Origin of the sequence: Streptomyces sp. NPDC015131 (assembly GCF_043079975.1) — a bacterium.
GTDB lineage: Bacteria > Actinomycetota > Actinomycetes > Streptomycetales > Streptomycetaceae > Streptomyces.
Map to the genome: position 1 here is coordinate 478,268 of NZ_JBIBVB010000003.1, position 115,343 is coordinate 593,610.

A 115,343-nucleotide genomic window follows, 5' to 3' on the forward strand; every position below is an offset into this window, starting at 1 on the left:
GCGCAGGCGTGCGGCCTGATGGGGCCCGCGCAGGCCCGGCGGGTGCGGGAGGCCGGGCGCGCGGCGGTGGAGGTGATCCGGGCCTGGGGGGCGCCGTTCGCGGACGGCTGGGAGCACTGGCGGCCCGACCCGGAGTGGGAGATTCCGGACTTGCCCGCGGACTGGGATCGCACCCCGGCGCACACGGCTCCGTGAGACCCTTGATGCGCCCCTGGGGTGCAAACGTAGGATCGTCCTCCGCACATTCGCGGAGCAGTAACGACTGAGCAGAGACCAGGAACTGACCGTAAGTCATCCATGAGGGGGGTGGAGCCGTGCCTGATCCGTGCCCGGATCCGTCATCCCTTGTCGACGCCGCCCTCAGAGCGGGTATAGCGCCTGACAGAGCGATCGCCTCGCATCACCGGCCCGGACGGACGGAATCCCACGCGTGACGGAGCATCCCACCTCCCACGAAGGCCGGCAGCCCCTCGCTGCCCGGCCGCAGGAACGCACCCGGCCGCGGCAGGAGACGCCCCCGTCCTCCGCCGTGCCGCCGCCGGCGCCCGCGCCCGCGGGCGGGCCGGCACGCGGAGCGTCGGGACCGCGCGGGGCGTCGGGGCGCGGCAGCGGCGCGTCGGCGCACGCCGGCGGTGCGGGGCACTCCGGCGCGGCCCCCGGCTCCGGCCGGGGCAACGGCCGCGGCTCCGGGCCGGGCGGCCCGCCGGGTGGGCTGCCCGCGCAGGGCGGGGCGGGCCGGGGCGGTGGCGGTTCCGGGGGCCGGGGCCAGGGCCCGGGCGGGCCGGCCGGTCCGGCGGGCGCCTCCGGCGGGGGCGCGCCGGGCGGTCAGGAGCCGGCGGTCGTCGCCCGGCGCGAGGGCGACCGGCTGCGCTTCGTGGGCGCCGCCACCCGCCGGGTCGCCCGGGGCATCGACCTGGACGAGATCGTGCTGGGCCTGTGCCGGGCCACGGTGCCCACCTTCTCCGACGCCATCCTGGTGTACCTCCGCGACCCGCTGCCGGTCGGCGACGAGCGTCCGGTCGACCCGTTCGTCCTGCGTCTGCGCCGTACCGACCGGCTGCGTTTAACGGAGGACGAGTCCGAGCTGGGGCTCTCCGCCGCCGCCGCCGACGCCGAGACCGATCTCGACCTGGGCCCGGCGGCCGAGTTGTGCGAGATCCGGGCCGGCGGCGCGCTGGCCGAGGTGCTGCGGGGCGTCCGCCCGGTCTTCGGCGACTCGGCGGCGGCCCGCGCGGCCCTGCCCGAGCTGCTCGGCGACGGCCGCTGCGTACCGTCCGGGCACCGGGCGATCCTGGCGCCGCTGCGCGGCCGGCGCCGGGTGATCGGCGCGGCCGTGTTCCTGCGCCGCCCGGACCGGCCCCCGTTCGAGCCGAACGACCTGCTGGTGGCGGCGCAGCTGGCCACGCACACGGCGCTCGGGATCGACAAGGCGGTGCTGTACGGGCGTGAGGCGTACATCGCCGACGAGCTCCAGCGCACCATGCTGCCCGAGAACCTGCCGCAGCCGACCGGGGTGAAGCTCGCCTCGCGCTACCTCCCGGCGGCGGAGACGGCGCGGGTGGGCGGCGACTGGTACGACGCGATCCCGCTGCCGGGCAGCCGGGTCGCGCTGGTCGTGGGCGACGTGATGGGCCACTCCATGACGTCCGCCGCGATCATGGGCCAGCTGCGCACCACCGCGCAGACCCTCGCCGGGCTCGACCTGCCGCCGCAGGAGGTGCTGCACCACCTCGACGAGCAGGCCCAGCGACTCGGCGAGAACCGCATGGCGACCTGCCTGTACGCGGTCTACGACCCGGTCGCGCACCGCATCACCATCGCCAACGCGGGCCACCCGCCGCCGATACTGCTCCACCTCGGCGGCCGGGCGGAGGTGCTGCGCGTCCCGCCGGGCGCGCCCATCGGCGTGGGCGGGGTGGACTTCGAGGCGGTCGAGCTGGACGCCCCGGCCGGGGCGACGCTGCTGCTCTACACCGACGGGCTGGTGGAGTCCCGGCTGCGGGACGTGTGGACGGGCATAGAGCAGCTCAGGGAGCGGCTCGCGGCGACCGCCCAGCTGACCGGCCCGGACCACTCGCCCCCGCTGGAGGCGCTGTGCGACGACGTGCTGGACATGCTCGGGCCGGGCGACCGGGACGACGACATCGCGCTGCTGGCCGCCCGGTTCGACGGGATCGCGCCGAGCGACGTCGCCTACTGGTTCCTGGAACCGGAGGAGCAGGCGCCCGGCCGGGCGCGGCGGCTGGCGCGGCGGGCGCTGGCCCGCTGGGGCCTGGAGGAGCTGTCGGACAGCGTCGAGCTGCTGGTGAGCGAGGTGGTCACCAATGCCGTGCGGTACGCGGAACGGCCGGTGACGCTGCGGCTGCTGCGCACGGACGTGCTGCGGTGCGAGGTCGGTGACGACTCGCCGCAGCTGCCGCGCCAGCGCCGGGCGCGGGACACCGACGAGGGCGGGCGCGGGCTGTTCCTGGTGAACCGGCTGGCCCGGCGGTGGGGCGCGACCCGGCTGTCGACGGGCAAGGTCGTCTGGTTCGAGCTGCCGACGCGCCTCTGAGGCACGCCGCGCCCCCGGTACGACGACGGTGGCCGGGCCCCGGTGAAGGGGCCCGGCCACCGTCGTCGTATGCGCTGATGTACGAGGGGCGTCAGGGCCGCACCGGGTCGAGGCCGCCCTGGTCGCCGCCGCCCGGGTCGCCGGTCGGTTCGCCGCCGCCGTCGTCGCCGCCGGTGGCGCCGCCCTGGTCGCCGCCGTCGGTCGGCTCGCCGGTCGGGGTCTGGGTGGGCGTCGGGGTCGTCGGCGTGTCGGTGGGCCGGGACGGCGTCCGCGTCGGGGTGGTCGGCTCCTCGGTGGGCTCCTCGGTCTCGGTGGGCTCCTCCGTGGGCGACTCCGTCTCGGTCGGCTCCTCGGTGGGCTCCTCCGTCTCGGTGGGCTCCGGCGGGGCGGTCTCGGCCAGGTCCAGGTCGAACCGGGCGTCGGAGCCGCCGTCGAGGGCGCCGAGGGTGTAGTCGGCCCAGATCCGGGCGGGGAAGCCACCGCCGTTGGCGCGGCCGGAGTTGGCGGTGCCGGTGAGGGTGACCTGCCTGCCCTTCTCGGCGTCCTCGCCGAAGAGGGCGACGACCGTGGTGAGTTCGGGGGTGTACCCGGCGAACCAGGCCGACTTGTTGTTCTCCGAGGTGCCGGTCTTGCCCGCCGCCTGGTAGGCGGAGGTGTTGGCCTCGTGGCCCGAGCCGTTGCGGACGACACCGGTGAGGGCGGAGGTGACGGTGTCGGCGCTCTCCCGGCCGATGACCCGGTCGCCGACGGGCGCGTCCACCCGCTCGAAGGTGCGGTCCTTGTGCTCGGCGGACTTCACGATGGTCGGCGTGACCTTCTTGCCGTGGTTGTCGAGGGTGGCGTACACCCCCGCCATGTCCCAGGTGGAGGCGCCCATGGTGCCGAGCGACATCGCGGGCTGCTCGACGAAGCTCTCGTCGTCCTTCATGCCGAGGGCGAGGGCCGTCTTCTTCACCTTGGCCGGGTCGGCGTCCACGATCATCTGGGCGAAGACCGAGTTGATCGACTTGTTCATCGCCTCCTGGACGGTGACCGGGCCGTAGCTGCGGTTGTCCTCGTTCTCGGGGGCGAAGGCGGTCTCGCTGCCCTCGACGGGACGGCGGCTGGTGCCGTCGTAGACGGTGCCCAGTCCTATCTCGTCGCCGTTCTGGGTCCGGGCGCCGTTCTCCAGGGCGGAGGCGAAGACCAGGGGCTTGAACGTGGAGGCGGGCTGGTAGTCGCGGCGGGTGGCGTTGGACATCCAGTGCTCGGTGGCGCCGACGCCGCCGTACAGGGCGACCACGCTGCCGGTCTTCGGGTCGACCGAGGTGGCGCCGGCCTGGACGGTGGCGTCGACCTTGCTGTTCTTGCGGTCGAGCCGGTCCTCCAGTTGCTCCTCCACCGCCTTGACGAGCTTCTTCTGCCGCTTCTCGTCGATGTTGAGGGTGATGTTCCAGCCGCCGGCCTCGATGTCCTCCTCGCTGACGCCCTGCCGGATCATCTCCTGCTTGGCGGCGGCGACGAGGTAGCCGGTCTGGCCCTCCATGCCGGGCGCCGCCTTGGGCTTCTGCGGGACGTCGAACTTCTGGCCGGCGCGCGCGGACCGGTCGAGCCAGCCCTCCTCGACCATGTTGTCCAGGACGTAGTTCCAGCGCTCGGTGGCCAGCTTGCGGCCGGTGGGGGTGGCGTTGGACCAGTCGTACTGGTTGGGGGCCTGGAGCAGGGCGGCGAGGTACGCGCCCTGGGAGACCGTCAGCTTCGGGGCGTCGACGCCGTAGTACGCCTGGGCGGCGGCCTGGATGCCGTACGCGCCCCGGCCGTAGTAGCTGGTGTTCATGTACCCGGCGAGGATCTCGTCCTTGCTCATCCGCTGGTCGACCTTGAGGGAGATGACCATCTCCTTCAGCTTGCGGGTGACGGTCTGGTCCTGGTCCAGGTAGTAGTTCTTGACGTACTGCTGGGTGATGGTCGAGCCGCCCTGCTTGCCCTTGCCGGCCAGGGTGTTGAGGACACCGCGGGCGGTGCCCATGAAGTCGACGCCGGAGTCCTGGTAGAAGGTCTTGTTCTCGGCCGCGACGAACGCCTTCTCCACGTCGTCGGGGATCTTGTCCAGGCCGACGATCTCCCGGTTGACCTCACCGGTGCGGGCGAGGACCTTGCCGTTGCTGTACCGGTAGACGTTGCTCTGCATCGTCGCCTGGGCGTTGGCGGAGGGCACCGGGACGAGCAGGTAGATCACGTAGAAGGCACCCATGGTGAGCAGGCAGAGCCCGAGAAAGGTGCCCAGCAGTCTCTTCCAGGTGAAGAAGCGGCGTATGCCCCCGCCCTCGGTCTTCGCCCCGCGCGCCCCGCGTTCCCGCGCCTGTCGCGCTTTCGCTCGACCCATCGCTCCGTAGCTCCGCTCTGCTCATCTGTGCGAATCAGCTCAGCAAACTAACACCACGGGTGGCGACAAAGCTCAACGGATCCGGTCTTTTCCGGACGTGACAATGAGCACCCGCGTCAACGGAACCGACTCACCAGGGGTGCGAAGGGTTGCCGGAAGCGATAAAGTGATATCACTTTGCTAGGCGGTCGCGGAGGCTCACCACGTGTGGCTCCGGACCGCCGGCACCCGCACGGACGAGGGACGGGGACGATCATGACGAACACACCGGACAACCGCGGCACCCTGGCGGAGGACCTGCCCGAGATGCCCGAACCACGCGTGCGCGAGTTCGCCGCGCGCAGCATCGGCGGCGGCCTGGCCCTGCTCCTCGGCCTGGCCGGCCTGGCGGCGGGCGTCTGCCTGGTGGTGGCGGGCGGCGCCGCCGGCTCGTCGGGCGGGAAGGCGGCTCTGATCGCCGCCGGCGTCGTGCTGGTGATCGCCTCCTTCCTGGCGATGTGCGGGCTGAACATGGTGGCGCCGGGCGAGGCCCGGGTCGTCCAGCTCTTCGGCCGCTACCGGGGCACCGTCCGCACCGACGGCCTGCGCTGGGTCAACCCCTTCACCTCGCGGGCGAAGATCTCCACCCGGGTGCGCAACCACGAGACCGCCGTCCTCAAGGTCAACGACGCCTACGGCAACCCGATCGAGCTGGCCGCGGTGGTGGTGTGGAAGGTCGAGGACACCGCGCAGGCGATGTTCGAGGTCGACGACTTCCGGGTGTTCGTCTCCACGCAGACGGAGGCGGCGGTGCGCCACATCGCCATCGAGTACCCCTACGACGCCCACGACGAGGAGGAGCTGTCGCTGCGGGGCAACGCCGAGGAGATCACCGAGAAGCTGGCCGTCGAGCTCCACGCGCGCGTGAAGGCGGCGGGCGTCCGCATCGTCGAGTCGCGGTTCACCCACCTCGCGTACGCCCCGGAGATCGCCTCCGCGATGCTCCAGCGCCAGCAGGCCGGCGCGGTCGTCGCGGCCCGGCGGCAGATCGTGGAGGGCGCCGTCGGCATGGTCGAGGCGGCGCTGGACCGGCTGGAGGAGCGGGACATCGTGGAACTGGACCCGGAGCGCAAGGCCGCGATGGTCTCCAACCTGATGGTGGTGCTCTGCGGCGACCGGGCGGCGCAGCCGGTGCTGAACACGGGCACCCTGTACCAGTGACACCCCCGCCGGACCGCCGCCAGCGCAAGCAGGTGCTGCTGCGCCTCGACCCGGCGGTGTACGAGGCGCTGGCCCGCTGGGCGGCGGACGAGCTGCGCAGCGCCAACTCGCAGATCGAGTTCCTGCTGCGCAAGGCCCTCGCGGACGCGGGGCGCCTGCCGGCCGCGCCGGGCCCGCTGCCCCGCCGCGGCCGGCCCCCCAAGTCGCCGCCGCCGGAGACCCCGCCCGCGCACCCGCCGCCCCCGGAGACGTCCGGGCCCGCCCGGCCGGACGGCCCCCCGGCCGGCTGAGCGCACCGGGCACCGAGCACCGGGCACCGCCCATGGCCCCGCCCCCGGAGGGACGACCTCTCCGGGGGCGGGGCCTCTCCGGGGGCGGGGCCTTCACCGTGCCCCCACCGGCCCTGTATACGCCGGGTGTATACCGGCGTGTACGGTCGAGGGCATGTCCATCGGTCACACCCTCCTCGGGCTCCTGGAGTCCGGCCCGCGCCACGGCTACGACCTCAAGCGCGCCTTCGACGAGAAGTTCGGCCACGACCGGCCGCTGCACTACGGGCAGGTCTACTCGACCATGTCGCGGCTGCTGAGGAACGGGCTGGTCGAGGTGGAGGGCATCGAGCCCGGCGAGGGCCCGGATCGCAAGCGGTACGCGATCACCGGCGCCGGCGTCACCGATGTCGAGCGGTGGCTGGCCCAGGCGGAGAAGCCCGAGCCGTACCTCCAGTCCACCCTCTACACCAAGGTCGTCCTCGCGCTCCTCACCGGCCGCAGCGCCGCCGAGCTGCTCGACACCCAGCGCGCCGAGCATCTGCGGCTGATGCGGGAGCTGACCCGGCGCAAGCAGGACGGCGACCTCGCCGACCAGCTGATCTGCGACCACGCGCTGTTCCACCTGGAGGCCGACCTCCGCTGGCTGGAGCTGACCGCCGCCCGGCTCGGGCAGCTCGCCGAGGCCGTCGGGGGGACCGCCCGATGACCGCGCTGCTGAGCGCCGAGGGCGTCGGCAAGGCGTACGGCGCCACCCGGGCGCTCGTCGACGCGCGGATCGCCGTACGCGCCGGCGAGGTCGTCGCCGTGATGGGCCCCTCCGGCTCCGGCAAGTCGACCCTGCTGCACTGCCTGGCCGGCATCGTCCGCCCCGACACCGGGACCGTCACCTACGACGGCCGGGACGTCACCGCCATGTCCGACGCCGGACGCTCCGCGCTGCGCCGGGGCGACTTCGGGTTCGTGTTCCAGTTCGGGCAGCTCGTCCCGGAGCTGACCTGCGCCGAGAACGTGGCGCTGCCGCTGCGCCTGGGCGGCACGCGCCGCCGGCAGGCCGAGCGCCGTGCCGCCGAGTGGCTGGAGCGCCTGGAGGCGGCCGACGCCGGGGGCAAGCGCCCCGGCGAGGTCTCGGGCGGCCAGGCGCAGCGGGTCGCGGTGGCCCGCGCGCTGGTCACCGCGCCGCGCGTGGTCTTCGCCGACGAGCCGACGGGCGCCCTCGACTCGCTGAACGGCGAGCGGGTGATGCGGCTGCTGGGCGACGCCGCCCGGGACACCGGCGCGGCGGTGATCCTGGTCACGCACGAGGCGCGGGTGGCCGCGTACGCGGACCGCGAGGTGATCGTGCGCGACGGCCGGATACGCGACCTGGCGGCCACCGGATGACCCCGCGCCGCACCACCCCGCCCGAGGCCCCGCGCCGACCGTTGACCGACCGCCGCACCGGGACCGCCCGGAGCACCGCCCCGCCCGAGGCCCCGCACCGCAGCGGGTCCGCCCGCCGCACCGCCCGCCGATCCGCCCCGCCCGTGGCCCCGTACCGCACCGCACCGCCCGTGGCCCTCTCCCGTCCGCTGAGCGCGCCGTGATCCGGGACCTGCTGCTCGGCGCCCGGTTCGCGGTGACCGGCGGCCGGTCCGGCTGGGCGCGCACGCTGCTGACCGCGCTCGGGGTGGGCGCCGGGGTGGCCCTGCTCCTCGTGGCCGCCTCCGTACCGCATGTCCTCGACGGGCGCGACGCCCGGCACCAGGGCCGCGACCTGACCTCCGCCGAGAGCGAGGCTCCCCGCTCCGACCGCTCCTTCCTGTACGCGGCCACCTCCACGCGCTTCCACGACCGCACCGTGCGCGGGCTGCTGCTGCGCCCGGACGGACCGCACGCGCCCGCCCCGCCCGGGGTGGACGCGGTGCCGGGACCCGGCCGGATGGTGGTGTCCCCCGCACTCGCCCGGCTGCTCGACTCGCCCGAGGGCGCCCTGCTGAAGGAGCGCCTGCCGTACGAGATCGCCGGGCGCGTCGGGGACGCCGGGCTGGTCGGACCGGCCGAACTGGTCTACTACGCCCACGGCGCGGACCTCACGGAGGCCACCGCGGACGGCCGCGGCGACGGGTACGGCCACAACGTCGGCGCCGCCCGGCCCTCCAGCGCCTTCCTGTCGCTGCTCGTCGTGGTGGCGTGCGTGGTGCTGCTGCTCCCGGTGCTGGTGTTCGTCGCGGCGGCCGCCCGGTTCGGCGGGGAGCGGCGCGACCGGCGGCTGGCCGCGCTGCGGCTCGTCGGGGCGGACGCCCGCGCCACGCGGCGGATCGCGGCGGGCGAGGCACTGGCCGGGGCGGTGCTGGGACTGGCGGCGGGCGCGGGGCTGTTCGCCGTGGCGCGGCGGTTCGCGGGGCGGGTGACGCTCTGGGACGTGAACGCATTCCCGGCCGATGTGGTGCCGGTGCCCGCGCTGGCCGCGCTGGTGGGCGTGGTGGTGCCGGTGTGCGCGGTGGTGGTGACGCTGGTGGCGCTGCGCGGGGTGGTGATCGAGCCGCTGGGGGTGGTGCGGCGGGCGGCGCCCCGGCCGCGCCGGGTGTGGTGGCGGCTGCTGCTGGTGGCCGCGGGCCTCGGGGTCCTGTTCGCCGCCGGGCCGGTGACCTTCGCGGAGACGTCGCTGGACGCGGTGCCGGTCGCGGCGGGCGCGCTGCTCGCGCTGACCGGGGTGACGGCGCTGCTGCCGTGGCTGGTCGAGCGGGTGGTCCGGTCGCTGCGGGGCGGCCCGGTGGCGTGGCAGCTCGCGGTGCGCAGGCTTCAGTTGAGCAGCGGTACGGCCGCGAGGGCGGTCAGCGGCATCGTGGTGGCGGCGGCCGGGGCGATCGCGCTGCAGATGCTGTTCGGGGCCGTGCAGAGCGACTTCATGCGGCCGACGCACATGGACGAGGCGCGGGCCCAGCTCGGGCTGCGGGCCGAGACCGCCACGGCGGGCGGGCCGCGTGACCTCGTCCGCGCGCTGTCGGCGGCGAAGGGCGTCACCGGGGTGGCCGCCGTGCTGGACGCGTCCGCGCGGCGCCCCGGCCCGCCGCGTACCGGTGAGGACTTCGCGCCGACCACCGCCCTCACGGTCGGCGACTGCCCCTCGCTGCGGGAGCTGGCCCGGCTGCCGTCGTGCGCGGACGGTGACGTGTTCATCGCGCGGACGCACGGCGGGGAGGGCCCGGACGACGCCTATCTGGCCGAGACGGCCCGCCCCGGCGTCCGGGTCGACCTGCGCGACGAGGGCGAGCGGCCGGTGCTGTGGCGCGTCCCGGACGGCGCCCGCACCGTGGAGGGGCGGCGCGACCCCATGGGGTGGCAGTCCTTCGGCATCCTCGCCACGCCCTCGGCGATCGACGCCGCCCGGCTCGACGCGCCGGCGACGGTCGCCTGGGTGCGGCTGGACCCGGCGGTGCCGGACGCCGCCGAGCACGCCCGCAACGCCGCGGCCCGGGTCAGCCCGCTGCTGCGGGTGGACACCCTCCAGAACCTGGAGCGGGACGAGCGGTTCACCAGCGTACGCCGGGGCGTCCTGGCCGCGGCGACGCTCACCATGGCGCTGGTCGCCCTCTCCCTGCTGGTGTCGACGGTGGAGCAGCTGCGCGACCGGAGGCGGCTGCTGTCGGTGCTGGTCGCCTTCGGTACGCGGCGCTCGACGCTGGCGTGGTCGGTGCTGTGGCAGACCGCCGTCCCGGTCGTCCTGGGCATGCTGCTGGCGGTCGCGGGCGGGCTGGGCGTGGGCGCGCTGCTGCTGCGGATGATCGGCAAGGGCATGACCGGCTGGGGCGCCGTCTGGCCGGTCGCCGGGGTCGGCGCGGCGCTGGTGGCGGCGGTGACGCTGCTGAGCCTGCCGCCGCTGTGGCGGATGATGCGCCCGGACGGCCTGCGCACCGAGTAGGGCGGTTACGCGTCGGGGCCGACGACCCGGACCGGCAGGGCCCGCATCGCCTCGCGCAGGGCGCCGGCCAGCTCCTCGAACTCGGCCTGCCGCGCCGCGCCCGTCCGCATGGCGAGCGCGACCCGCCGGGAGGGGGCCGGGTCGGCGAACCAGCCGGTCACCAGGTGGTCGGTGCGCCCGGTCTCCACGGTCACCGCGGTGCGCGGCAGCAGGGTGACCCCGAGGCCGCCCGCGACCAGCTGGACCAGGGTGGACAGGCCCGCCGCGGTGGTGGTGACGGCCGCGCCGTCCTCGCGGCCCGCCTCGCGGCAGATGTCGAGGGCCTGGTCGCGCAGGCAGTGGCCCTCGTCCAGGAGCAGCAGCCGCAGCTCGCGCAGCGCCTCGCGGGGGATGTCGGTGCGCCCGGCCAGCCGGTGGCCCTCGGGGGTGACGAGCACGAAGTCCTCGTCGAAGAGGGGGAGTTCGGTGACGCCGGGGACACCCAGCGGGACGGCGAGGAGGAGCAGGTCGAGCCGGCCCGCGGCCAGCCCCTCCAGCAGGGACGAGGTCTGCTCCTCGTGGACCTGGAGGTCGAGGTCGGGGTAGCGCTCGTGGACGAGCCGCAGCACGGTCGGCAGCAGGTAGGGCGCGACGGTCGGGATCACCCCGAGCCGCAGGACGCCGGTGAACGGGGCGTGCGCCGCCTCGGCCTCCTCCATCAGCTCGGCGACCGCGTCCAGGACGGCCCGGGTCCGGACGGCCAGGCGCTCCCCGGCCGGGGAGAGGAGCACTTTCCGTGTCGTACGCTCCAGCAACTGGACACCGAGTGCCTCTTCGAGCGCCGACACCGCGCCCGAGAGGGCGGGCTGGCTCATCCCGATCGCCGCTGCCGCGTCCCGGAAGTGCAGGTGCTCCGCGACGGCGGCGAACGCCCGGAGCTGGGCCAGACTGGGCTGCTTACCCTTATATATGGACACCACTGATAACCACCTTCGATCAACACGACCCACTCTAGCTATTTCACTGATCAATGCACGCCGTGCCATGCTGGGGCTCCGTCCAACCCCCACGGAAGACCTCAAAAGGGACTTCCCTGCTGCAAGGAGAGCGTGTGCTCACTGTCGGTGACCAGTTCCCCACGTACGACCTGACCGCCTGTGTGTCGCTGGAGAGCGGCAAGGAGTTCGCGCAGATCGACCACAAGTCCTACGAGGGCAAGTGGCGCGTGGTGTTCTTCTGGCCGAAGGACTTCACCTTCGTCTGCCCCACCGAGATCGCCGCCTTCGGCAAGCTGAACGACGAGTTCGCCGACCGCGACGCCCAGATCCTCGGCGTCTCCGGCGACTCCGAGTTCGTGCACCACGCCTGGCGCAAGGACCACGCCGACCTGCGTGACCTGCCCTTCCCGATGCTCGCCGACTCCAAGCACGAGCTGATGCGCGACTGCGGCGTCGAGGGCGAGGACGGCTTCGCGCAGCGCGCCGTCTTCATCGTCGACCCGAACAACGAGATCCAGTTCTGCATGGTGACCGCCGGCTCCGTCGGCCGTAACCCCAAGGAGGTCCTGCGGGTGCTGGACGCCCTGCAGACCGACGAGCTGTGCCCGTGCAACTGGAGCAAGGGCGAGGACACCCTCGACCCGGTCAAGCTCCTGTCCGGCGAGTGACGAAGGGCTGAACCGAGATGGCTCTCGACGAACTGAAGTCCGCCATACCGGACTACGCCAAGGACCTGAAGCTGAACCTCGGCTCGGTCATCGGCAACAGCGAGCTGCCCCAGCAGCAGCTCTGGGGCACGGTCCTGGCCTGCGCGATCGCCTCGCGCTCGCCCCGGGTCCTGCGTGAGCTGGAGCCGGAGGCGAAGGCGAACCTCTCCCCCGAGGCGTACCAGGCGGCCAAGTCCGCCGCCGCCATCATGGCGATGAACAACGTCTTCTACCGCACGCGTCACCTGCTCTCCGACCCGGAGTACGGGACGATGCGCGCCGGTCTGCGGATGAACGTCATCGGCAACCCGGGTGTGGAGAAGGTCGACTTCGAGCTGTGGTCGCTCGCCGTCTCCGCGATCAACGGCTGCGGCATGTGCCTCGACTCGCACGAGCAGGTGCTGCGCAAGGCCGGTGTCGACCGTGACACGATCCAGGAGGCGTTCAAGATCGCCTCGGTGATCCAGGCCGTCGGCGCCACGCTCGACGCCGAGGCCGTCCTCTCCGACGCCGTCCCGGCCGTCTGAGACCCCCGCGTCCCCGGACGCGCGCACGAGGGGCCCACCGGAAGGTGGGCCCCTCGTCGTGTGCGTAGGCCGGTGTGTCGGTGCGTCGGCGCGTCAGCCCTTCAGTGCCGCCATCAGCGCCTTCATGTCCTTCACCATGAGGTCCTTCACCCCGGCCGCGGCGGAGAGGGCGGGCGCCGGCGGGGGACCCTCCTGCTCCGGGTCGTACTCCACCTGCACGCTGAACGTCATACCGAGCACGGCCTGCCCGTCCAGCACCCGCAGCGCGGCGTACCCCTCGTCGTCCTGGGCGAAGAACGCCCGCTCCCCCAGGCCCTCCAGGGGCTTCCAGTCCCAGGAGTCGTAGGCGGCGCCGGTGACGGACGGCTCGAACTCCGGCCCGGGATCGGTCCTCTTGTGCAGCTCGTAGGTGAGGCCGGCCCCGTGGTCCTGGCCGTCGTCACCCTCGCGGAGGAACGTCACCGAGCAGGACGCCTGGTCCAGGGCCTCATGGCCGCTGTGCCGGTCGTCCGGATCCTCGGCACGCTTGCCGTACGCGGCCCCCAGGGCCGTCAGCTTCGCCGCCCCGCACAGGTCCTCAACCGTGCGGTACCCGCCGAGCGAGGGCCCCGCCGCGTGGTACGCGGAGAGCCCGCCCGCCCAGAGGGCCGACGCCACCAGGGCGCCGCCCAGCGCCCACGCCCCGGACCGCCACGCCCCGGACCGCCACGGGCCCGGGCGGCCGGCGCGCGGGGGCGGCGGCGCCGCCGGAGCCGGTGGCGGGAAGTCGCCCCCGTCGACCAGCTCCGGCTCGGATATCACTCGGTGTCCTTGGGCGCCTCGCCCGGCGCGGGGGTGGGCGCCGTGCGGTAGGCGGTCGCCCCGTGCGGCCCCGGCGCGGCGCGCATCGCCTGCTCCTGGCTGTACGCGCGGAGGTAGCCCACCACCGTGTTGGTGACCGCCACCAGCGGGACCGCCACCACGGCGCCCCCGATGCCGGCGACCAGACCGCCGGCGGCGACCGCGAGGACCACCGCGAGCGGGTGCACCCGGACGGCCCGGCCGAGGATGAACGGCTGGAGCACATGCCCCTCGATCTGCTGCACGGCGAGCACCACCAGCAGCACCATCAGCGCGGTGAACACGCCCTGGGTGACCAGCGCGACGATCACCGCCAGCGCCCCGGAGACCACCGCGCCGACCAGCGGGATGAAGGAGAACAGGAAGATGAAGACGCCCAGCGGCACTGCGAGCGGCACGTCCAGGAAGTAGATGCCCAGGCCGATGAAGATGGCGTCGATCATGGCGACGATCACCGTGCCGCGCACATAGGCGGTGAGGGTCCGCCAGGCGCGGGGCCCGGCCCCGGCGACGCCCGGCCGGGCCTGCGCGGGCACCAGTTTCAGCCACCAGGTCCACACCTTCTTGCCGTCGTACAGAAGGAAGAGGGTGGAGAACATCGTCAGCAGCATGCCGGTGAGGATCTCCACCATCACCGTGACGCCCTGGAGGCCGGCGGTGGTGATCTCCTCGGTGTTGGTGCCGATGGTGTCGCTGAGGTTCTTGGCGATGTCGTTGATCTGCTGCTCGGTGACGTGGAACGGGCTGTCGAGCAGCCAGCGCTTCAGCTCGTCGATGCCGTCGCGGACCCGGTCGGAGATGTCGCCCAGGTTGTCCATCACCTGCCAGACGACGAACCAGCCGATCAGGCCCATGATGACGAAGCCGGTGATGGCGGTGACGGCGGTGGCCAGCCCGCGCGGCAGGCCGAGCCGCCGCAGCCGGGCCACGGTGGGCTGGAGCAGCGCGGTGATCAGCAGGGCGGCGACGAAGGCGAGGACGACGAGCTGCACCTCGCTGATGACCTTCATCAGCACCCACAGGGTGCCCGCGAGCACCAGCAGCCGCCAGCCCGCCTCGGCCGCGACCCTCAGCCCCCAGGGGATCGCCGCGACGGGATCGGGCCGCGCCGCGACGGCGGGAGCGTAGGTGGGAGGCGCGGGCACGCTCTCCGGAGCGGGTACGGGGTCCTCGCCCCGCTCACCCGCGGCTCGGCGCTCGTCCAACCGCTGTCCCATCCGGGTCAGTCCGGCGCCCACTCTGCCGAGCCACCCTGGCACTTTCGACATGATCTTCTCTCTTCCCCCCACCACTCCCCCGGGAGTTACGGGCCCGACGCTACACGGCCGGAGCCCCTCGCCGTAGGACGGCGAGGGGCTCCGGAACGCTGAGCCGCGGGGGCGGGCCCGGCTAGTACCAGTTGTTGGCCTGCCAGAAGTCCCAGGCGCCGCAGGGGCTGCCGTAGCGCTCGTTCATGTAGTTGAGGCCCCACTTGATCTGGGTGGCCGGGTTGGTCTGCCAGTCGGCACCGGCGGACGCCATCTTGGACCCGGGGAGGGCCTGCACCAGGCCGTACGCGCCCGACGACGGGTTCTGCGCGCGGTAGTTCCAGGTGGACTCGTGGTCCACGATGTTGCTGAAGCACTGGAACTGGTCGCCCGGCACCATCTGGCGGGCCATCGCCTGGACCTCGGAGACGCTGTACGAGGACTGCGGGGCGAAGCTGGAGGCGCTGCGGACCTCGTCGCGGCTGGCGCGCTCCTCGGCCTCGCGCTGCTTCTCGCGCTCCTCCTCGGCCTTCTTGGCCTTCTCGGCCTCCTCGTCGGCGGCGGCCTTCTTGGCCTCCGCGTCCTTGGCGGCCTGGATGCGCGCGGCTTCCTCGGCGGACTTCTGCGCGGCCGAGTCGGCGGCGGCGGCCTGGGCCTCCGCCTGCTGCGTCAGGGACGAGACCTGCACCTGCGCCTGCTCGCCGGCCGGGATGTCCGCCAGGAGCGTCGTGTTGGCGGCGGCCGCCTCGAAGTTGTCGTTCGAGGGCTGGGTGTCGCCCGAGGCCACACCCACGACGGCGCCGACGGTGGTGACCGCGGTGGCCGAGGCCACTGCGAATCCCCGGACCGAGATCCGGCTCACACGGTTTCCTTCCAGCATCGCCCGGTTAGGTGACCTCGCGGGCGAAATCGTGCCCCTGACGCTGGTCCCCCCACTGCTGGGTCACGGGGGACACGGGCCCGGTGGGCGACTCCCGTGCGGGAGTGCCGCGTGGTGCTGCGGGCGGCGTACGGCGGAACGACTGTTGAGTTGTGTCACGGTGTGACAGGGGTGCCGTACGCGGGGCCTGACGGAAGCAAGACTCTGCCCGACGGCGACGCCGCAAGGCAATTCTTCGTTGCGTGGGAAAGCTCACACCCCAGTGGCCCCAGGAGTTTTGGGGATTCCCCCGCGCGGCGCGACGCCGCCCGGCTAAGCTCTCGGGCTTTGCCGGGCGGCGCCAATCCCCTGCCGGATTTGGGCGGTTAAATCTGCCCGTCCTCCAGCATTTCGGTCACCAGGGCCGCGATCTGCGACCGCTCCGAGCGGGTCAGGGTGACATGGGCGAAGAGCGGATGCCCCTTCAGTTTCTCGACCACGGCGACGACTCCGTCGTACCGGCCGACGCGCAGATTGTCCCGCTGTGCCACGTCATGGGTGAGGACGACCCGGGAATTCGACCCGATCCGGGACAGGACGGTCAGCAGCACATTGCGTTCGAGGGACTGCGCCTCGTCCACGATGACGAACGCGTCGTGCAGCGAGCGGCCCCGGATGTGGGTGAGCGGGAGGACCTCCAGCATGCCCCGGCTCAGCACCTCCTCGATGATCTCCCGCCCGGCCACCGCCGAGAGCGTGTCGAACACCGCCTGCGCCCAGGGGCTCATCTTCTCGGCCTCGGTGCCCGGCAGATAGCCCAGCTCCTGCCCGCCGACCGCGTACAGCGGCCGGAAGACCATCACCTTCTGGTGCTGCCGCCGCTCCAGGACGGCCTCCAGGCCCGCGCAGAGCGCGAGCGCCGACTTGCCGGTGCCCGCCCGGCCGCCCATCGAGACGATGCCGACGTCCGGGTCGAGGAGCAGGTCGAGCGCGATGCGCTGCTCGGCGCTGCGCCCCCGGATGCCGAACGCCTCCCGGTCGCCCCTGACGAGCCGTACGGTGCCCTCGGCGGTGACTCTGCCGAGCGCCTTGCCGCGCTCGGACTGGAGCACCAGACCGGTGTGCACCGGCAGCCCGGCGGCCTCGGGGACGTACAGCTTCTCCTCCGAGAACAGCAGGTCGACCTGCTCGGCGGGGAGCGTCAGCTCGGACATCCCGGTCCAGCCGGAGTCCGTGATGGCGAGTTCCGCGCGGTACTCCTCGGCGAGGAGGCCCACGGAGGACGCCTTGATGCGGAGGGGGAGATCCTTGGAGACGACCGTGACGTCGTACCCCTCGGCCTGGAGGTTGCGGGCGACGGCCAGGATCCGTGAGTCGTTGTCACCGAGGCGGTAGCCGGCCGGCAGCACCCCGGGATCCGAGTGGTTGAGCTCCACACGCAGGGTCCCGCCGAACTCCCCGACGGGGAGCGGGGCGTCGAGGCGGCCGTACCGGATCCGGAGGTCGTCCAGCAGGCGGAGGGCCTGCCGGGCGAAGTACCCCAGCTCCGGGTGGTGCCTCTTGGCCTCCAGTTCCGTGACCACCACGATGGGGAGCACGACCTCGTGCTCCTCGAAGCGGGCCATGGCGCCGGGATCGGCGAGGAGGACGCTGGTGTCGAGAACGTAGGTGCGCCTGTCGTTGAGGCGGCGCTTTGAGCTGTTCACCACGGAAGGACCTACCCCCTCAGGTGAGGTCGGGTGCGACTTCGACGGCGTCGCGGGGGGATGGGGCCGGGCTCTGGCCACGATGCGCGGGCCGAGCACCGGCCCTCCGCGTCGTCCGCGCGTGTCCCGCACGGTCGTCCTGGTGCAAAGGGCCTCCCGGGCGAGCGGGCTGGCGTGCCGCTCGCACTGGAGGGGGTATTCCCCCGCTCGCCCGCGCCCATGCCATGGCATATGACGACGCGTCGGTGAACGGGTGGTGAAGGAGGTGCCGGACGGGCACCGGCGGCGCGGGCCGGACGGCCTGTCAGGTGCCGTAGCGCCGGTGGCGGGCGGCGTAGTCGCGCAGCGCGCGGAGGAAGTCGACCTTGCGGAAGGCCGGCCAGTGGACCTCGCAGAAGTAGTACTCCGAGTGGGCGCTCTGCCAGAGCATGAAGCCCGACAGCCGCTGCTCGCCGCTGGTGCGGATCACCAAATCCGGGTCGGGCTGGCCGCGGGTGTAGAGGTGCTCCGAGATGTGCTCGACGTCCACGATCTCGGCCAGCTCCTCGAAGCTGGTGCCCTTGGAGGCGTGCTCCAGCAGCAGCGAGCGGACCGCGTCGGCGATCTCCTGCCGGCCGCCGTAGCCCACGGCGACGTTCACCAGTATCCCGGTGCGGTCGCGGGTGGCCTCCTGCGCCTCCTTCAGCACCCGCTGGGTGCGGGCGGGCAGCAGGTCGAGGGTGCCCACGTGGTGCACCCGCCACCGCCCGTCGGCGGCCAGGTCGCGGACGGCGTTCTCGATGATGCCGAGGAGCGGCACGAGCTGCTCCTCGGGCCGGTTGAGGTTGTCGGTGGACAGCATCCAGAGGGTGACGACCTCGACGTCCGTCTCGTCGCACCAGCCCAGCAGTTCCTGGATCTTGCTCGCGCCGGCCTTGTGGCCCTGCTCCGGAGTGCCGCCGGACGCCTTGGCCCAGCGCCGGTTCCCGTCGAGGATGACACCGATGTGCTTGGGCACCTGGGCGTGGTCGAGGCGGCCCTCCACCCGGCGTGCGTAAAGCCTGTACACCAGGTCGCGCAAGTTCACCGATCTCACCTCTCGATTGCGTACGGGCCCGCCACGGCGTCGGCCCAGGGAGACAGGGGGGAAGCGGTACCGCTCGCTCCCGGCACACCGCGGCTGTCCCCGAGGGCGCCACATTACTGCGCGGGGGTCACGGCGGCCCAACCCGGTCTGTCACAAGTACGTGATAAGCAGAGAGGCGTGACTGATACCCCCGCATACCGCCCCGCAGACGGCCGCTACGACGCCATGGAGTACCGCCGCACCGGCCGCAGCGGGCTGAAGCTGCCCGCCGTCTCGCTCGGCCTCTGGCACAACTTCGGCGACGACCGCACGCTCGCCTCGCAGCGCGCCATCCTGCGCCGCGCCTTCGACCTGGGGGTGACGCACTTCGACCTGGCGAACAACTACGGCCCGCCGCCCGGTTCGGCCGAGACGAACTTCGGCAAAATCTTCGCCCAGGACTTCGCGCGGTACCGGGACGAGCTGGTGCTCTCCACCAAGGCGGGCTATCTGATGCACCCCGGCCCGTACGGGGAGTGGGGCTCCCGCAAGTACCTGCTGTCGTCGCTCGACGCCTCGCTGAAGCGGATGGGCGTCGACTACGTCGACATCTTCTACTCGCACCGCTTCGACAAGGACACCCCGCTGGAGGAGACGATGGGCGCCCTGGCGTCCGCCGTCCAGCAGGGCAAGGCGCTGTACGCCGGCGTCTCCTCGTACACCGCCGCGCAGACCGCCGAGGCGGCCCGGCTGCTGCGGGAGATGGGCGTCCCGGCGCTGATTCACCAGCCCTCGTACTCGATGATCAACCGCTGGACCGAGGACGACGGGCTCCTCGACACCCTGGAGGCGGCGGGCATGGGCTGCATCTCCTTCGCCCCGCTCGCCCAGGGCCTGCTCACCGACAAGTACCTCCAGGGCATCCCGGAGGGCTCCCGGGCCACCCAGGGCAAGTCCCTCGACCCGAACCTGCTCTCCGAGGAGGTCGTCCGCCGGCTGCGGGGCCTCGCCGAGATCGCCCGGCGGCGCGGGCAGTCGCTGGCGCAGCTCGCCCTGACGTGGGTGCTGCGCGACCCCCGGATGACGTCGGCGCTGATCGGGGCGTCCAGCGTGACCCAGCTGGAGGAGAACATCGCGGCCCTGTCCGGCCCGCCGCTGACCGACGAGGAGCTGAAGGAGATCGACTCGTACGCGGTCGACACCGCCGGCACCAACATCTGGGCCGCGCGGAGCTGAGGCGTACGGGGCGCCCGGGCCGGTGCTCCGGGCGGGGCGCTGGGCGGTGCTCCGGGGCGGGGCGCTGGGCGGTGCTCCGGGGCGGGCACAGAAAACGGGCCGGTCCGTGGGGGGGATACGGACCGGCCCGAGGGGGGGTTTCCACCATAACCCTTCGTAAGAGATGCTGCGCGCCACGACAGGCCGGGACGTCGACCCGAATGTCGGGCGCGGCACCCCGACCCCGCCGTGAGCACGGCATCCGCCCGGCCGGGGCCCGTTTTCCGGCCCGGATCGCCGCCCCGGCCGTACTCCCCAAGGGGGACCCCGGCGGAAGGGCGCCGGGTTGACGCCGGGCGCGGCGGCCGTCAGCCGGCGCGGCGCAGCAGGGTGACGCCGTCGCGCTCGGCGACCTTCCGGTAGCCGTACTTCTGCTGCGCGGCGGCCAGCTCGGCCTGCTGCTGCTCGATCGGGTAGGGCCAGTGGCCCGTCCGGTACGGCCACGCCTCGGGCGCCCGCCGGTCGTGGACGATCCACTCGGCGGTGGGCGGCGGGAGCCGCTCGCGGTCGTACCGGTACAGCTTCCCCTCCACCGGGAAGGTCGGGAAGACGACGACCGTGCAGCGCGCGGTGAGCTGCGGCACCAGCCGGTTGGAGGCCGCGACCGTGGCCCCGTCCGGGATGCGCGCGAGCAGCGCGCGGGCGGCCTCGACATGCGCGGTGGTGCGCCAGGTCGCGCGCTGGAGGAGCAGGGCGAGCGGGAAGGACGGCACCATCACCAGCGTCACGGCGAGGGCGGTGGCGAGCGAGGCCCGGACGTGGCGGGCGGCGAGCGGGTGGCCGGAGCGGGCCCAGCCGGAGAGCGCGTCGATCATCCCCGCGACGACGATGGGCATCAGGACCGCGCTGTAGTGGAACGCGGTGCCCCAGTGGAAGCCGTTGTCCGACATCATCCGCCAGGCGAGCGTCGGCACGGCGATCAGGGAGAGCGGGGAGCGCAGCGCGAGCAGCGCGGACGGCGCGAACACCAGCACCAGGGTCATGGCCTTGACGTCGGGGCGCAGCGCGTCGAGCGGCGCGTGGGCGAGGGTGCTGAGCAGCGAGCCGTACCCCTCGGAGAGGTTGCCGCCGTGCGCGTAGCCGCCGTCCGGGTGGAAGGCCGGCATCAGCAGCTTGATCTCGACGAAGGAGCCGGCGAGCCCGGTGGCGGCGGTGGCCAGGCCGAGCCGCCGCGCCGCGCCGCCGCCCTTGATCACGACGTACGCGCCCACGGCGGCGAGGGTGAGCCCCAGGTCCTCCTTGACCAGCAGCAGCGGAGCGGCCCAGGCGACGGCCGGCCCCCAGCGGCGGTGGGCGAGCGCTTCGAGGCTGAACGCGAGGAGCGGTACGGCGAGGGCGACCTCGTGGAAGTCGAAGGCGGCGGCCGACGCGATGCCCCAGCTCAGCCCGTAGGTGACGGCGACGGCGTGGGCCGCGCGGCGGCCGAGCGCACGGGCGGCCCAGCGGGCGAGCGGGACCACGGCGAGGGCGAGCAGCGCGGACTGGGCGGCCAGCAGGCACACCGGGGAGGGCCACAGCCGGTAGAGCGGCGCCAGGGCGGCGAGGAGCGGGTGGAAGTGGTCCCCGAGGAGGTTGAAGCCCTCACCGCGCAGGGGGACGACCGGGGCGCGCAGTTCGCTGTAGGCGCGGACCGCCTGCTCGAAGATGCCGAGGTCGTAGCCGGTGGTGCGGAGCAGGAGGTGGCGGCGTACGGCGACGGTCGCGTACACCGCGAACAGCGCGGCGGCCCAGCCCCAGGGGAGCAGGGCGGCGGGGAGGCGCCGCGCGGGTGCGGGACCGGCGGCGGGAGCCGGAGCCGGGGCGGGGCGGGGGGTGTCGGGGGCCTCCCGGGAGGTGATCGGTGGGGCCTGCCGCCGAGAGCCAGGGCTATTGTCGGGAGATGTCCGCATGTGCCCGCATGCTAGGGCGAGGATGCACGGCTCAGGCCGGGCCGTGCGCGGGGCGGTCGGCCCGGTCGGGAATCTCCCCCTCATGGCGGTCATCGGCCGTCCGGCGTCCGGCTTCCGGCTTCCGGCTTCCGGCGTCCGGCCCGTGTGGCGTTCGCCCGGCGGCGGGGGTGCGGGGCGGGTCTCGGCCGTACGGCGTCCGGCCTCCGGCCGTGCGGCGTTCGGCGGCCGGCCCGTGCGGGTTCAGGCCCCGGCCGCGCCCAGCAGGACGCCCAGCAGGGCCCCGATCAGCATGAACGGCCCGAACGGGATGACGCTCTTGCGGCCCGCCCTCCGCAGCACGACCAGCCCGAACCCGTACAGCGCCCCCGCCAGGAAGCCGGCGAACGCCCCGGCGAACAGCACCGCCCAGCCGTACCAGCCGAGGGCGACGCCCAGGGCGAGGGCCAGCTTGACGTCGCCGAAGCCCATGCCGTTCGGGTTCACCAGGAACAGCACGGCGTACCCGGCGCCCAGCGCGAGGCCGCCCAGCAGGGCGGAGGGCCAGCTCCCGGCGCTGCCCGGCAGCGCGGCGGCGGCGCCCAGCAGGAGCGCGGTCCCGGCGGCGAGCGGCAGGGTCAGCCGGTCCGGCAGCCGGTGGACGGCGTGGTCGACCAGGGCCAGCAGGACGGCGACCGGGGCGGCGGCCAGCCAGACCGCCAACTCCGGCCGGGGCCCGGTGGCGGCGGCGAGCGCCCCGCAGACCAGGGCGGTGAGCACGGGGGCGAGCGGGGGCGCGGCGCTCCGGACCGGTTCCGGCGGCACGGGGGGCACCGGGGCGGCGGTGGCGGTGGCCGGGGCGGTGGCGGTGGGCGTACGCGGCCGGGGCGCGGGGGCCGCGAGGGGCGCCGCGCACCGGGGGCAGCGGGGCGCCCCGAGCCAGCCCCGCGCGGGACCGGTGAACGGGTGGCCGGCCGGGCAGGCGTCCCGCCACGGCTCGTCCGGCTCGACGGACAGGCGGTACGCGGCGCGCGGCAGCAGCAGACCGGTGACGGCGCCCCACAGCACGGCGGCGGCGACGGCGATCTGCGTGGCGTACACCCGGCCGACCCTAGGGCGGGACCGCCCCGCCGGTCATGGGCCCACGGGCCCATCCGCGCCGGGGCGGGCGCGCGCTACGGTCGTCGCCCATGGGGGCCATCAGGAAGCCGAAGCCGGGGGCCGTCAGGAAGCCGGGGGTCATGAGAAAGCCGGGGCGGCCATGAGGAAACCGCACATCCGGCGGGACGGCACCGGCCTGCTGACCGTCGGGGACGTCACCGTGCCCGTCGAGATCGCCGCGTCCTTCGGCACCCGGCGGCGCGGTCTGCTGGGCCGGGACGGCATCGCGGGCGCGCTGCTCCTCAGCCCGTGCAACAGCGTCCACACCTTCCGGATGCGCTTCGCCATCGACGTGGCCCACCTCGACCGGGACCTCCGGGTTCTGGCCCTGGTCACCATGGTGCCCGGCCGCCTCGGGCTGCCCCGCCCGCGCGCCCGGTACGTACTGGAGGCCGAGGCCGGGGCGATGGCCCGGTGGGGCGTGCGCACCGGGGCCCGGCTGGCGATCACGGAGGCCCCGGGCCCAGCAGCGTGAACGCCCCGTACGCCCCGGACGCCAGCGCCAGTCCCGCCAGCGCCGCGACCAGCGCCCGGTCCCGCAGCCGCGCCAGGGCGACCGCCGCCGGGAGCAGCAGCGGGAAGGCGGGCATCATCAGGCGCGGGCGGGAGCCGAAGTAGGCGGCGCCGACCAGCGAGACGACGACGACCGCGATCCCGTACACCAGGACCGGGAGCGGCTGCCGCTGCCGGACGCAGAGCCACACCAGCCACCCCACCAGGGCGAGCGCCGCGCACAGCCCCACGCCGGCGAGCGGCGCCGGGCCGGTGAGGTGGCCCCACACGAACCGGGCGAGCGCCACTCCCCCGTCGATGCTGTTGCCCCAGGCCGCCTGCACCTCGAAGTACGCGGTCCAGCCGCCCTCGCGGACGGCGACGAAGACGACGTACGCCAGCCAGCCCAGCGGTGCCAGCAGGACGCCGGCCACCGTCCGGGCCGTGAGCCGCCGGTCCCGTACCGCCGCCGCCAGCGCCGCGACGCCCAGGGCCGCGACCAGCGCGACGGCGGACGGGCGGGTCAGCCCCGCGCCCACGCACAGCGCGCCCGCCCACAGCCACCGGTCCCGCAGCACGGCGTACAGCGACCAGGCGGCGAACGCGGTGAACAGCGTCTCCGTGTACGCCATCGACTGCACGAACGCCGTCGGGTACACGCCCCACAGCACGGCCAGCACGATCCCGGCGCGCCGCCCGGCGACCCGCTCGCCCACCGCGTAGATCCCCCACGCGGCGGCCAGGGACGCCGCCCAGGCGACGATCAGCCCGGCGGTCGCGGCGCCGACCGGCAGGACGGCGGACAGGCCCCGTTCCAGGGCCGGAAACAGTGGGAAGAACGCCAGGTCGGAGTGGACGGCGCCGTCGGGGAGGGTGACCTCGTGGCTGTACCCGTGCTCGGCGATCCGGGCGTACCAGACGGAGTCCCAGCGGCCCGTGAGCCGGTGCCACCCGTCCTTGCCGGTCACGGCGGCGGCGACGGCCAGCACCGCGAGGCCGACGGCGCGGGTCGCCGCGTACCCCCAGAGGGCGGGCGCGGCGGAGGACGGTCGGTCGGGCGGCGGGGACATGCGCTCGATTATCGGCCAGCCGGCGGTGTGGTCGGTCGGCGGTCCGGTCGCTCGCCGGTGCCGTCAGTCGGCGGTGTGGTCAGTCTTCGTCGGTGGGCGGCTCCTCGATCGGTACGTCGGAGAGGGCGACGACCATCAGGTGCGGGGCGTCCGCGTCGCACTGCCCGACGCTCACCGCGACCCAGCGCGGGCCGTGCGGCGAGGGGACCGGCCCCCACACCAGCAGGGCCTCGTGGAGCCCGAAGGCGTCCAGCTCGGCGAGGAGCGGCGGCGCCGGGGGGTCGTCGCCGTCCTGTGCGGCGGGGAGGGTGCGCAGGTCCACGGTGCGGGGCGGTCCGTACCGCGACTCCAGGGCGCTCGACAGGTCGGCCAGGTGCGCGGCGGCCTCCTCACGGGCGGCGTCCGGGCCGGGATCGCCGGGCACGCGCGCGTGGGCGCGGCTGTCCTGGGCGCGGCTGTCATGGGGGCGGCTCTCCCACAGGCGGGCGAGCCGGAAGCCGGCGCCGTGGCTGCCGCTCCAGCCCTCGCCGTCGCCGTCGCCGGACGGCTCCCACTGCGCGGGCCCGGTCGCCGGGACCGACTCGCCGAGCAGGGTCTCGACGGCGCGGGCGGCCTGCCGGGCGTCGAACGGGGTTCCCGTCATGGTCCGTCCTCCTTCACGGGGCACAACTCCTCCACCGGTCACTCCGGTCGCGGCCACACGGCGACGCTAGGGTGATCCACCGCTTCGAGGGAAACACACAACGGGGAAAGCGGGACTGAACCATGCGGACAGGAACTCGACGGGCCATGCGTGCCGTTCCGGCGGCGGTGTGCGCCCTGGCGCTGGGCGCCGCCCTCGCGGGCTGCGGCGGCTCGGCGTCCGGGTCGGGGTCGGACTCGGGGTCGGGCAAGCGGGGCGGGTCGGGCGGCGGCTCGGGGTCGCAGGCGACGGACGACGAGAAGCGGACGTACCGCCTCGGCGAGTCGAGCCCGGCCAAGGAGAGCGACATGCAGGCGTCGTCGGGCGCGACGTACACCGTGACGCCCACCAAGGTGCGGACGGGCACCACGGCGGAGATGAACAACTCCGGGCTGGAGCCGGACAAGGAGGACGGCCCGCAGATCCCGGTCTATGTCTGGTCGACGCTCACCCACCAGAGCGGCAAGCCCATGGAGGTCGGCGACATGGACGACGACCTGGTCGTACGGACCGACAAGGGCGTGCGCACCCGGGCGCTCCTGGTCCTCATGGGCGAGGCCACCTGGCCCGACTGCCCGGCGCCGGACACCTCCAAGAAGCTGAACGCCGGCCAGTCGGAGAAGATCTGCACGGCCTTCCTGGTCCCGGCCGGGCACAAGGCGGCGGCGGTGGAGCTCACCCGGGGCTTCCACAAGGAGCCGCTGGAGTGGCCGGTCGCGGGCTGACGCACCGCGCCGGGTGCCGAGGCCGGGCCGTGTTCGCGGCCCGGCGCCCGGCGGGTGAGGCGCGGTCGGTCGCGGTCGCGGTCAGTCGCGCGGGAAGGACACCTCCACGCGGCGGTTCTTCTTGCGGCCCTCCTCGGTGCTGTTGTCGGCGATGGGGTACTGCTCGCCGTAGCCCCGGATCTCGTAGGTGATGCCGTCCGACGCCAGCATCGGCGACAGCACCTTGTGCACGGCGTCCGCCCGCTGCTTGGACAGCACGTCGCCGTGGGCGGAGGAGCCGAGATTGTCGGTGAACCCGAAGACGCGGACCTTGGTGGCGTCCTGCTTCTTGATCTCCTCGGCGATGGTGGCGATACGGGAGTGGGCCTCGGCGTTCAGCTTGGCGCTGTCCTTGCCGAACAGCACCTCCGCCTGGAGCGCGAACTTCAGGTTGGAGCTGGTCTCCTCGCGCCGCTCCTCGCCGCCCTCGGACTCCACGATCGAGATGAGCGGCAGCACCTTGGCGGCGGCGAGGGTGGCCCCGTCCCGCATGCGCAGCCCGGGCGAGTTGCCGTCCACCTCGGGCGGCGGCTCGCTCACGGCGGTCCCGGGCGGCGTGCCGGGCACATCGTCGGCGTGCGCCCCGGGGGCGAGGGTGAGCTGCGCGCCGGTGAGGAGCACGGCGACGGCGAGGGTGGTGGCGGCGCGCATCACGAGATCTCGATCGTCGCGACCGGCATCTCAGGAATCTGGATGTCCACTTGCGAGGTCCTCGTCGGCGGCGCCGGGAACTGAGCGAAGATCGTCTTGGTCTCTCCGGCCTTCACGGTGGTGATGCCGGTCGTCGTCAGTGGGTAGCCCTCGGTGTCCCGCAGGACGTAGTAGCGCTTCTTTTCCACCTTGTCGATGAGCGTGATGCCGGCGAACGACGGCCCGGTCCGCTTGACCCCCACCTCTTGCCCGTTCCAGAACGGGTTGGCGATGAGCATCCTGGATGTCGTGTTCTTCAGGCTGGCCGTGATGGTGAGGAACCCACCTTGGTCGCGTACGGCTGAGTGGACGACGAACTGATAGCCGCTGCTTCCGTTGATGGTCGCCAACGTCTTGCTGGTGTCCGGCACGGAGGCGCCGTCTTCCGACTGCGTGGGCGATTCCTCCACAGGCTGGGTCGGCATACTGCTCGACTTGTCCGGCTCCTTGGCCGCGTTGTCGTTGCCCTCTCCTCCGTCGCCGCCACAGGCGGACAGGAGTGCGGCCAGCATCACGGCGGAGATCCCGGCCGACACTCTGCGTGCTGCCACCCCGTACCGATTACCCATAAGAGCCATTTCCTTTGCGTTCCTTCGCGGTCAGTCCTCGGCGAGCCGAACTTCGAAGAGGTCGGACATGTCGGGGAGATCGGCGGGGTCCAGCTCCACGACGTCACCGTCGCAATCGAGCGATCCGGGAGCGGGCTCGCCCTCGCCCTCGGCGGGGTCCTCACTCTCGGCGGGGTCGTCGCTCTCGGCGGGTTCCTCGCCCTCGAGAGGGAGGAAGTCGCACAGGGGGACAACGATTGCCGTTGCCGTGGCGTGGGCGTATTCACCCTCTGTACCGGGCAGCACGGTGTCCCCCACCGGCTCCTGCGACACGACGTCCGCCCGGAAGCCCCAGCGGCCATCCATGAGCTGCACACACCCGCCCAGGGCGGCCTTGTTCCGGGCCGCGAAATCGGCGGCGGCATCACAGCCGTCGGGCATCGTGCCCAACTCGCCGTCCAGCAGGTCACCGATGGTGGCCAGGCTCAGCTCGAACCGGTCCCGGGACTCCTTGGCCGCCGCGAGGGCAGCCGCGTCCGCAGCCGACTGCGCACCGTTGCGCGTGGCTCCGGCCTGGCCCACCGCGAAGAACGCGAGCGCGAGAAAGAGCAGGCTCGCCACTACGAAGATGTAGATCGGCGAAGCCTGCCCCGTCTCGCGCGTCGTGTGCGGGGCTCTCGTCAGCCACCACCGACGATCTTCGAAATCTGAGTGATCAGGCCACCCGCGATGGCCTCGCCGGCTCCGGACCCCACCACCGCCGCGATGATCACCCCCACCAGGATGATGATCCCCACGTACTCCACCGCCCCCTGGCCGCGGTCGCCTCGGCGTTTCAGGGCGGTGACCGCCGTGCCGGCCCACGTACCCACGTACACCTTGGCCTGGGTCGCGGCCTTCAGGGTGTTGTTCGCCATGGTGGTCTCCTCCGGGCTCGTTGGGGAGAACGTACGGCCGGGGCGACGCGGGGGGCATGGGCCCGGGGGCCCAACGGGGGGCCCAAGGGGGGCGGGGGTCAGCCATGGGGGGTGGACCTTTCCGCGTGCCAGAGTGCGATCGCCTGGCCCCGGCTGCCGGCGTGGAGCTTGGCGAAGATGCGGTTGATGTGGTTCTTGACCGTCTTCTGGCTGATGAAGCACGCGGCGGCGATCTGCTGATTGGTCATGCCCGACGCGATCAGGTCCATCACCTCCACCTCCCGTTGGCTCAGTAAGGAATGTGCCACATTCGCTTGCGGGTGCGAAGGGGTTTCGGGAAAAGTCCCTCCGCCCATGGCTACTTCGTGCGTTGCAGGCGCATATTGTCCCCGGACCGCCGCCAGCAGGGCGCTGGAGGCGGTGTGGGTGAAGTGGGCGCGGCCCAGGGCGGTGTCGCGGACCGCGTCGACCAGCTGCGCCGCGGTGAACTCGCCGTGCACCAGATAGCCGCAGGCGCCGAGGCGGAGGGCCTGGTGGACGATGTCGCTCTCGCGGCTGTACGTGGTCATCAGCACCGGCGCGAGGCGGACCAGGCCCGGCAGGGCGGCGAGGCCGTCGACGCCCGGCATGCGGACGTCCAGCAGGACGGCGTCGGGGCGGTGGCGCACCGCCGCCTCGTACGCCTCCCGGCCGTCGGCCGCCTGGGCGGCGACGTCGATGCCGTCCTGGCCGGACAGCAGCGCGGCCAGGCCCGCCCGGACGACGGGGTTGTCGTCGGCGACGATCACTCGCAGGTGCTCACGCATGGTGCCGCTCCTTCCGATTCCAGTGCCTTCAGCGGCAGTTCGAGCCGGACCTCCGTGCCCCGGGCGGCGGCGCCGCGGCCCACCCGGATGCGGGCGCCCAGCGAGGCGGCGCGTTCCACCATGCCGACGAGGCCGAAGTGGCCCGCCCGTCTGAGGGCGTCGAGCGTGGTGCCGGGCGGGAGGCCCCGGCCGTCGTCGTACACGCTGAGCGTCGCAACCTCGCCGGTGACGCCCCAGGACACGGTGATCCGGGTGGGCCGCCCGTGCCGGTGGGCGTTGTCGAGGGCCTCCGAGGCGACCGCGAGGAGCCGGCGCGCCACCGCGGGCGGGACGCGCGGCGGGGCTCCGGGGCCGGGGCGGTACGTGGCGGGCACCCCGCTGCGGCGGGCGAAGTCCGCGGTGCGGGCAACCAGTTCGGGCGCGAGGTCCACGCCAGGGGCGCCGCCCCGGGCCGCCCCGGCACCCGCTCCGGCCCCCGCCCCGGCACCCGCCCCGGCGCCCGTCCCGGTGTCCGCTCCGCCGTCGAGGCCCGTCTCGCGCCGCAGGTCGGCCAGCAGTTCGCGGGACTCGGCGGCGGCGCGGCGGGCCGAGCGGGCGACGAGTTCCGCCTGGCGGCGCACCGAGGCGGGGTCCTCGCGGTCCGCCGTGGCCGCGAGGCCCTCGGCGGCCAGCGCCAGCCCGTACAGGGTCTTGGCGACCGAGTCGTGCATCTCCCGGGCGAGCCGGGCCCGTTCCGCCTCCACGGCGCCCTGGACGGCGAGCCGGGCCCGTGCCTCGGTGAGAGCCTGGCTCGCGGCGCCGAAGTCGAGGATCAGGCCCCGCAGCGCGGAGCCGGCCGCCCCGGCGATCACGCACAGGCCGGGCAGGAGCAGCGAGGACGCCTCCAGCCGCACCTCGGTGCTGACGCCGTACGAGAGCAGCAGGAGCAGCGACTGGAGGACGGCGAAGAACGCCGCGCCGCGCCAGCCGTACAGCAGGCCGGCCAGCAGCGGGGTGCAGAGCGTGACGTACGCGAGGGTCGACTCGGGCGACGCGGTGGCCAGCAGGAGCGCCCCGGACAGCGTGTCGCCGGCCAGGACCGCCGGGTGGCGCAGCAGGACGCGGCCGAAGCGCTCCCAGTCGCGCAGCACGACGTACGACACCATGAAGGTGACGAGCACGGCGGCGCCGACCAGCCAGGTGCCGAGGCCGGGCGCGGCGCCGTCGAGGGCGAACGGCGCGGCGAGGACGATCATCGCCAGCCGGAAGCCGAACACCTGGCGGCACAGCGCCTGGAGGGCGTTGACCTGGAGCGGGAGGGGGGGCGGGTCCGCCGTCCTGAGCGTCACGGCGTCACCCGCCCATGATGTCCGCGAAGTCGACCCCGGAGCCGTAGTAGAAGCTCAGGGCGATGAGGATCATGGTGGCGGGCAGCATCACCATCGTCACCACGAGGGTGGTCTTGGGGACGGCCCTGGCGGCGCTGCGGCGGGCGTTCTGCGCGTCGGTGCGCCGCATGTCGTTGGCGATCTGGATGAGGGTGTCGACGATCGGCGCGCCCAGTTCCTCGCCCTGCTGGAGGGCGGTGACGAACATGGAGACCTGCTCGGAGGCGTTGCGCCGGCGCAGCTGCTCGAACGCCTCGCGGCGGCTGACGCCCATGTCCATCTGGCGCAGGGTGATGCGGAGTTCGTCGGACCAGGGGCCGGCGTACTTCTCGGCGACGCGTTCGAGGGCCTGGCGGAAGCCGAGGCCGGCGGAGACGACGACGGCGAGGACGTCGAGGAAGTCGGGCAGGGTGCGCTCGATGTCGTCCCTGCGGCGCCGGACGGCCAGCCGCAGCAGGACGTCGGTCCAGGTCAGTCCGTACAGCAGGACGACGGCGGCGACGACGGTCTGGCCCCTGGCCAGCATGGCGAGCGCGGCGAGGACGCCGAGGGTGCCGTAGACGGCGCGGCGGGCGGCGTACCGGTCGACGGTCATGCCGCCGGGGTTGCCGGCCATGTCGAGGCGGCGGCGCAGCGCGTCGACCCGCTTGGGGCCCATCAGGCCGAGGACGGCGGGCGCCCAGCGCATGCCGAGCCGGTCGACGCCGGAGGCGACGGCGGTGGTGCGGGAGGCGCCGACCTCCAGGGCGAGGACGAGGTCGCCGGGGAGCTTGGCGTCGGCCCGGTACATGCGGACGCCGTGGAAGACGCCGTACACGGACAGGCCGATGACGGCCGCGTACAACAGGCCCATGTGGTGTCCCTCCTCAGACTCGGACGCGGGAGAGGCGGCGGATGAGGAAGAAGCCGACGGCGTAGAGCGCGAAGGCGAGGACGGCGCCGGCCTGTCCGGCGGCGGAGCCGGTCATCTTGTCGAGCGCGCCGGGCGCCATGCCGTTGATCATCAGCAGGAAGCCGAGGCCGAGCAGGGGCAGGGCGAAGGCGGTGACCCGGACCTGGGAGAGCAGGGTGACGACCTCGCGGCGGGTCTCCTTGCGCTCCTCCAGGGTGCCGGTGAGGTTGCGCAGGGAGGTGACGACCTGGCCGCCGGCGCGGTTGGACAGCACCAGGGTGGAGACGAGGACGACCAGTTCGCGCGAGGGGAGGCGGTCGGCGAGGTCGCCGAGCGCGTCGTCGAGGCTGTGGCCGACGGCGAGCTGGTCGGCGACCTTGCGCAGCTCCTCGCCGGCCGGGTCGTCGAGTTCCTCGGCGGCCATGGCGATGGCGGTGCGCAGGGCGAGGCCGGCCTGGGTGGCGTTGGCGAGGACGCGGGTCAGCTCGGGGAGCTGGCCGATGAACGCCTCGGTGCGCTTCTGGCGCTGCCAGGTGAGGAAGGCGTCGGCGCCCCACAGTCCGGTGAGGGCGGCGAGGACGCCGAAGAAGGGGGCGAAGACGGCGGCGACGACCGCGTACACGCCGATCAGGGCGAGGGTGGCGTAGACGGCGTACTCGCCGGGGGTGAGGTCGAGGCCGGTGGCGGCGATCCTGCGCTCGACGCGGCGGCCGGCGCGGGTGGCGCGCAGCCGCCGGTCGACGCGGGTGAAGCGGCGGCGCCGGCCGCCGGGGGCGTGGTGTGCCGTGCCGGTCATCCGGGCCACCAGGGCCTGGCGCTGCGCCCGGCCCGACGCGTAGACGTGCACGCCGGCGATGCCCAGGACGCAGGCGAGGAGCGTCACGCCGAGCGTGAGGAGCGGGAGGTTGTCCATGGTGGCGGGTCCAGTCGGGGGTCAGACGGCGGTGGCGTGGCGGAGGGCGAGCTGGTCGTCGGTGCCGGCGACGCCGAACACGGGCGGTACGGCTTCGCCGGCGAGGTACAGGCGTTCGGCGGCGCGGCGCGGGAGCGGGTGGTACGTGAAGTGGCCGTGGACGCGGCCGTCGGCGGACAGGGGGCGGGCGGCGAAGCGGCAGACGGTCACGATCCGGTAGTCCTCGCGGCCGTGGGAGTCGACGAGGGCGATCTCGGTGAGCCGGCGGGCGCCGTCGGCGTGCCGGGTGAGCTGGACGATGACGTCGACGGCGCTGTTGATCTGGTCCCTGATGGCGGCGAAGGGGACCTCGACCTCGGACATGGAGCCGAGGGTCTGGAGGCGCATCAGGGCGTCCTCGGCGCTGTTGGCGTGGACGGTGGCCAGGGAGCCGTCGTGTCCGGTGGACATGGCCTGGAGCATGTCGAGGGTCTCGCCGCCGCGGACCTCGCCGACGATGATCCGGTCGGGGCGCATGCGCAGGGAGTTGCGCACCAGGTCGCGGATGGTGACGCGGCCCTTGCCCTCGACGTTGGGCGGGCGGGCCTCCAGGGGGATGACGTGGGCCTGCTGGAGCTGGAGTTCGGCGGAGTCCTCGATGGTGACGATGCGTTCGCCCTCGGGGACGAGGCCGGACAGCGCGTTGAGGAGGGTGGTCTTGCCGGTGCCGGTGGCGCCGGAGACGATCACGTTGAACCGGGCGCGTACGAGGCCGGCGAGCAGCATCACCATGTGCTCGTCCAGGGAGCCGAGGGCGACCATCTCGGGGAGGGTGAAGGCGCGCGGGAAGCGGCGGATGGTGAGGACGGGGCCGGAGAGGGAGAGCGGCGGGATGACGACGTTGACGCGCTCGCCGGACGGGAGCCGGGCGTCGACCATGGGGTTGGACTCGTCGACGCGGCGGTTGACGGTGGACACGATCCGCTCGATGGTCTGCATCAGCTGCTCGGTGGAGGAGAAGCGCATGGGCAGCTTCTCCAGCCGGCCGCGCCGTTCGACGTAGACCTGTTCGGGGCCGTTGACCATGATCTCGCTGATGGAGGCGTCCTCCAGGAGCGGTTCGAGGATGCCGAGCCCGAGGGCCTCGTCGACGACGCGCCGGATGAGCCGGGAGCGCTCGGCGGAGGACAGGACGGGGCCCTCGCGGCTGATGATGTGGCCGAGGACGCGCTCCAGGCGGGCGCGGCGTTCGGCGGTGGCCAGGGCGGACATCTCCGCGAGGTCGATCTCCTCCAGGAGCTTGACGCGGTAGACGCCGACGAGGTGGCTGTCCTCGCCCTTGCCGCCGGCCGGTTCGGGGCTGCTGATGCGGGCCCGCAGGCTCATGTGTCCTCGGCTCCCTCAGTCGGTGGCGGGCGTGGTGACCGGCATGGTGGTGGACCTCCGGGCGTCGGGGAAGCGGAACAGCGGGATGACGGAGGGGATGGGGACGGTGGCGTCGGCGGTGACCGCGTCCGCGCCGGGGGACACGGCGACGCGGGTGGCCAGCCAGTCGCTGGTGGCCGCCCGCCCGGCAGCCCCGGCGTCCGCCTCCGGGTCCCGGGACGCCACCCGGGCCGCCGCCCTGGACGCCGTACCGGCCTGCTGGACGGCGTAGGCGACGAAGCCGAGCTGTACGGCGGCGAGGGCGGCGATCAGCAGGACGGTCACCCACCCGACGAACTCGACGGCCGACTGGCCGGCCTCGCCGGGGCGCCCCGCCCTCGGGTGCCCGGTCATCGGTCGCCCTCCCGTGCCGCGGACGCGGTGCCGGTCACCGGTACGGGGACGTCGAAGCCGGGGAACAGGACGGGGATGTCGACCGCCACCGACGCCGTGTAGAGGTCGCCGGCCTCGCCGCAGGCTGCGCTGGCCGACCAGGCCCCGGACACGGTCCGCTGCGCCGCCGCCGCGCACGCCCCGGCGCCGCCCACGGTGCCCGCCCGGGCCGCCTCGTCGGCGGCGTTGCCCGCGAGGGACCAGGCGTAGCCGACGAGGGCGGCCTGCCAGAGCAGCACGATGGTGCCGAGGACGACCGGGATCATGCCGGTGAACTCGACGGCCACCTGGCCGCGGTCCTCCCGGCACCGCTCCCGGACGTCCCGGTGCTCAGTTCCGTGACGGCGTCTCATGGCGTGTCCCGCCCTCCCCGGTCATGTGCCGCGCACCCGTCGCAGGCCGACCGCGCCCCGGTCGCCGCGCAGCTTCCCGTGTCTGCCTTCCCGTTCCCGCGCCCTGGCGATCCCCAGCTCGCCGGCCAGCGCCCACAGCGCCTGCTTCACGGCGGACTTGGCCTCCAGGTCCTGCATCCGCCCGGCGTCCACGACCGGCTGGAGTTCCTTGAAGTTCGCCGGTACGGAGGTCCGGGCGACCCGGGTGCCGGTGATCCGCTCCACCAGGGCGGGCTGGATCTCGGTGGTGCGGACGTGCCGGTTGACCACCGTGACGGTCTCCTCCGCCTTGCGGATCTGGAGCCGTTCCCAGAGCCCGACCGTCCGCTTGGCGGCGCGCACGGCCACCACGTCGGGCGTGACGACCAGCAGCGTGGTGTCGGCCATCTCGACGGCGGCGGCCCCGGCGCCGGTGAGGTGGGTGCCGCAGTCGACCACCACCACCTCGTACCGGTTGCGCAGGGCGCTGACGACCTGGCGGACGGTCCGCTCGCCGACGTCCTCCCCGCGCTCGCCCTCGCCGGGCGCGGGCAGCAGGGCGATCCCGGACGGGTGGGCGTACAGGGCGTCCTGGAGGACCCGGGGCGATATGTCCTGGATGGCGGCGAGGTCCACCAGGGACCGGCGGAACTGCACGTCCAAGTAGGAGGCGACGTCCCCGGACTGGAGGTCCAGGTCCACCAGGGCGGTGCTCAGGCCGGACGCCCGGGCGGCGAGGGCGAGCTGCACCGCGGTGACGGTGGTGCCGACGCCGCCCTTGGCGCCGCTCACGGTGACGACCCGGCCGCCGGGCCCGCCGGGGGTGTCGCCGCCCTGCCCGAGGTGGCGCCGGACGCCGGCGGACCAGGCGGCCGCGGACTGGACGCGCTGGGCCAGCTCCTCGTACGACAGGGGCATGGCGACCAGGCCGCGGGCGCCGGAGTCCATGGCGGCCGAGTAGAGGCCGGGGCCGGTGTCGGCGGTCACGAGGACGACCCCGACGGCGGGGAAGCGCAGGGCGACCTCCCGGACCAGTTCGAGCGCCGGGACGGGCCCGATGCGCTCGTGGACCAGCACCACCTCGGGCAGTTCGTCCAGCGAGTCGGCGGCGAGCCGGGCGAGGGTGTCGACCAGGGAGGTGGAGTCGCCGACCGGGGCGGCCGGTTCGGTGTCGGGGAGCTGGCCGAGGAGGGTGGTGATGGAGCGGGCGGCGTCGGCGTCGCCGACGGCCGGGAGGATGCGTGTGGTCATCCGGCCCTCACTTGTTCCTGTCTTCGTCGAGGGTGTACTTGCCCTCGCCGGGCCGGAGGACGGTCGGGCTGTTCCTGGGGAGCAGCGCGAGCCGGACGTGCTCGGCGAACGACTCGGCGTAGGCCACGCGCTGGGCGTCGGCGGTGCTCAGGGCGAAGGTGATCGGTACGGCCTCCCGGACGCCGGTGCCCCGGCTGTCGTCGCGTTTGCCGTCGAGCGGGGTGAGCCTGCCGACGTCGATGACCCGGGCGTTGGCGACGATCAGGCGGGACTCGGCGACGGCGCCCTTCTCGCGGCGGTCGTCGTCGAAGGTGGCGTAGATGTTGACGGTGGAGCCGGCGGTGATCTTCCCGGCGACGCCGGTGGCGGCGTCGATCATGATGGCGATCTCCTGCTGGCCGGCCTCCAGCGCGGGCCGTGCGGCGACCATGTCCTTCTGAAGCAGGGAGCCCTTCCGGAGGTCGGTGACGGCGATCTTGTCCTCGACGGCGGAGAGGTCGGTGACGGCGTTCTCGGAGAGCCAGCGCTCGGGCATCCTTATCCGCCGGAACTGGCCCGGCTGGAGCGCGGTGTAGGCGGCCACGTCGGATTTCAGTTCGTACGCGTCGACCTCCGGTCCGACCTTGGAATTCACGTCGCCGATCACCGTCACCACACCGGCGAACGCGCCGAGGGCGCACAGGACGGAGAGGATCAGCAGAATGACGCCGCGGCGCTGACGGGAATTCATGGGCGGGGTGACCTCACGGGGAGACGTAAGCGGGGGCGACGGGGGTGCGGGTGGTGGCGCCCGGGCTGCGGGCGGGTGCGGGGGCGGCGGGCGTTCATGCGGTCGCCCGGCCGGCCTCGGGCGGCACCAGGGGGGCGGCGCAGAAGCCGCAGCGGTCCCCTATCAGGTCGGTGCCGCACCAGGAGCAGACCTCCCGGCGCACGGACGCGACGAGCTGGTAGAGGACCGAGACGTCGGGGAGGTGGGCGGCGAACTCGACCAGCCGGGCGGTGCCCCACCAGGCCGGGGAGCCGGCGGGCAGCGGGTGCTCGGTGACGCCCTGGACCTGCCAGGCGGGCGCGAGGGTGCCGGTGACCCAGCCCGGGGGCACCGGCCCGTGCGCCACCAGCAGGTGGGTGGCGAACTCGGGGCCGGCGAGCCGGTCGTCGCCGCCCAGCCGGATCAGCTGGGGCACCGGGTTGGCGAGGACCGCGAACTGGGAGCCGGGCACCCACGACTTGGCGTGGGACTTCAGGGTCACGGGGACGCGGTCGAGGCGGGCGACCGAGTTCAGCAGGGCGCCCGCGTAGATGTAGTGGGACAGCAGCCGGGCGGCCGAGGCGAGGATCCCGGCGCTGAAGTCGCAGGCGGAGAGCTGGCGGAGCTGGCGGGCGAGGACGGCGACGCCGAGGGGCGGGAGGTCCAGCGGGAGCAGGGCGACCCGGTCGCTCTCCAGCACGGCGCGGACGGTGTGCAGGCGGCGCCGGTGGGCGGTGGGGAGGGAGGCGGGGTAGAGGACCACGACATGGCCGTGCCGCTCGACCATGACCCTCATGTCCGCGACGGCGGCGTCCAGCGGCTGGGCGTCCGGCGCCGGGAGCACGGCCGCGGTGGGGGTCTGGTGGTCGGTCGGCGGCAGCACCAGATCGGCGCTGGTGACGGCAATTGCGGTCGGCACGCTGTTCCCCGTTCAGCTCCGGCAGCCGGCGTTCCGGCGAACCGCAGACACTGCTCTGCCTGCTCCTCCGTGCTCTGTCCTGCCCACCCGCACTTTAGCCACGTCTGTGAGGGCAGAGAACAGCTTTCAGATCGCTCGGTGGGACCGGGTGCGCGAACCCCGGGTGACCAATCAGGACGAAGGAGTCAGTGGTTAACTCCCGTTTCTTTCCACAGGTCTTGACAAGACGATTGGTCTGGACCAGTTTTACGGAAAGCAGCGGTGGCCACCGTTCCCGAACCTCCCCACTCCCCCACCGGAGGCAGCACGTGGACCCCTCGCACCGCACCCGCGCACGCGCGCGCACCGGCAGATGGCTCGGCGGCGGCCTGGCCCTCGCCGTGGGCGCCGGGCTCGCCCTGACCGGCACGGCGGCCGGCACCGCGTACGCCGCCGACGTCAACAACGCCAGGAACGCCGGCTTCGAGTCGGGCCTCGCCCACTGGACCTGCTCGGCGAACAGCGGCGCCACCGTCTCCTCGCCCGTGCACGGCGGCACCTCCGCCCTGGTGGCCACGCCCGCCGGGCAGGACAACGCCCGCTGCTCCCAGACCGTGGCCGTGCGCCCCAACTCCACGTACACCCTGAGCGCCTGGGTGCGCGGCGGGTACGCGTACCTCGGCGCCACCGGCACCGGGACCGGCGACGTCTCGACCTGGACGCCGGGCTCCGCCGACTGGAAGCAGCTCACCACCCGCTTCACCACCGGCGCGGGCACCACGTCCGTCACCGTCTACACGCACGGCTGGTACGGCCAGGCCGCCTACCACGCGGACGACGTCTCGGTGCTCGGGCCCGACGGGGGCGGGGGCGGCGACCCCGACCCGGTGGTGCCCGCCACGCCCACCGGGCTCGCCGCGGGCGCGGTGACCGCCTCGTCCGTCGCCCTGTCCTGGAGCCCCGTCCAGGGCGCGACCGGCTACCACGTCCACCGGGACGGCACCCGCGTCCAGACGGTGACCGGCACGTCGGCGACCGTGACCGGGCTGGCGGCGAACACCTCGTACGGCTTCCAGGTCAGCGCGGTGAACGCGGCGGGCGAGTCGGCGAGGTCCGCGACCGTCACCGCCCGCACCGCCCCCGGCGGGCAGAACCCGAACCCGGCCGTGCCCCGGCACGCGGTGACCGGCTACTGGCAGAACTTCGACAACGGCGCGGCGGTGCAGAAGCTGCGCGACGTGCCGGCGCACTACGACATCATCGCCGTCTCCTTCGCCGACTCGACCGCCACGCCCGGCCGGATCGTCTTCAACCTCGACCCGGCCGTCGGCTACGCCTCGGTGGCCGACTTCAAGGCGGACGTCGCCGCGAAGAAGGCCGCGGGCAAGTCGGTGATCATCTCGGTGGGCGGCGAGAAGGGCAACGTCACCATCAACAGCGACGCGTCGGCGACGGCCTTCGCGGACAGCGCGTACGCCCTGATGCAGGAGTACGGCTTCAGCGGGGTCGACATCGACCTGGAGCACGGCATCAACTCCACCTACCTGACCAAGGCGCTGCGGCAGCTGTCGGCGAAGGCGGGCTCCGGCCTGGTGCTGACGATGGCGCCGCAGACCATCGACATGCAGAACACCGGGACGGAGTACTTCAAGACGGCGCTGGCGGTGAAGGACATCCTCACCGTGGTCAACATGCAGTACTACAACAGCGGTTCCATGCTGGGCTGCGACGGCAAGGTGTACTCCCAGGGGTCGGTGGACTTCCTGACCGCGCTGGCCTGCATCCAGCTGGAGGGCGGTCTGGACGCCTCCCAGGTCGGCCTGGGCGTCCCGGCGTCGCCGCGCGGCGCGGGCAGCGGCTACGTCGACCCGTCGGTGGTGAAGAACGCGCTGGACTGCCTGACGCGCGGCACCGGCTGCGGCTCCTTCAAGCCGTCGAAGACCTACCCGTCGCTGCGGGGCGCGATGACCTGGTCGACGAACTGGGACGCCACGGCCGGCCACGCCTGGTCGAACGCGGTCGGGCCGCACGTCGACAACCTGCCGTAGGTCACGCCCTGCCCGCGAGGTAGTGGTGCAGTACGGGGCCCAGCTCCGCCAGCCACTGGTGGAGCCGGGCTCTGCGCCGCGCGTCGACCCGGCACTCGTAGCGCATCCCGCCGGGGTGGGTGACCGTCACCATCAGGACGTGGCCGTACGGGGCGGGCGCGTGGTGCACGGCGGCCACGCCCGCCCACGGGAAGTCCAGGGTGTGCCCGTCGACCTCCAGGGCCACCCCGCTCGCGTCCACGATCACCGAGTTGCGCCGGTCGTGGGCGACGAACTCCGGCCCCTCGGCGGGCGCCCCGCCCGGCGCCCCGTGGGGCACACCGGGGTACGGGGCGGGGTACGCACCGTACGGCGCGGGCGGCGGCGCGCCGTACGGCGGCTGCACGGGTATCGGGGGGCCGAATCCGGGGGGCGTCGTCATGCCCCCAGTATGGCCACCGGGGCTACCAGGGCAGCTCGCGCACCTGCTGGACGCAGAGCACCACGAAGAGCAGGCCCGCCGCGCCCAGGACGCCGTTGCTGAGCCAGCCGTTGCGCCACTCGCGGGGCGTGCGGGAGGAGTTGAGGAGCCACACCAGGGTCAGGGCGAGGAACGGCATGAAGAAGGCGCCGATCACGCCGTAGACGATCACCAGGCCGAACGGCTGGTCCAGGAAGAGCAGGGCCATCGGCGGGAACGTCAGCCACAGCAGGTACGCCCGGAAGGGCAGCGACTTCTCGCGGGCGCCCGCCGCGACCGCCTCGCCCGTGCCGGCGTCCCGCGCGCGGCCCCGGCCCCGGAAGTGGGAGACGAAGTCGGCGAACATCAGGCTCACTCCGTGCCAGACGCCGATGAGCGAGGTGAGGGAGGTGGCGAAGAAGCCGATCAGAAACAGCTTGGCGGTCACCGTCCCGTACCGGTCCTCCAGGATGCCGCCGAGGTCCAGCAGGCCCTTGTCGCCCTTGGCGAGCGCGATCCCGGAGGAGTGCAGCAGCTCGGCGCCGACGAAGAGCATGGCGACGACGAAGACCCCGGTGGTGAGGTAGGCGACGCGGTTGTCCAGCCGCATCACCTTCATCCACGAGGTGTCCGTCCAGCCCTTGGCGTTGACCCAGTAGCCGTACGCGGCGAGCGTGATGGTGCCGCCGACGCCGCCGATCAGGCCCAGGGTGTAGATCAGCGAGCCGTCCGGGAGGACGGGCGCGAGCCCGGCGAACGCCTCGCCGAGGTGCGGGGTGACCCGGACCGCCAGGTAGAGGGTGACGACGAACATCACGCCGACGAGGACGGTCATGACCTTCTCGAAGACGGCGTACCGGTTGAACCAGACGAAGGCCAGCCCGCCCAGGCCGCACAGCACGCCCCACCACTTGAGGTCCATGACGCCCGGGAAGAGCGCCTGGAGCGGCAGGGCGCTGGAGGACATGGCGGCGGCGCCGTACACGAAGCCCCAGACGGCGACGTAGCCGGCGAAGTAGACGGTGGTCCAGGCGCCCAGGCTGCGCCAGCCGTCGAAGAGGGTGCGGCCGGTGGCGAGGTGCCAGCGGCCGGCGGCCTCGGCGAGCGAGATCTTGACCAGGCAGCCGATGACGGCCGCCCACAGGAGCGTGTAGCCGAACTTGCTGCCCGCGATGAGCGTGGCGACGAGGTCGCCGGCGCCCACGCCGGTCGCGGCGACGACGATGCCGGGGCCGATGTGGCGCCAGCTCGCCTTGCGGAGCCGGGGTCCGGCGCCCTCGGTCTCCCCCTGTCGCGCGGTGTCTGCCATGCGTGTGCCGCCTTTCACTCGTCCCCTGGTCACACGACGTCAGGTCACCAAAGCGCGGTGCGTGGTGATCGCGCAAGGGGTCGTACGGGGGCGGGCGGGGCGCGGCGTGGCCGGAGACGTACTTGACGGGGTCATGCCACAGTCGGACGATGCGACGCACGGGGAGACCCACCCCGTACCCCCCACCGCAGGAGACAGCATGCGCATGCGCATACGCGGCAGAAGGTCCGCCGCCCTCACGGCCCTGCTGGCCCTCGCCGTCGCGGCGCCGCTCACCGCGACCGCCACCGAGGGAGCGCCGCCCGTGGCCGCCGCTCCCGCCGCCGCCGCGGAGGAGGTCGTCCGGCAGTACGCGATCCACGGCCCGTCCACCCCCGCCGAGCGCACCGCCCTCACCGCCACCGGCGCCTCCGTCGACGAGGCCGGCGACCACGAGGTCGTCGTCAGCGCCACCGCCGGGCAGGCCCGGAAGCTGCGGGCGCTGGGCCACCGGCTGGAGGCCCTGCCCGCCCCGCCCGACCGCGGCCGGAGCGGCACGGCGCTCGGCGCCATGGACTTCCCCTCCGCCGACGCGCGCTACCACAACTACGCGGAGATGAACGCCGAGATCACCCAGCGGCTCCAGCAGTACCCCGGCATCATGAGCCGGCAGGTGATCGGGAAGTCGTACCAGGGCCGCGACATCGTCGCCATCAAGATCAGCGACAATGTCGCCACCGACGAGAACGAGCCGGAGATCCTCTTCACCCACCACCAGCACGCCCGCGAGCACCTCACCGTCGAGATGGCGCTGTACCTGCTGCGCGAACTCGGCGCCGGCTACGGGAGCGACCCCCGCGTCACCAGCGCCGTGAACAACCGCGAGATCTGGATCGTGCCGGACCTCAACCCGGACGGCGGCGAGTACGACATCGCCTCCGGCTCCTACCGCAGCTGGCGCAAGAACCGGCAGCCCAACCCGGGCTCGTCGTACATCGGCACGGACATGAACCGGAACTGGAACTTCAAGTGGGGCTGCTGCGGCGGCTCCTCAGGCTCCACCGGCTCCGAGACCTACCGGGGCCGGGCCGCCGAGTCGGCGCCCGAGGTAAAGGTGGTCGCCGACTTCGTCCGCTCCCGCGTGGTGGGCGGCAAGCAGCAGATCAAGGCGGCCATCGACTTCCACACGTACAGCGAGCTGGTGCTGTGGCCGTACGGCTACACCTACAGCGACACCGCGCCGGGGCTGACCCAGGACGACCGGGACGCCTTCGCCGCGGTGGGCCGCAAGATGGCCGCCAGCAACGGCTACACGCCCGAGCAGTCGAGCGACCTCTACATCACCGACGGGTCCATCGACGACTACCTGTGGGGCGCGCACAAGATCTTCGGGTACACCTTCGAGATGTACCCCCGCTCCGCGTCCGGCGGCGGCTTCTACCCGCCCGACGAGGTCATCGAGCGCGAGACGTCCCGCAACCGCGACGCCGTGCTCCAGCTGATCGAGAACGCGGACTGCATGTACCGCTCGATCGGCAAGGAACAGCAGTACTGCGCCTGACGGGCGGCGACCGGCGCGGTGCGGCCCCGCGGGGGCCGTGCCGCTCCGGCGCGCCGGGTCACACCACCAGGCTGAGCGCCGCCGCGACCGCGAACCCGGCCACCGACAGCACCGACTCCAGCACGGTCCAGGACTTCAGGGTGTCCCGCTCCGGGATGCCGAAGTACGACGAGACCATCCAGAACCCGCCGTCGTTGACGTGCGAGGCGAAGATCGAGCCGGCCGAGATCGCCATGATGACCAGCGCGAGGAACGCCTGCGAGTGGCCGCCGTGCTCGACCAGCGGCAGCACGATCCCGGCCGTCGTCACGATCGCCACCGTGGCCGAGCCCTGCGCGACCCGCAGCACCAGCGCGATCAGGTAGGCGAGCACGATCACCGGCAGGCCGATGCCGTGGAAGGTGTCGGACAGCGCCTGCGCCACCCCGCTGCTCTTCAGTACGGCGCCGAAGACCCCGCCCGCGCCCACCACCAGCAGGATGTTGCCGACCGGCTTGAGCGACCGGGTGGACACCGACTCCAGCGAGGCGCGCGACCAGCCGCGCCGGAGGCCCAGCAGCCAGTACGCCAGCAGCAGGGCGATCGTCAGCGCCACGAACGGGTTGCCGAAGAACTCCACGACCGAGCGGAGGGTGGAGGGCTCCAGGGCGATCGAGGAGAAGGTCGCGGCGAGGATGAGGACCAGCGGCGTGCCGATGATGGCGAGGACGGTGGACAGGGCGACCGGCGCCTCCGGCTGCCCGTCCCGCTCCCGGGCGACCTCGGCCCTGGCCTGCTCGGCGGCCTGGAGCATGTCCTGCGGTACGGGGACGAAGACGTGGCGGCCGATCCAGCCCGCGTACGCCCAGGCGGCGAGGACCGCCGGGACGCCGGTGACGACGCCCATGAGGATCACCCAGCCGAGCGAGACGTGCAGCAGTCCCGCGGCGGCCACCGGGCCGGGGTGCGGCGGCAGGAAGGCGTGGGTCATGGACAGCCCGGCCAGCAGCGGCATCGCGTACAGCAGGATGGAGCGGCCGGACCGCTTGGCGGCGGCGTAGACGATCGGCGCGAGGACGAAGATGCCCACGTCGAAGAAGACCGGGATGCCGAAGATCAGGCCGGTCAGGCCCATCGCGAGCGGTGCCCGCCGCTCGCCGAACAGGCCCAGGAGGCGGGAGGACAGCACCTCGGCGCCGCCGGACACCTCCAGGATCGCGCCGAGCATGGTGCCCAGGCCGATGATGATGGCGACATGGCCGAGGATGCCGCCCATGCCGGTCTCGACGACGGAGGTGGCGGCCGACTTCTGGACGGTGCCGAAGAGTTCGGTCACGGACAGCCCGGCGGCCAGGCCGACGGCTATGGAGACGGCGAGCAGCGCGACGAACGGCTGGAGCCGGACCTTGATGATGAGGAAGAGGAGCAGGGCGATGCCGAGGGCGGCGACGGTGAGGAGACCGGCGGTGCCGTCGAGGAGGAGGAGCAGTCCTCCGGTGCGGGGCGGGGCTTCCTGGGGCATGGGGGATCTCTTTTCCGGGCGGATCCGGGCAGGGCGGATCGCGGCACGGCGCCCCGGTGCGGGGCGCCGTGCCGTGGTGCGGCGGCCGGCGCGGGGGGATCAGTCCAGGACGGCGAGGGCGTCGATCTCGATGAGGAGACCGGCGGGGAGACCGACGTAGACCGTGGTGCGGGCGGCGGGGGCGACGGTCAGGCCGGCGAAGAACTCGTTGTAGATCTCGTTCATCTCCGCGAAGTGCCCGGTGTCCGTGAGGTAGACGCGCATCATCATCACGTCGTCCCAGCTCGCGCCGCCCTCGGTGAGGACCGCCTCGACGTTGGCGAGGGTCTGGAGGGTCTGCTCGCGCAGGGTGGGGCCGGCCGGGGTCGGGGCCCGGCCCTCGGCGGCGGGGAGGAAGCCGACCTGGCCGGCGACCTGGAGGATGTTGCCCTTGCGCACGCCGTGGGAGAACGTCGCGGGCGGGGCGGTGTGGGTGGCGGGGGTGATCGCGGTCTTCTCGCTCATGCGTGTGCTTCCTTGGGTGGGGTGGTGCCGGAGTACTCCCGGGTGATGGCGTCGGCGGTGCGGCGCACCAGCGGGAGGAGGGTGAGGAGTTCGTCGGCGGTGACGACGACGTTCGGCGCGGAGACCGACATGGCGGCGACGACTCGGCCGTCGGCGCCCCGGACGGGGGCCGCGACGCAGTTGATGGACTCCTCGTGGCCACCGAGGTCGGTGGCCCAGCCCTGTTCGCGTACGGTCGCCAGCTCCTGGAGGAAGGCGGCGGCGTTCGGGGTCGAACGGGACGTGTACAGGGGGTAGTCGAGCTTCCCGGCCAGGGCGCGGCGCTCGGGCTCCGGCAGGTCGGCGAGGAGCAGCTTGGCCACGGCGGCCACGGTGATGGCGACGGGCTTGCCGATGCGCGAGTACATCCGGACCGGGTAGCGGCTGTCGACCTTGTCGATGTAGAGGACCTCGCCCTCCTCGTGCACGGCGAGGTGGACGGTGTGGCCGGTCTCCTCGTTGAGGGCGACGAGGTGGGGGTGGGCGATCTCGCGGATGTCGAGGTTCTCGACGGCCTCCTGGGCGAGGGCGAACAGCCGGGCGCCGAGGCGGTAGCGCTGGTCCTCCTGGCGGTAGACGAGGCCGTGCTCGTGGAGGGTGCGCAGCAGCCGCAGCGCGGTCGACTTGTGCACGCCGAGGGCCTCGGCGACCCCTCCGAGGTCGGCGGGGCCCCGGGCGAGCAGCGGCAGGATGCTCAGCGCACGGTCGACGGTCTGGCTCATGGCGTACGTACCTCCTGGTCCTCCCCGGTGCGCGTCCAGCCGGGGACGAGGTGCAGTCTCCCCCAGGCGTCGTCGCCGAGGGCGGCGAGGCGGTCGGCGTGGCCGGTGGCGGGCGGGGCGGCGAGGTCGCCGGGGACGGTGAGCGCGGCGGCGGCCATGAGGTGCCCGTGGCGCAGGCGCCGGGCGAGGGGCAGGTCCCGGAGGGTGGCGGACAGGAACCCGGCGGCGAAGGCGTCCCCGGCGCCGACCGGGGCGACGACGTCGACGCGGGGCGCGGGCACCGAGGTGACGGTCTCCCGGGCCCCGGTGCGGGCGTACGCGGTGGCGCCCCGGGCGCCGTGCTTGACCACCAGGACGGCCGGCTCGGGCAGTGCCGCCCGGATCGCGTCCGCGCCGCGCAGCCCCCAGGCCGCCTCCGCCTCGTCGTCGCCGGTGAGGACGAGGTCGGCGCCGCGGGCGAGGTCCAGCAGGACGGACGGGTCGGCGCCGCGCCACAGCCCGGCCCGGTGGTTGACGTCGAAGGAGACCAGCGGGCGGCCGGGGCGGGGCGCGGTGAGCGCGCGCACCAGGTCGAGGCAGCCGGGCGAGAGCGCGGCAGTGATCCCGGACAGGTGCAGGACGCGGGCGTCGCCGACGTCCTCGTACGGCACCGTCCGCGGGGACATGGCGGACGCGGCGGACCCGGCGCGGTAGTAGAGGACCTCGTGGGCGTCGGTGGCCCGGTCGGTGGCCGTGCGGAAGTAGACGCCGGTCGGGCGGCCGGGGTCGCGGCGCACCGCGGAGGTGTCGACGCCGTATGCGGCGACGGCCTCCACCAGGTGGTCGCCGAAGCCGTCGGCGCCGACGCGGCTGACCCACCGCACCCGGTGGCCCGCCGCGGCCAGGGCGCAGGCGACATTGGACTCGGCGCCCCCGATGGCGCGGGTGAAGGACGGGACGTCGGCGAGGCGGCCCGGCCGGGAGGGCAGGAACGTGACCATGGACTCGCCGAGACAGACGACGTCGGTTCCGGTCACGCTGGGGGCTCCTCACGGGGTCCTCCCGGATCGGCCGACCCGGGTTCCGGATCCATTGACCCGGCGTTGCGCCGGATGTTAGACACCACTGAGCGATATACGCAATGACCGTTGCACAGAACGCAACAGATGGAGAGGGTGAGCATGCACCTCAAGGCCGAGCACCTGGACCGGGAGCCCGTCGACCACCGGTTCAAGGGCCTTCCCGCGGACGCCGAGGGCCTGACCGTGGGCGAGCTGGCCGCCCAGCGCCGCGACCTCTTCACCGGCGGGTTCACCACCCCCGTGCTCGCCCTGTCCGCCGAGGCGCTGGAGCACAACCTCGCCCTGCTGGAGACCTACGCGGAGCGGCACGGCCTGGCCTTCGCCCCGCACGGCAAGACCTCCATGGCGCCGCAGCTGTTCGACCGGCAGGTGGCGTACGGCGCCTGGGGCATCACCGCGGCCGTGCCCCACCAGGCGCGGGTGTACCGGGCGTTCGGCGTCCGGCGGATCTTCCTCGCCAACGAGCTGGTGGACGCCGCCGCCCTGCGCTGGGTCGCCGCCGAGCTGGAGCGGGACCCGGACTTCCGCTTCGTCTGCTACGCCGACTCCGTGCGCGGCGTCGAGCTGATGGACGAGGCGCTGACCGGTGCGGGCGCCTCCCGCCCGGTCGACGTGGTGGTGGAGCTGGGCGCGGGCGACGGCGCGCGCACCGGGGCGCGCACCGAGGCGGACTGCGCCGCCGTCGCGGACGCGGTCGCCGCGGCACGCACGCTGCGCCTGGTGGGCGTCGCCGGGTACGAGGGCGAGGTCCCGGACGCCACGCCGGAGCGGGTGCGGGCCTGGCTGGAGCGGCTCACCGGCCTCGCGGTGGCGTTCGACCGGGACGGCCGCTTCCCTGACGGGCTGGACGAGATCGTGGTCAGCGCGGGCGGCAGCGCCTGGTTCGACACGGTCGCCGAGGTGTTCGCGGAGCTTCCCGCGCTGTCCCGCCCGGCGCTGAAGCTGCTGCGCTCCGGGGCGTACGTGTCGCACGACGACGGCCAGTACCGGAACCTCACGCCCTTCAACCGGGTCCCCGAGGAGGGCGCCCTGCGGCCCGCGTTCCGGCTGTGGGCCCAGGTGGTGTCCCGCCCGGCGCCGGACCAGGCGTTCGTCAACGCGGGCAAGCGGGACGCCGCGTACGACCTCCACCTCCCCGAGGCGCAGGTCGTCCGCTCCGCCCGCGACGGATCGGTGCGCCCGGCCGACGGGATCACCGTGAGCCGCCTCTCGGACCAGCACGCCTGGCTGGAGACCGCGCCCGGCGCGGAGCTGGAGGTCGGCGACTGGGTGGGCATGGGGCTGTCGCACCCCTGCACCTCGTTCGACAAGTGGCAGCTGATCCCGGTGGTCGAGGCGGACGGCACGGTCACCGACTTCATCCGTACCTTCTTCTAGGAGCGGCCGGCATGGACCTCGTCATCAGGGACGTCCGCGTCGTGGACGGCACCGGCGGCCCGTCGTACCGCGCCGATGTCGGTCTCACCGGCGGCCGGATCGCCGCGATCCGCCGGGAGGGCGACCGCTCGCCGGCCGGCTCCCACGTGCTGGACGCGCAGGGGCTCGCCCTCTCCCCCGGCTTCGTCGACATGCACGCCCACAGCGACCTCGCCCTGCTCCGGGACCCGGACCACAGCGCCAAGGCCGCGCAGGGCGTCACGCTCGAAGTGCTGGGCCAGGACGGCCTGTCGTACGCGCCGGCCGACGACCGCACCCTGGACGAGGTCCGCAAGGCCATCACCGGCTGGAACGGAGACGGTTCCGACGTCGCGTTCGACTGGCGGACCGTCGGCGAGTACCTGGACCGCCTGGACCGCGGCTTCGGCGGGCGCGGCATCGCGGTCAACGCCGCGTACCTGATCCCGCAGGGCACGGTCCGGGCGTACGCCATGGGCTGGGAGGACCGCCCGCCGACCGCCGCCGAACTGACCCGGATGAAAAGGCTCGTGGCCGAGGGCCTGGAGCAGGGCGCCGTCGGCATGTCGTCCGGCCTCACCTACACGCCCGGGATGTACGCGGCCGACGCCGAACTGACCGAGCTGTGCCGGGTCGTGGCGGCCCACGGCGGCTACTACTGCCCGCACCACCGCAGTTACGGCGCGGGCGCCCTCGCGGCGTACCAGGAGATGATCGCGCTCACCCGGGAGGCGGGCTGCGCGCTGCACCTGGCGCACGCCACCATGAACTTCGGCGAGAACAAGGGCAGGGCGCCCGAGCTGCTGGCCCTGCTCGACGAGGCGCTGGCCGGCGGGGCCGACATCACCCTCGACACCTACCCCTACACCCCCGGCTGCACGACGCTCGTCGCGCTGCTGCCCAGCTGGGCGAGCGAGGGCGGCCCGGAAGCGGTGCTGGCCCGGCTGCGCGACGACGCCACGGCCGAGGCGATCCGCCACCACCTGGAGGTCACCGGCTCGGACGGCTGCCACGGCGTGCCCGTCGACTGGGACACCGTCGAGATCTCGGGCGTCACCGCCCCCGGCCTGGCCGGCTTCACCGGCCGCCGCCTGGACGGCTGGACCACCGCCCGGCGCCTGCTGATCGAGGACCGGCTCGGTACGACGATCCTCCAGCACGTCGGCCACGAGGAGAACGTGCGGGCCATCATGCGCCACCGGGTCCACACCGGCGGCTCCGACGGCATCCTCCAGGGCGCCAAGCCCCACCCGCGCGCCTACGGCACCTTCCCGCACTACCTGGGGCGGTACGCGCGCGAGCTGGGCGTGCTGTCGCTGGAGGAGGCGGTCGCGCACCTCACCTCGCGCCCCGCCGCCCGCCTGCGCCTCCCGGACCGGGGCCTGGTCCGCGAGGGGTACCGCGCCGACCTGGTCCTCTTCGACCCGGACACGGTCGCGGCCGGCGCCACCTTCGAGGCACCGCGCACCCTCCCGACGGGCATCCCGCACGTCCTGATCGACGGCCGCTTCGTCGTCCGGGACGGCCGCCGCACGGACGTCCTGGCCGGCCGCGCGATCCGGCGGGCGCCCTACTAGGGCCTGTCGTTCGGATCTTTCTGGGCTCGCGTGCCCTGGCACGCACATCTGCGGCGTTGTCGTCGGTCGCCAATGCTCCGCAGTGGCTCCCTCCTCCGCCTTGCATCTGCACGCACCAGACCCCGCTCACTGATCCAGCCTGATCCAAACGAAAGGCCCTAGGTCGTACGGGCCCGGTCGCGTTCCGCCGCGCGCGGGCCGGGCACCCGGCCGGGCCCCGTGACGGCGGCGCGCTCCCGGCGCAGCAGCAGGGCGCCGCCCAGGCAGACGGCCGCCGCCAGGGCGAAGCCGTACGCGGGCGTGGCGCCCGAGGGCGCGGTCACGTACACCAGGGCGGCGGACAGCACCACCAGGGCCCGTACCACGCGGCCGTCCCGGCCCCCGGTGGCGGCGGCCACCACGACGGTGCCCCAGAGCAGGTACCAGGGCTGGACCATCGGCGAGAGGACCACCAGCGCCACCAGGGCCAGGCCCAGGGCGTGCACCGGGTCCCGGCGGCCCCGCACCGCCTGCCAGGCCAGCCGGGCGATCAGCGCGAGCGCCACGGCGAGGCCCACGCGCTGGACGGCCGCCTTGACCGGGTCCGGGTCGGCGCCGCCCAGCAGGCGCAGCAGCTCGCCGAGGGCGAGGCCCAGGTCGCTGCTGACCGACAGCGCGGTGTGGATCGTCCCGGCGACGCTCTGGGTGCGCAGCCAGCCGAAGCCGGTGCCGGCGAGCAGCGTCGCGGCCACCGCCACCGCCACCGCGACCGCCCCGGGCCCCAGCAGCCCCTTCACCGCCCGGTGGAGGACCGTCCGGCCGCTCGCCGCCCGGGCCACCAGCACCCCGGTGAAGAGCAGCGCCACGGCGGCCGGGGACTTGACCATCGCCGCGAGCCCGACGACCGCGCTGCCCACCACCCACCGGCCGTCCCGGGCGAGGACGACACCGGTCAGCACCAGCGCGGCCATCAGCCCGTCGTTGTGCGCCCCGCCCACGACGTGCAGCAGGAGCAGCGGGTTCAGCGCCCCGAGCCACAGCGCACCGCCCTCCCCGCCCGGGGAGGACCGCCCGAGCCGCCGCAGCGCCCACACGATCAGCGCCAGCGCCACCACGGCGATCAGCCGCATCCCGAGGACGGCGGGCACGATCGTCCCGCCCGTCACCCAGGTCACCGCCCGGGCCAGCAGCAGGAAGACCGGCCCGTACGGGGCGGGGGTGTCCGTCCAGTTCCCGCCGACGCTCGCGGCGGCGTCCCCGCCGGGGCCGCCCGGGTCGAGCACGGTCGGCCCGGCGCCGTACACGTCGTGGCCCTCCAGGACCATGGCGCCCTGGGCGATGTAGCTGTACACGTCGGCGCTGTACAGCGGCGGGGCGAGCAGCAGGGGCGCGGTCCACCACAGCAGCGTCACCCGCGCGTGCCGGGGGCCGGCCCCGGCCCTGCCGTACAGCCACCAGGCGGCGACGAGGAGCGTCAGCCCGAGGTACGCGACGACGGTGGCCGCCACGGTGGCCCCCGGCCCGTACGGGACCCAGATCCCCCACGGCTCGCGGGCCGGCAGCGTCCCGGCCACCCAGCCGCCCGCGGCCACCGCGACCGCCCCGGCCGTGCCCAGCCACCGGCACCCGGCGGCACTCATTGCCCACATGACCGGCCAACCTATCGGGCACGCCCCGCACGAGGGCCCGCCGGTACGGCGAGGAGGGGCCGTGCAGGGTCGCCCCCGCAGGGGATCGGCGGCGAGTGACGGCGACAGGAACGGGTGGGCGCCCCGCCGACCCCGAGGAGGTGAGCCCGGAGGGGCCCCGACCGTACCCACCGGCCGCGAGCGAGGCCGCACCGCGCGGTCAGCCGTCCCCGACGACCTGCGCGAAGCCGGTGTTCACCGCCGTGACGCCGCCGTCCACACGGAGCGTCGTCCCGGTGACCCAGGACGCGTCCGGCGAGGCCAGGAACGCCACCGCCGCCGCGACGTCCTCCGGTTCACCCACCCGGCCCAGCGGATAGACCCGCTCCGCGAGGGCCGTCAGCTCGCGCTCCCGGCCCGCCCAGGCCCGGGTGCGGATCGTGCCGGGGTTGACCTGGTTCACGCGGACGCCCCGCCGGGCCGCGTCGGCGGCGAGCGTACGGGTGAGCGAGGCGAGCCCGCTCTTCGCGGCGCTGTACGCGTGGCCGCCGAACGCCTGGTCGGCGTTGACCGACCCGATGTTCACGATCGCGCCGCGCCCCGAATCGGCCAGGTGCCCCAGCGCGGCCCGGGCGCAGCGCACGGCGCCCATCAGGGTGACGTCCAGGGACCGCCGCCAGATCTCGTCGTCCTCGTCCTCGGAGCGGGGCCCGTCGGGGACGCGGGCGAAAGCGTTGTTGACCAGCACGTCCAGCCGCCCGAACGTCGCCACGGCGTGGGCGACCGCCGCGTCGACGGCCGCGCGGTCGGCCACGTCGCACCCGTGCGCGACAGCCCCGGGGACGGTGTCCGCGACCTCCCGGGCGAGCCCCTCGTCGAGGTCGGCGACCAGGACGCGGGCGCCCTCCGAGGCGAGTCTGCGCACGATCGCCTCGCCGATGCCGCGCGCCCCGCCCGTGACCAGTGCGCCGTACCCGTCGAAGCGCCGCAGAGCCGTCATCCGCCGATGATGCCCAGGTCCGCGCGGGGCGATCAAGAGGGCGTACGGCCCGGGCGCGGCGGCCACGCAAGGGCCCCCGCAGTGACCCCGCAGTGGCACAAAACACGAGGCGCCCTCCGCGCCACCGCCGTAAGCTCGCGGCATGCAGGTGATCCAGTCCACGAAGCTCGCCAACGTCTGTTACGAAATCCGCGGCCCCGTGCTCGAGGAGGCGATGCGGCTCGAGGCCGCGGGTCACCGGATCCTGAAGCTGAACACCGGCAATCCCGCCGCGTTCGGCTTCGAGTGCCCGCCCGCGATCCTGGAGGACATCCTCCGCAACCTCGGGGAGTCGCACGGCTACGGCGACGCCAAGGGCCTGCTGTCCGCGCGCCGGGCGGTGATGAGCCACTACGAGACCCGGGGCATCCCGCTGTCGGTGGAGGACATCTACCTCGGCAACGGCGTGTCCGAGCTGATCCAGATGGCGATGCAGGCGCTGCTGGACGACGGCGACGAGGTCCTCGTACCGGCCCCGGACTATCCGCTGTGGACGGCGTCGGTGTCCCTCGCGGGCGGTACGGCGGTGCACTACCGCTGCGACGAGCAGTCCGACTGGATGCCGGACCTCGCGGACATCGAGCGCAGGATCACCGACCGGACCAAGGCCCTCGTCATCATCAACCCGAACAACCCGACGGGTGCGGTGTACGACGACGAGATGCTGCGGGGGCTGACGGAGATCGCCCGGCGGCACAACCTGGTGGTCTGCTCGGACGAGATCTACGACAAGATCCTGTACGACGGCGTCACCCACACCCCCACCGCCGCGATCGCCCCCGACCTGATGGTGCTGACCTTCAACGGGATGTCGAAGAACTACCGGGTGGCGGGCTACCGCAGCGGCTGGCTGGCGGTGTGCGGGCCGAAGGCGCACGCCTCGTCGTACATCGAGGGGCTGACGATCCTCGCCAACATGCGGCTGTGCGCCAACATGCCGGCGCAGCACGCCATCGCCGCCGCGCTCCAGGGGCTGCAGTCGATCGAGTCGCTGGTGCGGCCGGGCGGGCGGCTGCTGGAGCAGCGGGACGTGGCGTACGACCTGCTCACACAGATCCCCGGGGTGACGTGTGTGAAGCCCAAGGGGGCGCTGTACCTCTTCCCCCGGCTCGACCCGTCCGTCTACAAGATCAAGGACGACCGGCAGATGGTGCTGGACCTGCTGCGGGCCGAGAAGATCATGGTGGTGCACGGCACCGGCTTCAACTGGCACGAGCCGGACCACTTCCGGATCGTCACGCTGCCCAACGCCACGGACCTGGCGGACGCGGTGACCCGGATCGGGACCTTCCTGGACGGCTACGGCCAGCACTGAATCCCGCACATGGAGTCAGCTCAACTTTAGACACGATCCAAGGTAGGATGGTCTCCTGTCGAGAGCAGGAGGCCGTCCTCATGTACGAACCGATCCGCACCAAGTCGGTCCACCGGATGGCCGACGACGCCCGGGACCGCGGCCCGCACCGGTCCCGCGAGGAGGAGCTGGACATCCAGCTCGCCGGGCACCTCTCCGCCCTGCTGGCCGTCACCGACGAGATCGGCGACGACCCGGCGGCCGAGCGCATCGCCCAGCAGGTCGCCCGGCTGCGCGGCGCCCCGCCCGCCCGGCACGCGGGCCTCACCGGCGCCGCCCCCGCCGCCCTGCACACCCGCGCCCACGCCCTCGCGGGCCGCGCCCTGGTCGTCGCCGCCTCCCGGGCGGACACGGCCGCCGCGATCCTCGCCGCCGAGCGGATGGACGCGCACACCGCCGCGCTGGCACAGCTCCGGCTGGTCGGCGCCGCCTGAACGGCCCCGGTCCGCGCCCGGGGAGGGCGCGGACCGGGTTGCCACCTCTCACGGGCGCGCCGGCGGCGCACCCGTACCGCCGCGCGTCAGCAACGCACCCGTACCGCCGCACGCCGGCGGCGGCCCCGCTCCGCCGCGCGTCAGCGGCGCACCCGTACCGTCGCCTCCGCGCTCGACTCCGCGTGGACGTCGTCCCCGGCGTAGCTCACGGTGTACGTCACCTGGCCGCGCACCCGCGCCAGGTCGCCGATCCGGAACGTGCCGTCCGCGGCCACCGCGGCCGAGGTCAGCGCGCCCGAGCCCTGCTTGTCGGTGCGCTGGACGGCGAGCGTGATCCCGGCCGGGAGCGGGCGCCCCTGGGCGGTCAGCTTCCCGGTGATCTCCAGGGCCTGGCCCTTGACGGCCTCGGCGGGCGCGGTGAGCGTGAGGGCGCTCGGCGCCTTCGCCACGGAGACCGTGAGCGCGGTGTCCTCGGCCGGGCGGTGCGTGAGGTCGCCCAGGAACGACAGGGTGTACGTCGACTCCCCCGTCCTGGCGGGTACGTCGAGCACGGTGAACGTGCCGTCCGCCGCGACCTCCGCCGGGGCGAGCCTGCGCGTGCCGTCCGCGTCGGTCCGGACGGCGGTGACCCGCACCGGCTCGGCGGGCGGCGGGCCGTCCAGCTCCAGGCGGCCCCGGATGCCCACCGGTTCGCCGACGACGGCCTGCCCGGGGGTGGAGGTGAGCCCGCCGGTGAAGCGGGCGTCGTGCTGGGCGGCCGGCGGCCGGACGATGTGCAGCCAGTAGGCGGTGCCCGGCGCGTTGGTGGTGAGCGCGAACAGCCGGGTGCCGTCGGCGGACCACTCCATCCCGCGCGGGACCACCCGGTTGCCGTCGAGGTCGCCCTCGTAGGCGAATTCGAGCGGCGTGGTGCCGTCGGCCGGGTCGGCGGGCTGGATCAGCAGGTCGGGCACGGAGCCCGTGGCGGCGGCGCCGCGCGCGACGTACTTCCCGTCACCGCTGAACGCCACGGCGGAGGCCACCGCCCCCTGGGGCAGCGGCTGATACGGCACGGGGGCGTCGGCGAGGCCGGCCGCGTCCAGCAGCCGGGTGCCGTGCGCGGCGTCGGCGACCGCGAGGCGCGTGCCGTCGGCGTTCACCGCCAGGTCCTTCAGGTCCAGGCCGCCCTTGCCGTCCGGGCCGGCGAAGCGGCGGGACTCGCCGCGCACCGGGGTCGGCCCGCCGGTGGCGAGGGACGTCAGGGCCGGGTCGGTGGCCTTCTCGTTCCTGGCCTGCCCGAGGAACAGCCGGTCCGGGGCCCCGGGTCCGGCCTCCAGCAGCATCCGGCCGGTGACGGTCCACCCGGTGGCGGTGGAGGCACCGTCGGCGGCGGAGTCCAGCGCGTGGACGGCGTAGGCGCACTCGCTCTCGTAGGTGGCGTTGCCCCGGGAGAACCACGTCCGGCCGCCGGAGAAGGCGAGTTCCCGCCCGCAGACCTCGCTGCTCGTGGGGGTGCGGCCGGTCTCCTGGAGCGTGGTGGTGTCGTAGGCGGCCACCGCGAACCGCTCGCCCACGTACAGGGTCGAGGAGTCGGCACTGAGCGCCAGCCCGGAGACGGGCGTCGTGCCGGTGAGGGTGGCCACCCGCCGGCCCTCGAAGTCGTAGACCAGGACCTGGCCCTTCTCGGTGGAGTACCACCGCTTGTCCGAGACGTAGACGCGCTGGTGCGCGGAGTCGACGGCCAGGGCGGAGTACGAGGCGATCGGCAGCTTGGCGACCACCTCGTCCGGGCCCGCCTCGGCGGCGGCGGGAGCGGCGGCCGGGGCGGCGGCACCGGCCGGGCCGGCCGTCCCGGCGGCGAGCGCCAGGGCGACCAGGGCGGACGTGGTGAATAAGCGTACGGACGTGCTCAACGGAACCCCCCACAAGCATGGTTGGCCCTCCCTGTGACGGGAGGGACATGTGAGGGAACGGTAACCGCCGGACACCGCGTACGCACACGGGTTCGAGAGGGTGTGTCAGAAATCCCCGGACCGGGGGCGGGGGAAAGAGCCCGGCCCCCGGAGCCTGAGGGGGCTGCCGGGGGCCGGTCGCATCGCGGCGGGTCATTCGTGAACCCACAGGTCAGGGCGGATGTCGGGCTGACCCGCCGCGACGTTCGGACGGTCAGCCCAGACGGGCGACCAGGGCGCGGTACTCGTCCCACAGCTCCTTGGGCGTGTGGTCGCCGAAGGTGTTGAGGTGATCGGGCACCAGGGCGGCCTCCTCGCGCCAGACCTCGGTGTCGACCTTGAGCAGGAAGTCGAGGTCCGCCTCCGGCAGGTCGAGCCCGTCGGTGTCCAGGGCCTCGCGGGTCGGCAGGACGCCGATCGGCGTCTCGACGCCCTCGGCGCGGCCCTCCAGGCGCTCGACGATCCACTTCAGGACGCGGCTGTTCTCGCCGAAGCCGGGCCAGACGAACTTCCCGGCGTCGTTCTTGCGGAACCAGTTGACGTAGTAGATCTTCGGCAGCTTGGCCGGGTCGGGGGCGTTCGCGCCCACCTTGATCCAGTGGGCCATGTAGTCGCCCATGTTGTAGCCGCAGAACGGCAGCATGGCGAACGGGTCGCGGCGCAGCTCGCCGACCTTGCCCTCGGCGGCGGCGGTCTTCTCGCTGGCCACGTTGGCGCCGAGGAAGACGCCGTGCTGCCAGTCGAAGGACTCGGTGACCAGCGGTACGGCGGTGGCGCGGCGCCCGCCGAACAGGATCGCGGAGATCGGCACGCCCTTGGGGTCCTCCCACTCGGGCGCGATGATCGGGCACTGCGAGGCGGGCACGGTGAAGCGGGCGTTGGGGTGGGCGGCCGGGGTCGCGGAGTCCGGCGTCCAGTCGTTGCCCTTCCAGTCCGTGAGGTGCTTCGGGGCCTCCTCGGTCATGCCCTCCCACCACACGTCGTTGTCGTCGGTGAGGGCGACGTTGGTGAAGACCGCGTTGCCCCAGAGGGTCTTCATGGCGTTGGCGTTGGTGTGCTCGCCGGTGCCCGGCGCGACACCGAAGAAGCCGGCCTCGGGGTTGATCGCGTACAGCCGGCCGTCCTCGCCGAACCGCATCCAGGCGATGTCGTCGCCGATGGTCTCCACGGTCCAGCCGGAGATCGTGGGCTCCAGCATGGCGAGGTTCGTCTTGCCGCAGGCGGACGGGAACGCGGCGGCGACATACTTCGACTCGCCCTGCGGCGGGGTGAGCTTGAGGATCAGCATGTGCTCGGCCAGCCAGCCCTCGTCGCGGGCCATCACGGACGCGATGCGCAGCGCGTAGCACTTCTTGCCCAGCAGGGCGTTGCCGCCGTAGCCGGAGCCGTACGACCAGATCTCCCGGGTCTCGGGGAAGTGCGAGATGTACTTGGTGGAGTTGCACGGCCACGGGACGTCCTGCTCGCCCTCGGCCAGCGGGGCGCCGAGGGTGTGGACGGCCTTGACGAAGAAGCCGTCGCTGCCCAGTTCGTCGAGGACGGCCTGTCCCATGCGGGTCATGGTGCGCATGGAGACGGCGACGTACGCGGAGTCGGTGATCTCGACGCCGATGGCGGAGAGCGGCGAGCCGAGGGGGCCCATGCAGAAGGGCACCACGTACATGGTGCGGCCCTTCATGGAGCCGCGGAAGATGCCCTTCTCACCGGCGAAGAGGTCCTTCATCTCCGCGGGGGCCTTCCAGTGGTTCGTGGGGCCCGCGTCCTCCTCCTTCTCGGAGCAGATGAAGGTGCGGTCCTCCACGCGCGCGACGTCGGTCGGGTCGGACGCGGCGTAGTACGAGTTCGGCCGCTTGATCGCGTCGAGCTTGCGGAAGGTGCCCTTGGCGACGAGCTCGTCGCACAGACGCTCGTACTCGGCCTCCGAACCGTCACACCAGACGACGTTGTCCGGCTGCGTGATGCTCGCGATCTCGTCGACCCAGGACACCAGCTCCTGGTGGGTGGTGGGGACGGTGGTGGGAGCCGCATTACCGCGCGCCACGATTGCTCCTTGATGAGGGGTTTTGGGTTGTCTGCCCCGTGGGGGCTGCGACCCGGATGCTTCGTTGCATAAACCTCTGGCGCTCATCCGGTGCCGACCGCACTCATCTGATCATCCGCGCCTTGTGCGCATATGTCCAGAGGGCCTCTCACGTGAGCATGGCCACTCCCCGGGGGCGGTCACGGGGGCTCTCCGTACCTGCGGAAGCGTCGGTAGCATTCCCGGCATGACTGCCGTCACGTCCGAAGTCACCGAGATAGACCCGCCGCCGGTGAAGCCGAGGCTGCGCGGCTGGCTGCACGCCGGGATGTTCCCGGCCGTCCTGATCGCGGGCATCGTCCTCACCGCGCTCGCCGACTCCACCCGCGGCCGGATCGCCTGCGGCATATACGTCCTCACCGCCTGCCTGCTCTTCGGAGTGAGCGCCGTCTACCACCGGGGCGACTGGGGCCCGCGCGCCACGGCCGTGCTCCGCCGGCTGGACCACGCCAACATCTTCCTGATCATCGCGGGCACCTACACCCCGCTGACCCTGCTCCTGCTCCCCGACTCCACCGGCCGGGTGCTGCTGTGGGCGGTCTGGGCGGCGGCGGTCGCGGGCATCGCCTTCCGGGTCTTCTGGGTCGGCGCCCCGCGCTGGCTCTACACCCCGTGCTACATCGCCATGGGCTGGGCGGCCGTCTTCTTCCTCCCCGACTTCCTGCGCACGGGCGGCATCGCGGTGCTCGTCCTGGTGGTCGTCGGCGGGCTGCTCTACAGCCTGGGCGGTGTGGTGTACGGGCTGAAGCGGCCCAACCCGTCACCGCGCTGGTTCGGCTTCCACGAGGTCTTCCACTCCCTCACCCTCGCCGCGTTCGTCGCCCACTACGTCGGCATCTCGCTGGTGGCCTACCGGCACGGCTGACCCGCCCCGGTGTGCGCGAGGGGGCCGGCCCGGGCGGGGCCGGCCCCCTCGGTCGTGCTCCCGGGCGGCGCCTCACCGCCGGGGCGCGGCCCCGCGGACGTCCCCCTTCCCGCACGCCACGCCGTCCCGGTCCGGGTCGAGGCGCAGCGGGTCGTCCCGGCCGTTGAGCCTCAGCCGGCCGTAGTCGTGGTCCGCCAGCCAGGCGCAGCGGGCCCCGGTCGTCGCCTTCACCGCCGCCGGGAACACGGTCGGCACGCACACCCCGGCCGTGCCGTAGTGCCGGTCGCACCCCGCGATCCGGGGGCTGACGGGCACCGAGTCCCGCTTCTTCAGCGGCTTCTTGGGCGCCGCCGCGAGGTCGCCCGCGAAGTCGTGGACGTGCGCCGACCGCTCCGCCTCCGCCGCCATGGCGGGCGGCCCGCCGAGGTGCACCCACCGGGCCACGGACGGGATCCCGGCCGCGTCGACCGCGAAGAGCATGTACCAGCCGGGCGGGGCGAGGTTGGGGTTGCCGGTGACGTTGAGGTCGACCGTGCGGTCGTCGACCACGGACAGCGGCAGGTCCACGAACCGCTGGTTGGGGTCGGAGGAGTGGGTGACGGCGGCCGGGCGGATCAGCTCGGCGCGGGCGACCGGCCGGTCCACGGTGATCCGCCGGGTGTCGCCGTACGCCCACCGGTCGCCGGCCACGGACGTGATGCGGGGGCGCGGCCCCCGGTGGAGGTACGGCGGGGTGTAGACCGACACGTCGTGGTTGTAGGTGCCGTTGCCGGGGTTGTCGCCGACCGCCATCACCCGCCCGTCGGGCAGCAGGAACGCCGCCGAGTGGTAGCCGCGCGGGACGGGGTCGGCGGCCATGCCCGCCCGGTAGGTGTCGGTCGCCGGGTCGAAGACCGACGCCTCGTACACCGGGTCGGCCCGGTCGTGCAGCGCCCCGCCGGTCTCCAGGACCGTGCCGTCGGGCAGCAGCACCGCCGAGACGTACATCTTGCCCTCGTCCCCGGTCTGCGGGCGCTTGCCCTGGCCCTGGTCGACCAGGCCGTGCGGGAGGGGCGGGCCGGGGGTGTAGGCGGGGCTGGGCTGCTTGAGGTCGATGATGTCGGTGAGGCGGTTGGCGACGGGGTTGGTCTCGTTGTTGCCGCCGCCGACGGTCAGCACCCGCTGGTCCTGGGCGGGCGGCAGCAGGACGCTGGCCGACTCGTCCCGCTGGTCCTTGTTGCGCAGGCCGGGGACGTCGGTGATGGTGTTGGCGTCGTAGTCGTAGATCGACGCGCCGGTGCCGGGGGTGCCGTTGCCGAAGGTGTGGCTGCCGGAGTAGAACAGCCGCCCGTCCTGCATCAGGATCATGGACGGGTACAGGCCCCAGTACGACCAGGTCTGATTGACCTGGTTCAGCGGCAGCCACTTCCCCTGGGCCGCCGAGAACCGCTCCGCGGTCACATTGCCGGTGGAGTCCTCCTTCAGCCCGCCGAAGGTGATCACGTCGCCGTTGCCGAGGATCGTCGCGGACGGGTACCAGTGCCCGTCGTGCAGGTCGTTGGTCCGGGTGTACGTCTCGGTCGCCGGGTCGAAGACGTACGAGTCCTTCAGCCCCTGGTAGCCGATCCGCCCGTCGGCCGACGGGTAGCCCTTGTTGCCGCTCATCACCAGCACCCGGCCGTCGGACAGCTGCACATGGCCGGCGCAGAACATGTCGACGGGCGTCGGGATCGTCCGGAAGGAGCCGTCCGCCGGGTCGTACACGGCGGAGGTGAAGGTGCCCGCCTCGAACAGCCGCTGGTCGTTGCCGGACCCGGCGATCAGCAGCACCTTGCCGCCCCGCAGGACGACCGCGTGCATGGACCGGACCGGGTTCTTGACGGGCAGCACCTCCCAGGACCCCTTGGCGCACTGCTCGGCCGTGCCGGTGCACACCGGGTCCGGCGCGGGCGGGGCGGCCTCCTCCATCGCGTAGTCGTCGGTGGTGACGCTGCCGGTGCCGAAGACGGAGACGCCCCAGGCGATCCGGTCGGTGCCGGGCGGCACGGCGGGGGTGCGGACCTCCGCGCGCGTGTAGGCGCTCTCCGCCGGCAGGGTCTTGAGGTCGGTCCAGTACTGCCAGCCGGCCGCCGTGTCGTGCCGGAAGAGGGTGATCGCCGCGTCGGGCGTCGTCGACTTGTACCAGAGGGACAGGTCGTACTGGTGCCCGGCGGTCACGGCCGGGGCGCAGGCCGCCGACTCGGTGACGAGGGCCTTGCGGTCGCCGTCCGTGCGGCGGGTCAGCTCGACCTTCATGGCGCGGTCGCCGGAGCGGGCGTCGGGGGTGGTGGTGAAGGTGTAGTCGTTGTCGCCCCAGCCGGACCGGGACCAGCAGGCGGGCAGGGCGTCCGGTCCTGTGCCGGGGGTCTCGAAGCCGGGGTTCCTGACGAGGTTGGTCCCGGCGGCAGCCGGGTGCTGGGTGGCCGCCAGCAGCCCGGAGGAGGCCAGGGCGCCGAGGGCGAGCAGGGCCACCCTCCGGCGCCGGTGCGCGGTCCGTTTCACCTGGTGTTCCTTCCCGTGCGGGCCGCTCGCGCCCTGCGGGGCAGGTAGACCAGCGCCTCGGTCCCGGCGAAGCGCAGGACGAAGGTGGTCAGCAGCGCGAGGGCGGTGGCGGGCAGCACCGCGAGGTGGAACTGCCCGGTGAGGAGGACGATCAGCGGGAGGCGCAGGACCAGGTCGGCGTTGGCGAGGAGCGCGAACCGCCCCGCCCGGTCGGCCCAGTGCCGGTGGTGGCGGCGGTCCCGGAACAGCAGCACCTCGATCAGGAGGAAGTTCCAGGCGATCCCGAACTGGTTGGCGGCGATCTCGGCGGGCAGGTAGTGCAGCCCGGCGCCGGTCAGGGCATGCAGGACGGCGAGGTTCGGTACGAAGCCGGTGAGGCCGATCAGGCCGAAGGCGGCCATCCGGGCGAGCGGGGACGCGGTGCGCGGCCCCACCAGGTGGCGCGGGAACCGCGGCCCCTCCCGCGCGGTGGACGCGGAGCCGCCCGCGTACCGCTCCCCGGCGGCGGACGGCACCCCGGCGCCCCGGGCCGCGGCGCGCCGGCCCCCGGCGAGTCCGGCGCGGCTGCCGCCGGGCGGGTGCCGGGGGCCGGCGTCCACGACGACCTCTTCGGCGCGGGCGGCGACGGCGACCGGCAGGGGGATCGCGCCGCCCGCGGGGGCGGTGTCCTCCGCTCCGGCGGGCCGGCCGGTCACGGGGCCTCCGTCCGGGCGGCCCGGCCCGTGCCGGTGGCGGGCGGCCGGGTGATCCTCCTGATCTCGACGCGCTCCTCGCCCTCGCCGAAGACCGCGACGGGCGCCGAGTGCTCCAGGGCGGCCCGGACGGTGGGCAGGTCGCGCGCGTCACGCCGTACGGTCGGGGAGGCGACCACATAGTCCAGGTCCCGCCAGCCGCCGGGCAGGGTCCTGGTCACCGCGGGGTCCAGGTCGGCCTTGTAGAACCAGATGGCGCCCGGGCCCGGTGTGTAGCCCGCGTGCACCAGGTCGAGCCAGAGCGCGTCGTCGACCAGCACGCGCGCGTGGGCCGGGTCGGGGACCTCACGCCCCAGCCAGGCGGCGGCGGCCCGGTAGGGGGCGTTGGCGTCAGCGGTCATGGCGGTGCGGTCGCCCTCGTACCACCGGGGGACGACATGGACGGCGGCGGTCGCGGCGAGCAGCACGGCGGCGGCCCGCCGGAACGGGACCAGCCGCGGCACCGGGCGGCCCCGGCGCAGCACGGCGTGGGCCAGGCTCGCGGCGCCGCCCGCCAGGACCAGGGCGAGGAAGGGCAGGGCCTGGATGACGTACATCGCGGGCAGGTAGCCGGAGGGGCGCAGGGCGACGAGCGCCAGGATCGCGACGGCCAGCGCGGGCCCGGCCAGCGCCCGCGCGGTGACCGACCACCTGACGGTGAGCAGCAGCAGGGCGGCGCCGGCGAGCCCGCCGAGCGGCAGGATCCGGTCGTAGTAGAGCCAGGAGTCGAGCACGCCGTTGGAGCCGGTGCCCTCGGTGAGGAGGAAGCCGGAACCGGGACGGCTCATCTGGTACGCGATGCCGTCCCACAGCGAGACATGCCCCTCGCCGGGCAGCAACTCGCCCTTGAGGAGGGCGAACAGCGGGTACGACAGTCCGGTCAGGGCGCAGGCGGTGACGGCTCCGGTGACGGCGAACTTGCGGGTGTCGCGGTGGCTGTGGCGCCACATCGTCACCATCAGCGCCGGCAGGACCACCAGCATGGTCTCCTTGGTGAGGACGCCGACGGCGGCGGCGAGGCCCGCCCCGAAGTGGTGCCAGAGGTGCCTGCTGGGCGAGGCGGCCAGGCAGAACGCCAGCAGCATCCACATCACGGCCAGGTTGTCGAGGAAGATCTCCCGCTGGAGGACCACGGACAGCGGGGAGAGCCCGAACAGCGCCATGGCCAGGCCCGCCGCCCACCGCGGCAGCCACAGCCGGCGCGCCAGCACGTACACCATCACCGCCGAGGCGGCGCTCACCAGCAGCATCACCAGCCGCATGGGGGCGACGGTCATCGTCTCCGGCGCGATCAGGGACGGGATCCAGGTGAGGGCGGCGAGCTGCATCCAGCCGAGCGGCGGATGGTCGTACCAGTACGTGTAGTGGGCGAGGCCGTGGCCGTTCTGCACGGCCCACGCCTGGGCGAGGTAGGTGCCCTCGTCGTCGCTGAGGGTGGGGTACTGCTGGATGTTCCAGCCCTGGACGAGCAGGATCGCGGCGAGCAGCACCCCGCACAGCAGCAGGTCGGGGCGGGAGCGGCGGAAGCGGACGACGGGCCGGGCGACCACCCGCCGCTTGTCGGCCGGGTCGGCGACGGCGGCGGTGGCCGACGCGGCGGGCGCCGCGGGCGTGGCGGGTCCTGCGGGCTTGGCGGGTCCTGCGGGGGCGGGGGGCAGGGTGGCGGTCACCGGGCGGCCTCCTCGGTGACGAGGTGGGCGCCGACATGGCTGGTCAGCTCCCACTCGGTGCGCCCGCGCTGCTCGCGCCAGACGGCCCGGACCGCCGCGCCGGCCAGGAGCATCTGGTAGAAGGGCCCGCCGGCGATGAGCTTCAGGTAGTGGACGAGGCGGACGCGCAGCCCGTACTGCCGGCCGAAGTCATGGAGTCCGACGATCTCGAAGACGAAGGTGACCAGGGCGGTCAGCAGCGGCAGGAAGGTGATGACGGCGACGCCCACGGGCACGTCGAGGAAGAGCGCGACCGCCACGTTGAGCGGGATGACCAGCCCGGTGAAGGCCTGCATGAACGGGGTCATCAGGGTGTGGCGGGCGAGCATCCGCTGTCCGAGGGTGGGCAGCCGCCGCCAGTCCTTCTTCCGGTACACCTGGAGGAAGCCCTGGTTCCACCGGGTGCGCTGCTTGAGCAGGCCGGCCAGGGTGCCGGGAGTCTCCTCGCGGGTGACCATGTCGGCGTCGTAGGCGACGACGACCTTCTTGCCGGCGCTGGACAGCCGTACGCCCAGGTCGCAGTCCTCGGCGAGGCAGTCCGGGTCCCAGCCGCCCGCCTCCCGCAGGACGTCGGTGCGGACGAAGACGGTGTTGCCGCCGAGCGGGATGAAGCCCTTGGCGGCGTGCAGGTGCAGCCGGGAGCGGAACCAGAAGAAGTACTCCAGGCAGTTGCGCAGGGAGTACCAGCTGGAGTGGAAGTTGATGAGCTGGACGCCGCCCTGGACGACGTCGGCGCCGGTGGCGGTGAACGCGTGGTCCACGTGCGCCAGCAGCTCGGGGTGGACCTGGTCCTCGGCGTCGAAGACCCCCACGACGTCGCCCCGGCAGTACGGCAGGGCGGTGTTGAGGGCCTTGGGCTTGTTCTTCGCCGGGTGGGTGTCGGTGACGACCCGTACGCGGCCGGGGTCGCGGGCCGCGGCCCGTTCGGCGACCTCGGCGGTGCCCGGGTCGTCGTGGCCCACGATCACGATGATCTCGAAGTCCCGGTGGCGGGACGTCAGCAGGCGCTGGACGGTGTGCTCCAGGACGAGCTGTTCGTGCCGGGCGGGCAGCAGCAGCGAGAACGCCAGGCCCGAGCGGCCCTCGGGGCGCTCGAAGCGGGTGGCCGCGAGCGTCTCGGGCGTGCGCCAGGCGTGCATCTGCCACCACAGGGTGAAGGCGGCCATCCAGAAGAGCGCCAGCGATATGGCGGCGACGGACATGGAAACGAGCACGGGAAAGTACCCCCCTCCGGCCCCACCACGGCGGAAGACGGGTGCGCACGCCGGTGACCCCACCGGTGGCGTGCCGCTGCCGCGGTACGGCCGATCCCCAAGAGACATGACAGGGGCGGATCGCGGCAGGACCCCCCTGGCCGTCGACGCCCTCGTTCAACGTCCGCGCTCGCCCTCCCCAGAACGGCGCGGCGCCCCCACTCCTTTGTCCGACGAGAATAGAGGCAGGGAGTGACAGACAGGAGCTGTCCCGATAGAAACTGTGTTTCCGCCCTCAGTTGGCCAAAGTGCGCGCCAACTCGTCCGCGTCCGTGGTAGGGGCGTCACAGGTGAAGTGGCGGCAGACGTACGCGGCGGGCCGCCCGTCCACCAGCGGGCGGTCCCTGAGCAGCGGGAACTCCTCGTTGCCGGCGCCGCCGCCCGGTTCGCCGAAGGCGACGACCGCGCCCGGCGCGGTGCCCAGCAGCGCGGCCCGGTGCAGCGCGCGGGCGGCGGGGTCGTCAGGGCGGCCGGCGACCGCGACCTCGCGGGGCCCGTCGAGGAGCGCCTCGGCGACGGCCAGCCCCCAGCCTTTGAAGCGGGGGGCGCGCGGCCCGAGCGCGGCGACCACGCCGAGGGCGCCCTCGGCGGCGGTGCGGTGCGCCTCGGAACCGGTGTGCGCGGCGTACGCCAGCAGGGCGCCGGCGGCGGCGGTCCAGCCGGAGGGCGCGGCGTTGTCGGTGGGGTCCTGGGGGCGGCGGATCAGCCGCTCGGCGTCGTGCGCGGTGTCGTAGAGCGCGCCGCCCTCGCCGGTGAAGCGGTCCAGCACCAGGTCGAGCAGGAAGCCGGCGAACTCCAGCCACGCGCCCTCGCCGGTGACGCCCGCCAGCGCGAGGAAGCCCTCGGCGACGTCCGCGTAGTCCTCCAGCACCCCGGCGTTGGCGCCCGCCCTGCCGTCGCGGGAGGTGCGGGTCAGGCGCGCCCCGCTGTCCATGTGCAGCCGTACGAGCAGGTCGGCGGCCTCCGTGGCGCGCTCGACCAGGTCGGGGCGGTCGAAGTAGGCGCCGGTCTCGGCGAGCGCGGCGATCGCCAGCCCGTTCCAGGCGGCGACGATCTTGTCGTCCCGGCCCGGGCGGGGGCGCTCCTCACGGGCGGCGAGCAGCCGCTCCCTGATCCGCTCGACGCGCCCGGCGTCGGCCACGCCCGCGTGCTGCGGGAGTTGCAGCACCGAGGCGCCCTCCTCGAAGGTGCCCTCCTCGGTGACGCCGAAGTGCCGGGCGGCGTACGCGGCGTCCTCCTCGCCCAGCACCTCGCGCAGCTGCGCGGGTGTCCACACGTAGTAGGCGCCCTCCACGTGCCGGCCCGTACCGTCGTCGGAGTCGGCGTCCAGCGCGGAGGCGAAACCGCCCTCGGCGGTGCGCAGTTCGCGGACCATGAAGTCGGCGGTCTCCAGGGCGACCCGGCGGGCCAGGTCGCTGCCGGTGGCCCGCCACAGGTGGGCGTAGACGCGGCACAGCAGGGCGTTGTCGTACAGCATCTTCTCGAAGTGCGGCACCACCCACTCGCGGTCCACCGAGTAGCGGGCGAAACCGCCGCCGAGCTGGTCGTAGATCCCGCCCCTGGCCATCGCCTCGCAGGTGTCGGCGGCCATCTGGAGGGCGCCCTCGGCGCCGGTGCGGGCGTGGTGGCGCAGCAGGAACTCCACCACCATGGACGGCGGGAACTTCGGCGCCCCGCCGAACCCGCCGTACCGCTCGTCGTAGTCGCGGGTGAGCCCCAGCAGCGCCTGGGCCAGCTCCGGCTCACCGGGCACCCCGGCCCCGCCGGGCACCAGGGAGCGCCCGGCCAGCTCCCGGACGATGTTGCCGGCGACCTCGTCGACCTCCTCGCGCCGCTCGGCCCAGGCCACGGCGACGCCCTGGAGGACCTGCCCGAAGGACGGCATGCCGTGCCGGGGCGCGGGCGGGAAGTAGGTGCCGAAGTAGAACGGCTCGGCGCCGGGCGTGAGGAACACGGTCATCGGCCACCCGCCGTGCCCGGTGGCGGCCTGCACGGCCTCCATGTACACGGCGTCGACGTCGGGCCGCTCCTCGCGGTCGACCTTGACGGGGACGAAGTGCTCGTTGAGGTATGCGGCGGTGGTCTCGTCCTCGAAGGACTCGTGCGCCATCACATGGCACCAGTGGCAGGAGCTGTAGCCGACGCTCAGCAGCACGGGCACCCCGCGCCGCCGGGCCTCCTCGAACGCCTCGCCGGACCAGGGCCACCAGTCGACCGGGTTGTCGGCGTGCTGGAGGAGGTAGGGCGACGTCTCATGGGCGAGTCGGTTCGGCATACCCCCATCCTGCCGGATCCCCCACCGCGGGCGCCGCTGCCGGCACCGGTGCGGCGACGGTGGCCGGGCGCCGAATTCTCCGGCACTTTCCACGAGGCGGCAATGGCACCACACGGCTTCCCGGAAAAGCACCGGGCGCACGGCATTCGACCGGGGGCGGGCACGCGGTGCCGGAAACACGGGACACCGGGAGGGGTCACATGAGGAGGAGTCCCGCCTCTATGGCTCTGACGACCGCGAGTGTCCGATTCGGACAGTTGAGTTTGGCCAACAGTATTCCGACCGTGCGTTTCACCCCGTGCTCGGATATACTCAGCGACCGAGCGACCTGCCGATTGCTCTGCCCCTCGGCAATAAGGCGCAGCACCTGATGTTCGCGTGCCGTCAGCGCGACCATGGACGCACGTTTCGAGGGGGAATCATCGCCGTGGTGATGGGGGGCTGTCACGGAGCGCCGCACCAGGGACGCCGACACGTGAAAGCGTCCGGCCCGCACGTCGGCGATCGCTTCGCGCAGAGTCTCGGGGCGGAGATCCGCCCAGTCCACGAAGCCCTTCGCCCGATCGGCCCAGGACTGCTCGATGACGTCCGCCGGGTCCACCAGGATCAGTAACGGCGTGTTGTGGACGCGCAGCTCGTCGGCGCACTCGTCGGGCATGGCCCCCAGGGCGTTGCCGGACGTGATGATCAGACGACCGTCACGGAGTGGCGAGAAATCGTTGTCATGCTTGACGGTCAGCACGGCCGACTGCATGTCGAGCGAGCGAAGCATTCCTTCGATGCTGTACCGGCGAATATCGTCCGGGATTATCAGCGTGACCGCCGCGTCGACCTGCCACGGCGATTGCCCTGTCGCCGGGGAAGCCCGCATGCCGTAGATGTCGGAAGCCGGGTATTCCATGTGCCGGGCGTAGCGTTCATGCTTTTCGCCACTCGAAATCGATTGCCGCGTGAAACTGTCCTTCACGCTACTCATACCAATGATCCCCCGTTTTTTCACGCCAAATCTCGAAGGTTCCACCCAACGATAGATGAGCATGGCACGGAGCGGCGGGAGCTGTCCACCCCGATCCGGTCGGCACAGGAGGGGCACAGGCGGTGAGCGGTGGAATAGGCCGCGCCCGGTCGAGCAGGTTTCCCCGGTGTGAATAGTTCGCGCGGGAACACGTGGCGTTGATCACGTGGGCGGGCGGTGCCGGGGCTGCGTCTCCCGCTCGGGGGGCCTGGCGGGAGCGTCTGACCTGGGCGGACGTCCATCGGATGGTGCCGGCTGTCCGGTCGCCGGTGGGCGGGAGCCGTGCGTGGCCGCTTCCGGCGGGCCGGAGTCGCCGGAAGCGGCGCCCCTTATTGGAGGGCATGAAATCTCTCGGTACGCAAATCCGCCGAGGGCACAAATGAGTTCGGTCGGCAAATCCCGCGGAGGCATACGGCTCTTTCAGCCGCAACAATCCGCAAACGCGACGATCGACGCGAGCCGGACCGGGCGGGGCGGGGGGCGCCCGCGTCGGCGACGCGGGCGCCGCACCGTCAGGAGGGCTCGACGGTGATGGTGCAGAGCCGCTTGGTGGCCCGGGTCAGGGCCACGTACACGTCCCTTTCCCCGCCGGGGCGGGCGGTGGCGATCTCCTCGGGGTTCACGACGACCACCCCGTCGAACTCCAGACCGCGGGCTTCGGACGCCGGCACGACCCGCGCGTGATCCGCGATCCCCCCGGCCGTCAGCTCGTCCGCTCTCGCGTCCGCGCAGATCACGCCCAGGAGCTCCCCCGGGTGCGCGGCGCTCTGGGAGCGGAGCTCCTCGGCGACGGCGGCGATCAGCCCGCCGGGAGACGCGGTCACCCGGCGGGGGCTCTCCCCGCTCCGGAGCGACCGGGTGGGCCGCTGGTCCGGGGCGATCCGTGCGAGCAGGTCCCGGACGCTCTCCAGGATCTCCTGCGTGGTGCGGTAGCTGACGGTCAGGTTGTGCAGCTTGTACCGCGGTCCCACATGGGGGCTCAGTGCCTCCTTCCAGTCGCGGGCCGTCGCGACCGGGCCGGCCTGGGCGAAGTCGCCGACCAGCGTCATCGCCCTCGACGGGCAGCGGCGGACGATCATCCGCCACTGCATGGCGGTCAGTTCCTGCGCCTCGTCGACGACGACGTGCCCATAGGTCCGCTCGGGCGGGCCGTCGACCAGGCTCACCGCCTCGTCCAGCAACGGCACATCGGCCGCGGTCCACGGGGCGCCGGGAGGGAGCAGCAGAAGGGAGCGCTCCTCCTCGGTGAGGCGGGGCAGGTGCTCGGCGAGCGCGCCGGGGTCCGACAGGAGCGCCCGTACGAGGTCACCGGGTTCCAGCCGCGGCCACAGCACGCCGACCGCCCGGTCGACGTCGGCGTCGCCCAGGAGGTCGGCCCGGATGGCGTCCAGGTCCAGTTCGTGGACCGGCCCCGGGTCGGCAGCGCCCTCGGCGCGGCGCTGGGCGGCGCCCGTGAACCGGTCGAGGTTGAGGCCGGTCATCCGCTCGGCATCGGCGTCGATCTGCTCCAGGAGGTCGCCCATGTCCCGTTGCATCGCGTCGGTGACGGCGTCGACCAGGTGCTCCTTGAACACCTGGCGCGCGGGGTTGTGCCCCGGCACGGCCGCCAGGGCGGCGTCGCGCGCGGTGGCGACCTCCTCCTCGGAGAGGTGCACCCGTTCCGGTCCGACCCGTACGGTGAAGTCACCGGCGGGGGCCTGGTGGACGCGCAGCAGGCCGGCCAGGGCGTCGGCGAGGTCGGCGCTCCCCTTCAGCCGCGCCGTGCCGAACGGGCCCACCACGCTCGTGGGCACGCCGGCGAGTTCCGCGAGCGTCGCGAGGACGACGTCGTTCTCCCCGAGCGAGGGGAGGACCTGGGAGATGTAGTCGAGGAACCGGGCGTTCGGGCCCACGACGAGGACGCCCTCCTCCGCGGCGCGCGGGAACGCGTACAGGACGTACGCCGCCCGGTGCAGGGCGACCACCGTCTTGCCGGTGCCCGGACCGCCCTGCACCACGGTCACGCCGCGGTGGGTGGAGCGGACGATCTCGTCCTGCTCGGCCTGCAGTGTCGCGACGGCCGCGTGCATCCTGCCCGTACGCCGTGCCGACAGCGCCTCGGTCAGCGGGCCGTCGCCGACGACGTCCTCGTCGGTCGGGGCGGACCCGTCCAGCAGCTCGTCGCTCACCGAGACGACCGTGCGCTCCTCGAGGCGCAGGTGCCGGCGCCGGCGCAGGCCCATCGAGTGGACCGGCGTCGCCTCGTAGAAGGGCCGGGCCGCGTTGGCCCGCCAGTCCACGAGCAGCGGCAGGTCGTCCTCCTCCGTGTGCAGGCCGATCCGCCCGATGCGCAGGGTCATGCCGTCCGCCCAGTCGACGCGCCCGAAGATCAGCCCCTGCTCGGCGCCCTCCAGCCGTCCGATCTCCTTGGCCAGGCGCTCGGCGGCGTTCTCCCTCTCGTACGCGGCGTCAGGGCTGTCGGCGGGGGCCTTCAGCACACTCGCCCGCTGCTCCCTGGCCTCGGAAAGCCGCTCGGTGAGCAGCGCGTACAAGGAGGAGACGTAGTCCTGCTCCGAGGCGACCTCACGCACAGCGGGGTCACTTGCTTTCGACAACGGGGGTTCCTTCGGTTCGCGCGGTGGAGCGGGGCCCGGAGCCGTCGGCCTCGCGGCGGTCCGGTCCCGGTGCCGGGGTCTTCTTCTTTCCGGCGGCGGACAGGGCGATCACCAGCACGGCCGTCGCGACCAGCGCGATGATCATGATCCAGACCGCGCCGATGTGCATGGCGTGGATGAACGCCCGGTCGGCGGCGTGCGCCAGAGCCGGCCGGTCGAGTGTGGCGGCGACGTGCCGGGCCTGTTCCGCGGAGACCCGGGCGCTGTCCCGGTACGCCTCCGGGACCGCGCTCAACGAGGGCTCGATCGCGCCCCGGTAGGCGATCGACATGATCGTGCCGCCGACCGCGATACCGATCACGCTGCCGGTCTGGCGCGCCGTGTTGGTGACGGCCGACCCGGCGCCGGACTGCTCCAGCGGCAGGCTGCTGATCAGCGCTCCGGTCACCGGGGCCAGCACCATGCCGACGGCGAGGCCCTGCACCAGCAGCACCAGCTCGATCCAGACCAGCGGCGTGTGCAGACCGAGGAACGCGACCGCGCCGAAGCTCAGCGCCGCCACGGTGATCGACGGCACGGCGACGGGCCGCAGCGACCACCGGCTGACCAGACGGGCGCCCAGAGGCGCCCCCACGACCGCGCCGATCGCGGTCGGGAGGTTGGCCAGTCCGGCCGTCATCGGCGAGTAGCCGAGGGCCCCTTGCAGGTAGAACGCGTTGTAGAAGGTCACGGCGGCCACGGAGAAGAGGAGCAGCGCCATGGACGCGTTGCCGCCGCCGAACATCCGCTGGGCGAGCATCCGGGGGTCGAAGCTCGGCTGCCTGGTGCGCAGTTCGACGACCACGAAGACGGCGAGCAGGACGGCGCCGGCCGCGATCGGCGCCCAGACGTCCCACCGGCTCCAGTCGTCCACCTGCCCCGCGCGGATCAGGCCGTAGGTCAGCGCCGCGAGTCCGCTGATCGACAGCAGGATTCCCGCCGGGTCCAGGGGCCGGACGGTGGGGCTGCGGAAATTGGGGACCAGCAGGACGACTCCGGCGAGCGCCACCACGACGATCGGGACATTGACGAGGAATACCGAGCCCCACCAGAAATGGCTGAGCAGGAGTCCCGCGAGCACCGGGCCGGCCGCCATTCCGACACCGGTGGAGGTGGAGGAAATGGCGATCGCGGTCGCCCGCCCCGGTCCGGTGAAGGTCCACAGCAGGATGGCGAAATTGGCGGGCATGATCAGCGCGGCGCCGACTCCCATCGCGGCCCGGGCGGCGATCAGCTGGCCCGCGTCACCGGCGTACGCCGCCCAGATCGACGTTCCCGCGAAAATCACCAGGCCGACCGCGAGCACATTCCGGTGTCCGAAACTGTCGCCCAGCGCACCCGCGGTGAACATCAGGGTCGCGAAAACCAGGGTGTAGGCGCCTGTGGCCCATTGCAGCTGGCCGGGGTCGGCCCCCAGCCCGCCGACCGGGTCGGCGAGGCTCTCCAGCGTGATACTCAGGACGGTATTCTCCAGCCAAATCAGCAGTGAACACACCATGAGAACGGCGAGAATCAACCGCTGCCTGGACTTCTGCAGCATCGGGGGCGTAGTCATGACCACCTTTGGGTCGGCCGGCGGTAGCTCGAACGACGCGACTATAAATAAGCACCCCGGCACTGTCAATCTCGGATTTCTTTCCCCAACACAGTTGCCAGCAGGCGGACTTCATGCCCTCGGTGGATTTGCGGACCGGGGATTTTTATGCCTCCGGCGGATATCCGAGGTGAGGTAATTGCACACTGAATGAACTTGCCATGGAGCGAGTTTTCTGCCTCCGGGTGCGACGGGCCCGGACCCGACCGGCCCGACCGGCCCGGCCGGCCCGGCCGCCCGGCACGCCGCGCGGGCGGCCGGGCGGGTCCGGGCCGTCGTGCCTCAGTGGCCGCCCAGCGCGTCCAGCCAGTGCCGGAGGCGCGCGGCGGTCTCCGGTGCCCGTTCCTCGATGATCGAGAAGTGGTCCGCCTCGATGTACTCGGCCGGTCCCCGGTGCTGCCAGTCGGGTACGGGGGTCACGTCCCCGAATCCGCTCAGCGTGACGGTGGCGCGCAGGTTCAGCGTCGGGGCGGCGATCGACCGCGCCTCACGCTCCGCGTAGATCCGCGCATAGCCGCCCATGGCGATCAGGCTGTGGTCGTCGACGGGGGTGAGGGCGTTGTCCCGGGACAGGATCTGCCCCAGGGCGCCGGTGAGGACGAGGTGGTTGAGCCCGGCGTCCTGGGTGGAGTAGGTGTCGATCATCGCGACACCCGCCAGTTCGCGGCCGTCGTCCTCGAGCCGCCGGGCGACCGCGTGGGCGAGCGCGCCGCCGGCCGAGTAGCCGACGAGCGCCACCGGACCCCGCCCGAGCTCCGCCGCGACGGCCTCGGCGAGGGTCTCGATCGCCGCCGTCCAGGTCGCCGGCAGGTCGTCGCCCGCCCGCGTACCGGGCAGCCGCAACGCACTCACCTGCCGCTCTCCGCCCAGTTCGCGGGCCAGGCGGGCGAACTGGTGCGGGCCCGAACCCGGCAGGAACGAGGGGACGCACACCAGGGCCGGCGCCGCGGCGCCACGTGCCAGGAGCTGCGCGGCCGGGCGCTGCGCGGCGGCCTCGCCGGCACCGTACGTGGTCATCAGTGCCTGGCCGGCGAGCAGCAGCGGCATCGTCCCGGCCAGTTCGCCCCGGCGGTGCGCCGCCGACACCAGGTCGGTGATCGTGCCGCGTACGCCTGCCGGTGCCTGCCCGACCGCGCCCGGGTCGGCCTCCTCGATCCGCGAGCGCACCAGTTTCGCCACGTCGGCGGCGGTCGGGTGGTCGAAGACCAGCGTCGACGGCAACGCCAGCTCGGTGAGGTGCGCGAGCCGGTTCCGGAACTCGACGGCACCGAGGGAGTCGAAGCCGAGCTCGGTGAACGGCGCGTAGGGGTCGATGGCGTCGCCGGACCGGTGGCCGAGGACCGCCGCGGCGAGGTCGCGCACCTCGCGCAGGATCTCGCCGTCGCGTTCGGCGTCCGGCAGGGCGGCCAGCCGCCGCGCCAGGCCGACACCGGCGCCGGCGGCGGCCGGGGGGACCCGGATCATGCCGCGCAGCACGGCGGGCAGTGTGCCGCCGCGCGCCAGGTCGGTGAGCGCCGGCGTGTCCAGCAGTGCCGTCACCGGTGTCGCCCGGTCGGTCGCGAGGGCGCTGTCGAACAGCGCCGTCCCGGACTCCGGGCCGATCGGGATCAGGCCCAGCCGGGTCCGGAGCTGCCGGGCGTACTGCTCGGCGTCGTCCCCGCCGAGCACGTCCGCCATGCCGACGGTCCACAGGCCCCAGGCCAGGGAGTGCGCGGGCAGGCCCGCGCCGCGGCGCAGGCGTGCCAGCGCGTCCAGCGCGGCGTTCGCGGCGGCGTAGTTGCCCTGGCCCTGCCCGCCGAGCAGCGGCGCCGCGGACGAGAACAGCACGAAGGCCGACAGGTCCATGCCGCGGGTCAGCTCGTGCAGGTGCAGCGCCGCGTCGATCTTCGGTGCCAGCACCCGTGCGGTCCGCTCGGCGGTGAGGGTGTCGAGGGTGCCGTCGTCCAGGACTCCGGCCGCGTGGATGACGGCGGTCAGCGGGGCGTCGGCGTCGATACCGTCCAGCAGGGCCCGGACGGCGGTGCGTTCGGTGACGTCGCACGCCTCGACCCGGACGTCGGCGCCGAGCCCGGTCAGCTCGGCGGCCAGTGCGGCGGCGCCGTCCGCGGCGGCACCGCGACGCGACACCAGCAGGAGCCGGCGTACGCCGTGCGCGGTGACCAGGTGCCGGGCGACGACCGCGCCGATGCCGCCGGTGCCGCCGGTGACGAGCACCGTGCCGCGGCCGAACGACAGGGGCGCGGCCGGTTCGGGGGCGGGCAGCGGCCGCAGTCGCGGCGCCAGCAGCCGGCCCTCGCGGAGGGCCAGGTGCGGTTCGGAATGGGCCAGGGCGGCGGTGAGCGAGGCGATCGGCAGGGCGTCGGCGTCGTGGTCCACGAGCAGGAAGCGCCCCGGGTGCTCGGACTGCGCGCTGCGCACCAGGCCCGCCACGGCGGCTCCGACCAGGTCGGGCTCCTCGCCGGGCAGCCCGGCCGCCCCGCGTGTCACGACCACGAGCCGTCCCGGGTGGCCGGCGCGGGTCCAGTCCTGGAGCAGGGCGAGCGTGGCCAGCACGCCGGCGTGGATCTCCGCCGCTCCGGCGCCGGTTCCGCGCGGCGCCTGCCACACCACCGTGCCGGGAGCGTCCGGCAGCGCGGCGAGTTCCGCGAGGTCGGCGCAGTGCGCCGGGGGCTCCGGGGCGTCGACGGCCGCCGGGTCGCCGAGCACCGCGATCCGCCCCTGGCCGGCCGCCGGGCCGGGGGGCACGGCCTCCCACCCGAGGTCGAACAGCGGGGCCGCGCCGCGCAGCCGGGCCAGCGCCTGCCGCTCGACCGGGCGGACCCGCAGCGACTCCACGCTCAGCACGGGGGCGCCGGTCGCGTCGACCGCGTCCACCCGGAAGGTGTCCGGGGCGACGCGGGCGGCACGGACGCGCAGGGCGTCCGCGCCGGGCCGCGCCAGCTGGACGCCGCCGAAGGCGTACGGCAGGGGCGTACCGCCGCCGGGCCCGTCCTCGGTGAGACGGCCGGCGACGGCGTGGAGCACCGCGTCCAGCAGTGCCGGGTGCAGTCCGAAGGCGGCCGGGTCCGCCGCGGTGCCGGTGTCGAGCGCCAGGTCGGCGAAGACCTCGTCCCCGCGCGACCACGCGGCGCGAACGGCGCGGAACGCCGGGCCGTACCCGAGTCCCAGGTCGTCGAGGGCGCGGTACATCTCCTGTGCGTCGAGCGGCCGGCCGTCGGCGGGCGGCCACGCCCGGGGCAGGGCCGGGGCGGTGGCCGGCGCGTCGGGTGCGAGCAGCCCCCGGGCGTGCAGCACCCAGGCGTCGGCGACACGGCTGTGGACGGCCACGGTCCGGTGCCCGTCGGCGTCCGGTTCGCCCACGGCGAGCTGGACGTCCGCGGCGCCGTCGGCCGGGAGGGCCAGCGGCGCGGCGAGCGCGAGTTCCGCGACCCGCGGCACGCCGAGCCGGGCACCGGCGGCCAGGGCCAGTTCCACGAGTCCCGAGCCCGGCATCACGAGGGTGCCGTGGACGGAGTGGCCGGCCAGCCACGGCTGCGTGCGCGGCGAGATCCTTCCGGTGAACAGCCACGTGTCCGTGCCGGCGAGCTGCACGCGGGCGTGCAGCAGCGGATGGCCGGCGGGGTCGGCGCCGGCGAGCGGCGCGGCGTCCTCCGCGGGCAGCAGCCAGAAGCGTTCGCGCTCGAAGGGATAGGTGGGCAGGGAGACACGCACCTGCGGCCGGGGTCCGTAGTAGGCCGCCCACCGCACCGGCCGGCCCGCGCAGTGCGCGGCCGCCAGCGCGGTGGCCAGCTGCTCGGGTTCGGAGACGGTACGGCGGGATCCCGCGACCACCGACGCTCCCGTCGCGGACTCCGCCGCGAGCGTGGCGCGGGTCATGGCCGTCAGCACCGCGTCCGGGCCCAGCTCGACGAACAGGCGCACGCCCGAGCCGGCCAGGGACCGCACCGCCGGGGCGAAGCGCACCGCCTCGCGCACCTGGCGCACCCAGTACGCGGGGGTGACCACCGCGTCACCGGCGAACGCGCCGGAGACCGTGGAGCACAGGGGTATGCGCGGCTCGTGGTACGTCAGGCCCTCGGCGACCTCCGCGAAGCCGGCCAGCATCGGCTCCATCAGGGCGGAGTGGAACGCGTGGCTCACCCGCAGCCTGCTGGTCCTGACGCCCTCGGCCAGCAGCCTCGACTCCAGCGCCGACACCGCCTCGGTGTCTCCGGAGAAGACCACCGCCTCGGGCGCGTTCACCGCCGCCAGGGAGACCGTCCCGGCCGCGAGGAGTTCCCGCGCGCGCTCCTCCGGCACCGCGGCGGCCAGCATCGCCCCGCCGGCCGGGAGCGCCCCCATCAGCCGGCCGCGGGCCGCGACCAGTCCGCACGCGTCCGGCAGCGACCAGACCCCGGCCACGTACGCCGCGGCCAGCTCGCCGATCGAATGCCCCGCCAGCACGTCCGGCGTCACGCCCATCGACTCGACCAGGCGGTACATCGCCACCTCGAATGCGAACAGCGCGGGCTGGGCGTACTCGGTGCGGTCCAGCAGCGCTCCCGCACCCGTGCCGCCCGGGGCGGCCGGGGCGGCCGGCGCCCCGAACATCACGTCCCGCAGCGGGTGTTCCAGGTGGACGTCGAACTGCGCGCACACCTCGTCCAGCGCGGCGGCGAAGACCGGGAACTCCCGGTACAGCTCCGCGCCCATGCCGGCCCGCTGCGCGCCCTGGCCGGTGAACAGGAACGCGGTCGTGCCCGTCCGGCCGGCGTCGTCGACGACGGCCGGTCCCGGCTCGTCCGCCGCCAGGCGCGCCAGGGCCGCCAGCAGCGTCTCCCGGTCCCCGCCCACGACGGCGGCGCGCTGCTCCAGGTGCGCGCGGTGGCGCGCCAGGGTCACCGCGACGTCGGTCAGGTCCGCTTCCGGGCGGTCCCGCAGCGTGTCGTGCAGCCGGCCCGCCTGGGCCCGCAGCGCGCCGGCCGTCCGCGCGGACAGCAGCAGCGGCAGGGCAGCCGGGCCGGGCGCCCCTGCCGGCCGCGGCGGCTCCGCGGGCGGCTCTTCGAGGATGACGTGCGCGTTGGTGCCGCTGATCCCGAACGAGGACACTCCCGCCCGGCGCGGACGGTCGCCCGCCGGCCACGGCTCGGCCTCGGTCAGGAGCCGTACCGCGCCCGCCGACCAGTCCACGTGCGGCGACGGCGCGTCGACGTGCAGGGTGGGCGGCAGTGTCTCGTGCCGCAGCGCCTGCACCATCTTGATCACACCGCCGACACCGGCGGCCGCCTGCGCGTGCCCGATGTTCGACTTCAGCGACCCGATCCGCAGCGGCTCGGCGCGATCCTGCCCGTAGGCGTTGATCAGCGCCCGCGCCTCGATCGGGTCGCCCAGGGTCGTGCCGGTGCCGTGCGCCTCCACCGCGTCCACCTCGGCGGGCGTCAGGCCCGCGGATGCCAGTGCCTGGGCGATCACCCGCTCCTGGGACGGGCCGTTGGGCGCGGTCAGCCCGTTGCTCGCGCCGTCCTGGTTGACGGCGCTGCCGCGGATCACGGCCAGCACCGGGCGCCCGTTGCGCCGCGCGTCGGACAGCCGCTCGAGGGCGAGCACACCGACGCCCTCGGCCCACGAGACCCCGTCCGCCGTGCTGGAGAACGCCTTGCAGCGCCCGTCCGGCGACAGCGCCCGCTGCCGGGAGAACTCCTGGAACAGCAGCGGGGTCGCCATGACCGTCGCCCCGCTGGCCAGGACCAGGGACGTCTCCCCGGAGCGCAGAGCCTGCACCGCCAGGTGCAGGGCCACCAGCGACGAGGAACACGCCGTGTCCACCGTCACCGCGGGCCCTTCCAGACCGAGGGCGTACGAGACCCGGCCGGAGACCACACTGCCGGCGGAGCCGGTCGCCAGGTACCCTTCCGCGGCCCCGCCGGCGGCCTCGCGCGCCGTGTGGCCGTAGTCCTGGTACATGACGCCCGCGTACACCCCGGTGTCGCTGCCCCGCAGTGCGGCCGGATCGATCCCGGCGTCCTCGAGCGCCTCCCAGGACGCCTCCAGCAGCAGCCGCTGCTGCGGGTCCATCGCCGCCGCCTCGCGGGGGCCGATGGCGAAGAACGCGGCGTCGAAGTCGCCCGCGGCGTGCAGGAATCCGCCTTCCCGGGTGTAGATCCTGCCGGGCTTGCCGGGTTCGGCGTCGTACAGGGCGTCGGGGTCCCAGCCGCGGTCGCGCGGGATCGGGGTGATCGCGTCGACGCGCCCGGCGACCAGTTCCCAGAGCTGGTCGGGGTTCTCCACACCGCCGGGGTACCGGCAGCTCATGCCGACGATGGCGATCGGTTCGCCGGCCGCGGCGGGGCTCGCCGCGGCGGGGCGCGGTCGCGGCGCCTCCTCGCCGTCGACCCGGGTCCGCAGGAAGCCCGCGACCGCCGCGGCGGTCGGGTAGTCGAAGACCAGGGTGGAGGGAAGCTGGACGCCGGTGGCGGCGGTCACCTTGTTGCGGAACTCGACTCCGCCGAGCGAGTCGAAACCCAGCTCGGTGAAGGGGGTTTCGGGGTCGACGGCGTCGGCCGACTCGTGGCCGAGGACCGCGGCGGCGAGCGCGCGGACCTCGGTACGGATCAGCGCCTCCCACTGGTCGGCGGGAGCGTCGAGCAGCCGCCGGCGCAACGGGCTGTCGGCGGCCCGGCCGCGCGGCGGGACATGGATCAGGCCGCGCAGCAGCGCGGGCAGCGTGCCGAGCCGGCCGAGCGCGGTCAGGGCGGGGGTGTCCAGCAACGCGGTCATCAGCACCGGCCGGCCGGTGCCCAGCGCGTCGTCGAACATCCGCATGCCGGTGTCGGGCTCGATGGGTGCCAGTCCGAGACGCGTGCGGATCCGCCGCGCCAGGTGCTCGCCGCCCGGGTCGTTCAGCGCCTCGGCCATGCCGCGCTTCCACAGCCCCCAGGCCAGCGAGTGCGCGGGCAGGCCGGCGCTGTGGCGCAGCTGGGCGAGCGCGTCCATCGCCGCGTTCGCGGCCGCGTAGTTGCCCTGGCCCTGCCCGCCGAGCAGCGGCCCGGCGGAGGAGAACAGCACGAACGCCGACAGGTCCATGTCCCGGGTGAGTTCGTGCAGGTGCCAGGCGGCGTCGGCCTTCGGGGCGAGCACCCGGTCCACCTGAGCGGCCGTCAGGGTGTCGATGGTGCCGTCGTCGACCACGCCCGCGGTGTGGACGACCGCGGTCAGCGGTTCGCCGGCCGGTAGGGATCGCAGCAGGGCCGCGACCGCGGCGCGGTCGCCGACGTCGCACGCGGCGACGCGCACCCCGGCGCCCAGCGCGGCGAGCTCGGCGACCAGTTCGGTGACGCCCGGCGCGGCGGAGCCCCGGCGGGAGGTCAGCAGCAGCCTGCGCACCCCGTGCCGGGTGACCAGGTGGCGTGCGGTGACGGCGGCCAGTCCGCCCGCCCCGCCGGTGATCAGGACCGTGCCGTCGCCGAACTGCCCGGCGGCCGGCTCGGCGGTGGCCGCGCGGACCAGCCGGGGCGCCGTCAGGGCGCCGTCGCGCAGGGCGAGCTGCGGTTCCTCCGCGGCGACCGCGGCGGCGATCCGCCGGTGCAGGTCCGGGGGATCGTTGTCGTCCAGGTCGATCTGCACGACGCGCCCCGGATGCTCCGACTGCGCGCTGCGCACCAGGCCGCGGACGGCCGCCGCCGCGGGGTCCGGTGTCTCGCCGGGCAGTCCCGCTCCCCGGCGGGTGAGCACGACGAGCGGGGTGTCGGCGCAGCCCGGTGCGGTGAGCCAGTCGCGCAGGACCCCGAGGGCGTCGTGCACGGCGGCGCGGACGGCCGCGGGGGTGTCGTCGCCGCCCGCGGGCGCCGGTGCGGGCGACCAGACGGCGGCCGTGCCGGGCCCGCTCCCGCCCGCGGCGAAGGCGGCGGCGTCCTCGAACGTCTCGGCGCACCCCGCGACGGGCCGGCCCAGGGCGACCAGGCGCCGGTCCGGCACCTCGGCCACCGCCACCGGCGTCCAGTCCAGGGCGTAGAGGGGACTGCGGGCTCCGGCGAGGGCGCTCGCGTCCGCGGGGCGGGCGAGCACGGCGTCGATCGACAGCACCGCGGCACCGGTGGCGTCGCAGGCGTCGACGCGCACCTTCTCGGGGCCCGAGCGGACGACGCGGGCGCGGACCGCCCGGGCGCCGGGCCGGAACACGCGGACGCCGGCGAACGAGAACGGGAGCGGCAGCCTGCCGTCGGGCAGGTCCTCCGCGAGGACGTCGATGGAGGCGTGGAAGGCCGCGTCCAGGAGCGCCGGGTGCACCCCGAAGCCCGCCGCCCGGCCCGCCGGGGTCTCGTCCAGGGCCACGTCGGCGTACACCTGGTCGCCGCTGCTCCAGGCGGCGCGTACGCCCTGGAAGCACGGCCCGTACCCGAAGCCGAGGCCGGCGAGCCGGTCGTACAGGTGTGCCGCGTCGAGGGGTGTGCCGTCGGCCGGGGGCCACTCGGGGCCGGTCCAGGCCGGCGGCGTGTCGTCGGCGGGGGCGAGGGTCCCGGTGGCGTGCAGCGTCCACTCCGGCGCGCCCGGGGCGTCCCCGGTGGTGCCGGTGGCGGCGCGCGAGTGGATGGAGAGGCGTCGCCGGCCGGTGGGGTCGAGCTCGGTCACCGAGACCTGCACGTCCATGGCGGCGGCACCGTCGAACAGCAGCGGCGCCGACAGGACGAGTTCGTCCAGGACGGGCAGGTCCAGACGGCTGCCGGCGGCCAGCGCGAGGTCCACGAACGCGGTGCCGGGCAGCAGCACCGTACCGAAGGCCGTGTGGTCGGCGATCCACGGCTGGTCGCTGGTGGAGAGCCTGCCGCTGAACAGCCAGGTGTCCCGCCCGGCGAGCGGCGCGGCGACCCGCAGGACCGGGTGATCGAGCGCGGAGAGACCGGCGCGGCCCAGGTCGCCGGGCGCGCCGTCGCCGGTCTCCACCCAGTGGCGGCGGCGCTGGAAGGCGTACGACGGCAGGTCGACATGGGTGGCCGGGCGTCCCCCCGTCAGCGGGGTCCAGTCGACGGCCACGCCCGAGCAGTGGACGGCGGCGAGCAGCCGCAGGAACTGGCCGGCCTCGTCGGCGCCGCGCCGTGACGCGGCGGCCACCAGCGAACGGGACTCCTCCTCGCCGGTCAGCGTCCGGCGGGTCAGCGCCGCCAGCGCCGCGTCCGGCCCCACCTCGACGAACCGGCGCACGCCGGCGTCGGCGAGTGACCGCACCGCCGGGGCGAACCGCACCGCCTCGCGCACCTGCCGCACCCAGTACTCCGGTGTCAGCAGGTCGGGCCCGGCCGGGGCGCCGGACACCGTGGAGCACATGTCGATGCGCGGCGACCGGTACTCCACCGACCGGGCGACCCGCTCGTAGTCGTCGAGCATCGGTTCCATCAGCGCCGAGTGGAAGGCGTGGCTCACCTTGAGCCGGTGCGTCCTCACGCCCTCGTCCGCCAGCCGGGCCTCCAGGGCGGCGACCTCCGCCGTCCGGCCGGAGAACACCACCGCCTCGGGCGCGTTGACGGCCGCCAGCGAGACCGTCCCGGCCGCGATCAGCTCCCGCGCGCGCTCCTCCGGGACGGCGGCGGCGAGCATCGCCCCGTCGGTCGGCAGCGCCCCCATCAGGCGCCCGCGGGCGGCGACGAGCCGGCACGCGTCGGCCAGCGACCACACCCCGGCCACATGGGCCGCGGCCAGTTCGCCGATCGAGTGCCCGGCCACCACGTCCGGAGTGACGCCGAAGGACTCCAGGAGGCGGTGGAGCGCCACCTCGAACGCGAACAGCGCGGGCTGGGTGAACTCCGTCCGGTCGAGCGGGGCCGGGGCCGCCGCGTCACCGGTGCCGTGCCCGGCGTCCCCGGTCCCGGCGGACATGACCTCGCGCAGCGACACCCCGAGCAGGGCGTCGAGTTCCGCGCACACCTCGTCGAGCGCGGCGGCGAACACGGGGAAGGCGGCGGCCAGTCCGGCACCCATGCCGAGGCGCTGCGCGCCCTGCCCGGTGAAGAGGAAGGCGGTCACGCCGGTGGCGGCGGCACCCGACACCACCTGGGGGGAGGCCGAGCCCGCGGCCAGCGCCTCCAGACCGGCGCGCAGCGTGGCCCGGTCGGCGCCGAGCACCGCGCCGCGCCGCCCCAGCTGCGCGCGTGCGGTGACGAGGGTGGCGGCGACATCGGCGTCGTCGGCCCCGGGGTGTTCGTCGAGCCAGGCCAGCAGCCGGCCGGCCTGCGCCCGGAGCGCGGGCTCCGACCTGGCCGAGAGCAGCCACGGCGCGGGCGGTGCCGACGGCGCCGGCTGCGACCGGGGGGCGGCACCGGCATCCGGTCCCGGCGCGGGGTCGGCGGTACGGTCGCGCGGCGCCTCTTCGAGGATCACATGCGCGTTGGTCCCGCTGATCCCGAAGGACGACACCCCCGTCCTGCGCGGCCGGTCCAGCTCCGGCCACCGCTGAGCGTGCGTCAGCAGCCGTACCGAGCCCGCCGACCAGTCGACCTCGGGGGTGGGCTCGTCCAGGTGCAGGGTCGAGGGCAGGACGCCCTCGCGCATCGCCATGACCATCTTGATCACGCCCGCGACGCCCGCCGCGGCCTGTGTGTGCCCGATGTTGGACTTGACGGAGCCCAGCCACAGCGGGTTGCCGGTCTCGCGTTCCCTGCCGTACGCGGACAGCAGCGCCCGCGCCTCGATCGGGTCGCCGAGCCGGGTGCCCGTGCCGTGCGCCTCCACCGCGTCCACCTCGGCCGCCGACAGCCGGGCGTCGTCCAGCGCCGCCCGGATGACCCGCTCCTGCGCGGGGCCGTTGGGCGCGGTCAGCCGGCTGCTCGCACCGTCCTGGTTGACCGCGGAACCTCGCAGCACCGCCAGCACCCGGTGCCCGTGGCGCTCGGCGTCCGACAGCCGCTCCAGCACCAGCACACCCACGCCCTCGGCCCAGCCCGTGCCGTCCGCCGAGGAGGAGAACGCCCTGCACCGCCCGTCGGGCGACAGACCGCGCTGCCGGGAGAACTCCACGAACGTGCCGGGTGTCGCCATCACGGTCACACCGCCGGCGAGTGCCGTCACGCACTCGCCCCGGCGCAGCGACTGCGCGGCGAGGTGGAGCGCGACCAGGGAGGACGAGCACGCGGTGTCGACGGTCACCGCCGGGCCCTCCAGCCCGAAGGTGTAGGCGAGCCGGCCCGACGCGATGCTGCCCGCGCTTCCGGTGAGCAGGTAGCCCTCGAAGTCCTCGGGCGCGCCGGGCCTCCGGGAGCCGTAGTCGTCGTACATGACGCCCGCGTACACGCCGGTACGGGTGCCCCTGAGCGCGGTCGGGTCGATGCCCGCGTGCTCGACGGCCTCCCACGCCGTCTCCAGCAGCAGCCGCTGCTGGGGGTCCATGGCCGCCGCCTCGCGGGGACTGATGCCGAAGAACTCGGCGTCGAACCGGTCCGCGTCGTACAGGAAACCGCCTTCGCGGGTGTACGAGGTCCCCAGGTGGTCGGGGTCCGGGTGGTACAGGTTCTCCAGGTCCCAGCCGCGGCCCTCCGGGAAGGGGCCGATCGCGTCGCGTCCGGCGCTCACCAGCTCCCAGAGGTCCTCCGGGGAGCCGACCCCGCCCGGGAGCCGGCACGCCATGCCCACGATCGCGATCGGCTCGTGTGCGCGGTCCTCCAGATCGCGGACGCGCTGGCGGCTCTCCCGCAGGTCGACCGTCGCCCGCTTGAGGTAGTCGCGGAGTTTCTGCTCGTTGTCCATGCCCTACCTGCCGAGTTCGTTGTCGAGTGCCGCGAAGAGTTCGTCGTCGGTCGCCAGGCCGAGGTCGGTGTCGTCCGGGGCGCCGTCCGCGCCGCCGTCCACCGTCCGGAGCAGGCCGCGCAACCGTGTGGCGTACGTGTCCGCCGGGCCGTCGCCGTCCGGGGTGACGCCGGCGGCCGAGAGCGCGGCCTCCAGCGCGTCCAGGGCCGCCTGGACCGGGTCCGGCAGTTCGCCGACCAGCTCGTCCCAGAGGTGTCCGGCGACGGCGTGGACGGTCGGGTGGTCGAAGACCAGCGTGCTGGGCAGCCGCAGTCCGGTGGCGGTGTTCAGCCTGTTGCGCAGTTCCACCGCGGTGAGGGAGTCGAAGCCCAGGTCCAGCAGTCCGCGCCGGACGTCGATCGTCCGCGGGGCCGGGTGGTCGAGGACGGTGCCGACCTGGTCCCGGACGAAGTCGAGCAGCAGCTTCCGCTGCTCCTCCCCGTCCAGGCCCGTGAGCCGCTCCGCCAGCGGGACCTCCGCCGGTGCGGTGGTGCGGGGGACGGCTCGGCGCTCGGTGCGCACCAGGTCCCGGTACAGCTCGGGCAGTGCCTCCCCGAGGCCCCGCAGCGCCGCGAGGTCCAGGGCCACCGGCGCGAGCACCGGTCCGGTCCCCGCCTCGCCGCCGGTGTGCGGCGCGCCGGCTCCGGCCAGGGCCGTGTCGAGGGCCGCGAGGGCCCGGCCGGCCGGCATCGGCAGGATCCCGTTGCGGGCGATCCTGGCGCGGTCGGCGCGGTCGAGGCCGTCCGCCATGCCGTCCTCCCACATGCCCCAGGCGAGGGACACGGCGGGCAGGCCCGCGGCGCGCCGGTGTTCGGCGAGCGCGTCCAGGAAGGTGTTGCCGGCCGCGTAGTTGGCCTGCCCGGGGTTGCCCACCAGGCCGGCGACGGAGGAGAAGAGGACGAAGTCCGTCAGCTCCAGCCCGGCGGTCAGTTCGTGCAGGTTCCAGGCGGCCTCCACCTTCGGCCGCAGGACCCGGGAGAGGGCCTCCGGGGTCATGGCCTCCAGCGTGGTGTCCTCGACCACTCCGGCCGCGTGCACGACCGCGGTGAGCGGATGCGCGTCCGGGACCGAGGCGAGCAGCCCGGCCAGCGCGCCGCGGTCGGCCGCGTCGCAGGCCGTGACCCGTACGTCCGCGCCCAGCGCCGTCAGCTCGGCGACCAGGTCCTCCGCCCCGCCCCGCCGGCTGGTGAGCAGCAGGTGCCGGGCGCCGCGGGCGGTGACCAGGTGCCGGGCGACCCGCGCGCCCAGTGCGCCGGTGCCGCCGGTGATCAGCACCGTGCGCTCCGGGTCGAACACGGCGCCGGCGTCCGGGTCCGGGGCCGGAGTCGGGGCCGGGGCCGGGGCGAGCCGGGTCACCCATGCCCGCCCGTCCCGCAGTTCCAGGCTGGGCCGGGGGTCGGCCAGGGCCGCGGCGAGCAGCTCGCGGTCGGCCGGGAGGCCGGTCGTGGTCACGTGCTGGAACCGTCCCGGGTGCTCCGACTCGGCGGTCCGCATCAGTCCGGTGAGCGCGCTGTGCGCCAGGTCCCCGGTGCTGACCACGGCGAGCCGCGTCCCGGCCGGTGTGCCGGTGGCGAGCCACTGCCGCAGTACCGCCGACACCTCCTGGGTGACCCGGCCGGTCTCCCGCGCAGGGGCCGGGGCCACCGGGAGGACGACCACGTCGGGTGCGGCCCGGCCGTCCGCCACGGCGGCGGTCAGGGCAGTGAGGTCGGCGACGTGCTCGGCGGCGAGTCCCGGGTCGGCCGCGCCGAGGACCACGACGTCCGGGTCGCCACCGGTGGGGAGTTCCACCCCGGTCCGCCGCACCGCGTACAGGTCCCGGCCGGAGAGGTGGGCCGGCACGGTCCCCGCCGGCAGGGCCCGCAGGGCGAGCGACGCGACGGTGGCGACCGGCGAGCCCGTCTCGTCGGCGATGAGGACCGCGGTGCTTCCGTCCGGCCCGGCCGAGAGCACGACCCGCAGCGTGTCGGTCGGAGCCCCGGTCAGCTGCACGCCGCCGAAGGAGAAGGGCAGCCGCGGTCCGGCCGCCTCCTCCAGGAGCAGCGCGTGCAGCGCGGAGTCGAACAGTGCCGGGTGCAGGGCGAACCCGCCGGCGTCGGCGGACAGCCGTACCTCGGCGCAGAGGTCGTCGCCCGAGCGCCATGCCGCCCGGAGCCCCTGGAAGGCGGGCCCGTAGCCGTAGCCCCGGTCGGCGAGGCGGTCGTACAGGTCCTCGACGGGCACGGGCTCGGCGCCGGCCGGGGGCCAGGAGGCGAGGTCGCGTCCGGGGCCGGGGGGTACGGCGGCCGTCACGGTTCCGGTGGCGTGCCGGTCCCAGGCGTCGCCCTCCCGGTCCCCCCGCGAGTGGACGTCGACGGGCCTGCGGCCGTCCCCGTCGGGGCCGCCGACGGTGATCTGGAGCTGGAGCGCGCCCTCGCCGGGGAGGACCAGGGGTGCCTGGAGGGTGAGCTCCTCCAGGCGCTCGCAGCCCAGTGCGGCGCCCGCGTGGAGGGCGAGTTCCACCAGGGCCGTACCCGGGACCAGCACGGTGCCGGCGACGGCGTGGTCGGCGAGCCAGGGGTGGCTGCGGCCCGAGATCCGGCCGGTGAACAGGGCACCGTCGGAGCCGGCGAGCGGCACCGCGGCCCCGAGCAGCGGGTGCCGCGCGGTGTCGAGTCCGGCCGAGCGGACGTCGGCTCCGCCCGGCCCCTCCGTGAGCCAGTGGCGCCGGCGCTGGAAGGGGTACGTCGGCAAATCGGCGGCCGGTCCGGCACTCCCGCCGAACAGGGCGCGCCAGTCCACCGGCACGCCCCGCACATGGGCGTGGGCCAGGGCCGTGACGGCGGTGTGCGGCTCGGGCCGCCCGCGGCGGAGCACCGGGACCAGGAGCGATCCGGCGCCGAGGAAGTCCTGCCCCATCGCGCTGAGCACGCCGTCCGGGCCGAGCTCCAGGAAGGTGCGTACGCCCTCGGCCTCCAGGGCGCGTGCCGCGTCCTCGAACCGCACGGGCCGCCGGACGTGCCGGACCCAGTACTCGGGGGTGGTGAGTTCCCCGGCGCCGGCCGGCCGGCCGGTCAGGGTGGAGACGACCGGGATGGTGGGCTCGGCGAAGTCCAGTCCCTCGGCGACCTTCCGGAAGTCGTCCAGCATCGCGTCCATGTGCGGGGAGTGGAAGGCGTGGCTGACGCGCAGCCGCTTGGTCCGGTGGCCCTGGGCGGTGAGGGCCGCCCCGGCGGCCTCGACGGCCTCGGTGTCGCCGGAGAGCACCACGGAGGCGGGGCCGTTGACGGCGGCGATGTCCAGCAGGTCCTCCCGCCCGGCGAGCAGCGGCAGTACCTGCTGCTCGCCGGCCTGTACGGCGAGCATCGCGCCGCCGCCGGGCAGCGCCTGCATCAGCCGCCCGCGGGCCGCGACCAGCCGCGCCGCGTCCGCCAGGGTGAGAACGCCGGCGACGTGCGCGGCGGCCAGCTCACCGATGGAGTGGCCCGCGAGGAAGTCCGGCCGTACGCCCCAGCTTTCGAGGAGCCGGAAGAGCGCGACCCCGGTGGCGAACAGGGCGGCCTGGGTGAAGCCGGTCCGGTCCAGCGGCTCGGGGTCCGTGCCGAAGAGGACGTCGGGCAGCGGCTTCTCCAGCAGGGGGTCCAGCTCCGCGCACACGGCGTCCAGGGCCTCGGCGTAGGCGGGGTAGGCGGTGTACAGCTCCCGGCCCATGCCGGGCCGCTGGCTGCCCTGGCCGGTGAAGAGGAAGGCCGTGCGGCCGTCCACGGGTGTGCCCCGCACGGTGAGCTCGGCGCAACCGCCGGCCGCTTCGGTGGCGGTGGAGGCCACCACCACGGCGCGGTGCGGCAGCCGGGCCCGTCCGGTGGCGAGGGTCAGGCCCGCCGGTGCGAGGTCCCGCTGCCCGGAGCCGGCGAGGGCGGCGCCCACCCGGTCGGCCTGCGCCCTGAGGGCGGCGTCGTTGTGCGCGGACAGCAGCAGCGGCACGACCGGCATCGGCCCGGCGGGCGGGGGCGGCTCCTCGGCCGGCGGCTGCTCCACGATGACGTGGGCGTTGGTGCCGCTGATGCCGAAGGACGACACACCCGCCCGGCGCGGCCGCCCGGACTCGGGCCACGGCACCGCCTCGGTGAGCAGTTCCACCCGGCCGGCGGACCAGTCCACGTGCGGGCTGGGCTCGTCGATGTGCAGGCTCCTGGGGAGCACCCCGTGCTCCATCGCCATGACCATCTTGATGACGCCGGCCACCCCGGCGGCGGCCTGGGCGTGTCCGATGTTCGACTTCAGGGAGCCCATCAGGAGGGGCGCGGGGCGCTCCTGCCCGTAGGCGGCGAGCACGGCCCGGGCCTCGATCGGGTCACCCAGCGTGGTGCCGGTGCCGTGGGCCTCCAGCGCGTCCACGTCCGCCGCGGTGAGGCCCCCGTTGGCCAGGGCCTGGCGGATCACCCGTTCCTGGGAGGGGCCGTTGGGGGCGGTGAGGCCGTTGCTGGCCCCGTCCTGGTTGACGGCGGTGCCGCGGATCACGCCGAGGACGCGCCGGCCGTTGCGCCGGGCGTCGGAGAGGCGTTCCAGCAGGAGGACTCCGGCGCCTTCGGCCCAGGCCGCCCCGTCCGCCCGCGCGGAGAAGGACTTGCACCGGCCGTCGGGTGCCAGGCCGCGCTGCCGGCTGAACTCCACGAACAGGCCGGGCGAGGCCAGGACGGTCACTCCGCCGGCCAGGGCGAGCCCGCACTCGCCGTTGCGCAGCGCCTGCGCGGCGAGGTGGAGGGAGACCAGCGAGGAGGAGCAGGCCGTGTCGACGGTGATCGCCGGCCCCTGGAGACCGAAGGTGTAGGCGACGCGGCCGGAGGCGACACTGACGGTGCTGCCGACCGCCAGGTAGCCCTCCAGGGCTTCCGGGGCGTCCTTCAGGCGTGCCGCGTAGTCGTTGGCCATGACGCCGGCGAACACACCGGTCTGGCTGCCCTTGACGGAGGCCGGGTCGATACCGGCGCGTTCGAAGGCCTCCCAGCAGATCTCCAGCAGCAGGCGCTGCTGCGGGTCGATGGCGGTGGCCTCCCGTGCGCTCACCCCGAAGAACTCGGGGTCGAACTGCGGGGCGTCATAGAGGAATCCGCCGTGCCGGGTGTAGGAGGTGCCCGGCCGGTCGGGGTCCGCGTCGTACAGGCCGTCGAGGTCCCAGCCGCGGTCGTCGGGGAACGGGCCGATGGCGTCCCGCCCGTCGGACAGCAGCGCCCACAGCTCCTCCGGAGAGCTGACCTCTCCCGGGTAGCGGCAGGCCATCGCGACGATCGCGATCGGCTCGTCGGAGGCATCGGCGGCGTCGGAGGCGTGGGAGGCGTGGGAGGCGCCGGTGACCGGTCCGGGCCCGGCCGGCGCGGTGTCAGGGCCGAGCAGTTCGGTCCGGAGGAAGCCGGTCAGCGCGGCCGTGCTCGGGTGGTCGAACACCAGCGTCGCGGGCAGCTTCAGCCCGGTGGCCGTGTTCAGCCGGTTGCGCAGTTCCACCGCCTTGAGCGAGTCGAAGCCCAGCTCGTCGAAGGCCCGGTCGGGTGCGACCTGTCCCCCGTCGGTGTGCCCGAGTACGGAGGCCACCACGTCGCGGACCAGTTCCAGCAGGGTGCGTTCCTGGTCCCGGGGGGCCAGGGAGGCCAGGCGCTCCCGCAGGGAGTTCCCGCCCGCCCGCTCGCCGGCGGCGGTGCGCCGTGCCGGGCGTACCAGGCCGTGGAAGATCCCGGGCAGGGTGCCGTCGTCCCGCTGTGCCCGCAGCCCGGTGTGGTCCAGCAGGGCCGGGACGAGCACCGGCCGGCGCGTGGCGAGGGCCGCGTCGAACAGGGCGAGCCCCTGCTCGCTGCCGAGGGGGGCGATGCCGCTCCGGGACATCCGGGCGAGGTCGGCGTCGGTCAGGTGACCGGTCATCCCGCTGCCCTCGGCCCAGAGGCCCCAGGCCAGCGAGGTGCCGGGCAGGCCCAGGGCCCGGCGGTGGTGCGCCAGGGCGTCCAGATAGGCGTTGGCCGCGGCGTAGTTGGCCTGGCCGGCGGTGCCGACCGTGCCGGCCAGCGACGAGAACAGGACGAACGCGTCCAGTTCCCGGTCGGCCGTCAGCTCGTGCAGGTGCCGGGCGGCGTCGGCCTTGGGGCGCAGGACGGTGTCGAGCTGCCCGGCCGTGAGGGCGGGCAGCGTGGCGTCGTCGAGGACGCCGGCGGTGTGCAGGACCGCGGTGAGGGGGTGCGCGGAGGGGATCGCGTCCAGCATCGCGGCCACCGCCGTGCGGTCGGCCGTGTCGCAGGCGACCACGGACACCCGGGCTCCGGCGTCCGCGAGTTCGGCCTCCAGCTCCGGCATGCCCGCCGCTTCCCGGCCGCGGCGGCTCGCCAGCAGCAGGTGCCGTACGCCGTGTGCGGCGACGAGGTGGCGGGCGAACAGCCGGCCCAGGGTGCCGGTGGCACCCGTGATGAGCACGGTGCCCTCCGGGTTCAGGGCGGGCACGGTGTCGCCCGCCGCGGGCGAGGTGACCAGCCGCGGTACGAGCAGCGCCCCGTCGCGCAGGCTCACCTGCGCGTCCGGTACGGCCAGCGCACGGCCGAGCTCCGCCTCGGAGACGTCCCGGTCCGCCAGGTCCAGCAGCCCGAACCGGCCGGGGTTCTCCGTCATGGCGGTACGCACCAGGCCCCATACGGGAGCCGAGGCGAGTCCGGCCTCGGTACGGGCGGTGGTCGCGTCACGCGTCACGAAGACCAGGCGCGAGTCGGCGAACCGCTCCTCGGCGAGCCATTCCTGGGCGAGCCGCAGGGCGCGGTGCGCGGTCGCGGCGGGGCCTTCCCCGCCACCGACGGGCACCACCACGAGCGGCGGGGCTCCGGCCAGGCCGGCGAGGTCCGGGGAGGTGCCCAGCGGGGCGGGCAGGCCGTGGCCGGAGTCGTCGAGGACGGCCCATCCGGTGACCGGGGCCGCCTCCGGGGCGGTCGTCCAGTCCACGTGGAGCAGCGGCCGGCGGGGCGTGCCGGGGCCGGCGAGCCGCGCGGGGTCGACGGTCCGCAGGCTGAGCGCCCGCACCGACGCGACCGGCTCACCGCTCGTGTCGGCGAGGGACAGGGCGTGACCCGGGCCCTCCGGGGTGATGCGTACGCGCAGCACCTCGGCGTCCGCCGCGTGCAGCCGCACACCGCTCCAGGAGAACGGCAGGACCAGGCGGTCGTCCTCGGCGAGCGCCAGCGGGTGCAGGGCCGCGTCGAGGAGGGCCGGGTGGATCCCGAAGTCGCCCCGGGGGGCCTCCTCGGGGAGCGCGACCTCGGCGTACAGCTCCCGTCCGGCGCGCCATAGGGCCCGCAGGCCGCGGAAGGCGGGCCCGTACTGGAAGCCCCGCTCGGCGAGCGTGTCGTACGCCGCCGCCAGGTCGACCGGCTCGGCGCCGGCCGGGGGCCAGGCGGGGCCGGCCGGCGCGCCCGCGGGTCCGTCCGCGTGACCCAGGACGCCGGTGGCGTGCAGGGTCCACGGGTGGGGCGCGGTGTCGCCGGGCCCGGCCTCCGGGCGTGAGTGGACCGACAGCGCCCGCCGGCCCTCCTCGTCCGGGGCGTCGACCACGACCTGGATCTGCACGCCGTCGCGGCCGGCCAGGACCAGCGGCGCCTGGAGGGTCAGCTCGTTGAGCCGGTCGAGGCCCGTGTGGTCGCCCGCCCGGACGGCGAGGTCCACGAAGGCGGTACCGGGGAGCAGCACGGTGCCGGCCACGGCGTGGTCGGCCAGCCAGGGCTGCCGGTTCAGGGCGACCCTGCCGCTGAGGACCAGCTTGTCCTCGTCCGCCGTCCAGAGCGCGGCGCCGACGAGCGGGTGCCGCTCGGCGGACATGCCGAGCCCGCCCGCGTCCCCGGCCCGCGTGGGGCCCTCCAGCCAGTGGCGCCTGCGCTGGAAGGGGTACGTCGGGAGGTCCACGGCCGCGCCGGGTCCTCCGGTGACGGCCGTCCAGTCGACCGGAGCGCCCGAGACGTGGGCCTGCGCGGCGGAGGCGAGGAAGTCGCCGAGTCCGTCCCGGTCGCGGTGGAGGGAGGGCACGGTGACGGCATCGTCGTACGGCGTGTCGTCGATCGTCTCCTGGAGCGCGGTGGTCAGCACCGGGTGGGCGCTGGCCTCGACGAAGACCCGGTGGCCCTGGTCGAGCAGGGTCCGGGTGGCCTCCTCCAGCCGTACGGTCCGGCGCAGGTTGCGGTACCAGTACGCGCCGTCGAGCTCCGTGCCGTCCAGGGGTTGCCCGGTGACGGTGGAGAGGAAGGGCACCTCGGCGGCGCGCGGGGCGATCGGGGACAGGGCGTCGAGAAGCTCGTCCCGCAGGCTCTCGACGTGCGTGGAGTGGGAGGCGTAGTCGACGGGGACGCGCTTGGCGCGGATGCCGTCGCCCTTGCAGTGGGCGACCAGGTCCGCGAGGGCGGTCGCCTCTCCGGCGACCACCACGGAACGCGGGCCGTTGTGCGCGGCGATGTCGAGGGTGCCGTCCCACCGGGTGAGGAGTTCGCGGACCTCGCCGGCCGGCAGGGCCACCGACACCATTCCGCCCGTACCGGCCAGCCTCACCAGCGCCCGGCTGCGCAGGGCCACGACCTTCGCCGCGTCGTCCAGGGACAGTGCCCCCGCCACGGCGGCCGCCGCGATCTCGCCCTGCGAGTGGCCGAGCACCGCGTCCGGCTCGATGCCCACCGAACGCCACAGCGCGGCCAGGGACACCATGACCGCCCACAGCGCGGGCTGGACCACGTCCACCCGGTCGAGGCCGGGGGCGCCCTCGGCGCCGCGCAGGACGTCCCGCAGCGACCAGTCGGTGAACGGTGCCAGCGCCCGCTCGCACTCGGCCAGCCGGGCGGCGAACACCGGCGCGGTGTCGAGGAGTTCCAGCGCCATGCCCTGCCACTGCGAGCCCTGGCCGGGGAACACGAACACCGTCTTCCCCGGGCCCGTCACCGCGCCCTGGACGGCGTTCGCCGCGGAGCCGCCCGAGGCCAGCGCGTCGAGACCCGCCAGCAGCTCGTCCCGGTCCGCGCCGGACACCGCCGCCCGGAAGGGGAGGTGCGGCACCCGGGTCGCGAGGGCCGCGGCCACCCGCTCCGGGTCGGCGGTCTCCGCGGCGAGCAGGTCCCGCACCTGGCCGGCCCGGGCCGCCAGGGCCGTCTCGCTCTTCGCCGACACCAGCAGCGGCAGCCCCGCCGCCACCGGTGCGCCGGCCGCGGCCGGCTCCGGTCCCTGCTCCAGGACCACGTGCGCGTTGGTACCGCTGATGCCGAACGAGGAGACGGCCGCCCGACGCGGACGCGCCACCTCCGGCCACGCCCGGTGCTCGGTGACCAGTTCCACCGCACCCGCGGACCAGTCCACGTGCGGCGTGGGCTCGTCCACGTGCAGCGTCGCCGGAAGCTCGCCGTGGCGCATGGCCATCAGCATCTTGATGATGCCTGCGACGCCCGCGGCGGCCTGCGTGTGGCCGATGTTCGACTTGATCGATCCCAGCCGCAGCGGCTCCTCGCGGCCCTGGCCGTACGTGGCCAGCAGCGCGTTCGCCTCGATCGGGTCGCCGAGCCGGGTGCCGGTGCCGTGCGCCTCGACCGCGTCGACCTCGTGCGGGGCGAGGCGGGCGTTGGCGAGGGCCTGGCGGATGACGCGTTCCTGCGAGGGCCCGTTGGGCGCGGTGAGGCCGTTGCTCGCACCGTCCTGGTTGACCGCGCTGCCGCGGATCACGCCGAGGACGGTGTGCCCGAGGCGCCGGGCGTCCGACAGCCGCTCCAGCACCAGCAGGCCGGCGCCCTCGCCCCAGCCGGTGCCGTCCGCCGAGGCCGCGAACGACTTGCAGGTCCCGTCCGGCGACAGGCCGCGCTGGCGGGAGAACTCGACGAAGGTCGTCGGTGTCGACATCACCGTGACACCGCCGGCCAGGGCCATCGAGCACTCGCCCTGGCGCAGCGCCTGGGCGGCCTGGTGGACCGCCACCAGTGAGGAGGAGCACGCCGTGTCCAGGGTGACCGCCGGCCCTTCGAGACCGAAGGTGTACGCCACCCGGCCCGACAGGACACTGGAGATCGTGCCCGTCAGCAGGTGTCCCTCGAAGCCCTCGGGGGCGCTCCCCAGCCGTGAGCCGTAGTCGTTGTACATGACTCCCGCGAAGACGCCGGTCGGGGAGCCGCGCAGCGCGGCGGGGTCGATCCCGGCGCGCTCCAGCGCCTCCCAGGCGACCTCCAGCAGCACGCGCTGCTGCGGGTCGGTGGCGATCGCCTCGCGCGGGCTCATCCCGAAGAACTCGGCGTCGAACTCCGCCGACTCGTACAGGAATCCGCCCTTGCGCGTGTACGAGGTGCCGGTCTTCTCGGGGTCCGGGTCGAAGAGGGCGTCCACGTCCCAGCCCCGGTCGGACGGGAACTCGTCGATCGCGTCCCGGCCCTCCGCCACGAGCCGCCACAGCTCCTCCGGCGAGGAGACCCCGCCGGGGTAGCGGCAGCCCATGCCGACCACGGCGATCGGCTCGTCCAGGCCCGGCGCGTGGGCGGCCACCGCCGGGGCGGGGGCCGTCCCGGTCGCGTCGAGCCGGTCCAGCAGGAGGTCCGCCACGGCCCGGGGCGACGGGTGGTCGAACACCAGGGTGGTGGGCAGGCGCAGACCGGTCACCGCGTTGAGCCGGTTGCGCAGTTCGACACCGGTGAGCGAGTCGAATCCGGTGTCCGTGAAGGACCTGGCCGGGTCGATGTCGGCGCCGGCCCCGTGCCCGAGGACCAGCCCCACGGTCTCCCGTACGGTCTGGAGGACGGCCCGCGCCCGGTCCTCGCCGGCCAGCGCGGCCGTCCGCCGGAGCCACGACGAGCCGGCGTCGCCGGAGGCGCTGTTCGCCTGGCGGCGGGGTGCGCGGACCAGTCCGGTGAACAGCCCGGGAAGCGCGTCCTCGGCGGCCAGGGCGCGCAGGGCGGCGTGGTCGAGTTCGGCGGGGACCAGGAGCGGCTCCGCCGAGGCGAGGGCCGCGTCGAACATGCCGAGCCCCCGTTCCGGGGTCAGCGGGACGATGCCGCCGCGCTTCCACCGCGCGACGTCGGCGTCGGCGAGGCTCCCGGCCATGCCGTCGGCGCTGTCCCACAGGCTCCACGCGAGGGAGGTGGCGGGCAGGCCCCGGGCACGGCGGTGCTCCGCGAGCGCGTCGAGGAAGGTGTTCGCCGCCGCGTAGTTGGCCTGGCCGGCGTTGCCGATGAGGCCCGAGACGGACGAGAACATGACGAAGGAGGCGAGGTCGAGGGAGGCGGTCAGCCGGTGCAGGTTCCAGGCCGCGTCGGCCTTCGGACGCATCACCCGCTCCAGCCGGCCGGCCGACAGCGACGTGACCGTGGCGTCGTCCAGCACACCCGCCGCGTGCACCACGGCGGTCAGCGGGCGCTCGGCGGCGACCTCGTCCAGCAGACCCGCCAGCGCGTCGTGGTCGGACACGTCGCACCGCGCCATCCGGACCCGTGCGCCCGACTCGGCCAGCTCCGCCGCGAACTCGGCGGCGCCCGGGGTGTCGGCGCCCCGGCGCGACACCAGCAGCAGGTGCCGTGCGCCCTGGTGCGTCACCAGCCGGCGGGTCACCAGCCGGCCCAGCGTGCCCAGGGCACCGGTCACCAGGACCGTGCCCTCCGGGTCCAGGGCCCTGACCGGCTCCGCCGCGGCGTCCGCGGCACGCGCCAGGCGCGGTACGAACAACTCGCCGCCCCGCACCGCCACTTCGGGCTCGCCGGACGCCAGGACGGCGGGCAGCCGCTCCGGGCCGTCCTCGTCCAGGTGGGCCAGGACCAGCCGGCCGGGCTGCTCGGTCTGCGCGGTGCGGACCAGGCCCACGAGCGGGGCCGTGTGCAGGGCTCCGTCCGGTACGGCGACGACGAGCCGGCTCTCCGCGAGGTGCGGGGCGGCCAGCCACTCCCGTACCGCCTCCAGCCCGCGCGCCGCGGTGGCGTGGGTCCGGTCGAGCACCTCGTCCGTGGTGCCGCCGGCGAGTTCCCGCTCGCCGATCACCACGTACTCCGGTGCGGCGGCTCCGGCACCCACCGCGGCGGCCAGCGCGGCGAGGTCGGCGTACGGAGCCTCGCCGAGCCGGACCCAGTCCGGGCCGGTGACCGGCCCGTCCGCCGGGAGGCGCTCCCAGGCCACCCGGTACAGCGGCGTCGCGGCCGGGACGGGGCCGTCGAGCCGGTCGCGGGAGACGGGCCGGAGGGCGACCGACTCGATCGCCGCCACCGGGGCGCCCGACCCGTCGGCGAGGACGAGCCTGGCCGTGTCCTGGCCGGTACGGGTCCAGCGGACGCGCAGCGCCGTGGCGCCGACCGCGTGCTGCGCGAAGCCCGAGAAGGAGAACGGCAGCCGGATCGTGCCGTCGTCCCGCGCCGGGGCCGCGGCCTCCAGCACGAGCGGGTGCAGAGCGGCGTCGAGGAGGGCGGGGTGGGTGCCGAAGCGCCCGGCGTCGGTGTGGAGCCGGTCGGGCAGGGCGACCTCGGCGTAGAGGTCGTCACCGGCGCGCCAGGCGGCGCGCAGACCGTGGAAGGCCGGTCCGTAGCCGTAGCCCAGGTCGCCGAGGCGGTCGTAGACGCCGTCCAGCGGGAGGGGGGTGGCACCGGCCGGGGGCCACTGGTCCAGGGACGTGCCCGGCGAGGGGACGGCGGAGGTGAGCACGCCGGCCGCGTGGGCGGTCCACTGCTCCTCGCCGGTCCGTGCGTACACGGTGAACCGGCGGTCGCCGCGCGCGTCGGCCCGGTCGGCGGTCAGCCGCAGCTGCACGCCCGTCCTCTCGGGGAGGACCAGGGGCGCCTGGAGGGTGAGTTCCTCGACGGTGGCGCAGCCCAGCTGCTCGGCCGCGGTGCCCGCGAGCTCCACGAACACCGTTCCCGGGACCAGGACCGTCCCGCCGATGGCGTGATCGGCCAGCCACGGGTGCGAGGTCACCGACACGGACGCGGAGAACTGCACGGCGTCCCCGTCGGGCTCCGTGATCACCGCGGCCAGCAGCGGATGGTCCACGGCCGTCAGACCCAGGCCCGCCGCGTCACCGGAGCGGGGCGTGTCCAGCCAGAAGTGTTCGCGCTGGAAGGCGTAGGTGGGCAGGTCCACCAGAGCGGTAGCGGGCAGGGACCGCTCCCAGTCCACCTCCACCCCATGCGCGTGCACCGTGCCCAGAGCGGTCAGGAAGGAACGCTGCTCGTCGCGGTCCCTGCGCAGCAGCGGGACCACCACCACACCCTCGACCCCGTCCAGGCACTCACCGGCCAGACCCGCCAGCGTCCCGTCCGGGCCCAGCTCCACAAACGCCGTCACACCCAGACCGGCCAGCGTCGCCACACCGTCGGCGAAACGCACCGCCGAACGCGCCTGCACCGCCCAGTACTCGGCCGAGAACTCCTCGACCACCCCACCCGTCACATTCGAGACCACCGGAATCCGCGCAGCCCCATACGACACCGACCGCGCAACCTCGGTGAACTGAGCCAGCATCCCGTCCAGATGCGCCGAGTGAAACGCATGGCTCACCTTCAGCCGCGTCCCCTTCACACCCTCCCCACGCGCCAGCTCCAGCACCTCCAGCACAGCAGCCTCATCACCCGAGACCACCGTGCTGAACGGACTGTTGACCCCCGCCACCTCCACACCCGAACGACCCTCGAGCCACCCCGAAACCCGCGCCTCACCCGCAGCCAGAGCCACCATCGCCCCACCCGCGGCCACACCCTCCATCAACCGCGCCCGCGCACACACCAAACGCGCCGCATCCTCCAGCGACAGCACACCCGCCACATGAGCCGCCGCCAGCTCACCCACCGAATGACCCACCACATAATCCGGGACCACCCCGTAATGCCCCAGCAGACGGAACAACGCCACCTCGACCGCGAACAACGCCGGCTGAGTGAACACCGTCCGCCCCAACAGCTCCGGCTCCCCCTCGATCACCCCCGCCAGCGAACGCTCCAGATACACATCCAGCGCCGCCACAACCTCGTCGAACGCAGCCGCGAACACCGGCTCCGCCCCATACAACCCACGCCCCATCCCCAGACGCTGACTCCCCTGCCCCGAGAACAAGAACGCGACCTGGCCCGCCGGGACGGCCTCGCCCGGGGTCAGCGCCCGCAGGGCGTCGAGGAGTTCGTCGCGGGTCTCCCCCACGACCACCGCGCGGTGGGCGAAACGGGCACGCGTCACGGCCAGCGACCGGCCCACGGCAGCGGCGTCCAGCTCCGGCCGCTCCTCCAGGAACGACACCAGCCGCTCCGCCTGCTCCGACAGAGCGGCCGCCGACTTGCCCGACAGCACCCACGGCACCGGGCCCCGCGCCGGGTCCGCCTCGGGGGCGCCGGTCCGCCCGGCCTCCTCGACGACGAGGTGGGCGTTGGTCCCGCTGATGCCGAAGGACGAGATGCCCGCCCGGCGCGGCCGGTCCAGCTCGGGCCACTCCCGGGCCTGCGTCAGCAGCTCCACCGCGCCGGCCGACCAGTCGACGTGCGCGGTCGGCTCGTCCACGTGCAGTGTCGCCGGGAGGACCCCGTGGCGCATGGCCATGACCATCTTGATCACGCCCGCGACGCCCGCGGCGGCCTGCGTGTGGCCGATGTTCGACTTCAGCGAGCCGAGCCGCAGCGGCTCCTCGCGGTCCTGGCCGTACGTGGCCAGCAGCGCCTGCGCCTCGATCGGGTCGCCGAGCCGGGTGCCCGTGCCGTGCGCCTCCACCGCGTCCACCTCGGACGGCGCCAGGCGGGCACGCTTCAGCGCGGTGCGGATGACCCGCTCCTGCGAGGGCCCGTTGGGGGCCGTCAGACCGTTGCTCGCACCGTCCTGGTTCACGGCGGACCCGCGGATCACGGCGAGCACCCGGTGCCCGTGGCGCTCGGCGTCCGACAGCCGCTCCAGCACCAGCAGGCCCACGCCCTCGGCCCAGCCCGTGCCGTCCGCCGACGAGGAGAACGCCTTGCACCGCCCGTCCGGCGACAGCCCGCGCTGCCGGGAGAACTCCACGAACATGCCGGGCGTCGCCATGACGGACACACCGCCGGCGAGTGCCACGGAGGACTCTCCCTGGCGCAGTGACTGCGCGGCGAGGTGGAGCGCGACCAGCGAGGACGAGCACGCGGTGTCGACGGTCACCGCCGGGCCCTCCAGCCCGAAGGTGTAGGCCAGCCGGCCCGAGGCCACGCTGGTGGTGCTGCCCGTCAGCAGGTGGCCGTCGTGCCCGCCGGACGGCTCGTGCAGCCGCGGCCCGTACTCCTGTGCCGTCGCGCCCACATACACACCGGTACGGGTGCCGCGCAGCGTCGCGGGGTCGATGCCCGCCTGCTCGAAGGCTTCCCAGGCCGTCTCCAGCAGCAGCCGCTGCTGGGGGTCCATGGCCGCCGCCTCGCGCGGACTGATGCCGAAGAACCCGGCGTCGAAGCGGTCCGCGTCGTGCAGGAAGCCGCCCCGGGTGGCGTAGGTCTTGCCGGGGCTGTCCGGATCGGGGGTGAACAGCGCGTCGAGGTCCCAGCCCCGGTTGGCCGGGAACTCGCCGACCGCGTCGACCTCGCCGCTCACCAGCCGCCACAGGTCCTCGGGAGAGGCGACCCCTCCGGGCAGCCGGCATGCCATGCCCACGATCGCGATCGGCTCGTCCGGGGCCGCGGTCTCGTACGCGGTGTCGTACGCGGTGTCGTCCGGGTCGTGGCTCCGGTCCGGGCCGAGCCGACCGGCGAGGTGTCCGGCGAGCCGGGCCGGGGTCGGGTGGTTGAAGAGGAGCCCGGCGGGCAGCGAGAGCCCGGTAGCCGTGTTCAGCGCGTTCCGCAGCTCCACGGCCGCGAGGGAGTCGAAGCCCAGGTCCTTGAAGGTCGTGTCGGCGTCCACGTCGCGCGCCGACCCGTGGCCGAGCACCGCCGCGACGTGCGCACGCACCAGTTCGAGTGCGTCGCCCCGCCCGGTGGCGCGCTGCGGGCCGGTGCTCCGCCCGGCCGCGACCGGCCGGGCGTCGTCCGGCGCGACCGCCGGGCCGTCCAGCCAGAAGTGTTCGCGCTGGAAAGCGTAGGTGGGCAGGTCCACCACAGCCGCACCCGGCAGGGACCGCTCCCAGTCCACCTCCACCCCATGCGCGTGCACCGTGCCCAGAGCGGTCAGGAAGGAACGCTGCTCGTCGCGGTCCCTGCGCAGCAGCGGGACCACCACCACACCCTCGACCCCGTCCAGGCACTCACCGGCCAGACCCGCCAGCGTCCCATCGGGGCCCAGCTCCACAAACGCCGTCACACCCAGACCGGCCAGCGTCGCCACACCGTCGGCGAAACGCACCGCCGAACGCGCCTGCACCGCCCAGTACTCGGCCGTGAACTCCTCGACCACCCCACCCGTCACATTCGAGACCACCGGAATCCGCGCAGCCCCATACGACACCGACCGGGCAACTTCGGTGAACTCCGCCAGTATCCCGTCCAGATGCGCCGAGTGAAACGCATGGCTCACCTTCAGCCGCGTCCCCTTCACACCCTCCCCACGCGCCAGCTCCAGCACCTCCAGCACAGCAGCCTCATCACCCGAGACCACCGTGCTGAACGGACTGTTGACCCCCGCCACCTCCACACCCGAACGACCCTCGAGCCACCCCGAAACCCGCGCCTCACCCGCAGCCAGAGCCACCATCGCCCCACCCGCGGCCACACCCTCCATCAACCGCGCCCGCGCACACACCAAACGCGCCGCATCCTCCAACGACAGCACACCCGCCACATGAGCCGCCGCCAGCTCACCCACCGAATGACCCACCACATAATCCGGGACCACCCCGTAATGCCCCAGCAACCGGAACAACGCCACCTCGACCGCGAACAACGCCGGCTGAGTGAACACCGTCCGCCCCAACAGCTCCGGCTCCCCCTCGATCACCCCCGCCAGCGAACGCTCCAGATACACATCCAGCGCCGCCACAACCTCGTCGAACGCAGCCGCGAACACCGGCTCCGCCCCATACAACCCACGCCCCATCCCCAGACGCTGACTCCCCTGCCCCGAGAACAAGAACGCCACCGCGCCGTCCGGCACCGCACGCCCCGACACCACTCCGGCCGCGGGCAGCCCCTGGGCCACCGCCCGGACACCCGCCAGCAGTTCCTCGTGGCTCTCCCCCAGGACCACCGCGCGGTGGGGGAAACGCGTACGCGTCACGGCCAGCGACCGGCCCACGGCAGCGGCGTCCAGCTCCGGCCGCTCCTCCAGGAACGACACCAGCCGCTCCGCCTGGCCCGCCACGGCCTCGGGCGTCCTGCCGGACACCACCCACGGCACGACACCCGGACCGGCCTCCGCGCCGGACGGCTCGGTCCGCGCCGCCGGCTCGGTGCGCCAGTCCGAGAGCACGACATGGCAGTTCGTACCGCCCATGCCGAAGGAGCTGACCCCGGCGTAGAGCGGCTCGTCCGGCCGCGGCCAGGGCTCGCGGGTCCGCTGCACGGCCAGCTTCAGCTCGCCGAACGGGATGTCCGGGTTGGGGACCTCGTGGTTGAGGCTCGGGACGAGTTCGCGGTGGCGCAGGCAGAGCGCCACCTTCAGCAGGCCGGTGATGCCGGCGGCACCCTCCAGGTGCCCCACGTTCGTCTTCACCGAGCCGACCCGCAGCTCGGCTCCGTCCGCGCGGCCGCCGGCGAACACCGTGCCCAGAGCCGACGCTTCGACCGGGTCGCCCACCTTGGTACCCGTGCCGTGCAGTTCGACGTACTGCACCCGCTCCGTGGGCACACCGGCCCGCGCGTACGCCTGGCGCACCACGTCCTGCTGACCGGCGGCGCTCGGTACGGTGAGGCCCTCGCTCGTCCCGTCGTTGTTCATGGCGCTGCCGTGCAGCACGCAGTAGACCGGGTCGCCGTCCGCCACGGCGGCGCGCAGCGGCTTGAGCACCACGAACGCGCCGCCCTCACCGCGTACGTACCCATTGGCCCGCGCGTCGAAGGTGAAGCTGAGGCCGTCCGGCGACAGGGCGCCGAACCGCTCCGCGCCGAGGGTGCTCTCCGGCACCAGGTTGAGGTTCACACCGCCGGCGATCGCCATGGCGGACTCGCCCCGGCGCAGGCTCTCGACCGCCAGGTGCACGGCGACCAGGGAGGAGGACTGGCCGGTGTCCACGGCCGCGCTCGGTCCGTGCAGACCGAGGGCGTAGGAGATCCGGTTGGCGATGACACCGCGGCTGAGACCCGTCAGCGTGTGGCGGGTGATGCCGTCCGTCCCGCGCTGCCGGGTGAGCGCGGCGTAGTCGTCGGCGATGACGCCGACGAAGACACCGGTCCGGCTGTCGGCGAGGCGGGCGGGAACGATCCGGGCGTCCTCCAGCGCCTCCCACGCGAGCTCCAGCATCAACCGCTGCTGGGGATCCATCGAGGACGCCTCACGCGGACTGATGCCGAAGAACGCCGCGTCGAAGCCGCTGACGTCCTGGAGGTGGCCCCCCGGCCGGGACGGCAGTCCGGGACGGTTCTCCGGGGGCGCGCCGAGCGCGCTCCGGCCGTCGCGCAGCAGCTGCCACAGCTGAGCGGGGTTCTCCGCTCCCGGAAGCCGGCAGGACAGTCCGACGACGGCGATCGCCTCGTCCGACATCGACGTGTGCGCTTGGATTTCAACCATGGTCGAGCTGCCCCACCTAATGTGACGAACGTTGCCGGAGCGGGCGGACATGTCCCGCGGCCGTGGTGCGGGTCATACGCGCGCTGTGTTGTTTCTGAGGCGGCCGGGGGGCCGCATGAGGAATGCGGCGGCTAGGAGCCCGCGGCCGGCCGGTATGCCGAGACCAGCGCCCGCTTGAGGACTTTCCCGCTGCTGCCCACCGGGAGCGCGTCGGTGAACTCGACGCGGCGGGGGTACTTGTACGCGGCGAGACGCCGCTTTCCCCATGCCACGATCTCCTGGCCGGACTCCCGGGTGGCGTCCTCCGGCCGCGCGGCCACCACGACCGCCCAGACGTCCTCGCCGAGTTCGGGGTGCGGGACGCCGATGACCGCCACCTGCGCCACGGAAGGATGCCCGAGGAGGACCTCCTCGACCTCGCTCGGGTGGACGTTGTAGCCGCCGCGGAGAATCACGTCCTTCTTGCGGCCCACGACGGAGAGGTAGCCGTCCTCGTCCAGCGTGCCGAGATCGCCGGTGAGGAACCAGCCGTCCTTCAGCACCGCGGCGGTGAGATCCGGGCGGCCGAGATATCCGGCCATGACGCTCGGGCCGCGTACGACGATCTCACCCGCCTCACCGGCCGGCAGAAGCTCGATCGCCTCGGCGTCCGACCGCGCTATGCCGACGGTGACACCGGTGATCGGAACACCGACGGTCCCGGGCCGGAAGGTCAGACCGGGATAGTGGTAGGCGACGCTGCAGGAGGTCTCGGTCATTCCGTAGCCCTCGTAGACCGGACACCCGAAGGTGCTCCGGACGTCGTCCAGGGTGGCGGCGGGGAGCGCCGATCCCCCGCTGTACACCCGGTCGAGCCGGGGCACCGGCTCCCCCTGGGCCACCGCGTCGAGCATTTTGACGTACATGGTCGGTACGCCCATGAACACCGTGCACCGGTGCTCCCGCATCAGCGCGAGGGCCTCCCGCCCGGCGAACCTCGGCATCATGACGAGGGTGATGCCGGCGCGGAAGCCGGTCAGCAGGCCGCAGATCTGCCCGAAGCCGTGGGCCAGCGGCAGGCATCCGAGCAGGATGTCGTCACTCCGGAACGCGTAGGGAGTGGTGACCATCCTCTCGGCGTTGTACAGGATGTTCCGGTGGGTGAGCGCCACCCCTTTCGGCTCACCCGTCGTTCCGGACGTGTAGAACACCACCGCGACGTCGTCGGGGTCCCCCGCCGCGCGGGCGTCGATCGGTGCCGTGTCCCGTGCCGCGTGCTCCAGGTCGACCGTGCCCTCGGGGCCCGGGCCGTCGCTGAACAGCACGGTGGGGAGCGGCTCCGCCGCCTTGCTCGCCTCGGGGAGCAGGGCGGCGGCGGACACCAGGAAGCGGGCGTCCGCGTCGGTGAGGACGTGCCGGATCTCCGGCGCGGTCGACATGGGGTTCAGGGGGACGACGACGGCGCCGGCCGCCAGCACACCGAAGTACACGACGGGGAACCGCGGGGTGTCGGCCAGGAGTACGGCGACGCGGTCCCCGGGCCGTACTCCGCCGGCCCGCAGCACGGCGGCGCAGCGCCGTGCCTGCTCCCACACCCACGCGTAGGTGTGGTGCTCGGTGCCGTGGATCAGAGCGGTGTGGCCGGGTCGCTGTGCCGCCGTCTCGGCCAGCACATCGGCGACTGACCTGGTCATCGGGGTGTGGACCAGCCGCGGGCACGGGCGGTCGGGATGTCCAGCTCCTCCCAGACCTCCCGGAGGGCCCGGGCGAAGGTCTCGACGTCGCCCTGGTCGTGGACGGCGGAGGGGGCGATGCGGAGGATCTCCTCGCCGGCGGGCACGCTCGGGGCGTTGATGGGCTGGACGTAGATGCCGTGCCGCTCGTACAGCAGCCGGGACGCCCGCTTGCAGAGGTCGTCGTCGCCGATGAGGGCCGAGACGATGTGGGAGTCCGTCGAGAGGAACGGGATGTCCGCCGCGACGAGAAGGCCGTGCAGAAGCCGTGCGTTCTCCGAGAGGAGCTTCCGTTCGACGTCGGAGGACCGGAGGTACTGGACCGAGGCCAGGGCGGCGGCGGCGACCGCGGGCGGCAGCGAGGTGGTGAAGACGAACGAGCGCGAGTAGGTGCGTACCGCGTCCACGACGGCGGCCGGTCCGGCGATGTAGCCGCCGACCGTGCCGAAGCCCTTGGCCAGGGTGCCCATCACGACCGTGAACCGGTCGGCGATGCCCTCCCGGGCGGCGATGCCGGCGCCCTGCGGGCCGTACATGCCCACCGCGTGGACCTCGTCGATGAAGGTGGTGGCGCCGTACCGGTCCGCCAGGTCGGCGATCTCGGCGAGCGGCGCGACGTTGCCCGACATGGAGTACACCGTCTCCGCGACGATGAGCTTCGGGCAGTCGGCGGGGGCTGCTGCGAGCAGTTCTTCCAGGTGGGCCGTGTCGTTGTGCCGGAAGACGTGCTTCTTGGCACGGCTGTGCCGGAGACCGTCGATGATCGAGGCGTGGTTCTTCGCGTCGGAGAACACCACGGTGTTCTCGGGCATCCCCGCCAGCACGGTGAGAGAGCCTTCGTTGGCGGTGTAGCCCGAGGAGAAGAGGAGAGCGGCTTCCTTGCCGTGCAGGTCCGCCAGCTCGTTCTCGAGCAGGACGTGGTGGTGGTTGGTCCCGCCGATGTTGCGGGAGCCGCCGGAGCCCACGCCGTGGGCGTCTATCGCGGCCTGCATGGCGGCGACGACCTGGGGGTTCTGCCCCATGCCCAGATAGTCGTTGCTGCACCAGACGCTCACTTCGGAGTCCACCCCGTCGCGCCGCGCGCTGGCGAGGGGGTAGTGGCCGGAGCGGCGGCCGATCTCCAGGAATTCGCGCTTGCCGGCGACGGAGTCGCCGGCGATGGTCCCGTTGAGGTACGAGGCCAGATGAGAGCTCATGACGTTGCCTTCTCGACGTAGCGGTGGGATGGGTGCGCGACAGCGCGGGGGCTCGCTAGGCGAACTGCGCTCGCAGGCGCCCCTTGTCTGGCTTGTCGTTGCTGTTCCTCGGCAGCGCGTCCAGGACGTGGATCTTCTCGGGTGCGTGAATCGGTGACAGCGACTCGGCGATGGCGGCGCGGATGTGCTCCACGTCGACCGCCTCGCCCGGGTCGCATTCGATCGCCGCGTGGACGTGCTCGCTGCCGTCCTCGTCCTGCACTCCGAAGACGGCGGCGTGCCGGACCCCCGGGTGCGCGAGGATCTCCGCCTCGAGGACGATGGGGTGGACCTTGACGCCGCCGACCTTGATGACGTCGGCCACCCGGCCGAGCAGGGTCAGATATCCGCGCTCGTCGAGGCGCCCGATGTCTCCGGTGGAGTACCAGCCGTCCTGGAGGACCCGCGCGGTGAGTTCGGGGTCGCCGTTGTATCCGTCCATCATCTGGGGCGAGCGGGCGCGGACCTCACCGATGTCCCCCGCCGCCAGCGGGGCCCCCGACTCCGGGTGGCAGACCATGACGTCGGCCTCGGGGAAGGGCCGTCCGACGGTGCCCGCGAGCTCCGGGTCCCCGTGCTCCGGAGGGGTCAGGTTGGTGATGCGTCCGGACTCGCTCGTCGCGTACCCCTGCGTGAGGACAGGACCGAGAAGCCGGAAGGCCTGGGCGATTCTGGCGGGTGCCGCGGGGCTGCCGCCGTAGGCGATCAGGCGCAGCGACGACAGGCCGGCGGCCGCCACGGAGGCGCGGTCGCCCAGGCCCCGCTCCAGCAGATGGTCCACGAGCTGGAACACGTGGTTCGTCGCCATGAACGTCCACGAGACGTCCTCGGCGGCGACGGTGTCCACGAACTCCCCGGCCGAGAAGCTCTCCTGGAGCCGGATCGCCCCGCCCAGGAGCAGGGCGGCGTCCGCCAGCGGGCCCACGGCATGGCTCAGCGGGGTCGACAGCAGGATCGACGCGCAGTCGTACTGACGGCCGACGTCCATCCACGCGCGCACGGTGGCCTCCCAGGCGCGGCCCGACAGCCGGATGCCCTTGGGCCGTCCCGTGCTGCCGCTCGTGAAGTTGAGGACGGCCAGCGCCTCCGGCGCCCATGCCGCGGCGTCCGGGGTGCCGGCGCCGGCCGGGCCGGCCTGCCCCGCTTCACGCCGTGTCAGCGGAATGCCGCGGCGATCGGCGAGTTCGGCCGCGCGCTCCAGGGCCTCCGCGTCGGTGTAGACGGTGACGGCTCCGGTGTCGCGCAGCATCTGGATCTGGTGGTCCAGCGGAAGGACCGTGTCCCGGGTGCCGGGATTGGTGGTGCGCAGATAGCAGACGGCACCACCGAGCAGATGTGCCGCGTACCGCACGGTGAGCATCTCGGGGCTGTTGGGGGCGACCAGGATCGCCACGACGTCGTCCTTGCCCACTCCGCGCTCGCGCAGGGCAAGGAACGCTTCCGTCACGGACTGGATCAGGTCGCCGCCGGACAGGGCGTCACCACGCCAGTGGACGGCCTCCCGCTCCGGCGCTTCGGCGAGCAGGGAGAGGATGTCCGAGACGTAGCTGTGACTTGTGCGCCACCAGGCTGCGGGCAGGCCCATGGAGTGTCCTTTGATTGCCGACTACAACGACGTCGTGTCATTGGGCGGTTCAATCCTTGCCGCGCGGTGGTGGGCACCGGGAGATCGTTCGACCGGCTACAACGGGCTGCCGGACGGGGCACGGGGTGGGGTAGCCGATCGGGGCACCCGTCGTCCCCGCCCCGGGCAGGGGGCGCCGGGGACAGGGCGGTGCCGGCCGTCCTGGCCGCAGGGGTGGGGCACCCGGGTCCTGGGGTGCCGGGGTGGCACGGACCGGGTGTGGCGGGGGGTGCGGGGCTGTTGTACGTCGCCGGTCCGGCGCGTGTGCCCCGATCGGCGCCGGTTACGCGATGCGGGCCGAGATCGCTTCCATCACGGCCGCCGCACGGGCGTTGAGGTAGAAGTGTCCGCCCTCGTACACCTTGAGCTCGAAGTCGCCGGCGGTGTGCTCGCTCCACGCCCGCGCCTCGTCGAGCGTCACCTGGGGGTCCTCGTCGCCGGTGAGGGCGGTGACGGGGCAGCGCAGCGGGCGGCCGGGAACATGGCGGTACGACTCGACCGCCCGGTAGTCGCTCCTGATGGCGGGGAGGATCATCCGCAGCAGCTCAGGGTCTCCGAGGATCCGGGAGTCGGTCCCGCTGAGCTTCTCGATCTCGGCGATCAGGCCGTCGTCGTCGAGCTGGTGCACGCGCCCCTCGCGGGTGCGCGACGGGGCGCGCCTGCCCGAGACGAAGAGGTGCGGGAGCTCGATCCCCTCGCGCTCCAGGCGCCTGGCGACCTCGTACGCCACCATGGCGCCCATGCTGTGGCCGAAGAGGGCCGGCGGGGTGGCGTCGAGGGTCAGCAGCTCCTCGACCACGCGGTCGGCCAGCTCGCCGATGTCGCCGACGCCCGGTTCGCCGCGCCGGTCCTGCCGCCCCGGGTACTGGACGGCCAGCACCTCGATCGACGGCGACAGCGCCCGGGAGACGGGGAAGTAGAAGGTGGCCGAGCCTCCCGCGTGCGGGAAGCAGACCAGCCGGACGGGGGCACCGGGCGCGGGGTGGAATCGGCGCAGCCACGCTCCGTCGCGCCTGGTGCTGGTCGTCACGGTTCTGGGCGTCCCTCCGGCTGTCGCGGTCCTGCCGTCGCTGTTCCGCGCTTCTGTGGACCTGCCCGGTCGCGCCGGCGGGCCGCCGGGGGCAGGGGTGCCGGCCCCGCGGGGCGCCGGGGGCGCTCGCGGGGCCGGGCGGGGGCGTCAGCGGGCGTTCTTGCCGGACGCCGCGGGGGTCTCGGGGCCCGTGGCCGTGGCCGGTTCCGGGGCCTCCTCGAAGTCGACCTTGCCCATGTGGCGGTTCATCGACTTCATCAGCATCCACACGCCCAGCGCCATCACGGCGAAGACGATGAACCCGAGGACGCCGGGGGTCACCTTGTTCTTGTCGAGCTCCTGGGCGGCGAGCGGGACGAGCTGGGTCAGTGCCTGGTGTGCGCTCATGTCAGGCATTGTCGCGGATGCCCGCGAAGAGGTCGTCCTCGGGGAGGGAGGTGTCCACCACGGAGGTGGCCAGCTCGTAGTCCTCGGTCGGCCAGACCTCCTTCTGGATCTCCATGGGCACCCGGAACCAGCCGCCGTCCGGGTCGATCTGCGTGGCGTGTGCGATCAGGGCCTTGTCGCGGGTCTCGAAGAAGTCCGCGCACGGCACGTGCGTGGTCAGGGTCCGCTCGGCGCGCTCGAACTCCTTCCAGCGCTCCAGCCACTCGCCGTACGGGGACTCCAGGCCGCGCGCCAGCAGCGCCTCGTGCAGGGCGACCGTGCGCGGGCGGTTGAAGCCCTGGTTGTAGTAGACCTTCGAGACCTGCCAGACCGGGCCGAACTCGGACTCCGGGTACTTCTCGGCGTCGGCCGCGCCCTCGAACGCCACCATCGTGATCTTGTGCGTCATGATGTGGTCGGGGTGCGGGTAGCCGCCGTTCTCGTCGTACGTGGTGACGACCTGCGGGCGGAACGACCGGATGGACCGCACCAGGCGCCCGGCGGCCTTGTCCACGTCCTCCAGGGCGAAGCAGCCCTGCGGGAGCGGCGGCAGCGGGTCGCCCTCGGGCAGGCCCGAGTCGACGAAGCCCAGCCACTCCTGGCGGACCCCGAGGATCTCGCGGGCCTCGTCCATCTCCTTGCGGCGGACCTCGTGGATGTTCTCCTCGATGTACGGGTCGCCCTGGAGCTTCGGGTTGAGGATGGAGCCGCGCTCGCCCCCGGTGCAGGTCACGACCAGCACGTCCACCCCCTCGGACACATACTTGGCCATCGTCGCCGCGCCCTTGCTCGACTCGTCGTCGGGGTGGGCGTGAACGGCCATCAGTCGCAGCTGCTCAGTCAAGACTCGATCCTCATGAATTGTCACATCGGCCGGCTTCTATAGTGACGGAATCGGGGGGCGGAAAATTCCGTCGTCCGGAACACGAGAGGAACGATCATGAGTGCGGTACGCGAGGGCCTGCCCGAGGGCCGGTACGGCCGCTCGGCGGACGAGCGCTCCGACCGTACGCTCAAGGTCGTGGGCGCGGTGCTGGGCGCCGGGCTGCTCGCGCTGGTCGGCTGGTTCGGCTACGACTACGTCGCCGGGCAGCGCGTCCACGCCGAGATGATCAAGTTCGACGTGTCGGAGGCGGACCGGGTGCAGGCGCACCTGGAGGTCCGCAAGGACCGGGACGCCCGGGGGTCGTGCACCCTGCGGGCGCTGGCCGAGGACGGCGCCGAGGTGGGCCACAAGGACGTCCGGTTCGACCGGGCCGCCGAGCGGATCGACGAGGTCGTCACCGTGCGTACGACGGCCCGTGCGACCAGCGTCGAGCTGCTCGGCTGTACGTCGGAGTAGGACCGGGCGCCCGCCGGGGCCGGACGCGCCGCCCGCCCGCGCGGTGCCCCCGCCGTGTCCCCGCCGTGACCAGGGCGTACGAAGATTCCGGGGCTTTCGTCCTCCCCCTCGCCCGCCGAAATTGTTAGGCTCGTGGTTTCGCCCATCCAGGAAGGCAGAATCCTTCTGGGTAGGGCGATGCTTTGTATTCCCAGTACCGACGAGGAGCACCTGTGACCCAGACCAGCGAAAACGTCACCTGGCTCACCCAGGAGGCGTACAACCAGCTCAGGGCCGAGCTGGAGTACCTGTCTGGTCCCGCGCGAACCGAGATCGCCGCCAAGATCGCGGCCGCGCGCGAGGAGGGCGACCTCCGTGAGAACGGCGGGTACCACGCGGCCAAGGAGGAGCAGGGCAAGCAGGAGCTGCGGGTGCGCCAGCTCACCCAGCTCCTGGAGCACGCGAAGGTGGGCGAGGCTCCCGCGGAGAGCGGTGTGGTGGCGCCCGGCATGGTGGTCACCATCGCGTTCGACGGCGACGAGGACGACACCCTGAACTTCCTGCTCGCCTCGCGCGAGTACGCCAGCTCCGACATCGAGACGTACTCCCCGCAGTCGCCGCTGGGCTCGGGCGTCAACGGCAAGAAGATCGGCGAGGACGCCGAGTACGAGCTGCCGAACGGCAAGAAGGCGTCGGTGCGGATCCTCGACGCGAAGCCGTACTCGGGCTGAGCCGGGACGGCCCGGCGACGGGCACGGCCGAGGACTCGGCGAAGGACACGGCGAAGGGGCCGGGCCGCGCACACCGCGCGGCCCGGCCCCTTCGTCCGTAATGACCAGTAGCCGGGGTCCTAGACGGCCGAGCGGTACTTGCGCACCGCCAGGGTCCGGAAGACGACCAGGATCAGCACCGACCACAGCACCGACGCGATGATCGGGTGCTGCATGGGCCAGGCGTCCGGCGCCTGGAAGCCCGGCGGCAGGTTGCCGAACAGCTCGCGGCACGCCTGGACGGTGGCGCTGAACGGGTTCCACTCGGCGATGGTGCGCAGGACGGTCGGCATGTTGGACGCGTCGACGAAGGCGTTCGAGATGAACGTCAGCGGGAACAGCCAGATCAGGCCGCCGGAGGTGGCGGCCTCGGGCGTCCGGACGGACAGGCCGATCAGCGCGCCGATCCACGAGAAGGCGTACCCCAGCAGGAGCAGCAGGCCGAAGCCGAGCAGCACCTTGCCGATGTTCTCGTGGGTCCGCCAGCCGACGATCAGCGCGACGCCGGCGAGCACCGCGAGCGTCAGGGCCGTCTGGACGAGGTCGGCGAGCGTACGGCCGGTGAGCACCGCACCGCGGGCCATGGGCAGCGACCGGAACCGGTCGATCAGGCCCTTGTGCATGTCGTCGGCGATCCCGGCGCCCGCGCCGGCGGTGGCGAAGGTGACGGTCTGGGCGAAGATGCCCGCCATCAGGAACTCCTTGTACGCCTCCGGGGAGATGGCGCTGCCGACCTGGATGGACCCGCCGAAGACGTAAGTGAACAGCACCACGAACATGATCGGCTGGATCAGCCCGAAAATGATCATCTCGGGGATGCGGGACATCCGGATCAGGTTCCGCCGGGCGATCACCAGGGAGTCGGTGACCGACTGGGCGATCCCGCCGCGCGGCTGGGGCCCGGCGAGCCGGGGGGTGGTCTCGGACACGGTGCTCACTTCGCGGCCTCCTGGCTCGTGGCGGCCCCGGGGCCGTCGCCGCCGGGCTCGGTGCCCTTGTCGCCGTCCAGCTCGGCGGCGTGGCCGGTCAGCGAGATGAACACGTCGTCGAGGGTGGGGCGGCGCAGGCCGATGTCGTCGATCTCCACGCCCCGGGTGTCCAGCTCGCGGATGACCTCGGCGAGCAGCTTGGCGCCGCCGGCCACCGGGACGGTGAGCTTGCGGGTGTGGTTCTCCACGGAGACCTCGCCCTTGCCGAAGCCGCCGAGGACGGCGCGGGCGGGCTCGATCTCGTCGGACCGGTGCACCACGACCTCCACGCGCTCGCCGCCGGTGCGGGCCTTGAGCTGGTCGGAGGTGCCGCGGGCGATGACCTTGCCGTGGTCGACGACGCAGATGTCGTGGGCCAGGTGGTCGGCCTCCTCCAGGTACTGCGTGGTGAGCAGCAGGGTCGTACCGCCGGCGACCAGCTCCTGGATGACGTCCCAGAGCTGCTGCCGGTTGCGCGGGTCGAGCCCGGTGGTCGGCTCGTCCATGAACATCACGGGGGGCGAGACCACCAGCGCGGCGGCGAGGTCGAGGCGGCGGCGCATACCGCCCGAGTAGGTCTTGGCGGGCCGGTCGGCGGCCTCGGCGAGGTTGAAGCGCTCCAGCAGCTCGCCCGCCCGGGCCTTCGCGGCCTTACTGGACATCTGGTAGAGCTGGCCGACCATGTGCAGGTTCTCGCGGCCGGTGAGGTACTCGTCGACGGCGGCGAACTGGCCGGAGAGCCCGATGGCCCGGCGGACCTCGTTGGGGTGCTTGAGCACGTCGATGCCCGCGACGACGGCCCTGCCGCTGTCGGGCTTGAGCAGGGTGGTCAGCACCCGGACGGTGGTGGTCTTGCCGGCCCCGTTGGGACCGAGCAACCCCAGGACGGTCCCCTCGGGGACGTCGAGGTCCACGCCGTCCAGAGCTCGTACGTCACCGAAGGTCTTGACCAGACCCTCGGCATGGATTGCGCCTGGCATGTGGGTTCTCCCCGTGGATGGCCGAATCGCTATCCGCAGCGTAGAGAAGCCGGGCGGCGGATGCCCGCCAATTGTGTGACCGTGACCCCACCGCAACGCGTTACATCGCGTCAGGCGACGGTGTACCCGGCCCCCCGCAGCGCCGCCGCCACCTCCGCGCAGTGCTCGGGCCCCTTCGTCTCCAGGTGCAGCTCCACCTCCACCTCCGTCAGGCCCAGCAGCGGATCGGTCCGGACATGGCCCACGTCCAGCACATTGGCGTCCGCGACCGACAGCACGCCCAGCAGCGTCGCCAGCGCGCCGGGCCGGTCCGCCAGCCGCAGCCGCAGGCTCAGGTAGCGGCCGGCCGCCGCCATGCCGTGACGCAGGATCCGCTGCATCAGCAGCGGGTCGACGTTCCCGCCCGACAGCACCGCCACCACCGGCCCGGTGAACGACTCGGGCCGGGCCAGCAGCGCCGCCACCGGGCTCGCCCCGGCCGGCTCCACCACCAGCTTGGCCCGCTCCAGGCAGAGCAGCAGCGCCGACGACAGCTGGTCCTCGGTCACCGTGCGCACCTCGTCGACCAGCTCCCCGACGATCCCGAACGGCACGTCGCCCGGGCGCCCCACATGGATGCCGTCCGCCATCGTGGGCGAGGTGTCCACCACCAGCGGGTGGCCCGCCGCCAGGGACGGCGGGTACGCGGCGGCGGCCTCCGCCTGCACGCCGATCACCTTCACGTCCGGGCGCAGCGCCTTGACCGCCACCGCGATGCCCGCCGCCAGGCCGCCGCCGCCGACCCCGACGACGATCGTCCGCACCTCCGGGCACTGTTCGAGGATCTCCAGCCCCACGGTGCCCTGGCCCGCGATGACGTCCCGGTGGTCGAAGGGGTGGATGAACACCGCGCCGGTGTCGTGCGCGTACTCCTGCGCCGCCGCCAGCGTCTCGTCCACCACCTGCCCGTGCAGCCGTACGTCCGCCCCGTACTCCCGGGTCGCCGCCACCTTCGGCAGCGGGGCTCCCATCGGCATGAACACCGTCGACCGCACGCCCAGCAGCGACGACGCCAGCGCGACGCCCTGCGCGTGGTTGCCCGCCGACGCCGCGACGACCCCCGCCGCCCGCTCCTCCGGGCGCAGCCCCGAGATCCGCACGTACGCGCCCCGCAGCTTGAACGACCCGGTCCGCTGGAGGTTCTCGCACTTGAAGTGCACCGGCGCGCCCACCAGCCCCGACAGGTACCGGCTGCCCTCCAGCGGGGTCACCCGGGCCACCCCGGAGAGCATCTTCTGCGCCCCCCGGACGTCGTCGAGGATCACCGGGTGTGAGGGGTATGGCGTACCGAAGCTCATGACGCCCAGTCTCGCAGCTCATCACGTTTGGGCAGCGCCGGTCCCACAGCGCACCGGGCCGCGTACTCTGTCCCCCACCAACCGACCACCTCCGCACGAGAGAGCCCCGCAGCCATGCCCACATCTCAGGACATGACGACTCCTGCGCCTGTCTCCCCGGGGCCCGCCCCCGAAGCCCCGGGCGACCACGGTCTCCTCGACGCCCTCCAGCACCAGGTGGCCGTCTTCGCCCGCCGGGCCGAGCAGACCCGCCTCGGCGGCACCGGCCAGCTCCGCAACTCGATGGACCGCGCCGCCTACCTGCTGCTCAACCGCCTCGACCAGGAGGGACCGATGGGCGTCAAGGCGCTGGCGGCGGGCATGGGCATCGACTCGTCCACCGTCACCCGCCAGGTCGCGCCGCTGGTCGACACCGGCCTGGTCAAGCGGACCTCGCACCCGGAGGACGGCCGCGCGGTCGTGCTCCAGCTGTCCCCGCGCGGCCAGGCCCGCCTGGAGGAGGTCCGCTCCTCCCGGCGCGAGCTGATGGCGCAGGTCACCGACGGCTGGACGGAGGCCGAGCGCGACTCCTTCTGCACCCTGCTCACCCGCTTCAACTCCGCCCTCTCCGCCCGGCAGGCCGGCCTGCCCCCGGCCGAGCGGGAGACGGAGGCGGCTCCCGCCTCTTGACCCGGGCCGCGCGCCCGGTCTGATATGAGCACGTGGACGAGCAGCGGCGGCATCACGCCACGGCACGGCTCCCCCGCGTCCGCGAGCGGGGCTTCGAGGCGTACGTCGCGGGCGCCGCGGGCCGGCTGCTGCACGCCGCCACCCTCCTCACCACCGAGCGCCCCGGGCGCGCGCCCCGCGCGCAGGAGCTGTTGACCGCCGCGCTGGCCGCCACGTACGCCCGCTGGGACCGGCTGCGCGACGAGGACCCGTACGACCTCACCCGCCGCGAGCTGGCCGCCCGGTTCGCCCGCGCCTCCTGGCGCCACCACCGCCCCCGCGGCGGGGTGCTCTCCCCGCTGGCCCCGCGCGAGCGGCTGGTCGTCGTGCTGCGGCTGTACGAAGGCGTCGAGGAGGAGCAGGTCGCGGCGCTGCTCGGGCTCCCGGCCGACCGGGTGCGCGCCACCTGCGCGCGGGCCGTCGCCGTCCTGCGGCGGGCGGCGTGACCGGCCGCGGGGAGGACGAGGTCCGGCGCCTGCTCCGGGCCCCGGCGGACGTCCCCCTCCCGCCCGGCCTGCTCCCCGGCGCGGTCAGCCGCGGCGCCCGGGTGCAGCGGCGGGACCGGGCGCTGCGGCGGCTGCTGTGGCTGCTGCTGGCCGCCGCCGCGGTGGCGTTCACCGTCTGGGCGGCGGCCGCGGAGCCGTGGCGGGCGCCCCCGGCGGGTGTCACGCCCCCGTTCGAGGGCTGGTGAGCGCCGCCGGGGTGCGGCCCCGGCTCAGCCGAGGGCCTGGCGCAGGTCCTCCAGCAGGTCGTCCACGTTCTCGATGCCGACCGACAGCCGCACCAGGTCCGCCGGGACCTCCAGCAGCGAACCGGCGACGCTCGCGTGCGTCATCCGGCCCGGGTGCTCGATCAGCGACTCGACCCCGCCCAGCGACTCGCCCAGCGTGAACAGCTTCGCCCGGTCGCAGACCGCGACGGCCGCCTCCTCGCCACCCTGGACGCGGAAGGAGATCATCCCGCCGAAGGAGCGCATCTGCTTGGCCGCGACCTCGTGGCCCGGGTGCCCGG

77 protein-coding genes and 2 pseudogenes (2 of these 79 running past the window's edge) are annotated in these 115,343 nt (G+C 74.0%); 24 read left to right on the forward strand and 55 right to left on the reverse strand.

Features of this window, described 5'->3' with window-relative positions; all coding sequences use genetic code 11:
• Together ACF08D_RS13515 and ACF08D_RS13520 are read left to right on the forward strand one after the other, a co-directional pair.
• Window positions 1-195, forward strand: partial view of a DUF402 domain-containing protein gene (locus ACF08D_RS13515; RefSeq protein ID WP_392222755.1) — the final stretch only. It extends 495 nt beyond the left edge of the window; the window shows 195 of its 690 coding nt (coding positions 496-690); the start codon falls outside the window, past its left edge; it ends in the stop codon at window positions 193-195.
• A gap of 235 nt (window positions 196-430) precedes the next feature.
• A complete protein-coding gene (locus ACF08D_RS13520; protein ID WP_392222756.1) occupies window positions 431-2,554 on the forward strand; it encodes a SpoIIE family protein phosphatase in 2,124 nt (707 codons plus the stop codon).
• Window positions 2,555-2,645: 91 nt separating this feature from the next.
• Here the strand turns inward: ACF08D_RS13520 and ACF08D_RS13525 are convergent, their stop codons facing one another.
• Window positions 2,646-4,919 carry a transglycosylase domain-containing protein gene (locus ACF08D_RS13525; RefSeq protein ID WP_392222757.1) on the reverse strand — a complete coding sequence of 758 codons (2,274 nt, stop codon included), beginning with the start codon at window positions 4,917-4,919 and terminating at the stop codon, window positions 2,646-2,648.
• A 255-nt stretch (window positions 4,920-5,174) separates the two neighbouring features.
• On the opposite strand from ACF08D_RS13525, the gene ACF08D_RS13530 reads away from it, so the two are divergent.
• The 5 genes from ACF08D_RS13530 to ACF08D_RS13550 all read left to right on the forward strand — a co-directional run bounded on the left by ACF08D_RS13530 (window position 5,175) and on the right by ACF08D_RS13550 (window position 10,292).
• Window positions 5,175-6,119 (forward strand): SPFH domain-containing protein, encoded by a 945-nt coding sequence (locus tag ACF08D_RS13530; protein WP_392222758.1) that lies wholly within the window; start codon window positions 5,175-5,177, stop codon window positions 6,117-6,119.
• Window positions 6,065-6,409 (forward strand): hypothetical protein, encoded by a 345-nt coding sequence (locus ACF08D_RS13535; protein WP_392223187.1) that lies wholly within the window; start codon window positions 6,065-6,067, stop codon window positions 6,407-6,409. The genes ACF08D_RS13530 and ACF08D_RS13535 overlap by 55 nt, the downstream gene beginning before the upstream one ends.
• A gap of 154 nt (window positions 6,410-6,563) precedes the next feature.
• Window positions 6,564-7,097, forward strand: a complete 534-nt coding sequence (locus ACF08D_RS13540) for a PadR family transcriptional regulator (protein WP_392222759.1) — start codon at window positions 6,564-6,566, stop codon at window positions 7,095-7,097.
• Window positions 7,094-7,771 carry an ABC transporter ATP-binding protein gene (locus ACF08D_RS13545; protein ID WP_392222760.1) on the forward strand — a complete coding sequence of 226 codons (678 nt, stop codon included), beginning with the start codon at window positions 7,094-7,096 and terminating at the stop codon, window positions 7,769-7,771. The genes ACF08D_RS13540 and ACF08D_RS13545 overlap by 4 nt, the downstream gene beginning before the upstream one ends.
• Before the next feature lie 199 nt (window positions 7,772-7,970).
• Entirely contained in the window at window positions 7,971-10,292 is a 2,322-nt protein-coding gene (locus tag ACF08D_RS13550; protein WP_392222761.1) for an ABC transporter permease, read from the forward strand.
• Between the two features lie 5 nt (window positions 10,293-10,297).
• Here ACF08D_RS13550 and ACF08D_RS13555 read toward each other — a convergent pair whose 3' ends face one another.
• Window positions 10,298-11,248, reverse strand: coding sequence for a hydrogen peroxide-inducible genes activator (locus tag ACF08D_RS13555; RefSeq protein ID WP_392222762.1), 951 nt, complete (start codon window positions 11,246-11,248; stop codon window positions 10,298-10,300).
• A gap of 134 nt (window positions 11,249-11,382) precedes the next feature.
• Here ACF08D_RS13555 and ACF08D_RS13560 point away from each other — a divergent pair, with 134 nt between their 5' ends.
• Both ACF08D_RS13560 and ACF08D_RS13565 read left to right on the forward strand, forming a co-directional pair.
• The gene (locus ACF08D_RS13560) at window positions 11,383-11,937 is read left to right on the forward strand and encodes a peroxiredoxin (RefSeq protein WP_392222763.1); all 555 of its coding nucleotides are present in this window, start codon (window positions 11,383-11,385) and stop codon (window positions 11,935-11,937) included.
• A 17-nt stretch (window positions 11,938-11,954) separates the two neighbouring features.
• On the forward strand, window positions 11,955-12,503 hold the full coding sequence (locus tag ACF08D_RS13565; protein ID WP_392222764.1) for an alkyl hydroperoxide reductase: 549 nt from the start codon (window positions 11,955-11,957) through the stop codon (window positions 12,501-12,503).
• Between the two features lie 93 nt (window positions 12,504-12,596).
• On the opposite strand, the gene ACF08D_RS13570 is transcribed toward ACF08D_RS13565, so the two are convergent.
• The 5 genes from ACF08D_RS13570 to ACF08D_RS13590 all read right to left on the reverse strand — a co-directional run bounded on the left by ACF08D_RS13570 (window position 12,597) and on the right by ACF08D_RS13590 (window position 18,221).
• Window positions 12,597-13,304: a hypothetical protein gene (locus ACF08D_RS13570; RefSeq protein ID WP_392222765.1), complete on the reverse strand. Its 708-nt coding sequence runs from the start codon at window positions 13,302-13,304 to the stop codon at window positions 12,597-12,599.
• The gene (locus ACF08D_RS13575; protein WP_392222766.1) at window positions 13,301-14,611 is read right to left on the reverse strand and encodes an AI-2E family transporter; all 1,311 of its coding nucleotides are present in this window, start codon (window positions 14,609-14,611) and stop codon (window positions 13,301-13,303) included. The genes ACF08D_RS13570 and ACF08D_RS13575 overlap by 4 nt, the downstream gene beginning before the upstream one ends.
• A 121-nt stretch (window positions 14,612-14,732) precedes the next feature.
• Window positions 14,733-15,452 (reverse strand): transglycosylase SLT domain-containing protein, encoded by a 720-nt coding sequence (locus ACF08D_RS13580; RefSeq protein ID WP_392222767.1) that lies wholly within the window; start codon window positions 15,450-15,452, stop codon window positions 14,733-14,735.
• A gap of 383 nt (window positions 15,453-15,835) precedes the next feature.
• Window positions 15,836-17,158, reverse strand: a complete 1,323-nt coding sequence (locus ACF08D_RS13585; protein ID WP_392222768.1) for a PhoH family protein — start codon at window positions 17,156-17,158, stop codon at window positions 15,836-15,838.
• Between the two features lie 301 nt (window positions 17,159-17,459).
• A complete protein-coding gene (locus ACF08D_RS13590) occupies window positions 17,460-18,221 on the reverse strand; it encodes an isoprenyl transferase (protein WP_392222769.1) in 762 nt (253 codons plus the stop codon).
• 177 nt (window positions 18,222-18,398) lie between these two features.
• On the opposite strand from ACF08D_RS13590, the gene mgrA reads away from it, so the two are divergent.
• On the forward strand, window positions 18,399-19,436 hold the full coding sequence (gene mgrA / locus ACF08D_RS13595; protein WP_392222770.1) for an L-glyceraldehyde 3-phosphate reductase: 1,038 nt from the start codon (window positions 18,399-18,401) through the stop codon (window positions 19,434-19,436).
• Between the two features lie 347 nt (window positions 19,437-19,783).
• Here mgrA and ACF08D_RS13600 read toward each other — a convergent pair whose 3' ends face one another.
• The gene (locus ACF08D_RS13600; protein ID WP_392222771.1) at window positions 19,784-21,364 is read right to left on the reverse strand and encodes a DUF2079 domain-containing protein; all 1,581 of its coding nucleotides are present in this window, start codon (window positions 21,362-21,364) and stop codon (window positions 19,784-19,786) included.
• Window positions 21,365-21,604: 240 nt separating this feature from the next.
• Window positions 21,605-22,441: a prepilin peptidase gene (locus ACF08D_RS13605; protein ID WP_392222772.1), complete on the reverse strand. Its 837-nt coding sequence runs from the start codon at window positions 22,439-22,441 to the stop codon at window positions 21,605-21,607.
• 160 nt (window positions 22,442-22,601) lie between these two features.
• Here ACF08D_RS13605 and ACF08D_RS13610 point away from each other — a divergent pair, with 160 nt between their 5' ends.
• On the forward strand, window positions 22,602-22,976 hold the full coding sequence (locus ACF08D_RS13610) for a DUF192 domain-containing protein (RefSeq protein WP_392222773.1): 375 nt from the start codon (window positions 22,602-22,604) through the stop codon (window positions 22,974-22,976).
• On the opposite strand, the gene ACF08D_RS13615 is transcribed toward ACF08D_RS13610, so the two are convergent.
• Together ACF08D_RS13615 and ACF08D_RS13620 are read right to left on the reverse strand one after the other, a co-directional pair.
• Window positions 22,948-24,063, reverse strand: a complete 1,116-nt coding sequence (locus tag ACF08D_RS13615; RefSeq protein WP_392222774.1) for a hypothetical protein — start codon at window positions 24,061-24,063, stop codon at window positions 22,948-22,950. The genes ACF08D_RS13610 and ACF08D_RS13615 overlap by 29 nt on opposite strands.
• A gap of 79 nt (window positions 24,064-24,142) precedes the next feature.
• On the reverse strand, window positions 24,143-24,706 hold the full coding sequence (locus tag ACF08D_RS13620) for a hypothetical protein (RefSeq protein WP_392222775.1): 564 nt from the start codon (window positions 24,704-24,706) through the stop codon (window positions 24,143-24,145).
• A gap of 146 nt (window positions 24,707-24,852) precedes the next feature.
• Between ACF08D_RS13620 and ACF08D_RS13625 the strand changes: the two genes are divergently transcribed.
• Window positions 24,853-25,470 carry a hypothetical protein gene (locus ACF08D_RS13625; protein ID WP_392222776.1) on the forward strand — a complete coding sequence of 206 codons (618 nt, stop codon included), beginning with the start codon at window positions 24,853-24,855 and terminating at the stop codon, window positions 25,468-25,470.
• 81 nt (window positions 25,471-25,551) lie between these two features.
• Here the strand turns inward: ACF08D_RS13625 and ACF08D_RS13630 are convergent, their stop codons facing one another.
• The 14 genes from ACF08D_RS13630 to ACF08D_RS13695 all read right to left on the reverse strand — a co-directional run bounded on the left by ACF08D_RS13630 (window position 25,552) and on the right by ACF08D_RS13695 (window position 36,728).
• Window positions 25,552-26,160, reverse strand: a complete 609-nt coding sequence (locus tag ACF08D_RS13630) for an OmpA family protein (protein ID WP_392222777.1) — start codon at window positions 26,158-26,160, stop codon at window positions 25,552-25,554.
• Window positions 26,160-26,711, reverse strand: a complete 552-nt coding sequence (locus tag ACF08D_RS13635; RefSeq protein ID WP_392222778.1) for a hypothetical protein — start codon at window positions 26,709-26,711, stop codon at window positions 26,160-26,162. The genes ACF08D_RS13630 and ACF08D_RS13635 overlap by 1 nt, the downstream gene beginning before the upstream one ends.
• Before the next feature lie 87 nt (window positions 26,712-26,798).
• Window positions 26,799-27,431, reverse strand: a complete 633-nt coding sequence (locus ACF08D_RS13640; RefSeq protein ID WP_392223188.1) for a pilus assembly protein TadG-related protein — start codon at window positions 27,429-27,431, stop codon at window positions 26,799-26,801.
• A complete protein-coding gene (locus tag ACF08D_RS13645; RefSeq protein WP_392222779.1) occupies window positions 27,428-27,664 on the reverse strand; it encodes a hypothetical protein in 237 nt (78 codons plus the stop codon). The genes ACF08D_RS13640 and ACF08D_RS13645 overlap by 4 nt, the downstream gene beginning before the upstream one ends.
• Window positions 27,665-27,762: 98 nt before the next feature.
• The gene (locus ACF08D_RS13650) at window positions 27,763-28,488 is read right to left on the reverse strand and encodes a response regulator (protein WP_392223189.1); all 726 of its coding nucleotides are present in this window, start codon (window positions 28,486-28,488) and stop codon (window positions 27,763-27,765) included.
• Entirely contained in the window at window positions 28,449-29,798 is a 1,350-nt protein-coding gene (locus ACF08D_RS13655) for a sensor histidine kinase (RefSeq protein ID WP_392222780.1), read from the reverse strand. Before ACF08D_RS13655 ends, ACF08D_RS13650 begins: the two co-directional genes overlap by 40 nt.
• Before the next feature lie 4 nt (window positions 29,799-29,802).
• A complete protein-coding gene (locus ACF08D_RS13660) occupies window positions 29,803-30,690 on the reverse strand; it encodes a DUF5936 domain-containing protein (protein ID WP_392222781.1) in 888 nt (295 codons plus the stop codon).
• A 13-nt stretch (window positions 30,691-30,703) separates the two neighbouring features.
• Window positions 30,704-31,642, reverse strand: a complete 939-nt coding sequence (locus tag ACF08D_RS13665; protein ID WP_392222782.1) for a type II secretion system F family protein — start codon at window positions 31,640-31,642, stop codon at window positions 30,704-30,706.
• Window positions 31,643-31,663: 21 nt separating this feature from the next.
• Entirely contained in the window at window positions 31,664-33,007 is a 1,344-nt protein-coding gene (locus tag ACF08D_RS13670; RefSeq protein ID WP_392222783.1) for a CpaF family protein, read from the reverse strand.
• A gap of 15 nt (window positions 33,008-33,022) precedes the next feature.
• The gene (locus tag ACF08D_RS13675) at window positions 33,023-33,400 is read right to left on the reverse strand and encodes a TadE family protein (RefSeq protein ID WP_392222784.1); all 378 of its coding nucleotides are present in this window, start codon (window positions 33,398-33,400) and stop codon (window positions 33,023-33,025) included.
• Entirely contained in the window at window positions 33,397-33,792 is a 396-nt protein-coding gene (locus ACF08D_RS13680) for a TadE family protein (protein ID WP_392222785.1), read from the reverse strand. The genes ACF08D_RS13675 and ACF08D_RS13680 overlap by 4 nt, the downstream gene beginning before the upstream one ends.
• Window positions 33,793-33,813: 21 nt before the next feature.
• Window positions 33,814-35,061 carry a CpaE family protein gene (locus ACF08D_RS13685; protein ID WP_392222786.1) on the reverse strand — a complete coding sequence of 416 codons (1,248 nt, stop codon included), beginning with the start codon at window positions 35,059-35,061 and terminating at the stop codon, window positions 33,814-33,816.
• Between the two features lie 7 nt (window positions 35,062-35,068).
• Window positions 35,069-35,791: a Flp pilus assembly protein CpaB gene (cpaB, locus tag ACF08D_RS13690; protein WP_392222787.1), complete on the reverse strand. Its 723-nt coding sequence runs from the start codon at window positions 35,789-35,791 to the stop codon at window positions 35,069-35,071.
• 94 nt (window positions 35,792-35,885) lie between these two features.
• Window positions 35,886-36,728, reverse strand: a complete 843-nt coding sequence (locus ACF08D_RS13695; protein ID WP_392222788.1) for a hypothetical protein — start codon at window positions 36,726-36,728, stop codon at window positions 35,886-35,888.
• A 308-nt stretch (window positions 36,729-37,036) separates the two neighbouring features.
• On the opposite strand from ACF08D_RS13695, the gene ACF08D_RS13700 reads away from it, so the two are divergent.
• A complete protein-coding gene (locus ACF08D_RS13700; RefSeq protein WP_392222789.1) occupies window positions 37,037-38,755 on the forward strand; it encodes a chitinase in 1,719 nt (572 codons plus the stop codon).
• 1 nt (window position 38,756) lies between these two features.
• Here the strand turns inward: ACF08D_RS13700 and ACF08D_RS13705 are convergent, their stop codons facing one another.
• Window positions 38,757-39,176: a hypothetical protein gene (locus ACF08D_RS13705; RefSeq protein WP_392222790.1), complete on the reverse strand. Its 420-nt coding sequence runs from the start codon at window positions 39,174-39,176 to the stop codon at window positions 38,757-38,759.
• 22 nt (window positions 39,177-39,198) lie between these two features.
• Window positions 39,199-40,503, reverse strand: coding sequence for an Nramp family divalent metal transporter (locus tag ACF08D_RS13710; protein WP_392222791.1), 1,305 nt, complete (start codon window positions 40,501-40,503; stop codon window positions 39,199-39,201).
• Between the two features lie 199 nt (window positions 40,504-40,702).
• Between ACF08D_RS13710 and ACF08D_RS13715 the strand changes: the two genes are divergently transcribed.
• Window positions 40,703-42,043: a M14 family metallopeptidase gene (locus ACF08D_RS13715; protein ID WP_392222792.1), complete on the forward strand. Its 1,341-nt coding sequence runs from the start codon at window positions 40,703-40,705 to the stop codon at window positions 42,041-42,043.
• A 58-nt stretch (window positions 42,044-42,101) separates the two neighbouring features.
• On the opposite strand, the gene ACF08D_RS13720 is transcribed toward ACF08D_RS13715, so the two are convergent.
• From ACF08D_RS13720 to ACF08D_RS13735, 4 genes are all read right to left on the reverse strand, one after another.
• A complete protein-coding gene (locus ACF08D_RS13720; protein WP_392222793.1) occupies window positions 42,102-43,544 on the reverse strand; it encodes a GntP family permease in 1,443 nt (480 codons plus the stop codon).
• A 99-nt stretch (window positions 43,545-43,643) separates the two neighbouring features.
• Window positions 43,644-44,048, reverse strand: a complete 405-nt coding sequence (locus ACF08D_RS13725) for a RidA family protein (RefSeq protein WP_392222794.1) — start codon at window positions 44,046-44,048, stop codon at window positions 43,644-43,646.
• Window positions 44,045-44,809, reverse strand: coding sequence for an IclR family transcriptional regulator (locus ACF08D_RS13730; protein ID WP_392222795.1), 765 nt, complete (start codon window positions 44,807-44,809; stop codon window positions 44,045-44,047). Before ACF08D_RS13730 ends, ACF08D_RS13725 begins: the two co-directional genes overlap by 4 nt.
• Window positions 44,806-45,789: a sugar kinase gene (locus ACF08D_RS13735; RefSeq protein ID WP_392223190.1), complete on the reverse strand. Its 984-nt coding sequence runs from the start codon at window positions 45,787-45,789 to the stop codon at window positions 44,806-44,808. The genes ACF08D_RS13730 and ACF08D_RS13735 overlap by 4 nt, the downstream gene beginning before the upstream one ends.
• 165 nt (window positions 45,790-45,954) lie before the next feature.
• Between ACF08D_RS13735 and ACF08D_RS13740 the strand changes: the two genes are divergently transcribed.
• Window positions 45,955-47,247, forward strand: a complete 1,293-nt coding sequence (locus tag ACF08D_RS13740; protein ID WP_392222796.1) for an alanine racemase — start codon at window positions 45,955-45,957, stop codon at window positions 47,245-47,247.
• Between the two features lie 11 nt (window positions 47,248-47,258).
• Window positions 47,259-48,842, forward strand: a complete 1,584-nt coding sequence (locus ACF08D_RS13745; RefSeq protein WP_392222797.1) for an amidohydrolase family protein — start codon at window positions 47,259-47,261, stop codon at window positions 48,840-48,842.
• 158 nt (window positions 48,843-49,000) lie between these two features.
• On the opposite strand, the gene mptB is transcribed toward ACF08D_RS13745, so the two are convergent.
• Window positions 49,001-50,470 carry a polyprenol phosphomannose-dependent alpha 1,6 mannosyltransferase MptB gene (gene mptB / locus ACF08D_RS13750; protein ID WP_392222798.1) on the reverse strand — a complete coding sequence of 490 codons (1,470 nt, stop codon included), beginning with the start codon at window positions 50,468-50,470 and terminating at the stop codon, window positions 49,001-49,003.
• Window positions 50,471-50,669: 199 nt separating this feature from the next.
• Window positions 50,670-51,449 (reverse strand): SDR family NAD(P)-dependent oxidoreductase, encoded by a 780-nt coding sequence (locus tag ACF08D_RS13755; RefSeq protein WP_392222799.1) that lies wholly within the window; start codon window positions 51,447-51,449, stop codon window positions 50,670-50,672.
• A gap of 142 nt (window positions 51,450-51,591) precedes the next feature.
• On the opposite strand from ACF08D_RS13755, the gene ACF08D_RS13760 reads away from it, so the two are divergent.
• Together ACF08D_RS13760 and ACF08D_RS13765 are read left to right on the forward strand one after the other, a co-directional pair.
• Window positions 51,592-52,803 (forward strand): pyridoxal phosphate-dependent aminotransferase, encoded by a 1,212-nt coding sequence (locus tag ACF08D_RS13760; RefSeq protein ID WP_392222800.1) that lies wholly within the window; start codon window positions 51,592-51,594, stop codon window positions 52,801-52,803.
• An 80-nt stretch (window positions 52,804-52,883) separates the two neighbouring features.
• On the forward strand, window positions 52,884-53,276 hold the full coding sequence (locus tag ACF08D_RS13765; protein ID WP_392222801.1) for a hypothetical protein: 393 nt from the start codon (window positions 52,884-52,886) through the stop codon (window positions 53,274-53,276).
• 140 nt (window positions 53,277-53,416) lie between these two features.
• Here the strand turns inward: ACF08D_RS13765 and ACF08D_RS13770 are convergent, their stop codons facing one another.
• Window positions 53,417-55,168, reverse strand: coding sequence for an Ig-like domain repeat protein (locus tag ACF08D_RS13770; RefSeq protein ID WP_392222802.1), 1,752 nt, complete (start codon window positions 55,166-55,168; stop codon window positions 53,417-53,419).
• 253 nt (window positions 55,169-55,421) lie between these two features.
• A complete protein-coding gene (locus tag ACF08D_RS13775) occupies window positions 55,422-57,248 on the reverse strand; it encodes a phosphoenolpyruvate carboxykinase (GTP) (protein ID WP_392222803.1) in 1,827 nt (608 codons plus the stop codon).
• A 226-nt stretch (window positions 57,249-57,474) separates the two neighbouring features.
• Here ACF08D_RS13775 and ACF08D_RS13780 point away from each other — a divergent pair, with 226 nt between their 5' ends.
• Window positions 57,475-58,152 carry a hemolysin III family protein gene (locus tag ACF08D_RS13780; protein WP_392222804.1) on the forward strand — a complete coding sequence of 226 codons (678 nt, stop codon included), beginning with the start codon at window positions 57,475-57,477 and terminating at the stop codon, window positions 58,150-58,152.
• A gap of 72 nt (window positions 58,153-58,224) precedes the next feature.
• Here ACF08D_RS13780 and ACF08D_RS13785 read toward each other — a convergent pair whose 3' ends face one another.
• From ACF08D_RS13785 to mca, 16 genes and pseudogenes are all read right to left on the reverse strand, one after another.
• Window positions 58,225-60,672 carry a galactose oxidase-like domain-containing protein gene (locus ACF08D_RS13785; RefSeq protein ID WP_392222805.1) on the reverse strand — a complete coding sequence of 816 codons (2,448 nt, stop codon included), beginning with the start codon at window positions 60,670-60,672 and terminating at the stop codon, window positions 58,225-58,227.
• A pseudogene (locus ACF08D_RS13790) lies at window positions 60,669-61,169 on the reverse strand (GtrA family protein); the annotation flags it as partial. The gene ACF08D_RS13785 and the pseudogene ACF08D_RS13790, both read right to left, overlap by 4 nt.
• Window positions 61,170-61,363: 194 nt before the next feature.
• On the reverse strand, window positions 61,364-63,073 hold the full coding sequence (locus ACF08D_RS13795) for an ArnT family glycosyltransferase (protein ID WP_392222806.1): 1,710 nt from the start codon (window positions 63,071-63,073) through the stop codon (window positions 61,364-61,366).
• On the reverse strand, window positions 63,070-64,314 hold the full coding sequence (locus ACF08D_RS13800) for a glycosyltransferase (RefSeq protein ID WP_392223191.1): 1,245 nt from the start codon (window positions 64,312-64,314) through the stop codon (window positions 63,070-63,072). Before ACF08D_RS13800 ends, ACF08D_RS13795 begins: the two co-directional genes overlap by 4 nt.
• A 286-nt stretch (window positions 64,315-64,600) precedes the next feature.
• Window positions 64,601-66,640, reverse strand: coding sequence for a thioredoxin domain-containing protein (locus ACF08D_RS13805; protein WP_392222807.1), 2,040 nt, complete (start codon window positions 66,638-66,640; stop codon window positions 64,601-64,603).
• Window positions 66,641-66,836: 196 nt separating this feature from the next.
• Window positions 66,837-67,616 (reverse strand): response regulator transcription factor, encoded by a 780-nt coding sequence (locus tag ACF08D_RS13810; protein ID WP_392222808.1) that lies wholly within the window; start codon window positions 67,614-67,616, stop codon window positions 66,837-66,839.
• Window positions 67,617-68,167: 551 nt separating this feature from the next.
• Window positions 68,168-70,249 (reverse strand): HelD family protein, encoded by a 2,082-nt coding sequence (locus ACF08D_RS13815; RefSeq protein WP_392222809.1) that lies wholly within the window; start codon window positions 70,247-70,249, stop codon window positions 68,168-68,170.
• A complete protein-coding gene (locus ACF08D_RS13820; RefSeq protein WP_392222810.1) occupies window positions 70,233-71,843 on the reverse strand; it encodes an MFS transporter in 1,611 nt (536 codons plus the stop codon). The genes ACF08D_RS13815 and ACF08D_RS13820 overlap by 17 nt, the downstream gene beginning before the upstream one ends.
• Before the next feature lie 321 nt (window positions 71,844-72,164).
• A pseudogene (locus ACF08D_RS13825) lies at window positions 72,165-83,558 on the reverse strand (type I polyketide synthase); the annotation flags it as partial.
• 39 nt (window positions 83,559-83,597) lie between these two features.
• Window positions 83,598-102,221 (reverse strand): SDR family NAD(P)-dependent oxidoreductase, encoded by an 18,624-nt coding sequence (locus tag ACF08D_RS13830; RefSeq protein WP_392222811.1) that lies wholly within the window; start codon window positions 102,219-102,221, stop codon window positions 83,598-83,600.
• 131 nt (window positions 102,222-102,352) lie between these two features.
• Window positions 102,353-103,894, reverse strand: coding sequence for a long-chain fatty acid--CoA ligase (locus tag ACF08D_RS13835; protein ID WP_392222812.1), 1,542 nt, complete (start codon window positions 103,892-103,894; stop codon window positions 102,353-102,355).
• Window positions 103,891-105,129 (reverse strand): 5-aminolevulinate synthase, encoded by a 1,239-nt coding sequence (gene hemA / locus ACF08D_RS13840; protein WP_392222813.1) that lies wholly within the window; start codon window positions 105,127-105,129, stop codon window positions 103,891-103,893. The genes ACF08D_RS13835 and hemA overlap by 4 nt, the downstream gene beginning before the upstream one ends.
• Window positions 105,130-105,184: 55 nt before the next feature.
• A complete protein-coding gene (locus ACF08D_RS13845; protein WP_392222814.1) occupies window positions 105,185-106,753 on the reverse strand; it encodes a class I adenylate-forming enzyme family protein in 1,569 nt (522 codons plus the stop codon).
• Window positions 106,754-107,075: 322 nt separating this feature from the next.
• Window positions 107,076-107,822: a thioesterase II family protein gene (locus ACF08D_RS13850; protein ID WP_392222815.1), complete on the reverse strand. Its 747-nt coding sequence runs from the start codon at window positions 107,820-107,822 to the stop codon at window positions 107,076-107,078.
• Between the two features lie 147 nt (window positions 107,823-107,969).
• The gene (locus tag ACF08D_RS13855; RefSeq protein WP_392222816.1) at window positions 107,970-108,218 is read right to left on the reverse strand and encodes a hypothetical protein; all 249 of its coding nucleotides are present in this window, start codon (window positions 108,216-108,218) and stop codon (window positions 107,970-107,972) included.
• On the reverse strand, window positions 108,211-109,092 hold the full coding sequence (mca, locus tag ACF08D_RS13860) for a mycothiol conjugate amidase Mca (protein ID WP_392222817.1): 882 nt from the start codon (window positions 109,090-109,092) through the stop codon (window positions 108,211-108,213). The genes ACF08D_RS13855 and mca overlap by 8 nt, the downstream gene beginning before the upstream one ends.
• A 96-nt stretch (window positions 109,093-109,188) precedes the next feature.
• Here mca and ACF08D_RS13865 point away from each other — a divergent pair, with 96 nt between their 5' ends.
• Window positions 109,189-109,590: a DUF4307 domain-containing protein gene (locus tag ACF08D_RS13865; protein ID WP_392222818.1), complete on the forward strand. Its 402-nt coding sequence runs from the start codon at window positions 109,189-109,191 to the stop codon at window positions 109,588-109,590.
• Window positions 109,591-109,802: 212 nt separating this feature from the next.
• Complete coding sequence (greA, locus tag ACF08D_RS13870; RefSeq protein ID WP_392222819.1) at window positions 109,803-110,300, forward strand: transcription elongation factor GreA; 498 nt, start codon at window positions 109,803-109,805, stop codon at window positions 110,298-110,300.
• Between the two features lie 119 nt (window positions 110,301-110,419).
• On the opposite strand, the gene ACF08D_RS13875 is transcribed toward greA, so the two are convergent.
• The 3 genes from ACF08D_RS13875 to ilvA all read right to left on the reverse strand — a co-directional run bounded on the left by ACF08D_RS13875 (window position 110,420) and on the right by ilvA (window position 113,624).
• Window positions 110,420-111,268, reverse strand: coding sequence for an ABC transporter permease (locus ACF08D_RS13875; RefSeq protein WP_392223192.1), 849 nt, complete (start codon window positions 111,266-111,268; stop codon window positions 110,420-110,422).
• 5 nt (window positions 111,269-111,273) lie between these two features.
• Window positions 111,274-112,287, reverse strand: coding sequence for an ATP-binding cassette domain-containing protein (locus ACF08D_RS13880; RefSeq protein WP_392222820.1), 1,014 nt, complete (start codon window positions 112,285-112,287; stop codon window positions 111,274-111,276).
• Window positions 112,288-112,397: 110 nt separating this feature from the next.
• A complete protein-coding gene (gene ilvA / locus ACF08D_RS13885; RefSeq protein ID WP_392222821.1) occupies window positions 112,398-113,624 on the reverse strand; it encodes a threonine ammonia-lyase in 1,227 nt (408 codons plus the stop codon).
• 132 nt (window positions 113,625-113,756) lie between these two features.
• Here ilvA and ACF08D_RS13890 point away from each other — a divergent pair, with 132 nt between their 5' ends.
• From ACF08D_RS13890 to ACF08D_RS13900, 3 genes are read left to right on the forward strand one after another with little or no spacing between them, the layout of a single operon-like run.
• Window positions 113,757-114,293 carry a MarR family winged helix-turn-helix transcriptional regulator gene (locus ACF08D_RS13890; RefSeq protein WP_392222822.1) on the forward strand — a complete coding sequence of 179 codons (537 nt, stop codon included), beginning with the start codon at window positions 113,757-113,759 and terminating at the stop codon, window positions 114,291-114,293.
• 32 nt (window positions 114,294-114,325) lie between these two features.
• Window positions 114,326-114,778, forward strand: a complete 453-nt coding sequence (locus ACF08D_RS13895; protein ID WP_392222823.1) for a sigma factor-like helix-turn-helix DNA-binding protein — start codon at window positions 114,326-114,328, stop codon at window positions 114,776-114,778.
• Entirely contained in the window at window positions 114,775-115,023 is a 249-nt protein-coding gene (locus ACF08D_RS13900) for a hypothetical protein (RefSeq protein ID WP_392222824.1), read from the forward strand. The genes ACF08D_RS13895 and ACF08D_RS13900 overlap by 4 nt, the downstream gene beginning before the upstream one ends.
• Window positions 115,024-115,047: 24 nt before the next feature.
• Here ACF08D_RS13900 and ACF08D_RS13905 read toward each other — a convergent pair whose 3' ends face one another.
• A protein-coding gene (locus ACF08D_RS13905) for a cystathionine gamma-synthase (RefSeq protein ID WP_392222825.1) crosses the window boundary here: on the reverse strand, window positions 115,048-115,343 show its end. It continues 859 nt past the right edge of the window; 296 of the gene's 1,155 nt are visible here — the last part of the coding sequence; the start codon falls outside the window, past its right edge — the gene reads right to left on this strand; the stop codon is at window positions 115,048-115,050.

Excerpts from the sequence above, each read along its gene's own strand:
- ACF08D_RS13525 (WP_392222757.1), bottom strand. The coding sequence starts at position 4,919 with ATGGGTCGAGCGAAAGCGCGACAGGCGCGGGAACGCGGGGCGCGCGGG.
- ACF08D_RS13530 (WP_392222758.1), top strand. The coding sequence starts at position 5,175 with ATGACGAACACACCGGACAACCGCGGCACCCTGGCGGAGGACCTGCCC.
- ACF08D_RS13540 (WP_392222759.1), top strand. The coding sequence starts at position 6,564 with ATGTCCATCGGTCACACCCTCCTCGGGCTCCTGGAGTCCGGCCCGCGC.
- ACF08D_RS13545 (WP_392222760.1), top strand. The coding sequence starts at position 7,094 with ATGACCGCGCTGCTGAGCGCCGAGGGCGTCGGCAAGGCGTACGGCGCC.
- ACF08D_RS13565 (WP_392222764.1), top strand. The coding sequence starts at position 11,955 with ATGGCTCTCGACGAACTGAAGTCCGCCATACCGGACTACGCCAAGGAC.
- ACF08D_RS13575 (WP_392222766.1), bottom strand. The coding sequence starts at position 14,611 with ATGTCGAAAGTGCCAGGGTGGCTCGGCAGAGTGGGCGCCGGACTGACC.
- ACF08D_RS13600 (WP_392222771.1), bottom strand. The coding sequence starts at position 21,364 with ATGCGGACATCTCCCGACAATAGCCCTGGCTCTCGGCGGCAGGCCCCA.
- ACF08D_RS13610 (WP_392222773.1), top strand. The coding sequence starts at position 22,602 with ATGAGGAAACCGCACATCCGGCGGGACGGCACCGGCCTGCTGACCGTC.
- ACF08D_RS13615 (WP_392222774.1), bottom strand. The coding sequence starts at position 24,063 with ATGTCCCCGCCGCCCGACCGACCGTCCTCCGCCGCGCCCGCCCTCTGG.
- ACF08D_RS13620 (WP_392222775.1), bottom strand. The coding sequence starts at position 24,706 with ATGACGGGAACCCCGTTCGACGCCCGGCAGGCCGCCCGCGCCGTCGAG.
- ACF08D_RS13625 (WP_392222776.1), top strand. The coding sequence starts at position 24,853 with ATGCGTGCCGTTCCGGCGGCGGTGTGCGCCCTGGCGCTGGGCGCCGCC.
- ACF08D_RS13630 (WP_392222777.1), bottom strand. The coding sequence starts at position 26,160 with ATGCGCGCCGCCACCACCCTCGCCGTCGCCGTGCTCCTCACCGGCGCG.
- ACF08D_RS13635 (WP_392222778.1), bottom strand. The coding sequence starts at position 26,711 with ATGCTGGCCGCACTCCTGTCCGCCTGTGGCGGCGACGGAGGAGAGGGC.
- ACF08D_RS13645 (WP_392222779.1), bottom strand. The coding sequence starts at position 27,664 with ATGGCGAACAACACCCTGAAGGCCGCGACCCAGGCCAAGGTGTACGTG.
- ACF08D_RS13660 (WP_392222781.1), bottom strand. The coding sequence starts at position 30,690 with ATGGGCCTGTTGTACGCGGCCGTCATCGGCCTGTCCGTGTACGGCGTC.
- ACF08D_RS13665 (WP_392222782.1), bottom strand. The coding sequence starts at position 31,642 with ATGGACAACCTCCCGCTCCTCACGCTCGGCGTGACGCTCCTCGCCTGC.
- ACF08D_RS13670 (WP_392222783.1), bottom strand. The coding sequence starts at position 33,007 with ATGAGCCTGCGGGCCCGCATCAGCAGCCCCGAACCGGCCGGCGGCAAG.
- ACF08D_RS13675 (WP_392222784.1), bottom strand. The coding sequence starts at position 33,400 with ATGACCGGGCACCCGAGGGCGGGGCGCCCCGGCGAGGCCGGCCAGTCG.
- ACF08D_RS13680 (WP_392222785.1), bottom strand. The coding sequence starts at position 33,792 with ATGAGACGCCGTCACGGAACTGAGCACCGGGACGTCCGGGAGCGGTGC.
- ACF08D_RS13685 (WP_392222786.1), bottom strand. The coding sequence starts at position 35,061 with ATGACCACACGCATCCTCCCGGCCGTCGGCGACGCCGACGCCGCCCGC.
- cpaB (WP_392222787.1), bottom strand. The coding sequence starts at position 35,791 with ATGAATTCCCGTCAGCGCCGCGGCGTCATTCTGCTGATCCTCTCCGTC.
- ACF08D_RS13705 (WP_392222790.1), bottom strand. The coding sequence starts at position 39,176 with ATGACGACGCCCCCCGGATTCGGCCCCCCGATACCCGTGCAGCCGCCG.
- ACF08D_RS13710 (WP_392222791.1), bottom strand. The coding sequence starts at position 40,503 with ATGGCAGACACCGCGCGACAGGGGGAGACCGAGGGCGCCGGACCCCGG.
- ACF08D_RS13715 (WP_392222792.1), top strand. The coding sequence starts at position 40,703 with ATGCGCATGCGCATACGCGGCAGAAGGTCCGCCGCCCTCACGGCCCTG.
- ACF08D_RS13720 (WP_392222793.1), bottom strand. The coding sequence starts at position 43,544 with ATGCCCCAGGAAGCCCCGCCCCGCACCGGAGGACTGCTCCTCCTCCTC.
- ACF08D_RS13725 (WP_392222794.1), bottom strand. The coding sequence starts at position 44,048 with ATGAGCGAGAAGACCGCGATCACCCCCGCCACCCACACCGCCCCGCCC.
- ACF08D_RS13730 (WP_392222795.1), bottom strand. The coding sequence starts at position 44,809 with ATGAGCCAGACCGTCGACCGTGCGCTGAGCATCCTGCCGCTGCTCGCC.
- ACF08D_RS13735 (WP_392223190.1), bottom strand. The coding sequence starts at position 45,789 with ATGGTCACGTTCCTGCCCTCCCGGCCGGGCCGCCTCGCCGACGTCCCG.
- ACF08D_RS13740 (WP_392222796.1), top strand. The coding sequence starts at position 45,955 with ATGGAGAGGGTGAGCATGCACCTCAAGGCCGAGCACCTGGACCGGGAG.
- ACF08D_RS13745 (WP_392222797.1), top strand. The coding sequence starts at position 47,259 with ATGGACCTCGTCATCAGGGACGTCCGCGTCGTGGACGGCACCGGCGGC.
- mptB (WP_392222798.1), bottom strand. The coding sequence starts at position 50,470 with ATGTGGGCAATGAGTGCCGCCGGGTGCCGGTGGCTGGGCACGGCCGGG.
- ACF08D_RS13755 (WP_392222799.1), bottom strand. The coding sequence starts at position 51,449 with ATGACGGCTCTGCGGCGCTTCGACGGGTACGGCGCACTGGTCACGGGC.
- ACF08D_RS13760 (WP_392222800.1), top strand. The coding sequence starts at position 51,592 with ATGCAGGTGATCCAGTCCACGAAGCTCGCCAACGTCTGTTACGAAATC.
- ACF08D_RS13765 (WP_392222801.1), top strand. The coding sequence starts at position 52,884 with ATGTACGAACCGATCCGCACCAAGTCGGTCCACCGGATGGCCGACGAC.
- ACF08D_RS13780 (WP_392222804.1), top strand. The coding sequence starts at position 57,475 with ATGACTGCCGTCACGTCCGAAGTCACCGAGATAGACCCGCCGCCGGTG.
- ACF08D_RS13800 (WP_392223191.1), bottom strand. The coding sequence starts at position 64,314 with ATGTCCGTCGCCGCCATATCGCTGGCGCTCTTCTGGATGGCCGCCTTC.
- ACF08D_RS13805 (WP_392222807.1), bottom strand. The coding sequence starts at position 66,640 with ATGCCGAACCGACTCGCCCATGAGACGTCGCCCTACCTCCTCCAGCAC.
- ACF08D_RS13810 (WP_392222808.1), bottom strand. The coding sequence starts at position 67,616 with ATGAGTAGCGTGAAGGACAGTTTCACGCGGCAATCGATTTCGAGTGGC.
- ACF08D_RS13820 (WP_392222810.1), bottom strand. The coding sequence starts at position 71,843 with ATGACTACGCCCCCGATGCTGCAGAAGTCCAGGCAGCGGTTGATTCTC.
- ACF08D_RS13830 (WP_392222811.1), bottom strand. The coding sequence starts at position 102,221 with ATGGTTGAAATCCAAGCGCACACGTCGATGTCGGACGAGGCGATCGCC.
- ACF08D_RS13835 (WP_392222812.1), bottom strand. The coding sequence starts at position 103,894 with ATGACCAGGTCAGTCGCCGATGTGCTGGCCGAGACGGCGGCACAGCGA.
- hemA (WP_392222813.1), bottom strand. The coding sequence starts at position 105,129 with ATGAGCTCTCATCTGGCCTCGTACCTCAACGGGACCATCGCCGGCGAC.
- ACF08D_RS13845 (WP_392222814.1), bottom strand. The coding sequence starts at position 106,753 with ATGGGCCTGCCCGCAGCCTGGTGGCGCACAAGTCACAGCTACGTCTCG.
- ACF08D_RS13855 (WP_392222816.1), bottom strand. The coding sequence starts at position 108,218 with ATGCCTGACATGAGCGCACACCAGGCACTGACCCAGCTCGTCCCGCTC.
- ACF08D_RS13865 (WP_392222818.1), top strand. The coding sequence starts at position 109,189 with ATGAGTGCGGTACGCGAGGGCCTGCCCGAGGGCCGGTACGGCCGCTCG.
- ACF08D_RS13880 (WP_392222820.1), bottom strand. The coding sequence starts at position 112,287 with ATGCCAGGCGCAATCCATGCCGAGGGTCTGGTCAAGACCTTCGGTGAC.
- ilvA (WP_392222821.1), bottom strand. The coding sequence starts at position 113,624 with ATGAGCTTCGGTACGCCATACCCCTCACACCCGGTGATCCTCGACGAC.
- ACF08D_RS13890 (WP_392222822.1), top strand. The coding sequence starts at position 113,757 with ATGACGACTCCTGCGCCTGTCTCCCCGGGGCCCGCCCCCGAAGCCCCG.